This window comes from Flavobacterium sp. (assembly GCF_044349645.1).
Taxonomy (GTDB): Bacteria; Bacteroidota; Bacteroidia; order Flavobacteriales; family Flavobacteriaceae; genus Flavobacterium.
The window spans coordinates 1-89570 of the sequence record NZ_JBIKQP010000004.1 but is presented as its reverse complement, the minus strand read 5'-3'; the positions used below and the strand labels follow the sequence as shown (position 1 = coordinate 89570).

General features: G+C 31.1%; 80 protein-coding genes and 1 tRNA gene. 47 read left to right on the top strand and 34 right to left on the bottom strand.

Annotated elements, in window-relative coordinates:
• The first annotated feature begins 81 nt into the window (after positions 1–81).
• The 5 genes from AC9UFV_RS01850 (at position 82) to AC9UFV_RS01830 (ending at position 4118) form a co-directional block, all read left to right on the top strand.
• Positions 82–2307: a fibrinogen-like YCDxxxxGGGW domain-containing protein gene (locus tag AC9UFV_RS01850; RefSeq protein ID WP_509572188.1), complete on the top strand. Its 2226-nt coding sequence runs from the start codon at positions 82–84 to the stop codon at positions 2305–2307.
• 229 nt (positions 2308–2536) lie between these two features.
• The gene (locus AC9UFV_RS01845; RefSeq protein WP_509572186.1) at positions 2537–2821 is read left to right on the top strand and encodes a hypothetical protein; all 285 of its coding nucleotides are present in this window, start codon (positions 2537–2539) and stop codon (positions 2819–2821) included.
• A gap of 115 nt (positions 2822–2936) precedes the next feature.
• Entirely contained in the window at positions 2937–3095 is a 159-nt protein-coding gene (locus AC9UFV_RS01840; protein WP_509572184.1) for a lmo0937 family membrane protein, read from the top strand.
• A 47-nt stretch (positions 3096–3142) separates the two neighbouring features.
• On the top strand, positions 3143–3559 hold the full coding sequence (locus tag AC9UFV_RS01835; RefSeq protein ID WP_509572182.1) for a hypothetical protein: 417 nt from the start codon (positions 3143–3145) through the stop codon (positions 3557–3559).
• A 205-nt stretch (positions 3560–3764) separates the two neighbouring features.
• Positions 3765–4118, top strand: coding sequence for a hypothetical protein (locus tag AC9UFV_RS01830; protein ID WP_509572180.1), 354 nt, complete (start codon positions 3765–3767; stop codon positions 4116–4118).
• Between the two features lie 40 nt (positions 4119–4158).
• Here the strand turns inward: AC9UFV_RS01830 and AC9UFV_RS01825 are convergent.
• The 5 genes from AC9UFV_RS01825 to porX form a co-directional block, all read right to left on the bottom strand.
• Positions 4159–4233: transfer RNA gene (locus AC9UFV_RS01825), tRNA-Val, on the bottom strand.
• A gap of 59 nt (positions 4234–4292) precedes the next feature.
• On the bottom strand, positions 4293–4667 hold the full coding sequence (locus AC9UFV_RS01820) for a DUF4258 domain-containing protein (protein WP_509572178.1): 375 nt from the start codon (positions 4665–4667) through the stop codon (positions 4293–4295).
• 37 nt (positions 4668–4704) lie between these two features.
• Positions 4705–5898: an alanine dehydrogenase gene (locus AC9UFV_RS01815; protein ID WP_509572176.1), complete on the bottom strand. Its 1194-nt coding sequence runs from the start codon at positions 5896–5898 to the stop codon at positions 4705–4707.
• Positions 5899–5958: 60 nt separating this feature from the next.
• Positions 5959–6366, bottom strand: a complete 408-nt coding sequence (gene tsaE / locus AC9UFV_RS01810) for a tRNA (adenosine(37)-N6)-threonylcarbamoyltransferase complex ATPase subunit type 1 TsaE (RefSeq protein WP_509572174.1) — start codon at positions 6364–6366, stop codon at positions 5959–5961.
• Positions 6367–6386: 20 nt separating this feature from the next.
• Positions 6387–7940 (bottom strand): T9SS response regulator signal transducer PorX, encoded by a 1554-nt coding sequence (gene porX, locus AC9UFV_RS01805; protein ID WP_509572172.1) that lies wholly within the window; start codon positions 7938–7940, stop codon positions 6387–6389.
• Between the two features lie 289 nt (positions 7941–8229).
• On the opposite strand from porX, the gene AC9UFV_RS01800 reads away from it, so the two are divergent.
• The 10 genes from AC9UFV_RS01800 to AC9UFV_RS01755 all read left to right on the top strand — a co-directional run bounded on the left by AC9UFV_RS01800 (position 8230) and on the right by AC9UFV_RS01755 (position 18386).
• A complete protein-coding gene (locus tag AC9UFV_RS01800) occupies positions 8230–10257 on the top strand; it encodes a M13 family metallopeptidase (protein ID WP_509572170.1) in 2028 nt (675 codons plus the stop codon).
• A 111-nt stretch (positions 10258–10368) separates the two neighbouring features.
• The gene (locus tag AC9UFV_RS01795; protein ID WP_509572168.1) at positions 10369–11604 is read left to right on the top strand and encodes an HD domain-containing protein; all 1236 of its coding nucleotides are present in this window, start codon (positions 10369–10371) and stop codon (positions 11602–11604) included.
• A 121-nt stretch (positions 11605–11725) separates the two neighbouring features.
• Positions 11726–12745 (top strand): UDP-3-O-(3-hydroxymyristoyl)glucosamine N-acyltransferase, encoded by a 1020-nt coding sequence (lpxD, locus tag AC9UFV_RS01790; RefSeq protein WP_509572166.1) that lies wholly within the window; start codon positions 11726–11728, stop codon positions 12743–12745.
• A gap of 8 nt (positions 12746–12753) precedes the next feature.
• On the top strand, positions 12754–14145 hold the full coding sequence (locus AC9UFV_RS01785) for a bifunctional UDP-3-O-[3-hydroxymyristoyl] N-acetylglucosamine deacetylase/3-hydroxyacyl-ACP dehydratase (RefSeq protein ID WP_509572164.1): 1392 nt from the start codon (positions 12754–12756) through the stop codon (positions 14143–14145).
• A gap of 55 nt (positions 14146–14200) precedes the next feature.
• Positions 14201–14986: an acyl-ACP--UDP-N-acetylglucosamine O-acyltransferase gene (gene lpxA / locus AC9UFV_RS01780; RefSeq protein WP_509566787.1), complete on the top strand. Its 786-nt coding sequence runs from the start codon at positions 14201–14203 to the stop codon at positions 14984–14986.
• 46 nt (positions 14987–15032) lie between these two features.
• On the top strand, positions 15033–15599 hold the full coding sequence (gene efp / locus AC9UFV_RS01775; protein ID WP_509572162.1) for an elongation factor P: 567 nt from the start codon (positions 15033–15035) through the stop codon (positions 15597–15599).
• 18 nt (positions 15600–15617) lie between these two features.
• Positions 15618–16547 carry a UDP-3-O-(3-hydroxymyristoyl)glucosamine N-acyltransferase gene (locus AC9UFV_RS01770; protein WP_509572160.1) on the top strand — a complete coding sequence of 310 codons (930 nt, stop codon included), beginning with the start codon at positions 15618–15620 and terminating at the stop codon, positions 16545–16547.
• Between the two features lie 2 nt (positions 16548–16549).
• Entirely contained in the window at positions 16550–16912 is a 363-nt protein-coding gene (locus AC9UFV_RS01765) for a nuclear transport factor 2 family protein (protein WP_509572158.1), read from the top strand.
• A 94-nt stretch (positions 16913–17006) separates the two neighbouring features.
• Positions 17007–17879: a succinate--CoA ligase subunit alpha gene (sucD, locus tag AC9UFV_RS01760; RefSeq protein WP_509572156.1), complete on the top strand. Its 873-nt coding sequence runs from the start codon at positions 17007–17009 to the stop codon at positions 17877–17879.
• A 78-nt stretch (positions 17880–17957) separates the two neighbouring features.
• Positions 17958–18386 carry a hypothetical protein gene (locus AC9UFV_RS01755; protein ID WP_509572154.1) on the top strand — a complete coding sequence of 143 codons (429 nt, stop codon included), beginning with the start codon at positions 17958–17960 and terminating at the stop codon, positions 18384–18386.
• A 41-nt stretch (positions 18387–18427) separates the two neighbouring features.
• On the opposite strand, the gene AC9UFV_RS01750 is transcribed toward AC9UFV_RS01755, so the two are convergent.
• Genes AC9UFV_RS01750 through AC9UFV_RS01735 form a run of 4 tightly spaced genes read right to left on the bottom strand, consistent with a single transcriptional unit; the run spans position 18428 to position 21201 of the window.
• Positions 18428–19612, bottom strand: a complete 1185-nt coding sequence (locus tag AC9UFV_RS01750; protein ID WP_509572152.1) for a cytochrome-c peroxidase — start codon at positions 19610–19612, stop codon at positions 18428–18430.
• Positions 19613–19666: 54 nt separating this feature from the next.
• Entirely contained in the window at positions 19667–20362 is a 696-nt protein-coding gene (locus AC9UFV_RS01745) for a hypothetical protein (RefSeq protein WP_509572150.1), read from the bottom strand.
• Between the two features lie 3 nt (positions 20363–20365).
• A complete protein-coding gene (locus tag AC9UFV_RS01740; protein ID WP_509572148.1) occupies positions 20366–20632 on the bottom strand; it encodes a hypothetical protein in 267 nt (88 codons plus the stop codon).
• A gap of 17 nt (positions 20633–20649) precedes the next feature.
• Positions 20650–21201, bottom strand: a complete 552-nt coding sequence (locus AC9UFV_RS01735) for an RNA polymerase sigma factor (RefSeq protein ID WP_509572146.1) — start codon at positions 21199–21201, stop codon at positions 20650–20652.
• A gap of 193 nt (positions 21202–21394) precedes the next feature.
• Between AC9UFV_RS01735 and fabG the strand changes: the two genes are divergently transcribed.
• Entirely contained in the window at positions 21395–22141 is a 747-nt protein-coding gene (fabG, locus tag AC9UFV_RS01730) for a 3-oxoacyl-[acyl-carrier-protein] reductase (RefSeq protein ID WP_509572144.1), read from the top strand.
• Between the two features lie 86 nt (positions 22142–22227).
• A complete protein-coding gene (locus tag AC9UFV_RS01725; protein WP_509572142.1) occupies positions 22228–24255 on the top strand; it encodes a hypothetical protein in 2028 nt (675 codons plus the stop codon).
• A 1-nt stretch (position 24256) separates the two neighbouring features.
• On the opposite strand, the gene AC9UFV_RS01720 is transcribed toward AC9UFV_RS01725, so the two are convergent.
• The gene (locus AC9UFV_RS01720) at positions 24257–26350 is read right to left on the bottom strand and encodes a sulfatase-like hydrolase/transferase (protein WP_509572140.1); all 2094 of its coding nucleotides are present in this window, start codon (positions 26348–26350) and stop codon (positions 24257–24259) included.
• A 198-nt stretch (positions 26351–26548) separates the two neighbouring features.
• Between AC9UFV_RS01720 and AC9UFV_RS01715 the strand changes: the two genes are divergently transcribed.
• Complete coding sequence (locus AC9UFV_RS01715; RefSeq protein WP_509572138.1) at positions 26549–27667, top strand: VIT1/CCC1 transporter family protein; 1119 nt, start codon at positions 26549–26551, stop codon at positions 27665–27667.
• 82 nt (positions 27668–27749) lie between these two features.
• Positions 27750–28250 carry a DUF2231 domain-containing protein gene (locus tag AC9UFV_RS01710; RefSeq protein WP_509572137.1) on the top strand — a complete coding sequence of 167 codons (501 nt, stop codon included), beginning with the start codon at positions 27750–27752 and terminating at the stop codon, positions 28248–28250.
• Between the two features lies 1 nt (position 28251).
• Here AC9UFV_RS01710 and AC9UFV_RS01705 read toward each other — a convergent pair whose 3' ends face one another.
• Positions 28252–28656, bottom strand: a complete 405-nt coding sequence (locus AC9UFV_RS01705; protein ID WP_509572135.1) for a glyoxalase — start codon at positions 28654–28656, stop codon at positions 28252–28254.
• A 91-nt stretch (positions 28657–28747) separates the two neighbouring features.
• On the opposite strand from AC9UFV_RS01705, the gene AC9UFV_RS01700 reads away from it, so the two are divergent.
• The gene (locus AC9UFV_RS01700) at positions 28748–29134 is read left to right on the top strand and encodes an acyl-CoA thioesterase (RefSeq protein WP_509546938.1); all 387 of its coding nucleotides are present in this window, start codon (positions 28748–28750) and stop codon (positions 29132–29134) included.
• Positions 29135–29136: 2 nt separating this feature from the next.
• Here the strand turns inward: AC9UFV_RS01700 and AC9UFV_RS01695 are convergent, their stop codons facing one another.
• Together AC9UFV_RS01695 and AC9UFV_RS01690 are read right to left on the bottom strand one after the other, a co-directional pair.
• Positions 29137–30393, bottom strand: a complete 1257-nt coding sequence (locus AC9UFV_RS01695; RefSeq protein WP_509572133.1) for a mechanosensitive ion channel family protein — start codon at positions 30391–30393, stop codon at positions 29137–29139.
• Positions 30386–30670 carry a DUF3817 domain-containing protein gene (locus AC9UFV_RS01690; protein WP_509572131.1) on the bottom strand — a complete coding sequence of 95 codons (285 nt, stop codon included), beginning with the start codon at positions 30668–30670 and terminating at the stop codon, positions 30386–30388. Before AC9UFV_RS01690 ends, AC9UFV_RS01695 begins: the two co-directional genes overlap by 8 nt.
• A 97-nt stretch (positions 30671–30767) precedes the next feature.
• Between AC9UFV_RS01690 and AC9UFV_RS01685 the strand changes: the two genes are divergently transcribed.
• The 3 genes from AC9UFV_RS01685 to AC9UFV_RS01675 all read left to right on the top strand — a co-directional run bounded on the left by AC9UFV_RS01685 (position 30768) and on the right by AC9UFV_RS01675 (position 34285).
• Entirely contained in the window at positions 30768–31283 is a 516-nt protein-coding gene (locus AC9UFV_RS01685) for a DUF6155 family protein (protein ID WP_509572129.1), read from the top strand.
• Between the two features lie 78 nt (positions 31284–31361).
• Positions 31362–32891 (top strand): DEAD/DEAH box helicase, encoded by a 1530-nt coding sequence (locus AC9UFV_RS01680; protein WP_509572127.1) that lies wholly within the window; start codon positions 31362–31364, stop codon positions 32889–32891.
• A 71-nt stretch (positions 32892–32962) separates the two neighbouring features.
• Positions 32963–34285, top strand: coding sequence for a DEAD/DEAH box helicase (locus AC9UFV_RS01675; protein ID WP_509572125.1), 1323 nt, complete (start codon positions 32963–32965; stop codon positions 34283–34285).
• A gap of 170 nt (positions 34286–34455) precedes the next feature.
• On the opposite strand, the gene AC9UFV_RS01670 is transcribed toward AC9UFV_RS01675, so the two are convergent.
• Positions 34456–34590, bottom strand: a complete 135-nt coding sequence (locus AC9UFV_RS01670; protein ID WP_509572123.1) for a hypothetical protein — start codon at positions 34588–34590, stop codon at positions 34456–34458.
• 253 nt (positions 34591–34843) lie between these two features.
• Between AC9UFV_RS01670 and AC9UFV_RS01665 the strand changes: the two genes are divergently transcribed.
• Together AC9UFV_RS01665 and AC9UFV_RS01660 are read left to right on the top strand one after the other, a co-directional pair.
• On the top strand, positions 34844–36757 hold the full coding sequence (locus AC9UFV_RS01665; RefSeq protein ID WP_509572121.1) for a DUF294 nucleotidyltransferase-like domain-containing protein: 1914 nt from the start codon (positions 34844–34846) through the stop codon (positions 36755–36757).
• Between the two features lie 2 nt (positions 36758–36759).
• On the top strand, positions 36760–37356 hold the full coding sequence (locus AC9UFV_RS01660) for an exonuclease domain-containing protein (RefSeq protein ID WP_509572119.1): 597 nt from the start codon (positions 36760–36762) through the stop codon (positions 37354–37356).
• A gap of 43 nt (positions 37357–37399) precedes the next feature.
• On the opposite strand, the gene acs is transcribed toward AC9UFV_RS01660, so the two are convergent.
• Positions 37400–39307 (bottom strand): acetate--CoA ligase, encoded by a 1908-nt coding sequence (gene acs / locus AC9UFV_RS01655; protein ID WP_509572117.1) that lies wholly within the window; start codon positions 39305–39307, stop codon positions 37400–37402.
• Between the two features lie 168 nt (positions 39308–39475).
• Between acs and AC9UFV_RS01650 the strand changes: the two genes are divergently transcribed.
• The 8 genes from AC9UFV_RS01650 (at position 39476) to AC9UFV_RS01615 (ending at position 48465) form a co-directional block, all read left to right on the top strand.
• Entirely contained in the window at positions 39476–40078 is a 603-nt protein-coding gene (locus tag AC9UFV_RS01650) for a flavin reductase family protein (RefSeq protein WP_509572115.1), read from the top strand.
• A gap of 1 nt (position 40079) precedes the next feature.
• A complete protein-coding gene (locus AC9UFV_RS01645) occupies positions 40080–42386 on the top strand; it encodes an oxidoreductase (protein ID WP_509572113.1) in 2307 nt (768 codons plus the stop codon).
• Positions 42387–42412: 26 nt separating this feature from the next.
• Positions 42413–44014 (top strand): AMP-binding protein, encoded by a 1602-nt coding sequence (locus AC9UFV_RS01640; protein WP_509572111.1) that lies wholly within the window; start codon positions 42413–42415, stop codon positions 44012–44014.
• Between the two features lies 1 nt (position 44015).
• Positions 44016–44441 carry an acyl-CoA thioesterase gene (locus tag AC9UFV_RS01635; RefSeq protein WP_509572109.1) on the top strand — a complete coding sequence of 142 codons (426 nt, stop codon included), beginning with the start codon at positions 44016–44018 and terminating at the stop codon, positions 44439–44441.
• A 3-nt stretch (positions 44442–44444) separates the two neighbouring features.
• Complete coding sequence (locus AC9UFV_RS01630) at positions 44445–45422, top strand: carbon-nitrogen hydrolase family protein (RefSeq protein WP_509572107.1); 978 nt, start codon at positions 44445–44447, stop codon at positions 45420–45422.
• Between the two features lie 6 nt (positions 45423–45428).
• Positions 45429–46535, top strand: coding sequence for a cupin domain-containing protein (locus AC9UFV_RS01625; RefSeq protein WP_509572105.1), 1107 nt, complete (start codon positions 45429–45431; stop codon positions 46533–46535).
• 82 nt (positions 46536–46617) lie between these two features.
• Positions 46618–47526, top strand: coding sequence for a fumarylacetoacetate hydrolase family protein (locus AC9UFV_RS01620; protein ID WP_509572103.1), 909 nt, complete (start codon positions 46618–46620; stop codon positions 47524–47526).
• Positions 47527–47715: 189 nt separating this feature from the next.
• Entirely contained in the window at positions 47716–48465 is a 750-nt protein-coding gene (locus tag AC9UFV_RS01615; RefSeq protein WP_509572101.1) for a maleate cis-trans isomerase family protein, read from the top strand.
• Here AC9UFV_RS01615 and AC9UFV_RS01610 read toward each other — a convergent pair.
• Positions 48462–50438, bottom strand: a complete 1977-nt coding sequence (locus tag AC9UFV_RS01610; RefSeq protein WP_509572099.1) for an alpha-ketoacid dehydrogenase subunit alpha/beta — start codon at positions 50436–50438, stop codon at positions 48462–48464. The two genes, AC9UFV_RS01615 and AC9UFV_RS01610, sit on opposite strands and share 4 nt — an antisense overlap.
• A gap of 166 nt (positions 50439–50604) precedes the next feature.
• On the opposite strand from AC9UFV_RS01610, the gene AC9UFV_RS01605 reads away from it, so the two are divergent.
• The 3 genes from AC9UFV_RS01605 to AC9UFV_RS01595 all read left to right on the top strand — a co-directional run bounded on the left by AC9UFV_RS01605 (position 50605) and on the right by AC9UFV_RS01595 (position 52857).
• Entirely contained in the window at positions 50605–51555 is a 951-nt protein-coding gene (locus AC9UFV_RS01605) for an isopenicillin N synthase family dioxygenase (RefSeq protein ID WP_509572097.1), read from the top strand.
• 68 nt (positions 51556–51623) lie between these two features.
• Positions 51624–51953, top strand: coding sequence for a translation initiation factor (locus AC9UFV_RS01600; protein WP_509572095.1), 330 nt, complete (start codon positions 51624–51626; stop codon positions 51951–51953).
• Positions 51954–51990: 37 nt separating this feature from the next.
• Entirely contained in the window at positions 51991–52857 is an 867-nt protein-coding gene (locus AC9UFV_RS01595; RefSeq protein WP_509572093.1) for a nucleoside phosphorylase, read from the top strand.
• Positions 52858–52861: 4 nt separating this feature from the next.
• Here the strand turns inward: AC9UFV_RS01595 and AC9UFV_RS01590 are convergent, their stop codons facing one another.
• Complete coding sequence (locus tag AC9UFV_RS01590) at positions 52862–53530, bottom strand: uracil-DNA glycosylase (protein ID WP_509572091.1); 669 nt, start codon at positions 53528–53530, stop codon at positions 52862–52864.
• A 142-nt stretch (positions 53531–53672) separates the two neighbouring features.
• Here AC9UFV_RS01590 and AC9UFV_RS01585 point away from each other — a divergent pair, with 142 nt between their 5' ends.
• Positions 53673–55844, top strand: a complete 2172-nt coding sequence (locus AC9UFV_RS01585; protein WP_509572089.1) for an endonuclease MutS2 — start codon at positions 53673–53675, stop codon at positions 55842–55844.
• A 6-nt stretch (positions 55845–55850) separates the two neighbouring features.
• Entirely contained in the window at positions 55851–56264 is a 414-nt protein-coding gene (locus tag AC9UFV_RS01580; RefSeq protein ID WP_509572087.1) for a thiol-disulfide oxidoreductase DCC family protein, read from the top strand.
• 54 nt (positions 56265–56318) lie between these two features.
• On the opposite strand, the gene AC9UFV_RS01575 is transcribed toward AC9UFV_RS01580, so the two are convergent.
• The 3 genes from AC9UFV_RS01575 to aroC form a co-directional block, all read right to left on the bottom strand.
• Positions 56319–57386: a T9SS type A sorting domain-containing protein gene (locus tag AC9UFV_RS01575; protein ID WP_509572085.1), complete on the bottom strand. Its 1068-nt coding sequence runs from the start codon at positions 57384–57386 to the stop codon at positions 56319–56321.
• Between the two features lie 76 nt (positions 57387–57462).
• Positions 57463–58713: a dicarboxylate/amino acid:cation symporter gene (locus AC9UFV_RS01570; RefSeq protein WP_509572083.1), complete on the bottom strand. Its 1251-nt coding sequence runs from the start codon at positions 58711–58713 to the stop codon at positions 57463–57465.
• 19 nt (positions 58714–58732) lie between these two features.
• Entirely contained in the window at positions 58733–59794 is a 1062-nt protein-coding gene (gene aroC, locus AC9UFV_RS01565; RefSeq protein WP_509572081.1) for a chorismate synthase, read from the bottom strand.
• Positions 59795–59909: 115 nt separating this feature from the next.
• Between aroC and AC9UFV_RS01560 the strand changes: the two genes are divergently transcribed.
• Positions 59910–60710, top strand: a complete 801-nt coding sequence (locus tag AC9UFV_RS01560; RefSeq protein ID WP_509572079.1) for a hypothetical protein — start codon at positions 59910–59912, stop codon at positions 60708–60710.
• 68 nt (positions 60711–60778) lie between these two features.
• Entirely contained in the window at positions 60779–61255 is a 477-nt protein-coding gene (locus AC9UFV_RS01555) for a hypothetical protein (protein ID WP_509572077.1), read from the top strand.
• A 13-nt stretch (positions 61256–61268) separates the two neighbouring features.
• Here AC9UFV_RS01555 and bshA read toward each other — a convergent pair whose 3' ends face one another.
• From bshA to AC9UFV_RS01515, 8 genes are all read right to left on the bottom strand, one after another.
• Positions 61269–62393: an N-acetyl-alpha-D-glucosaminyl L-malate synthase BshA gene (gene bshA, locus AC9UFV_RS01550; RefSeq protein WP_509572075.1), complete on the bottom strand. Its 1125-nt coding sequence runs from the start codon at positions 62391–62393 to the stop codon at positions 61269–61271.
• Positions 62394–62464: 71 nt separating this feature from the next.
• Positions 62465–65473 (bottom strand): serine hydrolase domain-containing protein, encoded by a 3009-nt coding sequence (locus tag AC9UFV_RS01545; protein WP_509572073.1) that lies wholly within the window; start codon positions 65471–65473, stop codon positions 62465–62467.
• Between the two features lie 14 nt (positions 65474–65487).
• Positions 65488–65970 carry an ABC transporter ATPase gene (locus AC9UFV_RS01540; RefSeq protein ID WP_509572071.1) on the bottom strand — a complete coding sequence of 161 codons (483 nt, stop codon included), beginning with the start codon at positions 65968–65970 and terminating at the stop codon, positions 65488–65490.
• Between the two features lie 9 nt (positions 65971–65979).
• Entirely contained in the window at positions 65980–66771 is a 792-nt protein-coding gene (locus AC9UFV_RS01535) for a (Fe-S)-binding protein (RefSeq protein WP_509572069.1), read from the bottom strand.
• Positions 66772–66809: 38 nt separating this feature from the next.
• Positions 66810–67256: an LNS2 domain-containing protein gene (locus tag AC9UFV_RS01530; protein WP_509572067.1), complete on the bottom strand. Its 447-nt coding sequence runs from the start codon at positions 67254–67256 to the stop codon at positions 66810–66812.
• Between the two features lie 25 nt (positions 67257–67281).
• Complete coding sequence (locus tag AC9UFV_RS01525) at positions 67282–68610, bottom strand: 4Fe-4S dicluster domain-containing protein (RefSeq protein ID WP_509572065.1); 1329 nt, start codon at positions 68608–68610, stop codon at positions 67282–67284.
• A 6-nt stretch (positions 68611–68616) separates the two neighbouring features.
• Positions 68617–69576: an MlaD family protein gene (locus AC9UFV_RS01520; RefSeq protein ID WP_509572063.1), complete on the bottom strand. Its 960-nt coding sequence runs from the start codon at positions 69574–69576 to the stop codon at positions 68617–68619.
• Between the two features lie 47 nt (positions 69577–69623).
• On the bottom strand, positions 69624–70796 hold the full coding sequence (locus AC9UFV_RS01515; RefSeq protein WP_509572061.1) for an N-acetylmuramoyl-L-alanine amidase family protein: 1173 nt from the start codon (positions 70794–70796) through the stop codon (positions 69624–69626).
• A gap of 83 nt (positions 70797–70879) precedes the next feature.
• On the opposite strand from AC9UFV_RS01515, the gene AC9UFV_RS01510 reads away from it, so the two are divergent.
• On the top strand, positions 70880–73591 hold the full coding sequence (locus AC9UFV_RS01510) for a putative LPS assembly protein LptD (protein ID WP_509572059.1): 2712 nt from the start codon (positions 70880–70882) through the stop codon (positions 73589–73591).
• Position 73592: 1 nt separating this feature from the next.
• The gene (locus tag AC9UFV_RS01505) at positions 73593–73973 is read left to right on the top strand and encodes a RidA family protein (protein WP_509572057.1); all 381 of its coding nucleotides are present in this window, start codon (positions 73593–73595) and stop codon (positions 73971–73973) included.
• A 72-nt stretch (positions 73974–74045) separates the two neighbouring features.
• Here the strand turns inward: AC9UFV_RS01505 and AC9UFV_RS01500 are convergent, their stop codons facing one another.
• The 4 genes from AC9UFV_RS01500 to AC9UFV_RS01485 all read right to left on the bottom strand — a co-directional run bounded on the left by AC9UFV_RS01500 (position 74046) and on the right by AC9UFV_RS01485 (position 81633).
• Positions 74046–74894, bottom strand: a complete 849-nt coding sequence (locus tag AC9UFV_RS01500; protein ID WP_509572055.1) for a BadF/BadG/BcrA/BcrD ATPase family protein — start codon at positions 74892–74894, stop codon at positions 74046–74048.
• Between the two features lie 71 nt (positions 74895–74965).
• Complete coding sequence (gene gap, locus AC9UFV_RS01495; RefSeq protein ID WP_509572053.1) at positions 74966–75970, bottom strand: type I glyceraldehyde-3-phosphate dehydrogenase; 1005 nt, start codon at positions 75968–75970, stop codon at positions 74966–74968.
• 54 nt (positions 75971–76024) lie between these two features.
• On the bottom strand, positions 76025–77011 hold the full coding sequence (pfkA, locus tag AC9UFV_RS01490) for a 6-phosphofructokinase (RefSeq protein ID WP_509572051.1): 987 nt from the start codon (positions 77009–77011) through the stop codon (positions 76025–76027).
• A gap of 185 nt (positions 77012–77196) precedes the next feature.
• Positions 77197–81633 (bottom strand): translocation/assembly module TamB domain-containing protein, encoded by a 4437-nt coding sequence (locus tag AC9UFV_RS01485; RefSeq protein WP_509572049.1) that lies wholly within the window; start codon positions 81631–81633, stop codon positions 77197–77199.
• Positions 81634–81824: 191 nt separating this feature from the next.
• Here AC9UFV_RS01485 and tsaD point away from each other — a divergent pair, with 191 nt between their 5' ends.
• From tsaD to AC9UFV_RS01460, 5 genes are read left to right on the top strand one after another with little or no spacing between them, the layout of a single operon-like run.
• Entirely contained in the window at positions 81825–82847 is a 1023-nt protein-coding gene (tsaD, locus tag AC9UFV_RS01480; RefSeq protein WP_509572047.1) for a tRNA (adenosine(37)-N6)-threonylcarbamoyltransferase complex transferase subunit TsaD, read from the top strand.
• A gap of 4 nt (positions 82848–82851) precedes the next feature.
• A complete protein-coding gene (locus AC9UFV_RS01475; RefSeq protein WP_509572045.1) occupies positions 82852–83556 on the top strand; it encodes a 16S rRNA (uracil(1498)-N(3))-methyltransferase in 705 nt (234 codons plus the stop codon).
• Positions 83557–83565: 9 nt separating this feature from the next.
• Entirely contained in the window at positions 83566–84204 is a 639-nt protein-coding gene (locus AC9UFV_RS01470; RefSeq protein ID WP_509572043.1) for a DUF4159 domain-containing protein, read from the top strand.
• An 11-nt stretch (positions 84205–84215) separates the two neighbouring features.
• The gene (locus AC9UFV_RS01465) at positions 84216–85397 is read left to right on the top strand and encodes a THUMP-like domain-containing protein (protein ID WP_509572042.1); all 1182 of its coding nucleotides are present in this window, start codon (positions 84216–84218) and stop codon (positions 85395–85397) included.
• A gap of 1 nt (position 85398) precedes the next feature.
• Positions 85399–85968, top strand: coding sequence for a hypothetical protein (locus AC9UFV_RS01460; protein WP_509572040.1), 570 nt, complete (start codon positions 85399–85401; stop codon positions 85966–85968).
• On the opposite strand, the gene AC9UFV_RS01455 is transcribed toward AC9UFV_RS01460, so the two are convergent.
• Complete coding sequence (locus tag AC9UFV_RS01455) at positions 85965–86666, bottom strand: M15 family metallopeptidase (RefSeq protein ID WP_509572038.1); 702 nt, start codon at positions 86664–86666, stop codon at positions 85965–85967. The genes AC9UFV_RS01460 and AC9UFV_RS01455 overlap by 4 nt on opposite strands.
• A gap of 95 nt (positions 86667–86761) precedes the next feature.
• Positions 86762–89410, bottom strand: coding sequence for an SdiA-regulated domain-containing protein (locus AC9UFV_RS01450; protein ID WP_509572036.1), 2649 nt, complete (start codon positions 89408–89410; stop codon positions 86762–86764).
• Between the last annotated feature and the right edge of the window lie 160 nt (positions 89411–89570).

Below are 89570 nucleotides of genomic sequence, written 5' to 3'. Positions count from 1 at the left end.
TCCAATTAATTATATTTTAAGTTTAACCTATTTATTCTAACCATTTAGAATATTTATTATTTGTAATATAAAATTGAATTTATGAAAAATCTTTTATTTAAGTCATCACTTTTATTGTTAATGTTATTAAACTCGTTAACAATTTTTTCTAACAGTTTAAGTAATATTACTGTAACTAGTACAAGTGACGATGGTAGTTCGGGAACTTTAAGATGGGCTATAAATTCCGCAAATTCAGATCCAACAATAACACAAATTGATTTTACATCTGGATTAACAGGGACTTTGACTTTAACATCAAATTTACCTCAAATTGTTAATGATTTGACAATTATAGGATCTGGCGCAAACCTTTTTACTATTTCTGGCGCAAATTCATATACTATGTTTAGTGTGGCTGCGGGCAAAACCTTAACTATTTCAGATTTGAAATTTATTCAAAATAGTGGTGGAAATGGCACTATTTTTTATGCTAATAGTTCAAATTTTATTGCGTCTGATATTATAGTAACCAATAATAATAATGGTATTGCTTTTTTTTCAGCAAACAATTCCACAATAACTATTACAAATTCAACTATTAATTCCAATTCAAGTTATCAATTGTTCGGAAGTGATTGGGGTTCAACTCCATCAACTACATCTTCTACTTTAACTGATTACACCAATAGAATTACCGTAACCAATTCTTCATTTACAAGTAATACCGGAACTATTTTTAGAACAGAAAGGTATGTAAAATTAGATAATTGTAGTTTTTCAAATAACTCAGGACAAATCGGTAATTTTAGAGGTGTTAATAGATATCAAATATTAAATTCTACTTTTACTAATAACACATCAGGAACATTATTTATTTTTAGTAGTTGGATTGGAATTAATTCTTGGGGAAATAATGCTACTATTTCAGCTAACAACACCTTATTTGATGGTAATACATTTACAAACAATACAGGAACTGTTATAAATCCAGGTGGTAACGCAAACTATAATGCAAAGACTACTATTATAAATAACATTTTCTCAAATAATGGTACTAATTGGTCTGGAAGTCCTGCTGTTATTTCTTCAAATACTTTAGATAATTTTATAACTTCTGTTAGTCACTCTCTTGTAAATAGTATAGTTACTGTTACTATGAATCGAAGTGTTTTCAGTACAAATAATGGAACAGGATCGCTTGACGTTAATGATTTTCAATTTTCTTTATCTGGTGGTAATGCAACTTTAGTATCAACTACTCCTACAAGTATATCATCAGATGGGAATGTTTATACATTGGGTATAAATATTAGCGGAACAACCAATGGTTCGGAACTTCTTACTGTAATTCCAGTAGCTAATTCTATATTTGATTCTAATGGTAATGAGGGTGGTTTAACACAACGAAATAGTGCAAATTATCTATCTTGCATCCAAACAACTAGTTCAAGTTCAATAAAATTATTAAATGGTTCAACATTAGTCACTACTTTATCAGCTCAATCCAATTGGACAATAAGTGGTGGTACAAATCAAGGTTTGTTTTCAATTGCAAATAATAATGTGCTTAATTTTAATAGTGCTGCAAATTATAGTAATAATTCTTCTAATGTCTATCTTGTAAATGTTACTAATGGTTGTGCAACTAGAAACCTAACAGTTACAATTAGTGCTTTATGTGGAACGTGGTTAGAGCGAGGTGGGAACGGCTCATCACAATCTAATCCAGGATCTAGTGCCTATCAAATTAAAAGAGATTATCCAAATTCCGTTGATGGATTGTATTGGATTTCAAATGAAAATATAAATAGTGGTTCCCCTTTCCAAATTTATGCTGACATGACAACCGATGGAGGAGGATGGACATTGATTATGTGCAACAATAATAATTCAGGTTGGGATGGAACCAATGCAATTTTGAGAAACGCAAATAATCCGACTATTAATGGTCAGTATTCTATCATCTCTTATGCTGATTATATTAAAAAGAGTGCTAGTGGGTTTCAATATATGTTAGATGCAACCACTAGAGGAAATTGGGGTGGTATTTGGACAGCTAATCAAGCTTATAGTTTTGTTAATACCTCAAATAATCAAACAGATGTAACATTGAATACCACTTTTGGAAATTGGCAATATAATGATACTGGTATTGAACAAAGATTACCATGGTACTATGCCAATGGACCAGGATTCATTACTACCAGTTCTGAACCAGGAAATCAATGGTGGGGTACTTTAATTGGAACTTACTTTTCTCCAGCTCCTTGGTTAGGTTGTTGTGGAAATTCAGAACCAGGAATTATCTGGTATTGGGTGAGATAAAATAATTATTTCATTATACTTTATCCCTACTGTGAAAGCAGTAGGGATTTTTTATTCTTAAAATAGTAATAATGTAATTCTTTTTTCTTTTAATGTAAATAGGTTTTTAAGTAATAGTACAACCTTTGTTGTCATAAGTTAGGGTTATTCATTTATCACTATTTCATTATAAACAACAATTAAAATAACTTAAAAATGAAAAAATCAATCTATTTATTTATTTATAGCAATGGTATTGCTATTAAACATTTTTCAAACTCGCATTTATGCTTCTGAAAAAGTCCCAATAATTATCGAGAATCCAAAAGAAGTTCCAATTGAAGTTCAGGCAATGTTCAATCGATTGGATGAAATTAAAGCAATGGATAAATCCAATTTGAATTCAGTTCAAAAAAAAGAACTTCGTAAAGAAATTAAAACAATTAAAAGTCAATTAAGAACCACCAATAACGGCGTTTACTTATCTATAGGAGCAATAATAATTATTATTTTATTGCTAATTCTAATTCTTTAACAAGCACTAAGAATTATATAAATTAACTGTTCATTTATGTAACATTTATGAATCCTAAAAGCGCAACATTTGTCTTATAATAAAACTACCGTTTTAATCAGTAAACTATAATATTATGAACAACTTACTTTATGTTTTTGCAGTACTTCTAGTTATATTTTGGGCATTGGGATTCTTTGTTTATAACGCAGGAAACATCATAAATATCTTATTAGTAATTGCCGTAATTGCTATTTTATTAAGGATTATTAACGGAAAAAGTATTTCAAAATAAATTACCAAATTCACATTTAAAAAAAAATCAAATGAAAAATTAAATCAATGACAATCTATAAAAGTAATTTTAGTTTAAAGTCAATTGTTTTGATTCTATCTTCAATTCTATTGATTTTTAATTTGGTCGGGTGTGCTAAGAAAATTCCATTTCAAACCTCTGCACAAGTGCCAGCAGCGAGAGGAAATGTAACTTATTCAAAGGATAAGAACAATAATTATGTTATCAAATTAGAGATTGCCTATTTGGCTGAACCTAATAGATTACAACCATCAAAGGCAGCTTATGTGGTTTGGTTGGAATCGGATCAAAGTTCTAATCCTATTAATTTAGGACAGATTGTAGTATCATCAAAACTTAAAATTAAGTTTGAAACCGTTTCTTCATCAAAACCTAAAAGGATTTTTGTAACAGCAGAAGATGATCCAGCAATTCATTATCCAGGAAGTTATTTGGTTTTATAAACCAATAATTTTTGATAGATATGTTTTTAAAGGCTACATTTTTGTAGCCTTTTTTTTTAAAATAAATATCAAAATTTAATAGTTGCCGTCGTTAATTAGTATATTGTTTTAACCTTACCTCATTAATTTTACATTCAGAATAAACAATACTAATTTAGAAAACTTAGGTTATTGATTTTATTCCTAACAGTTTAGTCGAATTAATATGCTGATTAATACTATTTTGGTAGTAGATAGAGGGGAAGTTTCAAAAAATATATTTGAAGCAAGTAATTATTCAAATTATAATATTCAGAATTATAGCAGCTCTAGTTCAATTGAGGAATTTGAAATAGAAAACTCGGAATTGATATTTGTTTTTGTTTACGAATCATCAGATTTAGTTGATGTAATTCCACTTTATAATAGAAATTTTTCGTTAATTATTATTTATTCTGATCCAACTTTATCATTTGATAATCTAGAATACGCCTATTCAATAAATATTTCAGAAGGACTAAAAAAGACCAAAAAAGAAATTAAATCGATTATTGATTTTATTGAAATCCATAAAGATTAAATCAAAAAAAAAGACAAACTTTTTAGTTTGTCTTTTTTTGTGGGCGATGAGGGGTTCGAACCCCCGACCCCCTCGGTGTAAACGAGGTGCTCTGAACCAGCTGAGCTAATCGCCCTAAATAGGAGTGCAAATATACATTTAGAATTTGTATTTGCAACTATTATTCAATAAAAATTACTTTTTAATGATGTCTTTTAAAACAACTTTATCTGGGTAATTAATAAATTCTAGTGTTATTTGAACATTAGAAGTCGTTTTTCCCTCCACAATATAGATTTTCCCTGATTCATATTTAATATTGCTTTTATCAAAATCCACATCACCATATTTCAAAGTATTTTTGATATCTGCCATGGTTACCCATTTTTCATCTAGCTTTTTAGAAGCTTCAGGAGACAAATTAAATGGTTTAGTGCTAAGATCATTTAAAACTCTAGCATTTGGAAAATAATTACATCGAGTATCCTTACCGCTTAATACCATTGCCACAAAAAAGCAACCAATAATCAATCCGACTAGATAATATGCAAATCGTTGATAAAATTTCATTTTTTATTTTTTTTTGCAAATGTAAGTGAAAGTGAGCTTAAAATACAATTAAATTGATATCACTGTAATTTAAATTAAACCATTCGCCAATAGCCTTATTTGTTAATATTCCATGATAAGTATAAACGCCGTGTTTTAATCCGTTGTTGTATCTAATGGCGCGTTCAATGCCACCATCTTCAGCAATTTGGAGTAGGAAAGGGGTAATTATATTGCTTATTGAAAGAGATGCCGTTTTTGAATATCTAGAAGGAATATTTGGTACACAATAATGAATAACCTCATGATTTATGAAAGTTGGTTTTTCATGAGTTGTCACTTCAGAAGTTTCAAAACAACCTCCAGTATCAATACTTACATCGACAATAACAGAACCTTTTTTCATTAATTCAACCATAGTTTCTGATACAACAACCGGACAACGTTCTTTTCCTCTCATAGCACCAATCGCCACATCACAGCGTCTTAAGGCTTTTAATAACGCTTTTTGCTGAATTGTAGAAGTAAATATGCGTTGGTTTAAATTGTTTTGTAATCTTCGTAATTTGGTAATTGAATTGTCAAATACTTTTACGCTTGCTCCCAATCCTAACGCGCTTTTAGCAGCAAATTCACCAACAGTTCCAGCGCCCAAAATCACTACTTCTGTAGGCGGAACACCTGTAATATTTCCGAATAACAATCCTTTTCCGAATTGGTTGTTTATCATTAATTCTGAAGCGATTAATACCGAAGCAATTCCTGCAATTTCACTTAATGACTTAACAGCTGGGTAAGTGCCATCTTCGTCTTTTATATATTCAAATGCTAATGCGGTTATTTTCTTCTTGGCAAGTGCTTCAAAATAATCTTTGTTTCTAGTTTTTAACTGAATAGCAGAAATCACAATCGTTTCTGGATTAACCAACTCAATTTCTTCTATAGATAAAGGGGATATTTTCAATAACATAGGACAACTGAAAACTTTTTTTGTATCAGCAGTTATTTCTGCACCAGCATCACTAAACTCTTGATCGGTATAACTAGCGCTTAAACCAGCTCCCGATTCTATCATCACTCGGTGACCTTCAGATACCAAGGAATTTACTGCGTCTGGAGTCAAACAAATTCTTCGCTCTTGATAACTTGATTCTTTTGGAATACCTATAAAAAGATCACTTCGCTGCTTAGAAATTTCTAATTTTTCCTCTTGCGGAAGTAATTGCGACTTAGAAAAAGGGGTAATGGCCATTGATTATTTAATTAAAATATAAATTTATAAAAAATTATGTGAAATAATCAATTATCGAAATTATTTATAAATCAATTTTCTAAATCCATTTGGTAAAATCTCAATATTTATTGTAGAACACTTTTCGGGAATCAAGCTTTCTATCTTTTCTGGCCACTCAATAAAACACCAATTTCCAGAATATAAATAGTCGTCAATTCCCATGTCCAAAGCTTCTACTTCAGTTTTTAAACGATAACAATCAAAATGGTAAACTAGTTGATTATCATAGGTTTGATATTCATTAACTAAAGAAAAAGTTGGACTACTTGTATTTCCAATTACTCCTAATTTCTGACTCAAACTTTTTATTAAAGTAGTTTTCCCAACCCCCATATTCCCATTAAATAATAAGACTTTGTTAGGATTTTGAGCTAATATTATTTGTGCAACATTATCAATTTCTTCCAATGAAAAAACAACTTCCATTCTATTTATATTATCAATTATTATTTTGGATTCATTACTAAAAACGGAACAATCATCTCTTCCAATGAAATTCCGCCGTGCTGGTAAGTATTTCTATAATAACTTACATAATGATTGTAATTATTTACATAAGCTAAAAAATAATCATTTTTTGCAAAAATATAGGAGCTACTCATATTTATTGCTGGTAAACCTACTTTTCTAGGGTCTTTAACAGCATAAACATCTTTATCTTCGTAAGACAAACTTCTTCCAGTTTTATATCTCAAGTTCAAACTCGTGTTTTTATCCCCAATTACTTTCGAAGGATTTTTAACATTTATCGTTCCATGGTCTGTTGTAATTATCAATTTGAACCCTAGTTTTTGTGCTTGTTGGATGATTTCTAATAAAGGCGAATTCTTAAACCAACTCAGTGTCAAAGAGCGATACGCTTTGTCATCTGAAGCCAATTCTTTCACTACATCCATTTCGGTTTTCGCATGTGAAAGCATGTCAACAAAATTGTAAACCACCGTTACCAAGTCGTTATTCTTATAGGTTTTGAAATTATCAACTAATTTTTTGCCTGAAGCTAAATTGGTAATTTTAAAGTAATCTTGTTTAATGTTTAATCCTAAACGTTTTAAATGTGCTGTTAAAAAATCAGCTTCATATAAGTTTTTTCCTCCTTCATCAGGATCGTTTTTCCAATATTGTGGAAATTGTTTTTCCATTTCAAGCGGCGTTAATCCTGAGAAAATGGCATTTCTAGCATATTGAGTTGCAGTAGGTAAAATAGCATAATAAGGAACTTCTTTCTCTAATTTATAGTGGTTATTTACCACACTTTCAAAAACTTTCCATTGATCATAACGCAAATTATCAATTACCACAAATAAAATAGGCTTGTCTTTTTTAGTGATTTCAGGAACGACCAATTCACGAAATAAATTGTGTGACAAAACCGGTTTGTCCGCTTTAGGTTCGTACCAATCTTCGTAATTTCGCTCAATAAACTTTCCAAACTGCGAATTTGCTTCCACTTTTTGAGATTCCAATATCTGAATCATACTGTGATCATTGATATCTTCTAATTCTAATTCCCAGAAAATTAATTTTTTATACAATTCAATCCAATCTTCATATGAATTTACCATTGCCATATCCATTGAAATTTTTCTAAATTCCTTCTGGTAATCCATCGTTGTTTTTTGAGATATCAATCTAGAATGGTCTAAATTCTTTTTCAAACTCAATAATATCTGATTCGGATTGACCGGCTTAATCAAATAATCGGCGATTTTCGACCCAATCGCTTCCTCCATTATATATTCTTCCTCACTCTTAGTGATCATAATCATTGGGGTTGCCGACTTTTTTTCCTTCATTTCCGACAAGGTTTCCAATCCGCTCATTCCCGGCATATTTTCATCTAGAAATACAATATCAAAATTGCCTTCCTCAAATATTTCAATAGCATCACGACCATTATTACAACTCGTAACATGGTAATTCTTCATTTCTAAAAATAAAATATGTGGCTTTAACAATTCAATTTCGTCATCAACCCAAAGTATTTTGATCTTATCCATGTCGCTTTTATTAGTTCAATTATCTATTAAAAATAATGCAGCAAATTAACACTTTTTCAACGCTAACTTCTTAAATTTATTGTAATTTTTTGGAGCTATTTCCTGCTTTCCGTTCCACTCCTCGCTAAAAAGCGAGGGAGTTCACTGCAATCAGGGCTAAAATCGTTTCGATTTCTATTTGATGATTATTCATTTTATAGAATTTTGCATTTCATTAATCAAATTTATTTTAGCGCAAACCAATTTTAATCTCTAAATTTGAATTTCCAAAAACTAAATATTTAGCATTATGAAAAACTCAAGAATACTAGTAATCCTTGTTGTAGCAAGTTTAAATTTAATAAGCTGCAATAAAAAAGAAGTTGAATTATCTGATCCATTAGTTACCAATCGTGATACCCTGGTTAATCCTGCCGATGACTTTTTTAAATATGCCAATGGCGGTTGGTTTAAAAAGAATCCAATTCCTTCAACGGAACAAAGCAACGGGATTTTCCGAACAATTGCCGACACAATAAACAATCAAATCAAGCAGATTTGTGAAAAATCAGCTCAAGATGAGTCTGCTGAAAAAGGAAGTAACAAACAAAAAATCGGAGATTTCTATGCTTCTGGAATGGATACAATCGCTATCAATAAAGCCGGAATTTCACCTTTAAAATCGGAGTTTGCTAAAATCGACGCTATTAAAGATGTTCCATCATTAGTAACATCAATCGCACATCTTCACACCATTGGCGCAAGCCCAGCATTTTCATTTTACTTAGGTCAAGATGATAAAATCAGTACTAAATACGCTCTATTTTTAGGTCAAGGTGGTTTAGGACTTGGAAATCGCGATTACTATTTCAACACTGATGAACAAACAGTAAAAATCAGAACGGAATATGTAAAACACCTTCAAGCAATGCTGAAATTAATTGGTCAAAATGAAGCAAGTGCTACCTCAATTATGAAATTGGAAACCGATTTGGCAAAAGCCTCAAGAAAATTAGAAGACCTTCGAGATCCAATAAAAAATTACAACAAAATGACTGTTGCAAGTTTGGGGAAAATAACACCAAATATCAATTGGAATTCAATGTTTCCTGTGCTTGGAGTTGCAAAAGTTGATTCAGTTATTGTTGGCCAACCGGAGTTTTACAATGCTTTAAATACTTTAGTAAAAAGTTATTCTATCGAAGATTGGAAAACATACTTGAAATGGGATTTAGTAAATTCATATGCAGCTTACTTAAATAGCGATATCGAAAAACAAAATTTCAAATTTTATTCAACAGTTATGAATGGTGTTTCTAAGCAAAAACCAAGATGGAAAAGGGTAGTGGGGCAAACAGACAATTATCTTGGGGAGTTAATTGGGCAGGTTTACGTTGCTGAATATTTGCCGAAAGGCTCAAAAGAGAAATTGTTAGAAATTGGTAATAATATTCGAGATGTTTATGCTGATCATATCAAAAAACTCGATTGGATGAGCGAAGCAACAAAAGTAAAAGCGTTAAAAAAGTTGAGTAAAATTGTAATGAAAGTAGGTTATCCAGACAAATGGAAAGACATGAGCTCAATGAAAATTGATAGAAAATCGTATTGTGGTAATGTTATTCAAGCGAATATTTGGAGCTATAAAGACATGATCAATAAATATGGTAAACCTGTAGACAGAACCGAATGGAGCATGAATCCGCAAACCTACAATGCCTATTATAATCCAAGTAATAATGAAATTGTAGTTCCTGCTTGTAATATTATCGTTCCAGGTTTTGAAGGAAGAATGCCTGACGATGCAATTTTATATGGAATAATAGGTGGGTCGACTTTTGGACATGAAATCACACATGGTTTTGATGATCAAGGAAGTCAATATGATGAAAATGGAAATTTGAATAATTGGTGGACACCAGAAGATTTGAAAAAATTCCAAGCCAAAACAAAGTTGATTGTTTCTCAGTTTAATAAATATACTGTTTTAGGCAACAAACACATTAACGGTGAAGCTACACAAGGAGAAAATATTGCGGATTTAGGCGGTGTAGTAATGGGTTATGAGGCTTTCAAGAAAACAGCTCAATTTAAAAATAATCAAAAAATAAGCAATTTATCTCCCGATCAACGTTTTTTCCTTGCTTATGGTTATGCTTGGATGGTAAACACTAAAGATGAGGCCTTGGCATCACAAATTATGACCGATGTTCATGCGCCAGCGCAATTTAGAATTAACGGTCCTTTGAGTAACATTCCTGAATTTTACAAAGCATTCAATGTAAAACCAGGTAATAAAATGTACCAACCAGATTCACTTAGAGTTGTTATTTGGTAAATTTATTTGGAAATTTATGAGACCGTACTTAGTGCGGTCTTTTTTTTGTTAAAATTTCAATTTTAAAAAAGTGATAATTGTTTATATTTGCACAACAAAACCCAATAGAAAGTGAATCAAATCAATAAATTAAAAATATTAAACGATCCTATTTATGGGTTTATTTCTATTCCAAATCCATTTATTTACGATTTAATTCAACATCCTTATTTTCAACGGTTGCGAAGAATTTCCCAAATGGGTTTGTCTTATTTGGTTTATCCTGGGGCGCATCACACTCGTTTTCACCATGCTCTAGGTTGCATGCATATTATGCAAAAAGCCATTGAAGTACTACGTTTTAAAGGAGTTTCTATTTCCGAAGAGGAGGAAAATGCTTTACTTGTAGCCATATTATTGCACGATATTGGTCACGGTCCGTTTTCACACGCAATGGAACATAGCATCGTTGAAGATGTAAATCACGAAGCAATTTCTTTGTTGTTTATGAATAAATTAAACACAGAATTTGAAGGGAAATTAAGCTTAGCTATACAAATATTTAAAGGCGATTATCATAGAAAATTCATGCTTCAATTGATTTCCAGTCAGCTAGATATGGATCGAATGGATTATCTAAAAAGAGATAGTTTTTATTCGGGAGTTGCTGAAGGAAACATCAGTTCTGACCGTTTAATTCAAATGATGACCGTAGTTGACGATCAATTGGTTATAGAAGAAAAAGGAATTTATTCGGTAGAGAAATTCTTAATGGCAAGGAGATTAATGTACTGGCAAGTTTATTTTCATAAAACTAGTTTGGTTGCAGAGTTGATTTTGACTAAAGTTTTAAAAAGAGCTAAAGAATTGACTCAAAAAGGTATTGTTTTAAATTGTAGTGAATCGTTACGTTATTTTATGAATAATAAGATTTCGTTGGCCTCATTTGATAATGAAACTTTGGATAAATTTGCTAATTTGGACGATTTTGACATTATTAGCGCGCTAAAATCTTGGATCAATAACGAAGATTTTATTTTAAGTAATTTGAGTAAAATGATAATTAATAGAGATTTATTGAAGATAAAATTGAACGGTGAAAAATTCTCGAAAGCGGATTTAGAATCACTTCAACAAACTTTTTCAACAGAAAATCAAATATCTATTCAAGATTCAAGTTACTTTATTTTTAAAGGGAAAATAAAAAATCAAGCCTACAGTGTTCAAGCAGAGCCAATTAGAATTCTTAAAAAAGACAATACCGTTGAAGATGTAGTTGAAGCTTCTGATCAACTCAATTTAAAATCAATATCAAAAGAAGTGACAAAATATTATTTATGTTTTCCAAAACAACTGATAAAAAGTTAAATAATAATTACTATTTTTTTATATTTTTGTAATGTTAAAAAAGCCAATAAATATCTAATGATTAAAACAGCTACAAATATTCAGTTCTTTCTAAATAATCTAAACAATTAATTTGATTCAGATGAAATTTACAGCGGAACAAATAGCGGAAATTTTAGAAGGAGAGGTAGTTGGAAATCCAAATGCTGAAGTATCTAAATTATCAAAAATTGAAGAGGGAGCTGAAGGATCATTGACTTTTTTATCCAATAAAAAATACAATAACTACATTTATACTACTAAGGCCACAATTACTATTGTAAATAAAACCTTTGTTCCTGAAGGAGAAATTGCCACTACGCTCATTAAAGTTGAAGATGCCTACCTTTCATTTTCTAAATTATTAGAATTTTACAATCAAGCAAAATCTAATAAGGTTGGTATCGAACAACCCTCTGTAATTTCTGAAAACGTGAAGTATGGTGATAATTTTTATTTAGGTAGTTTTACGTATATCGGAACTAATGTTATATTGGGAGATAATGTAAAAATTTACCCAAATTGTTTTATCGGCGATAATGTTGTGATTGGTAATAATGTTATTATTTTTGCTGGAGTAAAAGTTTTTTCAGAAACAGAAATTGGCAATAATGTAGCTGTACATTCTGGAGCAGTTTTAGGAGGTGATGGTTTTGGGTTTGCACCAAATCAGGATGGAACATATAGTAAAATACCACAAATTGGCAATTTAATTATAGAAGACAACGTAAATATAGGTGCTGGAACCACTATTGATAGAGCTACAATGGGATCAACAATTATTCGAAAAGGAGTAAAGTTGGACAATCAAATTCAAGTAGGTCACAATGTGGAAATTGGTGAAAACACTGTAATTGCAGCCCAAACAGGAATTGCGGGTTCAACAAAAATAGGAAAAAACTGTATGATAGGCGGACAAGTTGGATTTGCAGGACATATAACTGTTGGTAATAACGTGCATATTCAAGGAAAAACAGGAGTTACAAAAAGTGTCAAAGACGGTGAAATCCTTCAAGGAAATCCCGCAATGTCTTATAAAGAATATTATAAATCATATGCTCATTTTAAAAATTTACCTACGATTGTAGATGATTTAGAAAAATTAAAATTAAACAGTAAATAAGTTATACAATGACGGTCAAACAAAATACAATTGGCAAAGAAGTTTCTCTAAGTGGAGTTGGTTTACATACTGGAAAAGAAGTTAAAATGACTTTTAAACCAGCGCCAATAAACAGTGGTTTTTCTTTTGTTAGAATTGATTTGGAAGGTTCTCCTGTTATTGAAGCAGATGCTAATTATGTGGTAAACACACAACGCGGAACTAATTTAGAGAAATTAGGTGTAAAAATTCAAACTCCAGAACATGTTTTAGCGGCTTTAGTAGGTTGTGATTTGGACAACGTGACAATTGAATTAGATTCTTCGGAGCTCCCAATTATGGACGGTTCTTCAAAATATTTTGTTGAAGCTATAGAAAATGCTGGTATTGTTGAGCAAGACGCATACAGAAATTATTATACTGTTAAAGAAATCATTTCATTTACAGATGAAACTACAGGAAGTGAAATTATTGTAATGCCAAGTGAAGAATATCAAATTACTACAATGGTAGATTTTGGCACAAAAGTATTAGGAACTCAAAATGCAACGTTAAAATCCATATCCGATTTCAAAAAAGAAATATCAGAATCTAGAACTTTTAGTTTCCTTCATGAATTAGAATCATTATTAGACAATGGATTAATTAAAGGGGGAGATTTAAATAATGCTATTGTTTATGTGGATAAAGACATTTCTGAAACCACAATGGAAAATTTAAAGAAGGCTTTTGGCAAAGAAAAAATCTCTGTTAAACCAAATGGTATTTTAGATAATTTAACTTTGCATTATCCAAATGAAGCGGCAAGACATAAATTGTTGGATGTTATAGGTGATTTGGCATTGATTGGTACTAGAATAAAAGGTAAGGTAATTGCCAATAAACCGGGTCATTTTGTTAATACTCAATTCGCAAAAAAAATGGCAAAAATGATTAAAATTGAGCAACGCAATCATGTTCCAACTTATGATTTAAATCTCGAGCCATTAATGGATATTCATAATATTATGAATATTCTACCGCACCGACCTCCTTTTTTGTTTATCGACAGAATTATTGAAATGTCTGATAATCATATTGTTGGAATGAAAAATGTTACCATGAACGAAAGTTTTTTTGTTGGACATTTTCCAGGAGCACCAGTAATGCCAGGAGTTATTATTGTGGAAGCAATGGCGCAAACCGGAGGTATTTTAGTATTAAGTACTGTTCCTGATCCTGAAAATTATTTAACTTATTTTATGAAAATAGATAATGTTAAATTCAAGCATAAAGTATTACCAGGTGACACTTTAATCTTTAAATGTGAATTAATAACTCCTATTAGAAGAGGTATTTGTCACATGCAAGCCAATGCTTATGCAAATGGTAAATTAGTTGCAGAAGCAGAATTAATGGCACAAATTGCTAAAAAACAATAATATACTTCAATAGGATTTTAATCTAATTGAATAGTTAAACGATAAATATAAGAAAATGAATCAACCATTAGCCTACGTACATCCAGGTGCCAAAATTGCAAAAAATGTTGTAATTGAACCATTTACAACCATTCATAATAATGTGGTTATTGGTGATGGAACTTGGATAGGATCCAATGTAACAATTATGGAAGGTGCTAGAATTGGTAAAAATTGTAATATTTTTCCAGGAGCAGTAATTTCAGCAGTACCACAAGATTTAAAATTTGGGGGTGAAGATTCGTTAGCAATAATTGGCGATAATTGCACAATTCGTGAATGTGTAACTATCAATAGAGGGACAATCGCTTCAGGTCAGACTACACTTGGAAACAATTGTTTAGTAATGGCTACAGCTCACATCGCTCACGATTGTCATATTGGTGACAACGCAATAATTGTAAACGGAGTAGCACTTGCAGGACATGTAACCGTAGGTAATTATGCTATTATTGGAGGTTTGGCTGCTATTCATCAATTTATAAATATTGGTGATCACGCTATGATTTCTGGTGGTTCGCTAGTTAGAAAAGACGTTCCTCCTTATACTAAAGCTGCTAAAGAACCACTATCTTATGTTGGAATTAACTCTGTTGGTTTAAGAAGAAGAGGATTTACAACTGAAAAAATTAGAGAAATTCAAGAAATTTACAGAACATTGTATCAAAAAAATTACAATACAACTCAAGCTGTAGGGATAATTGAAGCTGAAATGGAAGCAACTCCAGAAAGAGACGAAATTATCGATTTTATTAGAAATTCATCAAGAGGAATTATGAAAGGTTATTCTGGTAATTTTTAATAATTAGTTTAATTTAAAAATAACAAATCAATAAATAAAAATAAAAATGGCATCTACATCAGATATTAAAAACGGATTGTGTATTAAATATAATAATGATATTTATAAAATCATTGAATTTTTACATGTCAAACCGGGTAAAGGACCGGCTTTCGTGAGAACTAAATTAAGAAGTTTATCAAATGGAAAAGTACTTGATAATACATTTTCTGCAGGTCATAAAATTGATGAAGTTAGAGTTGAAACTCATTCATTCCAATTTTTATATGCTGAAGGAGATCAATTTCATTTTATGAATGTTGAATCCTATGAACAAATTACATTAGATAAAAAAACTCTTGATGCTCCAGATTTGTTAAAAGAAGGAACTATTGTGATGGTTCAAATAAATACAGAAACGGATTTACCATTATCAGTAGATATGCCTTCATCAATAGTTCTTGAAGTAACATATGCAGAACCAGGAGTTAAAGGAAATACTGCAACAAATGCTACCAAACCTGCAAAAGTAGAAACAGGTGCTTCAGTAAATGTACCTTTATTTATAAACGAAGGTGATAAAATTAAAATTGACACAGCTACTGGTTCTTACATGGAACGTGTAAAAGAATAATAATAGAGTTTTATTTAAATGAAATTTCCAAAAACGTATCCACTTCATGAAATTGCAGCTATAATTGGGTGTGAATTTGTTGGTGATTCTAATTTTCCTGTTACCGGAATGAATGAAATTCATGTGGTTGAGAATGGCGATATCGTTTTTGTAGATCATCCAAAGTATTATGACAAAGCTTTACAATCTAAAGCAACAATAGTTTTAATAAATAAAAATGTTGATTGCCCAACAGGAAAAGCATTATTGATTTCAGATGATCCTTTTAGAGATTTCAATAAATTAACCAATTATTTTAAGCCTTTTAAATCTTCAAATAGTTCAATTTCTACTTCAGCAAAAATAGGCGATGACACTGTTATTCAACCTAATACATTTATTGGTAATAATGTAACTATTGGAAAAAATTGTTTGATACATTCCAATGTTTCAATATATGATCATACTGTTATTGGTGATAATGTGATCATTCATGCAGGAACTATATTGGGTGCAGACGCTTTTTATTATAAAAAAAGAGAAAGTGGGTTCGATCAATTGATTTCTGGGGGTAGAGTAGTAATTCAAAATAATGTTGGAATTGGCGCTCTTTGTACCATAGATAAAGGCGTTACGGGAGATACCGTTATTGGGGAAGGTACTAAAATTGACAATCAAGTACATGTTGGTCACGATACTGTAATTGGAAAAAAATGCCTAATTGCCTCACAAACAGGAATTGCAGGTTGCGTAATTATTGAGGATGAAGTTACGCTTTGGGGGCAAGTTGGAACTACAAGTGGAATAACAATTGGAGCTAAAGCTGTTGTTTTAGGACAAACGGGAGTAACAAAATCTATTGAAGGAGGTAAGAGTTATTTTGGTACACCAGTTGAAGAATCACGTGAAAAATTGAAGCAATTAGCTAATATTAAGAAAATACCAGATTTAATTCAAAAATTAAAATAGTTATGAATTTAAAAAAGATAATTCTTGATTTTTATAAATCAGAAGCGTTAATAAATCCATCTGTTTTGGCTACCTATTTACATGACGACATCCTTTTAGAATGGAATAGTAGCACTGGTTTTATACGAATGAATAGAGAGGATTTGTTATCATTGGCATCTGAATTAAGCAGGTCTTATGTTCGATCAAAAGTTGAAATATCACACATCGTAAAAGAAGGCGATTTAGTTTCATTAAGATACGCTCATTCTGTAAAGACAATTGAAAATCCTAGAGAATACATTTTGTTAGCCAATTTCATGGTAATTTGGGAGTTAAAAGACGAAAAATTATATCGTGGTTATCAAATTAGTCAAGTAGTTTAAAAATATTTAAAAATTAGTAATAAATACTTTTCTTTAAAGTGTCAATAGCTTACTTTTGCATCGTTCAAAAAAAATAAAATAAAATAATAATATCATGAGTGTTTTAGTTAATAAAGATTCTAAAATAATTGTTCAAGGTTTTACTGGTAGTGAAGGTACTTTTCATGCTTCGCAAATGATTGAATACGGAACAAATGTTGTTGGTGGTGTAACTCCTGGAAAAGGGGGTACTTCTCACTTAGACCGTCCTGTTTTCAATACTGTAAAAGATGCAGTAGATCAAGTTGGTGCAGATACAACTATTATTTTTGTTCCGCCTGCTTTTGCTGCTGATGCAATTATGGAAGCTGCAGATGCTGGAATTAAAGTAATTATTACCATTACTGAAGGAATTCCGGTTGCTGATATGATTAAAGCAAATCAATATATAAAAGGTAAAAATTGTAGATTAATAGGTCCAAACTGCCCAGGGGTAATTACTCCAGGTGAAGCAAAAGTAGGTATTATGCCAGGATTTGTTTTCAAAAAAGGAACAGTAGGTATCGTTTCAAAATCTGGAACATTAACTTATGAAGCTGCAGACCAAGTAGTAAAGCAAGGTTTAGGAATTACTACTGCAATTGGAATAGGGGGTGACCCAATTATTGGAACAACTACAAAACAAGCTGTTGAGTTATTAATGAATGACCCTGAAACTAAGTGCATCGTAATGATTGGTGAAATTGGAGGTCAATTAGAAGCTGATGCTGCTAAATGGATTAAAGCCGATGGGAATCGCAAACCGGTTGTTGGTTTTATTGCGGGTGAAACTGCACCAAAAGGAAGAACAATGGGTCACGCTGGTGCAATTGTTGGTGGTGCTGATGATACAGCTGAAGCAAAAAAACGTATCATGAGAGAAAACGGAATTCATGTAGTTGACTCTCCAGCAGAAATTGGTAAAAAAGTAAAAGAAGTTTTAGGTTAGTCCAAAACACAAACAATATAAAATACCTCACGGTTTTTCGTGGGGTATTTTTTTATAATAATGATTATATAAATAAGTATGTTTAAAGAATTAAAAAGTATAAAAAATAAGAATCAATTTCAATTTGATTTGAATGATAACCTTGAAGAAGTTTGTAACGCTCCTGATGCCGCTTGTGGTATTTTCTTAGTTTATGACATTTCAAATGAAGAAAAAGAACTAATAATGGTAGGTTCTACCGGTACCGTTCAAAATGATGGGACTCTAAAAAGCAAAAATGGGGGTTTGTATGACAAAATTGTAAACGGACATCAATTTGCCAAAACAGGGCGTAAATATTCCTGGCCTGCTCAAATGAAAAAAGAGTCAATAGATAAATTAGAGGTTTATTGGTATGAAACTTTTAATGAAAAGAATAAAATCATACCTACGTTTATTGAAGGGCAAATACTTCAAAACTTTTTAACAGAGTTTAATAAATTACCAAGGTGGAATATAGCATTCTAAATAAAATAAAAATCCCGCTCTTATATTTGAGCGGGATTTTTTTAGTTAAATGGGTTGGACCATTTTGTATTAACATAAACATCTGTTCCTGTTAGCGTTCTCAAAAATGCAATAACAGCATTTACTTCTGTTGCATTTAAATTCAATTGTTGGCCATTTCCTCCAGGCATTAATCTAGGATCTAAATTGTTATTTCCAGGTGCTAAATTAATTGTTCCATAGTGCCCAATGGCTGCTTGAAGCGTTGTTATTCCTCCAGTATGCATCATTTGACCATTAGTAGTGCCATCAAGTTTTACTAAATCTCTTAATGAAGGAGCTCTTGTATTAGTTACATCAATACCTCCAACTCCAGAAATCCTCCCAAGTATTCCATTGTTTCTTGAGTTAGGATCAATATCAAACTCTGGCGCTCTATGACATCCTGCACAGCCTATTCCACCTGCTATTCTTACCCCATTAGCATTGAAATTGGGAGGTGTCAAAAATAAGTTCTTTCCTAGATTTTCTTGTGCAGTAAAATTACTGAAATTTGCTCCGTCGTTTGGAGCTGAGGCTCTTCCAATATCATATTTTGAATCGAAGGATTGAATACTTCTAATGAATTGAGCTAAAGCAAATTGAATTTTTGTTTCTGTTATTTCTTCAGTGCCATAAACAAATTTGAATAGCTCTTTATAATAATTTACTGCACTTAATTTTGTGATTAAATCATTAAAAGTTAAATCGCCATTTGTTCCACTGAAACCCATTTCACCATGATCTCTAATTGGCATCGTAGTTTGAATTTCTAATGTGGTGGCTCGTTCATCCCAAAAGAATTTTGATTCTGCAGAAAAACGAGTATTAATTAAGCGCATTGAATGACGACTGGTTGTTCCATTTACACCTGTACTTGCTACAGTATCATCTCCAAATGCAACCGTTTGCTTATGGCAACTTGAGCAAGAAATGGTATTATTGGCAGACATTTTCTTATCATAAAACAAAACTCTCCCTAAAGTCGCACCTTTATTTGAAATTGGGTTTAATCCACTATTATCTTTTGTAATATAAGCCGGTACAGTTTGGTTTGCATAATTAGCTAAATTATTTAAATCAACCGAATTGCCAAATTGGGCTTGAACAGCTGGATACGTTTCAGGAATTGCAGTGTAACTATCTTCATTGTTATTACATGATAATACCAAAAATGCAATTATTAATATAGAAATTGATTTTTTCATAATTTGATTTGTTTAATATTAAATTTATTCATCTAAATATTCTAAGTTAATAATCTATTCTCTAGGAGGTGGCGGAGGACGATTTTCATCACCAGGTTGTCCTGGTCTATCTTCACCCCAGTGTGGCGGCGGAGGTCTATTTCCTTCTCTTGGTCCTCGTGGATGATCACCATCTCTTGGAGGTGGTGGCGGTCGGTGCTCATCCATAGGCGGAGGAGATGAAAAATTTGATTCAGCCTTATTGTCTTTATTGTCAAAATTAGGTCTTGGAGGATGTCTAAATTCTGGACGAGGTCTTCTATTTTGATTTGAAAATAATTTTTCTAATTCTTCTGTTAATGAATTGAAATCTTCAAGTTGTGATTTAGTACATATTTTTTTTATGTCCTGAAAATGCATAAAATTCGCTTCTTCAATACTTTTTTGATTCAACAATATTAATTGAATTAAACTGTCTTTAACCTTAACATTAAAATTCGATAGTTTTAATTTTGAATATAATTCTGCTTTTATTTCTCTGTTATTTTTATTTAAAGAATCAACAAGTTTTTTATGAGCCTCAATAATTACTTCGTATTTTTTTATTTGATTGTCGTTAAAATGCAACTTTTCGATAATAATATCTTTAGGTCTTCTTCGATTTTCATCTTGATTGGAATTGAGGTTTGATATGTATAAGAAACAAATTATTCCTATATTTAAGAGAATAAGTCCAATTACTGAGTAGGTTAATAATTTTAGTTTATCCATTTTTTAGTACAGTTGATTCGTATTTGAAATTGTTGAAATAACACTTTCAGTTTGAGTGTTTGATTTGACTAAACTTGACTTGACAAGACTAATATTAATTGAAATTAATAAAGCGAATGTAGCTGCGGCAACAAAAATCCATTTATGAGAAACCCTATTTTCTAGACTGATTCTGTTTTGAATTTTATCAAATAGCAATTTACACGGAAGAACTTTATTCATTCCGTTGGTACTTTCCATTATTTCGAGTGTCCAATTTTCAGCTTTCATAATTATTTAGACGAATATTAATTTTTATTCTTGCGATATTCTTCAAATTTTTTTGATAATTTTTCTTTCAAGGTTGTCTTTGCTCTAAATACTAAGGATTCAACAGATGAAATACTTAAATTCATAATTTCAGAAATTTCAGGATTATTCAATCCATCGACTTTTGAAAGTAAAAAAGCTGTTTTTTGATTTTCTCCAAGTTCATTTATTATATCAAAAAGTACTTTTGCTTTTTCTTTATTTTCCAACAAAACTCCAGGGTGTTCAAAATTGGATACATTCAAAATCTCAAGTTCATTTTGGCTTTTTTTTCCGAAAATAAAAAACCTTTTTTGGCTGTTTTTATGTTTGATAAAATCCAGGCATTTGTTTATTGTTATTCTGTAAATCCATGTTTTTAGGGATGATTTTTCTTGAAATTTACTTAGTGAATTATTGATTTGTATGAAAACATCTTGAGTAATTTCTTCAGCTTCTTCAACGTTTTGCAGATAATTGAGCGCTAAATTATAAACCAATACACTGTATTGATTGTATAATTTTTCGAAGTCTTTATTATCTAATGCCATATTGCAATAGTATGAAAATTAATTGTTTAATACGGTATGCTTTGAATTTTGGTTTGAATTTTTTTTAAAATAGGAATTGTTATATATTTGAACGAAATATTTTTTAGCCCTGATGGAAGGGAAAATCCCTCGCTTTTTTGCGAGGATTGGAATGACAGCAGGAAATAGCTTCAAAAAGAAATAAATTTATTATATGAAATTATTACAAGGAAAAACTGCCATTATCACAGGTGCAAGCCGTGGAATTGGTAAAGGAATTGCGGAAGTTTTCGCTAAAAATGGTGCAAATATAGCTTTTACCTACAGTTCATCTGTAGAATCAGCATTGGCTTTGGAAAAAGAACTTAATGAAATGGGCGTAAAAGCAAAAGGATACCAGTCGGATGCTTCCGATTTTAATGAAGCTCAAGCTTTCGTTGATGCTGTTTTAGAAGATTTTGAAACAGTTGATGTATTAATAAACAATGCGGGAATTACTAAAGATAACCTATTGATGCGAATGACTGAGGAGGATTTTGATAAAGTAATTGACGTGAATTTGAAGTCAGTTTTTAATATGACTAAAGCGATTCAAAAAACATTTTTGAAACAACGTTCGGGCTCAATTATCAATATGAGTAGCGTAGTTGGGGTTAAAGGAAATGCAGGTCAAACTAATTATTCGGCTTCGAAAGCAGGTGTTATTGGATTTTCAAAATCGGTTGCACTAGAGTTAGGATCACGAAATATTCGTTGTAATGTTATCGCTCCAGGTTTTATTGAAACTGAAATGACAGCAAAATTAAATGAAGAGGTAGTTAAAGGTTGGAGAGACGGAATTCCATTAAAACGAGGCGGTTCTACTGAAGATGTTGCGAACGCTTGTTTGTTTTTCGCATCTGATATGAGTTCGTTTGTGACGGGGCAAGTATTGAATGTTTGTGGCGGAATGCTAACATAATAGGATTTAAAGATTCTAAAATTTAAAGAGTTCAAAGATTCTAAAATTTACAGATTTTTAATTCATAATTTTTTCAAGATATATAAATGACTACAAACACCGTTCTGTTAATTTTTTTATCCCTTTTAATAGCTGGTGCGTATTCCTATTATAACTATTATTACAAAGCTAAAATCAAATTGAAAGTACATTTGGTTTTAGCTTTTTTGCGTTTTTTAACAGTTTTCTGTGTTTTACTATTATTGATAAACCCTATTATTTCTAATAAAACTATTGAAATTGTAAAAACTCCCTTGGTAATTGCTGTTGATAATTCTAGTTCAATTTCTAATTTAAAAGCTACAAAAACAGCAACCGATTTATTCGAAAAATTCATTTCAAATACTGATTTAAAAGATAAATTTGATATTCAAACGTATCGCTTCGATTCTGATTTTGAAAGTTCTGACAATTTCGACTTTAAAGGATTACAAACAAACATTGATGCGGTTGCAAAGAATAGTAAAAGCATCAATAAAAATACTGTTTTTCCTACAGTATTAATAACAGATGGAAATCAAACCTCGGGAAATGATTTTGTATTTTCATTCGATCCTAATAATAAGGTATATCCAATAGTGGTGGGAGATACTACCACTAATTTAGATTTAAGGGTAAGTCAGTTGAATGCAAATAAGTATGCTTTTCACAAAAATAAATTTCCAGTTGAGATATTTTTAAATTATTCTGGAACAAAAGCAATAACATCTAATTTTTCAATTTCTCAAGGAAATACAGTTTTAAATTCTCAAGTGGTTTCTTTTTCTCCTTCAAAGAAATCGGTTGTGATTTCAGCACTTTTACCAGCAGATAAATCAGGATTGCAAATTTTTAAAGCCAGCATTACATCCAAAGAAAAAGAGAAAAACACTTACAATAACTCTTATAATTTTGCTGTTGAAGTAATTGATCAAAGGACTGAAATAGCATTAATCTCGTCATTTAATCATCCGGATCTTGGTGCTTTGAAAAGAGCAATTGAAAGTAATGCTCAACGTAAAGTAACACTTCTTAAGCCAAAAGAAATTAATGATTTAAATAAGTATACGATTGCTATTTTATATCAGCCAACTATTGAATTTAAATCCTTCTTTGAAAAAAATACCGATTTGGGATTGAATACATTTATTTTTACTGGAACAAAAACTGATTTTAACTATTTGAACCAAAATCAAAAAGACTTGGTTTTTAAGATGAGTTCCCAATCTGAAAATTATATTGCAGAGTATCGAGAGGATTTTAATTTATTCGATCTAGAAGACATTGGATTTAGTCAATTCCCACCATTGGAAAATCCATTTGGGATAATTACAACTTCTGCAAATGTAAATGTATTATTGGGTTCTTCTATTAGAAATATAAACACCAATTCGCCTTTATTGGCTTATTCAGAAAATCAAGGAAAAAGAACAGCCTATTTATTAGGTGAAAATAGTTGGAAGTGGCGTTTGCAAAGTCATGTTGTCACAAAGTCTTATGAGAAATACGATACTTTTATTGATAAAACAATTCAATATTTAGCCTCAAATGCGTCGAAGAAATCATTAGTTGTTAACCACGATGGTTTTTATAATTCAGGGGATGCAATTGAAATTTCAGCTCAGTACTTCAATAAAAACTATGAATTTGATGACAAAGCCAATTTGAATATTACTGTTATTAATATAAAAACAAAGGCTAAAAAATCTTATGATTTATTGAAATCCAACACTGATTTTAAAGTGAATTTAGACGGATTAGAAGTCGGTAAATACGACTTTGTAGTTAAGGAACTAAACTCAAATTCTGTTTACAAAGGTTATTTTGAAATATTAGATTTTGATATTGAAAAGCAATTTGTAAATCCAGATTTATCAAAATTATCTCAATTGGCAAATGAAACAAAAGGGCAATTGGTATTTCCTGATAAAGTTGATTTATTAATAAAAGCGCTATTAGAAAATGAAGAATATAAATCTGTTCAAAAATCTATTATAAAGAAAATTCCTTTAATAGATTGGGTTTGGCTTTTAATTATCTTAGTACTTTCTCTAGCTACTGAATGGTTCCTTCGAAAATACAACGGAATGTTATAAACTATTTTTGATATTTTTTATTCTTTAGCATTTCTGAAGCTGTTTGATAGTATGAAATAGTTTCATTTTCTAAATCTTTTCTTGGAACAGCAATTGGTTTTTGTTCATAAAATAATTGAAATTCACTAGCAACTTTTGGATTTGGAATCAGTGATAATTGCAACTGTTTCACTTGTTGTTTAGGAGAAATGATAGTTAAAATATTATCTTTAATTAAACCTAAATTTTGATATGTCGCTATTAAAGCTCTTGGTTTATAATCTGATTTCAATACATCTTGACCATAAAATTTACTTTTATAGTTAAAATTAAGCATCCCAAAAACGGTAGGCATTATATCTATTTGAGACATCAAGGTATTAAAATGCGAAGGCTCTACAAAACCAGGGCTATAAATCATTGCTGGAATTCTATATTTATCTATAGGAAGTTCCGTTTTTCCTGCACTTGAGGCACAGTGATCAGCAATTATTACAAAAACAGTATTGGCAAACCATGGTTGTTTTTCGGCTAATTTGAAGAATTTTCTAATTGCAAAATCGGTATATTTCACACCACCTTCACGAGATTTAGAATCACCTGGAATATCTATTTTACCATTTGGATAGGTAAATGGTCGGTGATTACTAACTGTCATTATATGATTAAAAAAGGGTTTGTTTTGTTTGAATTCAGAATCCATTACTTTTATTGCTTTATTGTACATGTCTTCATCACACACCCCCCAAATATTATCAAAGGTGATTTCATTTGGTTTAAATGTTTTCTTATCTACAATGTCGTAACCATTACCACCAAAAAAATCTTGCATATTATCAAAAAATGCATCACCTCCATATAGATATTTAACATTATAGCCTTTTTGTTTGAATACACTTCCAGTAGAAAATTTATTTTTATTGTCTTTCCGTTTTACCACACTTTCACCAGCTGTAGGGGGAATACACAATGTTACTGCTTCAAGCCCACGAACTGTTCTATTTCCAACGGCATATAAATTGGAAAACACCATACTTTTTGTAGCTAAACTATCTAAAAACGGAGTTATTTTTTGTTCGTTTCCATACATCGCCATAAACTCAGCGCTATAACTTTCTATGGTAATTAGAACCACGTTTTTACGAATTTCAGGCGAATTACTTTTGATAATCCTTTGTGTAGATTCGTTTTGTGAACCAGGAACTAGATTGTGAATTAAAGAATAAGCTTGATCATTTGGAATGGTTTTGTAAAATTTAAAATAATCCAATTCACTATTCATGAATGCAATATAAAATTTATAAATTCCATTTGCCTGCAATTCATTTGCAAAAATATTATCAGAATTTTCTTTATTTGAAAGTAGTGGAATTGCTATAATTGAAGCACCGAACAATGCAAAATAAACACCTGAAATTTTTATTTTTTCAGAAAGTGTTGGAATGTCTTCAATGTAATTTTTTGAATATTTTACTATGAAATAAGTAACAACCCCAGCAGTAAAATACAATCCAGTAAATAATGGGATCACCGGATAAGACTGCATAATGTTGCCGATAACTTCATTGGTGTAAACCAAATAATCAACTGCAATAAAATTAAACCGAACACCAAATTCATTCCAAAAAAAGTACTCACTAATTGCAATTTGTAGAAATATGGCAACAAAAAGAAAAATTACAAAGCTGAATAACCAATATCTAATTTTAGAACGATATTTAGGAAGGAATAACAATAAACCAAAAAATATCGTTTTTATTGCTATAAATGCAAAGCCAATATCTGGTAAAACTCCACCGTATTCATTGAGAATGGTGTTAAAGAACTTTACATAAATTAATAAAACTACAAATACACTAAAGAGGATATATCCGTAAGGTTTTAGGTATTTAGAATTGGAAATAAATATTAGATACAACCACAAAAATGCACTAATAATTATAAAAATAAAAAGATCAGATAGAAAACCAAAAGTAAATATTTTAATTGTTTCAAGAAATGAAAAGGAGGCTTGCGTTATTGGATGAAAAATTAAAATTGTTCGCAAAATGAAGCTTACAACTATATAAAACAAAGCAAGTGTGAAAAAAGGGGTAGTTTTTCTTAAAAAAGTCATGATTGTATTTTTCACAAAAATAAGCAATTAGAATTATAAATTATAATCTCTACCATTGTTATACTTAGTTTCACAAAACTGTCGGCAAATTTTAATGTATTGATAATTAATTGGGTTATATTTGTTTATAAATAAACATTTAAAAAGTATATTTTAAACTCAATAATTAATTATAATTTTGAATTATTAATTTTAATAATGGATATAACCAAACTAAAATCACAATTACAAATAGAAGTAGATACCGCCTTTCTATATTCTAGTATCGCTTCAATTCAATCAGATGAAAATTTAAATCGTGTATTGAATAGTTTGGCTGAAATTGAAAAAGGGCATGCTAACCATATGTTGAAAAAGGTTAATGAACTGGATTTAAGTTATGAAATGCCCTCACCATCTTCAAGAGCAAAATTCCAATTGAAAGTTGGTAAATTATTTGGCTATAGCTCAATTATTAGTAGTTTGTCAAGCGTTGAAAAACAATTTGCTGTTAATTCAATAAAAAATAAAATTGAAAGTGGTGAAAAATTAAGTGGTTTTGAGCACAATCATTTAAATATCATAGAAGCCGTAAACAACAATAAAGCGTTAAATGTTTCTGGAGGATTATTATCAAAATTTGAAAGTCGGCATAAATCTGTGGGTGGAAATGCACTTCGTGCAGCAGTTTTAGGTTCTAATGACGGATTGGTTTCTAATATGAGTTTGGTAATGGGAGTAGCAGGAGCTGCTGTTTCGAACAATACCATTTTATTAACTGGAATTGCTGGTTTAATGGCAGGATCAATATCAATGGCATTAGGGGAATGGTTGTCAGTTCAAAGTTCTAGGGAATTGAACCAACGCCAAATTGACTTGGAAATGGAAGAATTAGAAGCATCGCCAGAGGAAGAAAAAAAGGAATTGGTGTTGCTTTATCAAGCAAAAGGAATGAGTATTGAAGAAGCAAGAAAATTAGCGGATAAAGCATTTGAATCACCAGAAACTGCAATTGATGCAATAATTAAAGAGGAGTTAGGAATCGACAAAGAAGATTTAGGAGGTTCAGCATGGGAAGCGGCAATTGCTTCTTTTTTATTATTTTCAATCGGCGCAATTATTCCACTTTATCCATTCATGATTTTAGATGGGCAAAATGCAATTATTCTAAGTATTATTAGCAGTGTAGTAGGTTTATTTGGAATTGGAGCAGCAATTACTTTATTAACGGGTAAAAGTATTTTGTATTCTGGTTTGAGACAAGTAGCTTTTGGATTAACTGCTGCTGCCGTTACTTATGGAATTGGGACCTTAATTGGAGTTTCATTAGCAGGTTAATAAAAGAAATAATTATACAAATAATCAAAATTTAAATACAAATAATCAAAGCTATATTTATAAATAATAAAACAAGATCATTATGAACGACGCACACTTACATTTATTAGTAAATCATTTCCCAATAATAGGTACGATTTTAGGTTTGGGAATATTGATAACTGGAATGTTTTTAAAGAACAATTCAGTTAAAAACACTGCCTATATTTTATTTATTGTGGCTGCAATATTTACTGCATTTAGCATGGGTACTGGAGAAGGAGCGGAAGAATTAGTTGAAGACCTACCAAGTGTTGGTAAACAAATAATTCACGAACACGAAGAAATTGCTGAAAAATTTGCAATAATTATTTATTTAACTGGATTTTTAGGTTTACTTTCTTTTTACACTTCAATTAAGAACCATAATTTAGCTAAAACTTTTTCATTTATAACATTAGCTTTGTCTTTGCTAGCAGTTATTTTTGCGAAAAGTGTTGGAACAACTGGTGGTGAAATTCGTCATACTGAAATTAGAGCCAATTCTAGTGCGTATTCAAATGAAAACACACCTGGTTTGCAAAATGAAAAAGACAATGATTAAACTATAAATTTCCAAGTTCATCCAGTAATTGAACTTGGGATTTTAATCTTTCAATTAGCATTGAAATTGTTCTTTTATTCAATGCAGATGCATTTTTTGAGTACAATTTATATTCTTCAATTTGTAATAATCCAATGGTTGTACCAATAAGTAAATTTCTAAACTTATTATCGTTGAATATTGAATTTTCTATATAATCTAATTTTTTATCTACCGTAAATTGGCCAAATAGAGCTTTATTTTTGATTATATAATTTTTAAATATTTCAATAAACAATTCATTTTGTAATTTCAAAATTGGTCGTAAAATTTGATTTTGAAATAACTCTTCTTCAGAAGTCTGAGAATTGATTTCTCCTAAAGTTCCTCCTCTTAAAGTTGTAATCAAATGGTCTCTATTGCTCATGATTTTTATTAATTTATCAACAATCTAATTTATGAAATCTAAGTTTAATATCATGTAAATTTATGTTGTATTTTTGTAAAAAATAAATGCAATGAGATTTCACACACGTAAATGGGTAAAACCAGAAGATTTAAATCCTAACGGAACTTTATTTGGAGGTAAATTATTAGCTTGGATTGATGAAGAATTAGCTCTTTATTCGATTATCCAATTAGAAAATAGCCGTGTGGTTACCAAATACATGTCGGAAATCAATTTTAGAAGTTCTGCAAAACAAGGTGATATTATTGAAATAGGAATTGACGTAGTAAAGTTCGGGAATTCATCATTAACCTTAAAATGCGAAGCAAGAAACATGATGACTAGAGAAACTATTATTACAATAGATTCAACTACAATGGTGAGTTTAGGTGATGACGGAAAACCAAAACCACATGGAAAAACCCAAATTGAATATGTTGCCGATAGATTAAAGTAAACTTATTTACTTACATCAATTGTATTTGGCATCTCACAAATCTCTAAATCAAAATACTTGATAGAAGCGAATATATGGTCAAAAATATCTGCCATAATGTATTCGTAATTCTCAAACTTTTTATCATTTGAAAATGCATAAATTTCTAATGGAATTCCATTTTGCGTAGGCTGTAGTTGTCTGCACAACAGAATCATATCTTTATTTAACCCCGAATGATTATGTAAATATTCAGTTATATATTTTCTAAATAAGCCAAAATTAGTCATATTTCTACCATTTATGGCAATGGTTTTATCTACATTATGAATTGAGTTGAACTTTACTATTTCATCTTGACGGTGTTGAATATAGGACGTTAATAATTGAATTCTTTTTAAGTTTTCAATTTCTTGATCTTTCATAAATCGGATGCTACTGGCTTTAATAAGTACGTATCTCTTAATTCTTCTTCCGTCTGAATCCAACATTCCGCGCCAATTTCTGAAAGAATCTGAAATCATACTGTACGTTGGAATTGTGGTGGTTGTATTGTCGAAATTTCTAACTTTTACAGTTGCTAAATTGATTTCTGTAACATCTCCATCGGCACCAAATTTATCGAAAGTAATCCAGTCGCCAATTCGAACCATATCATTCAATGAAACCTGAACACTCGCAACAAAACCTAAAATTGTATCTCTAAATATCAAAATTATTACTGCTGAAACTGTACCTAAAATTGCCAGAAGATTTTTAGTATCTATATCAAAAATTTCAGAAACAATTATGATTACTCCAAATATCCAAAGCACGATCATAATTACCTGAATGTAACTATCTATAGGTTTGTCACTAAATTTATGATCTTGTTTAAGATAATCTCTAATAGCATTAAAAATAGTTCTAATAATCCAAAGAATTAGTAAAACGATGTAAACACCAACAAGTTTTCCGAATACAGTTTCCCAATAAACAAATTCTTTAAGAATTATTGGAACCGATTTGTATATGAATAATAATGGAATTAAATGCGCAATATATTTTGCAGTTTTGTTTGAAACCAATAAATCATCAAATTTAGTTTTAGTTTTTCGGGCAATAAATATCATCGCCGTAACTAATATCATTCTAAAAATAATATATATAGAATAGGCTAAAGCGCACAATAATGCAGTATTTATTGCAATGCTTACATAGGAAGCAATTGAAGGATTAAAACCTATTTTAAGCAGTAAGGTATTACACCATCCGAATATTGATTCGATTATTTTAATCATATTTTAAATATTTTCGTTCAACATAAAAAGTTGCAAATGGTAGGAGGGAAGCTAATAATACAATTCCTAATTTAATTATATCCCATTTTTGTGATTTTGTAATTATAAATGCTAAAACAACATATCCAATAAAAAGTAAACCGTGCGACATCCCAATCGGATATAATAATTGATGATATAAATCAGGATTATTTGGTTTTACCAATAACATATTTGTAAATAATGCTAAATACGATATTCCTTCTAAAATTGCGACAGTTTTAAAAATTTTGACCATTTTAATTTTTATAATGATTACAAATTTAATTAATATCATTCATAAATTTACATAGATTCAAAAAGTAATTTACATTTGTGACAACATATATTTCAAAATGAGTAAACGAGATTTAAAGAAATACCTAAACGAACTCAACAAAGAGCAATTGGAAGAACAAATTATCACTTTATATGATAAATTTCCAACTGTTAAAACATATTACGATTTTGTTTTTAAACCAAATGAAAGACAATTGTTGCAGGATTTCAAATTGAAAGTTTCCAATGAGTATTTTCCTGTGAAAAGCAAAAAAGCAAAAGCCAGAAGATCTGTAGCTCAAAAAATGATTAAACATTTTATTTCTCTGGGTGTAGATCCTTTTGTGATTGTTGATGCAATGTTGTATTCAATTGAAATTGCACAAACTTATTCTTCAGAGAAAATTATTAAGCAAGAATTATTCTTCAAAAGCATACTAAATTCCTTTGAACAAGCGATCAGTTTTATGATTGAAAATGGAATTTTATATGATTTTAAAAATAGGGTGGAAGCGATAAGAACGGAAGCCGAAAATCAAGAATGGTTCAATGTATTTGAATTTAATTCTATTATTGAAAAATTCGATTATTAAAAAAAGTTAAAATATAACTTCAATATTCTCAAATAACCCTTTTTTAAACGTATTTTTGCAAAAATTACAATTTTAAAAATGCCGCACAAAGAGTTAGATACTGAAATCGAAGATAAAAAAGAGCTTTATGGTTATCAGCAATCTGATATTGACGTCATTTTTGAACGTTTAGACAACGCGCCCAGTAATCATCATTTGTTGTATCAATTGCCAACAGGAGGAGGGAAGACGGTAATTTTTTCTGAAATTGTTAGACAGTATATTGCAAAACACGACAAGAAAGTTGTGGTGTTAACACACCGAATTGAGTTGTGTAAGCAAACCTCAAAAATGCTTAAAGGGTTTGAGGTAAAAAACAAAATAATCAATAGTAATATCAAGGAATTGCCTGATCAAAATGATTATTCATGTTTTGTAGCAATGGTAGAAACCTTGAAAAACCGAATTAATGATGAAAAATTGCATTTGGATAACATTGGATTGGTTATTATTGATGAGGCACATTATAACTCGTTTAGAAAATTATTGAGTTCTTTTAAAAACTCCTTTATTCTTGGTGTAACTGCAACTCCTTTAAGCTCTAATGTTAAATTACCAATGAATGAAAACTACGATGAATTGATAGTTGGTGATACGATTGCTTCATTGATAGACAAAGGATTTCTAGCAAAAGCGATTACTTATAGTTATGATGTAGGTTTGACCTCATTAAAGGTTGGAATTAATGGTGATTATACCGTAAAATCATCTGATGATTTGTATTCAAATATGGTAATGCAAGAGAAGTTATTGCACGCTTATACTGAGAAATCACTTGGTAAGAAGACACTTATTTTCAATAATGGAATTAACACTTCGCTATTTGTATACGAAACTTTTAGAGAAGCTGGATTTGAAATTCGCCATTTGGATAATACATGCAGCACTGAAGAACGAAAAGAAATATTGAGTTGGTTTAAGAAAAAGCCCGATGCGATTTTAACTTCAGTTGGAATTTTAACTACCGGATTTGATGAGCCAACTGTGGAAACTATTATATTAAATAGAGCTACCAAATCATTGACTTTGTATTATCAAATGATAGGTCGTGGTTCAAGAAAATTACCCAATAAAGAAACGTTCACCGTTATTGATTTAGGTAATAATGCCGCTAGATTTGGACTTTGGAGTGAGCCTATTGATTGGCAACATATTTTCAGGTCACCTGAATATTACCTTGAAAATCTTCGGGATGATATAGAAATCGAAAGGTATTTTAAGTACCAAATGCCACCTGAATTAAGGCTACGATTCAAGAATTCACCAGAGGTAACATTTGATATTGTAGAAGAACACAAGAAAATTATTGCTTCCAATTTGCGTTCAAAAATCGTACTGGAACGTTCATTGGAACAACATGCTTTGATGTGTGTTGATAATTCAGAGGATTTGCGAGAGGCAAAACTACTTGCTCGTGAGCTTCATGACGATATTGAATGCAGAATGAAAAGATATGCATCTTGTTTAAGCCATTGTTCAAAAAATTATCGGGAATGGTTGGTTGAAGATTACAAAGTTAAATTAAACCTTCTAATTGGTAAGAAAATTCGAGAATCATTATTTGATTAATTATATAATTTTATTATTTATATAAATAGTTATAATATTTTAATTTTTAATATTTTAAATAAATATAAATTATGTCAAAAAAGTTTGTAGATCTCGGGATTTCAAAAGAAATAATAAAAGCACTTACCGATATTAATATTGAAAATCCAACCGAAATTCAATTTAAAGCAATACCATTAATTCTAAATGAAGCTCTTGATTTTGTTGGTTTTGCTAAAACAGGAACAGGGAAGACGGCCGCTTTTGGTTTGCCATTACTACAATTAATTGATTATAAATCAAAAGCCATTCAAGTTGTGATTTTAGTTCCAACTCGTGAATTAGGCCAACAAATACTGAATAATTTTAAACAATTTTCTAAATATTTACCTGAAATTTCAATAACCTCTGTTTGTGGCGGAACTCCAATTAAACCTCAAATTGAGCAATTAAAAGAGGTTAATCACATCGTAATTGCAACTCCAGGTAGATTAATTGATTTAATTCAAAGAAAAGCCATAAATATTAAGGAAAGCAGCTATTTAGTTCTAGATGAAGCCGATGAAATGGTTACAGTACTTAAAGAAGGTTTAGACGAGATTGTTTCGGAATTGCCTAAAAAAAGAAGGACTTTGTTGTTTTCAGCAACAATGCCAGGACCAATCAAGCAGTTGATTCAGAATTACATGTCCAAACACGTAACTCAGGTTAGCGCCAATATGAAAACTGTTGGTAATCAAGGAATAGAACATCATTATATAGTTGTAGAGCCTATAGAGAAACTAGATATTCTAATGCATTTTCTTAATTCAAAAGAAGGTGAGCGTGGAATAATATTTTGTAAAACAAAGGCTGCAGTCAATAAATTAGCTAAAAACCTAGCTATTAATAGATTTTCATCCGGAGCAATTCACGGAAGTTTAACTCAGCCAATTCGTGATAGAATCATGGGACAATTTCGCGAAGGTCACATCAACATATTGGTAGCCACTGACTTGGCAGCTCGAGGAATTGACGTTCAGGAAATTAGTTATGTGGTTAATTATCATTTGCCAGATACATTTGAAACTTATGTTCATAGAAGCGGAAGAACAGCTAGAGCAGGCGCAAAAGGAATGTCGTTAACAATTATTCAGAATGATGAAGTTAACGAGATTCCGTTATTTGAAAAAGAATTGGGAATTAAATTCAATTTAATGAATAAGCCAAATGCAAATAGTATTGAAGAAAACAACACAATGTTATGGGCAAAACAGATTTTTAAAACCAAACCAAACCACGAGTTAGATCCTGAGTTTAAAAATAAAATCAAAACTATTTTTCATCATTTAACCAAAGAGGAACTCATAGATAAACTATTAGCAAATTATTTAATGAATTCTAAACAAATTACAAATAATAAGCAAAAAGTATAACTATAAATTTATCCTAAATAAAATAATAAGTGACAATTAAAATTATTTTTTATTATCTATGTTAGGATAATTTTCATCTTTTTGTTTTTTACTAGAATATAAAATTCCCCAGACTGTAAAAACCATATATAATGAAAATATAATTCCTCCAACTATAAAAAATCCAATACTCATGTTGTTCTTCTTTGACGGATTACTAATGCAAATAATAAAATTGTTCCCGGCCAGTGAGCAGAATAAAGAGCTTCGTCATGTCTACCAAGAAGTCCTAATGCAATAGAATAAAGCATACATATAAATGCCAATATAACAGGATACCATTTTAAAATAAATAATTTCATAAAGCTTATTTTTAATATAATTAATTTATGCTAATTTACGTCTTAAATATTATAAACAAAACCTTTTATGTTTAAGATAATGTAAAATTTATTTTTTTATTATTTTGAATTATAATTTATATTATGTAAAATAGAAAATTTAATAAATCCCTCTACTATTGTGTGATTTAATAAATAAGTTTAAATTTACACATCTATTTAATATTCCAATTCAATAATGAATACAATCGCCTCTCGCGTTGCTTACTTTTTAAAACAATATCCACCGTTTAATAATCTAACAATTGAAGAATTGTCGATAGTTGCAATGAGTATTAAAATTATTAATCTTGAAAAAAATAAAGATTTATTTCAAATTAATGATACTTTGCACGATAGCTTTTATATGGTTGATTCAGGAGTTGTGAATTTATTTGTGATTTCTGATTCTGAAGAAACATTATTGAATAAATGTATTCCTGGTGATGTTTTCGGTTTGCGCCCTTTCTTTGCCAAGAATAATTACATGATGACTGCAAGAGCTCGTGAAGAATCCATAATATATGCTATTCCTATTGCGACATTCAGACCCTTTGTAGCACAAAATTCAGAAGTTTTGAATTTCTTATTGGAAAGTTTTGCTAACAATACCAGTAATCCTTCTGATATTGAAAATAAAGGTAAATTATTATCTGATAATATCGCATTTTCTTCTAAACCTACTGAAATTCAGTACTTCCAAACATTGTCTTACAACAGATCTCCTTTAAAAATTACTCCAAATGCTCTAATTAAGGAAGTTGCACAATTGATGACGGATAATTTAGTTGATAACGCTATAATTTCTGAATTGAATATACCTGTTGGAATTGTTACAGATACCGATATGAGGATTAAAGTTGCATCAGGACGCGTCGATATTAATATGCCAATAAATAAAATCATGTCCTCACCTGTTATTACCGTTCCGGAAAACGTTTCATTGGCGGAAGCACAATTATTATTGTTAAAAAATAATGTAAGCCATTTATGCGTAACTATCGATGGATCTGACCAAACCGACATTAAAGGAGTAATTTCTGAACATGATTTAATAGTTTCACAAGCTAGTAACCCAGGCGTTTTTATTAAAGAAATTAAACGTTCTCATTCTGCAAATGAACTTAAAAATGTTCGTTCGAAAGTAACTGACTTAATTTATACTTCATTAACCAAAAACATACCTTTAGCTCATATTACAAATATTGCTAATGAAATAAATATTGCAATTATAAAAAGAGCTGTAGAATTAGCAATTTTAGATATTGGTTCACCTCCTGCCCGTTTTGCTTGGCTGAGTATCGGAAGTCAAGGCCGTAAAGAGCAATTATTGTTTACAGATCAAGACAGTATTTTAGTTTTTGAAGATGTTGCCGTAGAAAAATACCGAGATGTTAAAAATTATTTTTTAAGATTAGCGAAGAAAACAGTATCAAATCTAGAAATTGTAGGATACCCTTCTTGTCCAAACGGCCATATTGCAAGTAATATGATTTGGTGTAAATCGATGACGGAATGGATGAAGCAGTACAGTAATTGGATGAAAATACCTGGTGAAATCAATAATGACATTAGCAGTATTTTCTTTGATTATGAAATAGCTTTTGGTGAACAGAAAATTGAAGATGCTATTACCGATATCATATTTGTAAACACAAGAAAGAACAAATTATTCTTTGATTATCTAGGAAATGATGCATTGAGAAAACCACCAGCTTTAAGTTTTTTCAAGAAAATAAATGTTGAAGAAACTGGACCAAACAAAGGAAAATTTGACATAAAAAATAGAGCTTTACTTCCATTGATTGATGGCGCGAGGTTATTTATTATCAGTTATAATATTCGTGGAATTAATAACACTTATATGAGATTTAAACATCTTTCAATGGTTGATTTAAAAAATTCTGAAATCTATTTGAATTGTGCTGAAGCTTATCAATCATTGACTAAAATTAAAACTACTGAAGGTTTGAGATACGATAACTCAGGTCAATTCATTAATTTAGAAGATTTAAACAAAGTAGATAAAGAGAATTTAAAAAATGCTTTAAATACAATTAAAGATTTAGAAGAACTTATTAAAGATAGTTTTCAACTTACACAGTTTTCATAAATATGATAGATTGGATTAAAAATATTAACAAAGATTACCCTGAATTTTGGAGAAATTATCTTTCAAAATTTGAAACAAGACCTCAAAGATATGTTGCCTTAAGCATAGATTATTCTGGAGCCAACCCTCAAAAAGACGTTATTTTTGCTTTTGGTGCTATTGGAATTGAAAATGATAAAATAAATATTGGTGATTTCTTTGAAGTTGTTTTATTACAATACGTTTATTTACATGAGAATGGGCTTTCAAATGAAGCGATTATTGAAAGCAAACAACCAAAATTAGGTGAACGTGAAGCAATTCAAGCTTTTATTGAATTTTTAGGAAATGCTGTTTTAGTAGGTCATAAAATAAATTTATCGATCGATTTAATTAACGCAGCTCTTGAAAAAATGAATTGTGGCCGATTAAAAAATGATGCAATTGATATAGAAATAATGTTTAAAAAATACAAAGACACCTCTGAAAAATCCTACTCTATTGATGATTTATGTAATGAATTTAAGTTGCCAATAATTGAAGAAACCGCAATTCCAGATTTAGCCTACACCGTTTCTCTTTTATTTTTAAAACTAAAAAGCAGATTAGGTTTAAAATAAAAAAGGCTGCCGAAATTGGCAGCCTTTTTTAATGTTATTATTATTACAATTTTCCATCTTTAATTTCATCAACTATTTCAGGATTTAACAAAGTAGTCGTATCTCCAAAATTTGAGAAATCCCCTTCAGCAATTTTACGCAATATTCTTCGCATAATTTTACCAGATCTTGTTTTTGGTAATCCTGATACAAATTGGATTTTATCTAATTTAGCAATCGGTCCAATTTGGTCTGAAATTAATTGATTGATCTCAATTTTTAGATTTTCATGATTTCTGTTTTCACCAATTTCTTTCAAGATAACATATCCATATAAAGCGTTTCCTTTTATATCATGTGGGAATCCTACTATTGCACTTTCCGCAACTGCTGGATGTTCATTAATTGCATCTTCTATTGGTGCAGTTCCTAGATTATGACCAGAAACAATAATAACATCATCCACGCGACCGGTAATTCTGTAATAGCCCGTTTCATCTCTTAAAGCACCATCTCCAGTGAAATATTTGCCTGGAAATGCGGTAAAATAAGTATCTTTATAACGTTTGTGATCCCCCCAAATAGTTCTCGCTATTCCTGGCCAAGGAAATTTTATACATAAATTACCCGTAACCTGATTTCCCTCAATTTCATTTCGCTTTTCATTCATTAAAACAGGCTGAACTCCTGGTAAGGGTAAAGAAGCGTAAGTTGGTTTTGTTGGTGTAACAAATGCCAAAGGAGATATCATGATTCCTCCAGTTTCGGTTTGCCACCAAGTATCAACTACAGGACAACGCTTCCCTCCTACGTGCGCATTATACCAATGCCAAGCCTCTTCATTTATAGGTTCTCCAACAGATCCAATAACTTTTAATGATTTTAATGGGAAACGTTGAACATAATCCAAACTCTCTTTTGCTAAAGCACGAATTGCTGTTGGTGCAGTATAAAATTGTGTTATTTTATGCTTTTCAATTACCTCCCAAAAACGACTAAAATCAGGGTATGATGGAACACCTTCAAAAATAACCGTAGTAGCACCATTTAATAATGGACCATATAAAATATAAGAGTGTCCTGTTATCCAACCAATATCTGCGGTACACCAAAAAACATCATTTTCAACATAATTGAATACATTTTTAAAGGTATATGCTGAATAAACCATGTAACCTGCGGTTGAATGAACCATTCCTTTTGGTTTTCCTGTTGAACCCGAAGTATAAAGTATAAACAACGGATCTTCAGCATCCATAATTTCTGCAACATTATTATCTGAAGCATCGTCTAAAAGCGGTTGAAGCCAATGGTCACGTCCCACTTTCATGGATATTTCCGAATTGGTACGTTTAGCAACTAAAACTTTTTCTACACACGGACAATTTTCAAGTGCATCATCAATAATTCCTTTTAAATCAATAGTTTTATTTCCACGATAACCACCATCAGAAGTAATTACCATTTTACATTCACTATCGTTAATTCTCGCTGCTACTGCAGTCGCTGAAAATCCTGCAAAAACAACCGAATGAATTGCTCCAATTCTTGCACAAGCTAATGTGGCTATTGCCAATTCAGGAATCATTGGTAAATAAATGCAAACACGATCCCCTTTTCCAATTCCTTGCTCTCTTAGAACATTTGAAAATTTTGAAACGCGCTCATGTAATTCATTGTAAGAAATATGTTGCGCTTCATCGGTCGGATCATTTGGTTCAAAAATAATAGCAGTTTTTTCCCCTTTCCTTGCTAAATGTCGGTCAATACAGTTTTTTACAATATTCACTTTGGCACCAACAAACCATTCAATTTTTGCTTCAGCCATGTCAAATTCAATGACTTTTTCCCATTCCTGGTACCAAGTGAAATTCTCTGAGGCTACTTTACCCCAAAACTTCCTTGGTTCACGAATAGATTTGTTGTAGTGCTTGAAATATTGCTCTAAATTGTCAATTTTATAGTAACTCATATTATTTCAATTTAACCGATTTTATTACTATCAAATATAAAAAATAGTTACGCATAATAAATGCTATTTTTTTTCTTTTGTGAATTTGTAATTATTAATAGTAATAAAAATCATTTTCATTACCATTTGTTACCTTTTTTTATTTAATTTGTAATTAAATAATTCGCAATGCAATTCAATCCAAAAGATTTAGAACAATCCGCTATTTACAAATTATTGACTGGAATTGTAATTCCTAGACCAATAGGTTGGATTTCAACTATTAGCGAAGACGGAATTCATAATTTAGCCCCATTTTCCTACTTTAATGCCGTTGGTGATGATCCGCCACACGTAATGTTCTCAACAGTTCATTCCAATATTTCAAATAAAGACACCTTGAATAATGTTTTGAAAACTAAGCAATTTGTGGTAAATATGGTTACCGAAGATTTGGTAGAACAAATGAACATGACTTCTCAGCCTATTCCTGCAAACGAAAGTGAATTTGAGTTGGCAGGCCTCACTCCAATTGAATCAATATTGGTTTTACCACCACGAGTGAAAGAATGTAAAATCACTATGGAATGTGAAATGGTTCATCATTATAAATTAGAAAATTCAAAAACGGGCGGAGCAACAATTGTAATTGGTAAAATTGTTTTGTTCCATATTGACAAAAGCGTTTTATTAGATAATTATAAAATTAACTTGGAAACCTACAAGCCTATTGCGCGTTTGGCTGGTTCAAATTACTCAAAATTAGGAGATATTTTTTCAATAAAAAGATAATATGAAAATAACTGTAATTGGTGGCGGTCCTGGTGGTTTGTATTTTTCAATTTTGTTGAAGAAGGCATTACCACATTGCAAAATTGATATTTACGAACGAAATAAAGCAGATGACAGCTTTGGGTTTGGTGTTGTTTTTTCAGATGAAACGTTAAGTGAATTCTTAACTCGAGATCCAAAATCATATGAATTAATCCGAAGTAAATTTGCCTATTGGGATGATTTAGATGTTGCTCGCGACGGTGAAATTGTTCGAATTTCAGGTAATGGATTTTGTGGGTGTTCAAGAAAAACGCTATTGCAATTACTACATCAAAGATGCACCGAAGAAGGTGTAAATTTACATTTTGAACAAAATGTGGATGACCTAAACAAATATAGTGATTCAGATATTATTGTAGCTTGTGACGGAATTGGAAGTCAAATTAGAACCAAATTTTCTAAGGAATTTGGAACAAAAATTGATTTAAAGAAAAATCGTTTTGTTTGGCTAGGTTCTACAAAACCATTAGATGCATTTACCTATTTCTTCAGAAACACTCCTTACGGGATGATTGTGGCTCATTCCTATCAATATGAAAAAGGAATGAGTACATGGATTTTTGAATGTTCGGATGCAACATGGAAAAATGCGGGATTTGAAGTAGAAAACGAACAAGATACTATTAAAAAAATATCAAATTTATTTAAAGAGGAGTTGGACGGGCATTCTTTAATTTCAAATAAATCACATTGGCGTAGATTCCCAGCAATTACCAATGATAAATGGCATTATGAAAATATTGTTTTACTTGGGGATGCCAAGGCAACGGCTCATTATTCAATAGGTTCCGGAACAAAATTAGCAATGGAGTGCGCCATTGGTTTAGCAGATGCTTTAATTGAATTTCCAAATGATATTCTAAAAGCGTTTGATAAATATGAAAAATCTCGACGAAATAGAGTCGAAATGATTCAATATGCTGCTAATGTTTCTTTGGATTGGTTTGAAAATATGGATCGCAATGCAAAACATGATTTTCAGCAATTTGCTTTTGGATGCATGACACGTTCAAAAAAGGTAACTTTTGAGAATTTAGCCATCCGTGACGCTTCATTTCCTGAAAAGGTGTTAGATGAATTCAACTTAAAACTTGGAATCACTGATTTGAAAACACCTGCTGCCTTCTCTACATTTTCATTAAGAAAAATGAAATTAGAAAACAGAATTGTGATGTCTCCAATGGGACAATATTCTGCAAAAAATGGCTTAGTAAATAATTGGCATCTAGTTCATTATGGCGCCAGAGCAACCGGAGGTGTTGGATTAATTTTAACCGAAATGACCGCTGTTTCTGAAAAAGGACGTATTACTTTAGGTTGTGCTGGTATTTGGAATGATAATCAAGTAGTTGAATGGAAAAAAATAACCGATTTTGTTCATCAAAATAGTAAATCAAAAATCGGAATTCAATTAGGTCATTCGGGTAGAAAAGGTGCTGTAAATGTTCCTAAAATTGGAAACAATATCCCTTTAGACAATGACAACTGGGATTTAATTTCAGCTTCTCCAATTGCCTTTTCATCAAATAATGCTATTCCAAAAGAAATGACTATTCAAGATATGGATCAAGTGGTTTCTGAATTTGTTCAAGCAACCATTAATGCTGATATTGCTAACTTTGACATGATCGAATTACAAGCTCATCATGGCTTTTTACTGGCTTCTTTCCTTTCTCCACTTACCAATATTCGTAAAGATGAATTTGGCGGAAGCATAGAAAATAGATTGAAATTTCCTGTGAGAGTTTTTACAGAAATGAGAAAGGTTTTCAATCCGGACAAACCCATGTCCGTTAGAATTTCATCATCTGATTGGGCTGAAAACGGAATTTCCGAACATGATGTTTTACAAATTGCAATTGCTTTTAAAAATGCAGGTGCTGATATTATAAATGTATCTACTGGAAATACTGTCGAAAATCAAAAGCCAACAATTGGTAGAATGTGGCAAACTCCATTTTCAGATGCTATCAGAAATACTGTTGAAATTCCAACAATTACAACAGGTTACATTCAAGATATTGATCAAATAAATACCATTTTATTAAACGGCAGAGCTGATTTAGTTGCACTTGGTAGACCTTTATTATTAGATGCTAATTTCGTTAGAAATGCCGAAGCATATGAAAATTATAAATCGACTACCATTCCAGAACAATATTTGACAGGAATTTCGCATTTATATCCTTATAAAGCAGCAGAACGAAAAGCTATGGAAAGCATGAAAAAAGCTTTAAAACCTGATAGTCATAGTCCTAATAAATAAATTATTGAAGTAACTATTCCAAATTTATGAAACTGTACCAAGACCAATTTGCACAAAACCATTTGCCTGAAAAACAATATCAACCAGATTATTTTTACAATCATCCTGATTTTGAATTTGATGCTAGTTTAAATTGCGTTGAACGTCTATTAGACAATCATATTAAGGAAGGGCGAGGAAATTCTATAGCAATTCGAACTTTTAATGAGTCATGGTCTTATCAAGATTTATATGAAAAATCGAACCAAATTGCTCACGTATTAGTTGATGACTTAGGATTAGTATCAGGTAATCGCGTATTGATTCGATCAGCAAATAATCCAATGTTTGTGGCTTGTTGGTTTGCAATATTGAAAGCAGGTGGAATAGTCGTAGCGACTATGCCTTTACTTCGAGAAAAAGAATTAGAAACTATTATAGATTGTGGTGAAATATCCCATGCTTTTTGCGATATCCGATTAAATGAAGCCTTATCATTAGTAAAATCTCCCTATTTAAAATCGATTTGTACATTTGATGGATCTAATGAAACAAAATCGGAATTAGAAGTATTAATGGTTTCGAAATCCACAGAATTTTCAAACTTTCCCACATTTGCGGAAGCGGTTTCGATTATTGGATTTACTTCTGGAACAACAGGCTTACCCAAAATGACTGCCCATTATCACAAAGATATTTTATTGATTTGTGAGGCTTTTCCGAAATATGCTTTACAACCAAAAACAGATGATATTTTCACTGGAAGTCCGCCTCTAGGATTCACATTTGGCTTGGGTGGCTTGGTTTTATTTCCTTTTTATTATGGATCCTCCACCTTCCTAATAGAAAAGCCATCTCCAGAAATATTACTTCAAGCAATTCAAGATTTTAAAATCACTATTTGTTTTACAGCTCCAACCGCTTGGAGAATGATTACTCAAAAAGTTTCTGATTTCGATATTTCCAGCTTACGCAAATGTGTTTCAGCTGGTGAAAATCTTCCTTTAAAAGTTTGGGAAGATTGGCATAAAGCTACTGGGCTTAAAATTATTGACGGTATTGGATCAACCGAATTACTTCATATTTTTATATCTTCGAATGAAGAAAACATGAAACCTGGAGCTACCGGATTACCAATTCATGGTTATGAAGCTAAAATTGTAGACGATGATGGAAATGAAGTTGTTATTAACGAAATAGGTAAATTAGCTGTTCGAGGAATTACAGGTTGCAAGTACTTGAATAGACTTGAAAAACAAGCTGAATATGTACAAAACAAGTGGAATTTAACAGGTGATATTTTCAAAAAAGATGAAGATGGCTATTTTTGGTTTATTGCTCGCGGCGACGATATGATTATTTCTTCGGGGTATAATATTGCGGCAATTGAAGTAGAAAGCGTACTTTTGACTCACGATGAAATTCTAGAATGTGCTGTTGTGGGGATCCCTGATGAAAATCGTGGAATGTTAGTTTGCGCAAATATAGTATTGAAAAATCCTGCTTCCGCAAATGACGAGCTGGCAAAATCAATACAAGATTGGTTCAAACAAGTAGCTGCTCCTTATAAATATCCAAGGTTTATTAAATTTCATGACGTTTTACCAAAAACGGAAACAGGAAAAATTCAACGATTTAAATTGAAATAATATGAATCAACCATTTAAAAAAGAAGAACAAATTCGATTCCAACATGTAGACTACGCAGGTATCGTTTTTTATCCCCGTTATTTTGAAATGCTAAATTGCATTGTTGAAGATTTTTATGATGAAGCACTAGGTTTGCCATTCAATAAAATGCATGAAACAGGAGGAATTCCAACGGTTGATTTGAAAGTTCAATTTATGAAACCAGCTCGATTAGGCGAAGTATTAACGAAGTATTTTTGGATTAAAAATATAGGTGGTTCTTCTCTTCTTTGCGGATTCAAATTTGAAAATAGTCAAAAAGCGATTTGCCTTGAAGGCGAAGTAACTTTGGTGAATGTAGCTTTTACAGAAAATCGAAATTCTATCCAAGCGGCACCATTTTCGGATTTAATTAAAAGTAAATTGCAAAATTATTTAATCCATTAAATCATGACTTTCAATAAATTCAAAGCGGCTGCAGTTCAAACCTGTCCAGTTTTTCTAAATGCTGAAAAAACAATTGATAAAGCTATTACTTTTATAAAAGAAGCTGCTGTAAATGGTTCACAATTAATTGCTTTTCCGGAAGTATTTGTATCTGGTTATCCATATTGGAATTGGATTATGACACCTGTTCAAGGAAGTAAATGGTATGAAAAATTATATAAAAGTGCTATAACTGTTGATGGTTCGGAAGTAAAACGAATTTGTGATGCTGCCAAAGAGTTCAATATACATATTGTAATTGGTATCAACGAAAAAGGAGCAAGTTTTGGTGAGATTTACAACACCAATTTGATCATTGACAATAATGGAAATCTTATTGGTAAACATAGAAAATTAGTTCCTACTTGGGCTGAAAAGCTCACTTGGACCTCCGGTGATGGCTCATCATTAAAAGTTTATAAAACAGAAATCGGACCCATTGGAACTTTAGCTTGTGGTGAGAACACCAATACTCTAGCAAGATTTGCATTATTAGCTCAAGGCGAATTAATTCATATTGCTAATTATATTTCGTTGCCAGTTGCCCCACCCGATTATGATATGGCAGAAGCAATAAAAATACGTGCAGCTGCGCATTCATTTGAAGGAAAACTATTTACTATTGTTTCGTGTTCAACTATTTCTCAAGAAATAAAAGACGCTTTAAGAGAAGATGTGCCTGATGTAGATGAACTTTTAACTCGTAAAAATTCTGCTTTTTCAGGATTTATTGGACCAAATGGAGCTGTAATTGGAACGCCGTTAATCGATGATGAAGGAATTGTTTATGCCGATATTGATTTAGAAAAATGCATTCAGCCTAAGCAAATGCACGATATTTTGGGACATTACAACCGATTTGATATTTTTGATTTACGAGTAAATACAGCACCAACAAGAAATATTACTTTTATAGACAATCACGAAGAGTTTAACAAATAATAAACTATGGAAGCAAAACATTCAGACGACCAATTAGGAAGAGCTAGAGTCCAAAATACCCCGGAATTAGAAGCTTATTATAATGAATTAGAACAATTAGGTGCTGGTGCTTTATGGACAGTTGCTAATGATATTGAGCCTTGGGAACCTCGCTCCTCCTCTGTCCCGATGTTATGGAAATATGACAATTTAAGAGATTTGGTTTTGAAGTCATCTGAATTGGTTACTCCTGAGCAAGCTGGACGACGTGTGGTTTATTTGGTTAACGATAAACGCAAAGATGTCAGTGCTGCTGTGGGCTGGCTATATACTGGAATCCAAGTGACACGCCCTGGTGAAAGCACTTCGGCTCATAAACACAAAGCTTCTGCACTTCGTTTTATTATGGAAGGCGAAGGCGGTTACACCGTAGTTGATGGTAACAAAATCACTTTCGAAGTCAATGATTTCGTGATTACACCTAATTCGACTTGGCACGAACATGGCGTTGATGAGAATGGGAAAACGTGTATATGGCAGGATGGTTTGGATATTCCACTGGTAAACGCCTTGGAAGCAAATGACTATGCAGTTTTTGATGGAAAACAACCGTTGACTAAATCGGTGAATAATTCCCCAATTACTTATGGATGTGCTGGCTTAATTCCTGCAGATCAAACTTGGGACAAACCCTATTCACCCTTATTTAAATACTCTTGGAAAAGCGTATATCCGGCTTTGATTGAAGCTGCAAAAGTCAATGAGGTTAATCCTTTTGACGGGTTTTTGATGAATTATTCTAATCCGTTAACTGGTGGACATGTAATGCAAACAATGGGAGCATCGATGCAATTACTACCTGCAGGGTTTAAAGGAAAGGCTCACAAACACACTGGTTCATTTGTTTACCAATGTGCTAAAGGTCAAGGCTATACTGTTATTAACGGAAAAAGATTTGATTGGAAAGAAAGAGATATTTTCTGTGTTCCGAGTTGGGCTTGGCATGAACATGTGAACCTTTCTGAAACTGAAGATGCCTGTCTTTTTTCATTTAACGATTTACCGGTGATAGAAAGCTTAGGATTGTTTCAATTCCGAGAATTGGAAGAAAATAATGGGTTTCAAAAGCAATAGCAATAAAAATTTAGATAACAACAATAATAAACCTTAGCGAACCTTTCGTAAATCTTTGCGTACTTTGCGGTTAAATAAAATTATGAAATTACTCACTTACAAAACACAAACATCTGAATCTAGATTAGGATTTATTCATAACAATCAAGTGGTCGATATGGAAGATTTTGGGGATATTTCCAATTTCCCATTACCAGATTCTATGTTAGGATTAATCGATATGGGAATTGAAGTTATAGACGAAATAAATTCTTTAGTTGAAGATGCTAATCCGGCTGAACTGGCCGAAATTAGTTATTCATTTGATGAAATAACCATTCTTGCTCCGATCGAAAAACCAAGAAAAAACATCATTGGTATTGGTTTAAATTACACTGAACACATTGCTGAAAGTGCTCGAACATTAGATACTACTGGAAAATTACCTCAAAAACCAATTGTATTTTCAAAACCTCCAACGACAGTAACAGGAACCAATACCGAAATTATAAAAAACACCAAACTTACCGAACAATTGGATTGGGAAGTGGAATTGGCTGTAATTATTGGTAAAAAAGGAAAATATGTTCCTAAAGAAAATGCGATGGATTATGTTTTTGGCTATACCGTAATTAATGATATTTCAGCACGTGATTGCCGTCGTGAAGGACAATGGATTGTTTCCAAAGGTCAAGATACTTTTGCACCAATGGGACCTTATTTAGTAACAAAAGACGAAATCGAAAATCCTCACAATCTGAATTTATCTTTGACTGTTAATGGTATTGAAAAGCAAAATTCTAATACTCAATTTTTATTGTTCAATATTAATGATTTAATAAACGATTTGAGTACGGTTTTCACTTTAGAACCCGGAGATATTATTGCCACTGGAACCCCTTCAGGAGTTGGTGCTGGAAGAAGTCCGCAGGAGTGGCTTCATGATGGAGACGTTGTAGAATGTAAGGTTGAAGGAATTGGCACGATTAGAAATACCGTTAAAGAAATATAAATTTATTTCGCAAAGTTCAACTAAGAAAGACACACAGTAACACAAAATTTATGTGAATCTTTGTGAAATCTTTGTGAATCTCTGGAATCATTACAAAAAAATAAAAATATTAAATAGAGTGCTCAGACCAACACAAACCTTTGCGAACTTTGCGAAAACCTTTGTGTCTTTGCGGTTAAATAAAAAAACATGAAAAAATATAGAATAGGACAAATAGTTCCGTCGTCTAATGTGACCATGGAAACCGAAATACCCGCCATTTTTCGATCTCGAGAAACCATCTTACCAGATCGTTTTACTTTTCACAGCAGTAGAATGCGAATGAAAAAGGTAACCAAGGAAGAACTTGAAGCCATGGATGCCATGAGTTTGAAATGTGCCCAAGAACTTTCAGACGCTCACGTAGATGTAATGGGTTATGCTTGTTTGGTTGCTATTATGAGCATGGGACGAGGCTACCACTGTGTATCGGAAGTGAATTTACATCAGGAAACTATTGCTAACGACTTCCCTACTCCAATTGTAACTTCGGCAGGTGCTTTAATTAATGGTTTAAAAGTTTTAGGTGCTAAAAAAATAGCCGTAATTACACCATATATGCGCCCGTTAACCGATATGGTTGTAGATTATATTGAACACCAAGGTTTTGAAGTTGTCGATTCAATTGCATTAGAAATTCCTGATAATTTAGAAGTTGCTGCACAAGATCCAATGAATTTATTAGAAATATACAAACGCTTGAATTTAAAAGACGTTGATGTTTTAGTAGCTTCTGCTTGCGTACAAATGCCGTCTCTAGAAGCAATTGATTTAATCCAAAAAGAAATCGGAATTCCGGTAACTTCAGCAGCAGTTTGTACAACTTATGAAATGATGAAAAAACTTGGAATTGAAGCAAAATCAGCTATTGGTGGTGAACTATTGAGTGGAAAATATTAATAATTAATCAATTCTAATAAAGCGTTTTCAAATCTGCCTTTTGGCAAATATTGGTCTTCTAATGCTTTTGTGAAAGGAATTGGCGTTTCTAAACTTGCCATTCGTTTTACAGGAGCATCTAAATATTCAAAACAGTTTTCCATTATCATTGAAGAAATATCACTTGCAACACCACCAAATAAAGAGTCTTCTTGGTAAATAATAGCTCTTCCTGTTTTCTTTACAGATGCAAAAATTGCCTCTGTATCCAATGGTTGCAAAGTTCTTAAATCCAATACATCTGCAGATATTGAAGGATTTTTATCTAATGTTTCCAACGCCCAATGTACTGCTGCTCCAAAAGAAATTATTGTTACTTGGTTTCCTTCACGAATTAATGATGCTTTTCCTAAAGGCAATGTGTAATAATCCTTTGGCACGTCTTGACTAATACTTCTATAAAGCTGTTTGTGCTCAAAGTACATTACTGGATTTGGATCATTAATAGATTCATTTAATAAACCTTTAGCATCGTATGGAAATGCTGGGTAAACAACCTTTAAACCTGGTGTTTTGGTAAACCAAGCCTCATTGGTTTGCGAATGAAATGGTCCAGCTTGGGTTCCTCCACCACAAGGCATTCGAACTACTACATCTGCTTTTTCTGACCAACGGTAATGTGATTTAGCAAGTAAATTTACTATTGGATTGAAACCTGTAGAAACAAAATCGGCAAATTGCATTTCTACAATCGCTTTATAACCATTTATGGACAAACCCATTCCGGCTGAAACGACTGCGCTTTCGCAAATGGGTGTATTGATAATTCTATCTTTACCAAATAAATCAACAAAACCACCAGTTATTTTGAATGCACCTCCATATTCTGCAATATCTTGCCCCATAATAACTAAATTACTATGTCGCTCCATTGACTGTTTTAAGCTGGTTGAAACGGCATCAATCAAACGGATGTTTTCAGTTTCGTCTGAATGTTTAACTTCTTTGAAATCAAATGGTTTGTATACATCATTTAATTCATCTTTATAAGTAGCTTCGATCTCAGGTTCTGCATTTGCAAGCACCAAACTTTCATCGATAATTGCAGTAATTTCAGCATGAATTTCATTATCATAATCAGTGGTTAATATTCCATTTTCAGTTAAAAACCTCTTGTAATTATCAACCGGATCTTTGATCGCCCATAAATCCATCAATTCCTGAGGAACATATTTCGTCCCACTCGCCTCTTCGTGACCGCGCATTCTAAAAGTTTTGAATTCTAATAAAATTGGTCTAGGATTATTAATCATTGATGTTTTTAATTCTGAAACTAAGTTGTAAACTTCTAAAATATTATTTCCATCTACAATATGACTTTCCATTCCGTAACCAATTCCTTTATCGGCTAAATTATCGCATCGGTATTGCTCATTTGTTGGTGTTGAAAGCCCATAACCATTATTTTCTATGATAAATAAAACAGGTAATTCCCAAACAGATGCAATGTTTAATGCTTCATGAAAATCTCCTTCAGAAGTCGCTCCTTCTCCAGTAAAAACTGCAGTAATTTTTCCGTTTTTCTTTAATTTATTTGCCAAAGCAATACCATCTGCAACTCCCAACTGCGGACCTAAATGCGATATCATTCCAATAATATGGTGTTCTTGAGTTCCAAAGTGAAAACTTCTATCACGGCCTTTGGTAAAACCATTTGCTTTTCCTTGCCATTGAGAAAAAAGTCGATATAATGGAATGTCTCTTCCAGTAAAAACACCCAAGTTTCGGTGCATTGGAAGAATGTATTCATCTTTGTCTAAAACAGCTGTAATTCCAACAGAAATTGCCTCTTGCCCAATTCCTGAAAACCATTTAGAAACTTTTCCTTGTCGAATAAGTTTTAGCATTTTTTCCTCTATAAGTCTTGGTTTGAGGATTCTTTTGTATAAATCTAATAAGGTTTCATCGGACAAATTCTTTCTATCGAAATTCATTTTTTGAGGTTTTTAAACGTACTCAAAAGTATAAAAAAATAACAGAAATGCCTCAAATTGTTATATTTTTTTGCATTGGTGTGTAAATTAAAATCTACATCGAAAAAAAATCTTTACATTTGTAATAATAAGGGTTAAACCTCAATAAACAACAAAATTTGATACTATGCAAAACATTCCTAGTGTTGACTTGCGTGATTTCCTTTCGGGCGAACCGGAACGTAAACAAAAATTTGTAAATGAAATCGGAAAAGCATTCGAAGAAATTGGATTCGTTGCTTTAAAAGGTCATTTTTTAGATGACCAATTAGTTGATGAACTGTACGGAGAAATTAAAAATTTCTTCTCACTTCCTTTAGAAACTAAATACAGTTATGAAATTCCTGGCATTGGCGGACAAAGAGGATATGTTTCTTTCGGAAAAGAACATGCAAAAGGTCGCAAGGAGGGGGATTTAAAAGAATTTTGGCACTTTGGGCAATATGTTGAAAAAGGATCAAAATATGCCGACGAATATCCTGATAATGTTGTAGTTAAAGAATTGCCAAGATTTAACGAAGTGGGTAAAGAAGCCTACAAAATGCTTGAAAAAACGGGTATTTATGTACTAAGAGCTTTGGCATTACATTTAGGATTAGATGAATTCTATTTTGATCAATATGGCTATAATGGAAATTCGATTCTAAGACCTATTCATTACCCACCAATCACTTCAGAACCAGAAAATGCAATTCGTGCTGCAGCTCATGGTGATATTAATTTGATTACACTTTTAATGGGTGCTCAAGGCAAAGGATTGCAAGTTCAAAGACATGATGGTACTTGGATTGACGCAGTTGCTGAACCTGACGAGTTAGTTATAAATGTTGGAGATATGTTGTCACGACATACTAATAACAAATTAAAATCGACGATTCATCAAGTAGTGAATCCTCCACGTGAATTATGGGGAACTTCTAGATATTCAATTCCATTTTTTATGCATCCTGTGAGCGAAATGCATTTGGATTGCTTGGAAAGTTGCATTGATTCAGAGAATCCTAAACTTTACGATGATATTACAGCAGGTGATTTCTTACATGAAAGACTAATCGATTTAGGATTAATAAAAAAATAAGAATTTCAAAATACCAATTAAAGTACGGATTAATCAATTCGTACTTTATTTTTTAAATGTAGTTTATTATGGACTTACAAGACCAATTAAAAAATCTATTTCCAGATCATGTTCCGTTACCTGAAGAAGAAAATGAGATTGAGAATAGAGAGCTTTGGATCCAAGACGATCCAATGATTTGTAAATTTGAAAAAAGAAAAGGAAAACCCACAACAATTATTGAAGGTTATACAGGATCAGACGATGACTTTAAAATACTGGCTAAAGAATTAAAGACAAAATTAAGTGTTGGCGGAAGTTTTAAAGACGATTCAATTATTATACAAGGAGATTACCGTGATAAAATAATGACAATTTTGAAAGAAAAAGGTTTCAAAGTAAAACGTGTTGGCGGTTAATAATGTCCATTTTCAAAACAAATTCAAACAAAAATATATGTTAAAAGCATCAGAATTAATTCTAAACCCCGACGGAAGTGTATACCATTTAAATCTAAAACCTGAGCACATTGCCCATGATATTATTTTTGTAGGAGATCAAAATAGAGTTGAAAAAATTTCTAATCAATTTGATACAATTGAATTCTCATTCCAAAAAAGAGAATTTAAAACCCATACTGGAACATTAAATGGGAAAAGAATATCTGTAATTTCAACAGGAATTGGACCTGACAACATCGACATTGTCATGAACGAATTGGATGCTTTGGTTAATATTGATTTAATAACCAGACTACCTAAGACTACTTCAACATCGTTAAATATTGTAAGAATTGGAACTTCAGGTTCACTACAAGCTGATATTCCTGTTGATAGTTTTGTGATGTCAAAATACGGATTAGGATTGGACAACATGCTTCGCTCCTATTTAGTTGATGAAATTTCAAATTCTAAAATGGAAGAATCGTTTATTAATTATACCAATTGGGATAGTAGAAAAGGAAGGCCATATGTAATTTCTTGCTCTGAAAAACTAGAACAACTTATCGAAAGTGATAAAATACATAAAGGAATAACAGCAACAGCTGGAGGATTTTATGGTCCACAGGGACGTGTTTTAAGATTGGATATTCAAGATAAAAATTTGAATTCTAAAATGGATACCTTTCAATTTGAAGGAAATAGGATCACCAATTTAGAAATGGAAACAGCTGCAATTTATGGGCTTTCAAAACTATTGGGACACAATGCTTTGTCATTAAACGCTATAATTGCCAATCGTGCAACTGGAACTTTTAGCGAAGATCCTTACAAAGCAGTAGATGAATTGATAAAATATACTTTAGAAAAATTGGTGAAGTAATAATTTACCATTCAATATTTTTTTTACCTATACTTTGCAAGTAGTTATTGGCCTGACTAAAATGTTTATTTCCAAACCATTTTCCTTGATTAGCACTCATTGGTGATGGATGTCCAGATTCTAAAACGAGGTGTTTGCTTCTGTCAATTTTCAAGCCTTTCTTTTGAGCAAAATTTCCCCATAGTAAAAAAACTACATTTTCTTTTTTGTCAGAAATCAAATGAATAACAGCATCTGTGAATTGATTCCAATTCAAATGTTTGTGACTATTTGGCTTGTCTTTTTGTACCGTTAAAGCTGCATTGAGCAATAAAACTCCTTGTTTTGCCCATCGCTCTAAATTTCCTGAAGTCGGCATTAACAAAGCATCTAAATCCAAATTTATTTCTCTGAAAATATTTTTTAAGGACGGCGGTATTTTTACTGAATCATTTACAGAAAAACAAAGTCCGTTTGCTTCACCCTCGCCATGATAAGGATCTTGACCAATAATCACCACTTTCAAATTTTCAAAACTACAATAATCAAAAGCGGAGAATATCAATTCTTTGGGTGGATAGCAAATATTTTTTGAATATTCATCTTCAATAGAATTCATTAATTCAATGAAATAAGGATGCTTTATTTCCTCATCTAATAATGATTTCCATGAATTATTTAAATTGATTTCCATAAAATAATTAAAACTCAAATATACAAAATCAGATTGTGAAATTGCTAAATATAATTGGTTCAACAATCATTAAAACTTTATAAATCCGATAGTAATTGACTGGTAATTATGTATTTTTGCATTGCTAATTTTCAAAAAAATAATGATCAACATTAACGAAAAAACGATTAATGACTTACAATTTCCAACAATATTAGAAACTCTTTCTTCTATTTGTAATACAGATATTGGTAAGCAAAAAGCCTTGGAAATCAAACCTTTTAATGAAAAAGAGGAATTGATGGATACTTTATTGCAAACCTCGGAATATGTTTCTTCTTTTCAGAATAATAATGCGATTCCAAATCATGGATTTGAAATAATTAATCATGAAATTAAATTTTTGGCAATTGAAGATAGTTTTTTAGAAGTTGGAAGTTTTAGAAAAATTGCAAACATCTCAATTACCGTAAATACCTTATTGTTGTTTCTTAAAAAATTCGAAGAGTATTATCCCAATCTGAATAAGCGCGCCATTAAGGTAGAATATACCAAAGAGATTATTGCTTTAATTGAAGATGTTGTTGATAAATATGGAGAAATTAAAGACAATGCTTCAATTGATTTATTAAATATTCGTAGAAATATGAATACCGTAAGAGGAAAAGTAAATCAGAGTTTTGGAATTGCCTTAACTCAATACAATTCACTTGGCTATTTAGATGATATCAAAGAAAGTTTTGTTCAAAATCGTAGGGTATTAGCCGTTTTATCAATGTATCGAAGAAAGGTTAAAGGTTCAATTTTGGGAAGCTCAAAAACAGGAAGTATAGCTTATATAGAACCAGAAACTACTTTAAATTATTCTAGAGAATTAAGTAATTTAGAATACGAAGAAAAAGAAGAAATCACAAAAATTCTTAAGTATTTAACTGATAGAATTCGTCCTTATTTATCACTAATAATAGAATATCAAGAGTTTTTAAGTGACATTGATGTTACAGCTGCCAAAGCTAAATATGCAGTTAAAATAAATGCGATATTACCAACAATTACTGAAGAACGAAGGTTGTATTTTAAAGACGCCTTCCATCCTATTTTATATTTAAATAATAAAGAAAATAAACTGATTACTTACCCACAAACTATAGAATTAGAATCAAATAATAGGATTATTGTTATTTCTGGTCCAAATGCTGGTGGTAAAACCATTTCCTTAAAAACAGTTGGATTACTCCAATTAATGTTACAATCGGGAATGTTGATTCCTGTCCATGAACGAAGTGAAACCTTTTTGTTTGACAGAATTCTAACCGATATTGGTGACAACCAATCTATAGAAAATCATTTGAGTACTTACAGTTATCGATTGAAAAACATGAATTATTTTCTGAAAAAATGTAACAGTAAAACCTTGTTTTTAATTGATGAATTTGGAACCGGTTCTGATCCTGAATTAGGTGGTGCTCTAGCAGAAATTTTCTTGGAAGAGTTTTACAACCGGGAAGCTTTTGGAATAATTACAACCCATTATTCAAATTTAAAAATATTGGCAAACGAATTACCATTTGCGATGAATGCCAATATGTTATTTGATGAAAAGTCATTAGAACCAATGTATAAATTAGTTTTAGGGCAAGCGGGAAGTTCCTTTACATTTGAAGTTGCTCAAAAAAATGGAATTCCTTTTGGCTTAATAAATAGAGCGAAAAAGAAAATTGAAGGCGGAAAAGTTCGCTTTGATAAAACGATTGCTACACTTCAAAAAGAGCGTTCAAAAATGGAGAAAACCTCTCAAACATTAAAAGAGGAGGAATTGAAAGCTCGTGAGGAAGGCAAGAAAATGGAAAATATTAATATTAAAATCAAACAGAAACTGGAAAGTTATCAGGAATTGTATGATAGCAATCAAAAGTTAATTTACATCGGACAAAAGATTGATGATTTGGCTTCAAAATATTTTAATAAAAAAAATAAAAAAGAATTGGTTGCTGAATTCCTTAAAATAATTGAAATAGAAAATTCCAAACGAATTAAAATTTCATCCAAGGAAGTAAAAGCAATAAGTGATAAAAAGAAAGAAGTAATTCAAGAGGTTTCTGAAAAAGTAGAAATTATTCGTGCGGAAAAGAAAGAAAAGAAACTAAAAGCTAATTTGGTAGTTGAAAAACCGAAGCCCGTTTTGAAAGTTGGTGATAGAGTTAGGATGTTTGATGGAAAATCTATTGGAACAATTGATAAGATAGAAAAAAATAAAGCACTAGTAAATTACGGCGTTTTTACCTCTACTGTAAATTTGGAAGCTTTAGAATTTGTTGAATCCAAGAAAAAGTAATTTTTTATGATAGCATTTCCCAAAGGTAAAAAGATAATTTTATTTGATGGTATTTGCAATTTATGCGAATCATCGGTGTTATTTGTAATAAAATACGATAAGAAAGATATTTTCCGTTTCGTAGCCTTACAATCGGATTTAGGAAAAGAAATTGTTAAGCATATTGGATTAAATCCAAAACATATTGATAGTGTAATACTATATGAACCTGGAATATCTTATTTCTATAAATCTGCTGCAGCTATTGAAATAGCAAAAGATTTAGGAGGTTTTTTTCATATGGGAACACTATTCAAAATAATTCCAAATGGTTTACGAAACTTACTTTATGATTACATAGCAAAAAATCGATATTCATGGTATGGAAGAAAGGAAAGTTGTTGGACTCCAAGCAATGAATTAGAAACTAAATTCTTATAATAAAAAAACTCCTCAATTGCTTGAGGAGTTTTTTAAAATTCAAAACTAAACTAATTAGTTTTTAATGATCTTTTTAGTTATAGAACCTTTCTCAGATGTAATGTTCATCATGTAAACTCCTGAAGATAAATCAGAAATATTAACTTGTACATTGCTTACATTTGAGTAAGTATTTTGTTTAACTATTCTTCCATTTAAATCAGTAATTGAAATAGAATTTACAGAAATATTTTCAGTATTAGAAATAGTAATAAAATCTTTAGCAGGGTTTGGAGAAACTGAGAATATCGTAGTTCCACTATCAAAAGTAGCATTATCTAATAATGTATCGGTAGCTGAAGCTCTAACAGTAAGGTTATCCATAACCATTGTTGCAGATGAAGTATTAGGAGCTGCTGTTGTATTTCCTGAGAAAGAAATGAAATCTATTTCAGCTGGTGCTGTACCTGCAGAACTTCCTGTAAGTGTTAAACCTGCAGCTGCTAATCCAGGAGCTTTAATCCTTATTTGACCTGTTGTAACGTTATATGAAAACCCTATTCTACTAAAAGTATTTGCTGGTAATTGAATTCCCGGAGCAGCAGCTAAGCTATACGACCAATTATCAACAGGATCTGGAGCTGGAGTAGAATAACAAACTAAAAATAATTCTCTTGTAGCTGCTCTTACAGTAAAACCTGCAAGAACTCTGTCACCTGCAGCATTAAAGATATAAGCACCAAAAGTATTTCTACTGGTACTTGTACCAGCACCTGGATTAATATCAATCTCTAATTCAATAATGTTGTTATTTGCTGTTCTAGCAGACCAAAGTGCAGGTAGACCGTCCTTCCAAACAAATCTACTCCCTAAATTACCATTAGGACCTTCTAAAAGTAAACCTTTACTGGCATTTCCTGAAGTTACTATTTGAGCATTAGTAACACCAGCATTAGTAGTTGTAGTTGGTGGAGTACCATTACTAGAAAAAAGGTAATAACCTCCTTGACCTGTAACTGAACCAGTAATTTCGGTAGATACATTGCCAGTATTTAAAGAATTAAAATCATCACTCATTAAAACTTGCGCATCAATAAATTGAAACGACAATGATAATGTAATTAAAAGTAAAAGTTTTTTCATAAATAAATTTTTAAAAAGTTAAAGATTAAACAAATATAAAAAAAAATAAAATGGATTTAAACAATATTAGAAAAAATTAATCTTCTTTCTCCCATTTTCCGACAACCGAAGTTGCTAAAGCATTCCCTAAAACATTGGTTCCACTTCTAAACATATCGCAAAAATGATCTATTGGCAAAATTAATGCTATTCCCTCGATGGGAATTTTAAACATTCCACAAGTTGCAGCAACCACAACCAAACTTGCTCTAGGAACACCCGCGATACCTTTACTTGTGAGCATTAATACAAAAAGCATGGTGAATTGAGTTGGTAAATCCAAATGAATTCCATAGGCTTGAGCGATGAATATACTTGCAAATGTCATGTACATCATACTTCCATCAAGGTTAAATGAATATCCTAGTGGGAGCATAAAGGATACAATCCTGTCTTTAACACCAAAACGTTCTAATTCTTCGGTCAATTTAGGAAATACAGCTTCAGAACTTGTGGTGCTAAATGCAATTACTATGGGACTAATAATACGTTTTAACAACAAACTCATTTTTGATCTTAAAAAAAGAAAACCAACAGCAACTAATATCACCCATAATGTTGTGATTCCTACCATAAAAGAACCGAAAAATTTGGCGTAGGTCATTAATAAATCACCAAAATCTCTGATTGCAAAAACTCCAGCAATAGCTCCGAAGACTCCTATTGGCGCAAATTTCATCACATAATTTACCATTTTTAAAACAATGTGTGATAATTTATCTAATGCATTCACAACTGGTTTTGAATTGTCACCTATTGCTGCTGCAGCCAATCCAAAAAAGATTGAAAAAATAACAATTTGAAGTATTTCGTTACTCGCCATTGCTTCTACAATACTTTTTGGAATAATATGCTCAATAAAATTTTGAGCAGAAAACACCTGAGTTTTCTCTGTTACTTCACTTGCAGTTTTTAAATCAATATTTGATAAGTTTAATCCTTCGCCTGGAGTTAATACATTAACCCAAAACATTCCAATTAACAAGGATACAAACGAGGCAGTGAAAAACCAACCCATAGCTTTCCCTCCTATTCTTCCAACTGCTTTAATATCCCCAAGCTTAGCAATACCAACTACTAAAGTTGAAAAAACTAAAGGCGAAATTATCATTTGAACCAAACGAATAAATATCGTTGCTAATAATTTAATGTAACCGCTAAATTCTTTTGCACCTTCTTCTGTAAGATTATTGTGGATAATTATACCTAATATTCCACCCAATACCATGGCGATTAGAATTTGGAAAGTTAAATTACCAAAAAGGGATTGTTTTGATGTTTCTTGCATTTAATTATTTTTTTATGAATTATTGGTAAATTTTGTTTAATAAGTAGAAATCAGCCAAAACCATTGCTGCCATTGCTTCTACGATTGGAACTGCGCGAGGGAGTACACAAGGATCATGACGTCCTTTACCTTGCAATTCTACTAAATTTCTCTGATTATCTAAAACTTCTTGTTTTTGGATTAATGTGGCAACAGGCTTAAATGCAACTCTAAAGTAAATATCCATTCCATTAGATATTCCTCCTTGTATACCGCCTGATAAATTTGTTTTTGTGGTCCCATCTGCATTGTATAAATCATTGTGTTCGCTACCTTTCATTTGGGAACCACAAAAACCGCTACCATATTCAAATCCTTTAACGGCATTGATTGAAAGCATTGCTTTACCCAAATCGGCATGCAATTTATCAAAAACGGGTTCGCCTAAACCAATTGGAACATTTTGAACAACACAGGTTATTGTTCCGCCTATAGTATCGCCGTCTTTTTTAACTTGTCTAATCAATTCCTCCATTTTTGTTGCGATTTCTGAGTCAGGGCAACGAACAGAATTGGATTCAATATTTAAAAAATCTAAATCTTGATAAGGTTTATTTACATAAATATCTCCAACTGAGGATACAAAAGCGTTGATTTTAATTGTTGGAATAATTTGTTTTGCAATAGCACCAGCAACTACCCTACTTGCTGTTTCACGAGCGGAACTTCTACCGCCTCCACGATAATCACGAATTCCATATTTTTTTTCATAAACATAATCTGCGTGACTTGGACGATAGGTGCTTTTTATATCAGAGTAATCATCTGGTTTTTGATTATTATTTTTGATTAAAAATCCTATTGAAGTTCCAGTAGTTTTACCTTCAAAAATTCCAGATAAAAATTGAACATCATCTTCTTCTTTTCGTTGAGTTACAATTGAAGATTGACCCGGTTTTCTTCTTGACATTTCTGATTTAATCGCATTAAGATCTAATTCAATTCCTGAAGGACAACCCTCAATGATACCGCCTAATGCTTCACCATGTGATTCACCAAAAGTGGTTAATTTAAATAGTTTTCCTATTGTATTACCTGACATATTAATCCGATTTTGAACAAATATAAGTTTTATAATTTGAAACCTAAAATATTAATTTTTAATAAGTAAAGAATTTTTTATACTTTAGCTAATTATAAAATTAGAATAACCAATTATGAAAATTAAATTTCTTTTATCACTTATAGTTTTAACTATCCTTTTATCTTGTTCAACAGATACAATTTCTGATTCTAACTCTAATCAAACAAACTATTTTCCTTTAGCATTAAGAAATTATTGGAAATACAGAGTTTTAACGAATAATGTTACTCAAACTGATTCATTATTTGTTTCGAATGATACCACTATAAACACTAAAGTTTATAAAAAGTTCAAAACAAGAACTACACCTATAGGTTTCTTTTCAAATTCAATGAATAAAAATGCAGCAAGAATTGATGGCGGTAGAATTTTATTAACGGGTTCGATTGGTTTTAATTTTGGCTCTGCTTTACCATTAGATTTATCAATTAATGATTATGTTATTTTCCAAGAGAACGCTACAAACAATCAAGACTTAGGAAGTGTTTCTGGTGTTATCAATCAAACAGTTCAAAATTATCCTTTAACAATAAACTACACATTAAAATCTACCAATATAGAATCATTACCAACTTTTAGTTCAAATGGTCGTGTATATACTGATGTTAAGAAAATTAAAACGGTTTTAAATGCCAAAATTTCTACAACTTTAACTGCTCCAGGAATTCCTTTTCCTGTAGTTGTTAGTATTTTAGATCAACAAGATGTAGTTACTTCCTATCAATATTATTCAAAAACAATTGGTATGGTCTATACAAATACAACAATTAGCTACCGTTTGAACACTTTACCAGGTGGAATTTCTCTTCCTTTACCTTCAACCGGAAGTCAAACACAAGAAGAGTTTTTACAAACTTATGATGTAAGCAATTAATTTTAGCGCATTAACACAATAGCAAATTAAATTAATCGTTATTGAAATATAAATTAATGTTATCACTTATGAAAAAGCTACTTGTTTTCTCGTTGTTTTTATTCGGAATTTATTCATCCTCAGCTCAAGATATTTCTAATCATACTATAGGTTTACGTTTAGGTTCAAACCGAGGGTTTGGAACTGAAATTTCCTATCAAATGAAATTAAAATCTGAGAATAGAGCAGAATTTAATTTGGGCTGGAGAAGCAATAATAATGTTAGTGCAATGAAATTAAACGGATTGTATCAATGGGTTTGGCCATTAGAACAAGGATTTAATTGGTATGCAGGAGTTGGTGGTGGATTAGGGAGTTTTTCCAATAACAATACCAATGGCAATAGTGGTACTTTTGTTTTTGCTGCTGGTGATGTTGGTATTGAATACAACTTTGACTTTCCACTTCAAGCATCAATTGATTTAAGACCAGAAATTGGTGGAAATGGTTATTTTGATAACGGTTTTGGTACTGATTTAGCTTTAAGTATTAGATATAGATTCTAAATACATCTTTCAATTATTTTAGAATATTCTTATATAAATTTTCATATAAAGATACTATATTCTTAATGTCAAACTGCTTTGCAGTAGTTGTTGCATTATTTTTAAATTCCAACAGAGTACTCTCGTTTTCCAGAATTTTAATTGCATTTTGAGACATTTCTTGAGTATTTCCTACATCACTTAAATAGCCAGATATTCCATCAAAATTTACTTCTGGCAATCCACCTGTGTTACTTGAAATCACCGGAACTCCCCAAGCCATTGCCTCTAAGGCAGCAAGTCCAAAACTCTCCGTTTCGGAAGGTAATAAAAACAAATCTGTAAAACTTAATATTTTATCTATTTCATTACTATTTCCAAAAAAGATAACTTTATGTGAAATCCCTAATTTATTACATAAATTTTCAGCAGCTTCTTTTTCGGGTCCGTCACCAACCATCATTAACTTTGATGGGATTTTTTGTTGGATTTTGTAAAAAATATCAATCACATCTGGAATACGTTTAACCTTTCTGAAATTACTAATATGAGTAATTATTTTCTCATTTTCATTAGCCATCACAGATCGATTAGTTGCGATCTTGGATATATTTTTAATTTTATCTAGTTCTATGAAATTTGGAATTACATGAATGTCATTTTTTATATCAAATAAAGAATAAGTTTCTTCTTTTAAATTTTGAGATACTGATGTCACAACATCCGACTTATTGATACTAAAAGTAACAGCAGTTTTGTAAAATGGATGTTTTCCAACAAGTGTAATATCTGTTCCGTGAAGAGTAGTTACCATTGGAATTTTAATTCCTTCAGATTTCAACATTTGCTTAGCCATATATCCTGCATAGGCATGAGGAATAGCATAATGAACATGTAATAAATCAATTTTATGTAGTTTTACCATATCAACTAATTTGCTTGACAAAGCCAATTCATAAGGTTGATAATGGAACAATGGATATTCAGGAACGTTAACTTCATGATAATGAACATTGGCATTTAATAGTTCTAATCGCACAGGCTGACTGTAAGTAATAAAATGAATTTCATGACCACGTCGTGCCAACTCCAATCCCAACTCAGTTGCAACTACGCCACTTCCGCCAAATGTAGGATAACAAACTATAGCTATTTTCATTGTGATAATTTAGTGAAACGAAAGTAACAAAAATTGGATTGTGATTAATTAAACTTTAGTTAAATGTATAATTATTTAACGATGGCCTCATAAATTACCTTTTGAATATCTTCACGAATATTCTCTTTGGATAATTTATTTACGGTACTATCTGGAAATGTTCTATTGGATAAAAAGACATATATAATTTCATTTTCAGGATCAGCCCAAGCTATAGTACCTGTAAAACCAGTATGCCCGAAGCTCGCCATTGGTACACAACCACAAGTTAGTCCAGCTCCAGATAATTGTGGTTTATCAAAACCAAGCCCTCTCCTATTTCCTTCTTTACAAAAATGACACGTATTAAAATCGTCAAATGTTTTAGATGAAAAATAGCTGACATCGCCATAATTTCCATTTTGTAAATACATTTGCATCATCTTAGCAACATCCATCGAATTTGAAAAAATACCGGCATGACCGCCTACTCCACCTTCCATAGCTGCTGCCATATCATGAACATAGCCTTGTATTTGTTGGTGTCTAAAGTAGGAGTCAATTTCTGTTGGTGGAATTTGACTTTTATCAAATTTATTTAATGGATTGTACATTGTGTTATTCATTCCTATTGAATTGTAAAAATTAGAAGCACTTAATTCATCCAATTTTTTTCCAGTCATTCTCTCTAAATATTCCTTCAAAATGATAAAAGTAAAATCACTGTATTTGTATTCTTTTTTCAATGATAACTTACTGTCAACAATCTTTTTCATAATGGTATCGTGGTAATCATTTCTCAAGAAAAGACTATCGGCCACTTTTATAGAAAAAATATCATTGCTCGTTTTGCTATAATATTTTGCTAATGGAATCTTTGAACTGTCTAAAGTTGCTTTATAAAATGGGATCCAAGATTGAAAACCAGCATTGTGAGATAGTAAGTTTTTAAATGGAATTGCTGCTTTATCAGAATTTTTGAATATGGGAAGCATATCGCCCAATTTGGAATCTAAATTTACTTTATTATGATCATACAATTGCATTACATTTGGTAATGTAGAAATGATTTTTGTCAATGAAGCGATATCATAGATATCTGTATTTTCAACTTTTTCTTTATTTTCATAAGTATGATAACCAAATGCTTTTTGATAAATTACTTTTCCTTTTTTGGCTACTAGAATTTGTAATCCTGGAGTCATTTTACTATCAATTGCTTTATTTGCTAGAGCATCAATTTTTGATAAAACTTGAGGGTTCATTCCAACATTCTCAGGAGTTGAAAAACCTAAACGATTTAATTTTTTGGTTGATAATCCAGCATTTACGGCAAAATTTTCACCAATAGAAACCGGTAATTTACCTTTTGCTTCGATTGCTCCAAATAGCAGTTCTGCTGAAACCTCTTGAGAAATATCGCAATTTTGATAAGAAACAACAACCGATTCAATTTCATCAAAATTTACAATTGGTAATAAAGAATAGGGTTTTGTGAAAACATCTAAGATAACATTGTTTTTCTTAGCAATTTCTTGTAACCAAAGTAATTCAGTTTCAGTAAAATCATGTTTTTTCCATGCTTTATCTGATTTATGAAAACCTACAATTACAGTATTAAAATTACTTAGCTTTACATTTAAACTATCAATATTGTCACTTAAAACTTCAGTAATTTCAGTATATTTCTTAAGGGTTGAAACAAATTTACTATTGCTATCATCACCCAATTTTACATACGCAATTTTATTATTTTCTAATGATTTAATAGGTAAAATACTATTTTTATTTTTAAGTACTGTAATTGCATTTTCATACAACTGATACTGTAAAGCATCATTAGAACTAGGATAAATATCACTAATTAAATTATCTGTTGTTATTGATTTGTATTTATAAAGACCAGCAAAATATTTATAACGTAGAATTTTCTTAACAGATCGAGACAATCTATGCTCTGAAATTAATCCGTTCTGATAAGCAATGCTAATTTTCGAAATTGCAGCGGGAACATTTTCAGAAAAAAGTAAAATATCGTTACCTGCTAAAAAGGCTTCTAAGTCAATATCGCCGGGACTTAATGCAACGCCATCTTCTTTTTTATAATTACTAGCCCCTTTCATATTTAATGCATCTGTGAAAACCAAACCTTCAAAACCCAATTGATTTTGCAAAATATTTGTTACCACATTGTAGGAAATTGAAGTTGGGTAATTTATTCTAGGTTCTAAACTTGGAACACTTAAATGAGCCACCATAACAGATGCCAAACCTTCACGGAATAATTTTTTATAAGGATGAAATTCAACGTCATTAATTCTCTCTTTTGAAAAAGATACGTTTGGTAACGACAAGTGTGAATCGGCTTCAGTGTCTCCATGGCCTGGAAAATGTTTTCCAGTAGAAAACACACCTTGGCTTTGAAAACCTTTCATTAATGCCAAGGCACTTTGAGTAACATTTTCTTTGTTTTCTCCAAAGGAACGGAAACCAATAATAGGATTTTTAGGATTGGTGTTTATATCTAAAACTGGAGCGAAATTAAAATGGATTCCTAATCTTTTCGTTTCTTGCCCCATTTTTATACCAACCTTTTCAATCAGTTTGGTATCACGAATTGCACCCAAAGTCATGTTCCATGGATATCGATAAGTAGAATCCAAACGCATGTTTAGTCCCCATTCTGCATCGATACCAATAAACAATGGTAATTTCGATTTAGATTGGTATCTATTGGTTAAATTTGCTTGTCGAATTGGACCTCCTTGAAAGAAAATCAATCCACCGATTTTAGATTCCTTAATTAGTTTATCAATGGAATTTACATGAATTGAATCTTTATTAGAATAAGCTGCAACCATAAAAAGTTGACCAACTTTTTCATCAAATGACATTTGATTATAAACGCTATCAACCCATTTTTCTTCTTTGTCTGACTCTTCAAAGAAAGGATTTTTTGTATGTTTTCTATCAATATGTAGTTCTGATTCAAAATCATTAGCAACTGTATTTTTTGAATTTAATTGTTTGGATGAGGAACAAGAAAAAACAAATACTAGTAAGAATGAAGCTACAATATGACTAAATTGAGGTAATTTCATTTAATTTATTGCTATTAAAAAAAGCGACTGTGCCAACTATCCATCGCTGGAACTTCCCACGATTCATTATATTCTGCAATATTGTTTATAAGATTGTTAAATACAATAGTGTTTTCGGTAACTGCTTTGTCTTTTGCCATTTTTTTGAAATCAATGAGCGTTTTATGAGCAACATGTTCACCTAACTTAAAGGTAACATTCATTTTATCTAATAAATCGACATTGTATTTTTGTTCCAAATCTTGAATAAATCGAACGGAAGCATCTATAGAACAGCCCGTAGCAACTTGAACTTCTTGATTTACCGCAAGAATAATAAAACGATTGTATTTTAATTGATAGGAAGCTTCAAGCCCGGTGCCATGAGCAGCCCAATTTTCGATAAAATTTTTTAAAGCAACGTCAATTTCTTTAATCTCTTCATCAGATAATTTTCTATTGGATTGGTAGATCCAAATTTTAGATTCTTCAGGTAAATTTTCAAATGGAATATACATGATATAATATTATAAGTCTTGAGCGTTTGCAATTAATTCGGCAATATCCATCACTTTAACTTCGCTTTCTTTTTCTTTATTCTTAATTCCGTCAGTCAACATTGTGTTACAAAATGGACAACCTGTTGCAATAATATCTGGATTAGTTGATAAAGCATCCTCAGTTCTTTCAATATTAATTTCTTTATTTCCAGCTTCAGCATCTTTAAACATTTGGGCACCGCCTGCACCGCAACACAATCCATTTGCCTTTGAGCGCTTCATTTCAACTAATTCAGCATCCAATTTATCAATTAAATCTCTAGGAGCTTCATAAATTGAATTTGCTCTTCCTAAATAACAAGGGTCATGATAAGTAATTTTCTTACCATTAAATTGGCCTCCTTCAATGGTCAAGCGACCGTCATTTAATAATGATTTTAAAAACTCAGTATGGTGAATAACTTCGTATTTTCCACCTAATTCAGGATACTCATTTTTTAAAGTATTGAAACAATGTGGGCATGCAGTAACAATTTTTTTTGCCTCGTATGCATTTAGAACTTCAATATTCATCATGGCTTGCATTTGAAACAGAAATTCATTTCCAGCACGTTTAGCAGGATCACCAGAACAACTTTCTTCAGTTCCAAGAACTGCAAAAGAAACGTTGGATTTATTTAAAATCTTAACAAATGCTTTTGTAATTTTCTTAGCTCTATCGTCGAAACTACCTGAACAACCTACCCAAAATAATACTTCTGGTTGTTTTCCTTGTGCAAGCATCTCTGCCATTGTTGGGACTACTAAATTTTCTGACATACTCTAATTATTATTTGTAATAACTTATAAATTATTTATTAAAGATGATGTTCATCATCGAAAACCTGAATTGTAACTTCTTTGTCTACTAAGTCAGTGAATTTTCCTCTGTATCTTGTTGCTTTAACCAAATGATTATCAATCCAGTGATAATTTCCTCCGCGTGGTTTTCCCATTACCATTCCATGGTATTTAAACCCATGTTGCTTTAACCAAGTTTCAGTATATTCTCTATGTTCTTCAGTTCTTGATGTAAAAAAACAAATAACATGACCTTCATCATACCATTTATTTAATGTGATTAATGCGTCAGGGTAAACTTCTGCAGTTAACATTCTCTCTGGTTCTTCATTTGGAATATCATCGCAAATGGTACCATCGATATCAATTAAATAATTTTTTACTCCTTCTGCTAATATTGGGCTTATAGTTTGACCATTTTCCGAGGCTGATACTAAATTCTTGTCTAATTCTTCTAAACTCATTTTTTGTTGTGTTGTTGTTATGTATTTATTCTTCTTTCCAATTTAATCGATCTTGTTGATTGTATTGCCATGGAGCTCCATTGTTTTCAATATTACTCATCATATTATTCAGTGACATAGGTGCAGCGCTTTGTTCCATGACTAAATACCTGCGCATGTCAATAATTATTGATAATGGGTTAATATTCACTGGGCATTCTTCAACGCATGCATTACAAGAGGTACATGCCCAAATTTCTTCTGCAGATATATAATTGTTTAGCAAGGTCACATTATCAGGAATGAAAACTCCTTTATTTTTATCGATATTATTTCCTACTTCTACTAAACGATCTCTAGTATCCATCATGATTTTTCTTGGAGACAATTTTTTACCTGTTTGATTTGCAGGACAAACTGAGGTGCATCTGCCGCATTCAGTACAAGTATAAGCATTCATTAATTGAACCCAATTTAAATCTTGAACATCACTTGCACCAAATTTTGATGGAATTGTATTTTCGTCAACTGGAGCTGCAGCAAATGGGTCGGCGTTTGGATCCATCATCATTTTTACTTCTTTGGTCACGGATTGTAAATTATCAAATTGACCTTCTGGATTTAAATTTGCAAAATAAGTATTTGGAAAAGCCAGTAATATATGGAGGTGTTTAGAAAAATAGAGGTAATTTAAGAATAGCAATATTCCAATAATATGAAGCCACCAAAAAGTTCTTTCTAAAATGAAAACTAGGTTAGTTGATAGTCCATCGAAAAGTGGTAAAAGGAATTGAGAAATTGGGAACGTACCTGCTTTACTATAATGACCGAATCCACCAGGAACATTTTGTAAATGAAGATCGGCAGCATTCATTAATAAAAACAATGACATTAATACAATTTCAAAATACAAAATATAATTTGCATCGCTCTTTGGCCATCCTTTTAAATCATTATGAATAAAACGATTCAACTTAATCACATTTCTTCTGATGTAGAAAATTACTACTGAAACCAATACCAAAATTGCTAAGATTTCAAATGATCCTATAAGAAAATTATACAAACTGCCCAGGCCAGAAAAAACTCTGTGGGTTCCAAAAAGACCGTCAATTATTATTTCAAGTAATTCAATATTAATGATGATAAAACCAACATAAACAATAATATGAAGGAAGCCAGCGATTGGTCTTTTAACCATTTTAGATTGTCCAAGTGCAATCATTGCCATATTTTTCCATCGTAAAGAAGGATTGTCAGAACGATTTACTTCTTGTCCTAATTTTATGTTTCTGATAATTTTTCTAATATTAATGGTAAAAAAACCGAAACCAAAAATTAAAATAATTGCAAATAACAAATTTACTAACCCCATAAAGATTTAGTTTTTAGTGTTTTTAATCGAGTCGTTAGGAGTTTTATAAGGTTTGTTTTTCTTTCCAAATAATGAAACATTTATATATCTGGTAGGATTTAACCTTAAATCTTGTAACAACAATTCCAATTCTTTAGAAGTTTTTTCTAGATTATTGTAGAGTGCATCATCTTTAACAATTTTCCCTAAAGAACCTTTTCCTGATTGAACATCATTCATGATTTTATCAACATTGGAAAGCGTTTTTTCAAGATCGTTAACCACTTTTGTCAGATTGGCTTTTGATAAAGAATCGGATATTTTAGAAAAATCGGTTGAAACTTTATTCAAATTAGTAAACGTTTTATCAATATTACCTTTGTTATTAGATAAAATAGAATTTGCATTATTTACAACTTGATTTAAACCTTCAATTGTTTTACTTAAATTGGATAAGCTATTTTTTAAATTCTCTTTAGATTTTGCATCTAAAACTTCATTTAAATTAGTTAAAAGCAAATCGGCGTTTACAACCATCTTTTCGATTTTTTGTTGCAGAGGAGCTAATTTATCACTTACTAAATCTGTTAATCCTTTTTTAACTGAACTTGTCAATGTATCGCCACTAACGGCTACTGTTTTATCATTAAAATTTGGAATAATTTGAAGTTGTTTACCTGCAATCAATCCTGGTTCGTATAATGCTACAACACTAGATTTAGAAAACGGAAAATCATTTTTAATTTGAAGTTGGACTAAAATTTCTCCATTTGGCTGAAGTTTAATTCCAGCTACTTGACCTACAACAAGTCCATTAATAGTTATAGGAGCTGTTGCAGCTAAACCCTCAACATTATCGTATTTTACAAAAAATGTTTTGTAATTATTTAGTATGTCTTTACCTTTTAAATAACTATAACCCCATATAAATAAGGAAATAGAGGCAATTACTAATATTCCAGCTTTAATTTCTTTAGTGATTTTCAATTTCTGATATTTTGTACAAATTTAAAATAAAACTTTGGTTAATTGAATTATTTAACTGCATCTTTTAATGGAATTGACTTTCCGTTTTTTATTGCAATTATGAAGGCTGAATTATATCCTTTTGACTTAGCTTCTGTTAAAAAATTCTTTGCTTCTTCATAATCAGAAGTTTGACCATAAAAATATTTATTAATTGATCCCGTATCTTCTCTCTCAATATTTTTTAAACCTTTAAAATTACTAGGTTCTAAATCCATTTTTTTAGTACTTGCTGCAATTTGAACTTTAAATAGTATCCCATTTTCATTGATTGATTCTTTCGACTTATCTTTTTTAGTATCTTTTTTTGCTGAATCATCTTCTTTTTTTGTTGGATTTGAAGTGTTAGTTACTGGTTTTTCAACTATTTTTTTTGATGGGCGATTGTCTTCTGAATAACCATCATCATTTCCGAAATATTCTTTTTTATAACTAATTATAGCTTGTGCAATAGCATTTGCAATATCATTTTGACCTTCTTCTGAATCTAAAATGGCACCTTCAACTGGATTTGAAACAAAACCTGTTTCTATCAAAACTCTTGGCATATAGGCTTTATGAAGTACCATGTAAGGAGCTTGCTTCACGCCTCCTCCTCTAATTTTCTTTCCAATTCTAGCAAACTCATCTTCAACTTTAGCAGCAAGTGCAATACTATTGTTAAGATAATCCTCTTGCATTAATGTCAAGCCAATTAAAGTTTCTGGTGAACTTGGATCATATCCATTGTATTTTTGTTTATAATCTTTTTCTAATGTAACCACCTCATTTTCATTTTTTGCGACAGCTAAACTTGAAGCGTTTTTGGTCATACCCATCACGTAAGTTTCAGTTCCATCAGCAGCAGTATTTTTATTTGCATTACAATGAATAGAAACAAAAATATTTGAATCAGCTCTATTGGCAATATTTGCACGCTCAACTAGTCCAATAAATACGTCAGTTTCTCGAGTATAATTAACTTCAAAATTGGGTTGGCTTTCTAATATTTTTCCAACTTTTAAAACAATAGCTAACGAAATATTTTTTTCAATATGACCATTATATACAGCCCCATAATCATGATCACCATGACCTGCATCTAATGTAACTTTAAATTTTTTACTTTGAGAATTACCAGAAATAGAGAAGATAAGCAGTCCAATTATTGATAAGACTTTAATTTTATTTTTAATACTCATAAACATATTAAGTTAATTTTATTATTTCCTTAGGGTTATAAATCTATTATTTGATTATTTTTGACCAAAATTTATGTGTAGTTTTGAAAATTCAAATACTAAACGTTGATTTTACAAAAATAGCATTTAAACCTTTGTATACAAACTTATTTAATATCGTTTTATTAGCATTTTTCCTAACAATAGGATCTACTATATCTTACTCCCAAGATTTGCCAAAAAAACCTATTGAAATAAAGACAAAAGAGAAAATTGAAACTCCTATAAGTAACGTAAAAGATACTAAAATTAGTACGGACACTATCAAAAATGATACTTTAAAGCCAAAAAAAGCATTATTAGAATCTAAAATAAAAAGAACGGCACTGGGTTATGAAAAAATAAACCAGAAAAAAAAACAAATGACATTGTACGACAAAGCAGAGTTGTATTATCAGGATATTGAATTGAAATCGGGGATCATCGTATTGGATTATGAAAAAAATGAAATTTACGCTGGTAGAATAAAAGACTCAACTGGAAAATATACACAACTTCCGGTTTTCAAGCAAGGTGCAAATGTAATTGAACCTGATTCAATTCGATTTAATTTTAAAACCAAAAAAGCCTTAGTATGGAATTCAAGAACTGAGCAGAATGAATTTAAAATTAAAGCTGAAATAACAAAAAGAGAAAATGATTCGGTGTATTTTATGAAAAAAGCACGATTTACTACCTCAAAGGATATAGAAAATCCAGAATTTTATTTTCAAACTAGTAAAGTTAAATTTGTACCAGGAAAAAAATCTGTGATTGGATTAACCCATATGGTAATTGCAAATGTCCCTACTCCTCTTATAATGCCTTTTGCGTTTTTTCCTATGACAGAAACAAGCCAGTCAGGAATAATAATGCCTACCTTTAATGATACCAGACAAAGAGGTTTTGCTTTACAAAACGGAGGGTACTATTTTGCTTTAAGTGATAATTATGATTTGGCTATTTTAGGAGATTATTATACCAATGGAAGTTATGCTTTGAGGGCTGAAACTAGTTACGCCAAACGATATCGATATAATGGTAATTTAAATATTCGTTTTGAAAATTTGATTACAAGTGAACGAGGCTATCCAGATTATTCGAAAAGTAATATTTATAACATTCAATGGTCCCACAATAAAGATCAAAAATCAAATCCAAATTCACGTTTTTCAGCTTCTGTAAATATGGGTAGTAGCACCTATTTCCAGCAATCTATAAATCAGGTAAATAATAATTCACGCTTAAATAATACATTAAGTTCTTCAGTATCCTATTCTAAAACTTTTAATAGTGTACCGCAAGTAAATATGTCGTTAACGGCAACACACTCCCAAAATACCCAAACGCAAATGATAAATATGACATTACCTTCCCTTCAGGTTAATGTAGACCGTATTTTTCCATTTGCGCCAAAAGATGGTGAAAAAAGAGGTATATTTAAAAATATTAACTTTCAATATACGTTAAGAGGTGACAATAGAATCGAAACAAGAGATTCATTATTTTTTAAACCTCAAATGTTTAGAGATGCCAATTCGGGAATCCAACATTCTATACCTTTAAGTACAAATTTCAAATTATTTAAGTATTTCAGCGCTTCCGCCTCCTTAAATTATAATGAAACATGGTACTTTAAAACAATAAATAGACGTTTTGATAACCAGCAAAATAAAGTTGTAGAAACTTTTGTAAATGGTTTTGACGCATTTAGAACCTATAATTTTAGTTCAAGTTTAGGAACTACAATTTATGGTACATTTAATTTTGGAGCAAAAAAACGAATTCAATCAATAAGACATGTTATGAGACCAACAGCCTCATTTAGCTATGCTCCGAGTTTTGAAAAATATTATGATACCTATGCTTCAGATGGAAGTGGAACAATAATTAAAGAATATACTCGCTTTGAAAAAGGCATCTATGGCGCACCAGGAAGTGGAAAATCAAACATTGTAAGTTTCGACTTAAGTAATACTTTTGAAGCAAAAGTTAGAGATAAAGATTCTACCAAGACAGAACCTAAAAAAATAATGTTATTAAATAATTTAAATTTTCATACCGATTATAACGCAACTTCTGATTCGTTGCGTTGGTCTCCATTACGAATTAGTGGTGGGACAACATTATTCAAAGATAAAATGAACATTAACTTTGCAACCACCTTAGATCCCTATGCGATTGATAATTCTGGAAGAAGAATTAACACTTTCAATTACAATAATGGAGGTAGCTTATTTAGAATGACTAGTTCCAATGTGACAATCAATTATTCCCTAGCAAGCACAGATGGTGACGATACTAAAAACAAACAAGGAGAACGAAATGGCGGGCGTTCTGATGATTTATATGGAACCAATACTGATTTTAGCGATCGACGTGAAAGTCAGTTTAATGATCGAGAGGACAATGAAAATAAAGTCTCGGAATTTTTCAAATCAACTATTCCTTGGGATTTAACCATGGCTTATTCCTTAACCTATAGCAATAACAATCGAGAAAATAAAATAATTGGTAACACATTAAGCTTTTCAACAAATATAGAATTGACTCCTAAATGGAGAATTGGCGCCTCATCAGGTTATGATTTTGTTCAAAAGGGTGTCACCTATACCCAACTGCGTTTTGAAAGAGATTTATTGAGTTGGAGAATGGATTTTAACTGGTTACCCTTTGATGACAATGCCTTTTGGGGTTTCTTCATTGGAATAAAATCAAGTGTACTTAGCGATATTAAATGGGAAAAAAGAACAGTTCCGGATAGACAATTACGATAATATGAAAAAAATAATTTTTACAGATAAAGCGCCTGCTTCAATTGGGCCTTATAGTCAAGCAGTATTAGTTGGAAACACCTTATATACTTCTGGTCAAATCGCTTTAGATCCTATTTCTATGGAATTAGTGATGGATACAATTGAACTTGAAACTACACAAGTAATGAATAATATGAAAGCGGTTTTAGAAGCTGCATATATGGATTTTTCCAATGTTGTGAAAAGCACCATATTTATCTCAGATATGAATGATTTTACAAAAATAAATTCTGTTTATGCAAGCTATTTTGAAGAAGCATTTGCACCAGCAAGAGAAACAGTTCAGGTTGCCAAATTACCTAAAAATGTGAACGTTGAAATTTCAATGATAGCAGTTAAGTAGTTTTGACTTTAGAAAATAAAAAATCGAATTTGAAATGAATCAAATTCGATTTTTTTATATCATTAAGTTAGATTAATTTAAAATATGAAAATCAATTAAACCGTCAATCGGTCTTCTTAATACATTACCTATTTTCAAACCGTTGCTTTCTAAAACTTCTTTCAATTCTTCTTTCAAATAAAAAGCAATCGAACCAATAAAATGAATTGGAACTTCTTTACAATTTTCATATTGAGTAATATAATTATCAACGAAAACTTGCATGTCTTTACGAACTAATTTCTGACAATATTCTTCATCTTTGTGAAGAATAAGGAATTTTGCAAAAGTTGCCATGTAAGCATTTGGATTGGGTTGCTTGTACAATTGGTTCTTTATAACATCAGCATCTAAATCGTAGGTTTTTTCAAATTCAGAAGCTAAATTAGTAGGCATTTTACCAAAATAATAATCCCTAATTAATTGTCTTCCAAATTGATTTCCACTACAATCATCCATCGCTATATATCCTAACGATTGTACTTTTTGATGTAAGATTTTACCATCAAAATAACTACAATTTGAACCAGTTCCTAATATACAAACAATTGCTTTTTCATTTTTAGGAGTGGTCGCATAAACTGCTGCATAGGTATCTTCGTGAACTACAACAGTTGCATTTGGAAAGTATTCTTTGAACACTTCGGTCAAGAAATTTTTCATTCTATCTGTTCCGCAACCTGCACCATAAAAGTACAAATGGGTTACATTTTCTTTATTTAAAGAAATATCAAAACGATCATTTACGCGTGTAATAATTTCTTCCTTATTAAGAACCTCTGGATTTAATCCTAATGTTTGGGTGGTAAACAAAATTTTTCCGGTTTCGTCAATTGAAATCCAATCGGCTTTTGTAGAACCGCTATCAACTAATAATTTCATATAAATTGGTTTAGACCATTAATTTATTGGATACAAAAATCCCCAAATAAATGGGGATTCAGGTAATAATATTACTTTAAACTAGAGATATGAACTGATAAATCAATCAATTTACTTGAATAACCATATTCATTATCGTACCAAGAAATAATTTTGAAAAAAGTAGAATTCAATCCAATTCCAGCTTTAGCATCCACAATTGAAGTTCTAGGATCTGAAACAAAATCTTGAGAAACGACAGCGTCTTCAGTGTATCCTAAAATACCTTTCATTGACGTCTCAGAAGCATTTTTCAACACCGCCATTATTTCATCATAAGTAGTTTCTTTTGCTAATTTAACAGTTAAATCTACCACAGAAACGTCAGTTGTTGGAACACGCATTGACATTCCAGTTAATTTTCCGTTTAAATCAGGAATCACCATACCTACAGCTTTTGCAGCACCAGTAGATGATGGAATAATATTGCAAGACGCAGCACGACCACCTCTCCAATCTTTTCTCGAAGGACCATCGCAAGTCATTTGTGTAGAAGTTGTTGCATGAACGGTAGTCATCAATCCTTCTAAAATTCCAAAATTATCATGAATAACTTTAGCTAAAGGCGCCAAACAGTTAGTTGTACATGAAGCATTTGAAACAACAGTATCGGTTGCTTTTGCTTTATCGTGGTTTACTCCCATTACAAACATTGGTGCATCAGCCGAAGGTGCAGAGATAATTACTTTTTTTGCTCCTCCTTTAATATGTCCTTGAGCGGTTTCTAAAGTGGTGAAAAAACCAGTACATTCAGCAACTACATCTACTCCTACTTCATCCCACTTTAAATTGGCAGGTTCTCTTTCAGCAGTTATTCTAATGTGTTTGTCGTTTACGAATAATTTTCCATCAATAACTTCAACTTTACCTGCAAAACGACCGTGAACAGAATCGTATTTTAATAAATAAGCTAAGTGATCTACATCTAATAAATCATTGATAGCTACAACTTCAACATTATCTCTATTGTATGATTCTCTAAAAACAATTCTACCGATTCTTCCAAAACCGTTAATTCCTAATTTTACTTTTGACATTTTTTTAAACTTTTGACAATATATTAATCGCCGATTTATATTAATTTAATTTTTTTACGTTGACATGATATCAGAAACTCTCAGCAGTTCTTTATCAATTTCTGTGTGCCCTTTAATTGCTTGTTCTAATGGTGTTAATGTAATTTTATCACCCAAGATACCAACCATATAATTTGATTTTCCTTCTATCAATGATTCAACCGCTTTCACACCTAATCTACTTGCCAAAACTCTATCAAAGCAAGATGGTGAACCACCTCTTTGCATGTGACCTAAAACAGAAACTCGAACATCATATTCAGGCATATTGGCTTCTACATAATCTTTAAGTTCGAAAACGCTTTTACCTATTTTATCACCTTCAGCAATTACCACAATACTTGATGATTTTCCTGAAGACTTACTTTTATGCAAAGAATCTAATAAACGTTCTAATCCTAAATTTTCTTCTGGAATTAAAATTTCTTCAGCTCCAGCACCTATACCTGCATTCAAAGCAATATGTCCAGCGTCTCGGCCCATTACCTCTACAAAAAACAATCGATTGTGAGAACTTGCAGTATCTCTAATTTTATCAATTACTTCAATTACGGTATTTAAAGCAGTATCATAACCTAATGTATGACTTGTTCCATAAATATCATTATCAATAGTTCCAGGTATACCCATTACAGGAAAACCATATTCAGTATTAAAAACTTCGGCACCTGTAAAACTTCCATCTCCACCAATAACTACAAGAGAATCAATTCCAGCTTTTACAAGATTCATATAGGCTTTATTTCTACCCTCAGTAGTCATGAACTCTTTTGAACGAGCCGATTTTAATATTGTTCCTCCCTTATTAATTATATTGTTAACGCTGCGAGGACCAAGCTCTTTAAAATCACCTTCTATCATACCTTGATATCCGCGATAAATTCCAATACAATCTATGTTATGGTAGGCACAAGTTCTAACAACAGAACGAATAGCAGCATTCATTCCTGGAGAATCTCCCCCTGAAGTTAAAACACCTATTTTTTTTATTGTATTACTCATTTTTTATGTTTTAAAATGTAAACTTAATATAAATTGGTTTTAAAAAAAGTGGAATTCTTGTTAAATTCCTAATTTATTCAAATTCAAACGTTTTCGTTGATAAGTTTTTGATAATGAAACTATTTTAGTTTATTAAAGAAGAAAACAACGAAACTACTATTGATTAAAAATATTTATAAAGACTATTAATCTATTTCATTATTCAAAATTGCTTCTGAATTGGCTTTAAGATTCTTCTTTGGTTTCTTTTTCTTACTTTTAAAATTAATTCCATCACTCGGAACATCAGAATCCGATTGATTAATTGAATTAGTTGCTTTCGGCGCTAATATTTTTTTCTTAAATATTTTATTTACCAACTCTTTAAAGGTATTAAAATCAATTTCATAAGAAATACCAAGTCCTTGCGTATAACCTATATTTTGACCTATAAAAGTGATATCGTTTTCCTTATTAAAGACTCTTAAATTAAGTGTTCCATCCTCATTAACTCTATATTGAACTTCAACATCTCCAACTACTGCCGATTGATTAATCCCTCCTATCGGCACTCCTAATTTTCCATTGAAAGTAATTCTATCATTTATTTTTGAAGAAACGGTAACTCCAAATCTACCATCAGTTTCTGAACCTGGTCGTCTATCCGCTAAAACGTAATCGATACCGAGATTAAACTTCCCTTCTTCATCTTGAAAAATATCATTAAAAATACCGCTAAATTTCTCGAAAATATTTCCAGTCAAATCGGTTTGACTTACACCTAATTGACTTAAAAATCCACCAGATGAAAGTAAATATAACGCTTGTTTTTGACGCGTATCTCTGTCGTCTAATTTATACTGAATCTCTGATTTTAGTACTGAACTAACTGTTGGAAAATTAATTAAAAAATCGGGTTCTACATTACTTAAATTTCCTTTAATACCAATTATTACATCAACAGGAACTTTTTTATTTATGGAAGGATTATCTAATAAAACAGCTGGATTGGCAGTTGTTTCATATACGGCTTCCAAGTTAATATTTGCTTTAAGCGGATCACCTTCCCAAACAATTGATCCGAATTTTTTAACCTTAAACTTTTTATCAATAATACCGCCATATTTAAAATTATAAGTCCCTTCATAAACCTGAAAATCTCCTGTCATGATAAATTTACCTAGCGTATTAATTTCTAATAATAAATTTCCATTTCCGCGACCTTTCATGCCATGTCCTGAATTTCTATTTAAAATTACTTCTATCTCTGCCTTTTGGTTGATATCTAAATTAAATTTTAACTCTAAACCATTATAATTTCTTGAATTATTTGCAACCCCTTTGCCGATATTGTATTTTTCTTTGGAAGTAAGAAAATGAATATAATCGTTGGTTCCAGCTGCATTAACATCATTAATTGGAATTTTAATTGCAGTTCCTTTTTCAGATTTTGCATCTATATTTATTACTAAACCATCTGAAGGACCTGAAATTGAGGCAACTCCATCAATAAATGCAGTTCCGAAATAGGCAGCATCTTCACTATCTTTAGTATCTAATGCAAGGAATCTATCTGACTTTACTTTTAAATCCAAGACCCAATCCGAAAATTTATTGTGCTTTACTCTACCATCTAATTTACCTTGTGATTTAAACTTCGAATCGCTAATACTTGCATTTCTTATAATAAAAGAATTTTCAGTTATATCAACTATTGAATTTTTTTCAAACTCATAATTTACATTTAAATAAGGAATCGAAATCCCAGAATCTTCAAGATACATCCTTCCATTAACTTTAGGATCAGTAATTACACCTTCAATATTAGTGCTTCCAGAGGCAAAACCTTTAATATTCGTTACGATATCGCCACCAATTAATCCCAAAACACCTAAATTAAATTTATTGAATCGTAAATCTAAATTGGTTTTGGTTTCTTGGTTTTCAATATTAAAATCTCCTTTTACATTGAATGATTCTATATTTTCATTAACTATTGAAGAATTTACCTTGAATTTTTTTAATTCGTTATCACCAGCAATATCTAAATTTAACTTACCTAAAAGTATATTATTTATATTTAAATTATCAATAAACAATGATGCTGTTGGTTGATAAATAGAATTATTTTGCTTCAAGTTTACATTTCCATTTAATATTCCTTTGAATGTAAAATCGGAAATTTCAGGTGTTAATTTATTGATATCAATATTGGTAAAATTCAGATTAAGATCTTTAGAGTTATTTTCATTTATATAACCTTTAAACTCTACTTTTTCATTTTCTTGTGTCAATCCAATATCTTCAAATGAAAAGTTTGATAATCTTTTATCGAAAACTATTTTATTTTTGTCATTGCTATATTCATTCAAATACCATAATACATTTTTGAATTTTATCTCCGATTTTTGAATTCCTACTACATTATTATTCTGTTTATTAATGGTGTGAAAAACATTCAATTTGAAATTATCCTCTGCTTTATTTCCTCCTTTAAATTCAGATCTAACAAATAAAGTGTCATTTTCAATTACATTGATAGAACTAAAATCAGAAATTTTATAGTTCTTAGTTTGAATACTATCCATTGAAACATAAGCATTGTAAAGTGGATTTTTATTATCAATCCTAATACTGATTTTATGAAAATTATTTTCGAAAGCAGTAATTTTAGGGGAATTAAAATTAAACTTAAAATCATTTCTATCCGAGTTAATAGAACCTTGAAATAAAGTATTTGGAGCCAATGAAACGCCTGGTAAAAAGACATCTATAATCTTGTTGTAAACAGAAAAATTAAATTTCAAATACTGTCCTTGCTTAATTTTATTAGGTTTATAGTTGGCGTAAAGACTACCTAAAGAATTCTCGATCATTTTTTGCAATTGATCTATTTGAAAATTTCCGACAATTTTTCCCTGAACAATATCTGGTGAATTAATAGAAATCGTTCGTGTTTTATTTTCATCAAAACTTGATTCCAAATTAAAATCATCAAAGTAATAAGTATCTTTTTCATTTTGATATGAAGTGTTGGCCATGTTTACAGAACCTTTTATATTATCTAAATTGGTTCCCGAAACTCTCATGTCGATTATACCCTTGAATACAGAAATACTATCTTTTTGTACCAGATTCATTTTTTTCAAATTGGCATAATCAATCTTTGCATTAAAATTGTAATTGATATCTTTTTTTTCAAGATCTACCAATCCATCAAAATCCATGAATAAATTTGGATCATTGACATTTAATTTTCCTTTAAAAATTGGATTTTTAAAGTTACCATTTACAACAATACCAGTATAATTATATCCTCTATAATTTATTTTATAGATATCTCCAGAAAGTGATGTATTTAAGTTATCAAGTTTGAATCCCTGACCATCAATATCAACATTTAGAGTTACAAAATCTAAATCTTTTTTACCAAGAAATTGACCGATTTTAAAGTGTTCTAATATTAAATTCCCTTTGTAGGATGCATCGTCAATAGTATCAATATTAGTCATTACTAAATTGGACTGTAAATTTCCTAAAGAGGTTGTCATGTAAAAATCAGCGGCAATTGTGGAAGTTGTGATTTCGGTTTTACCTCTTAAATCAAATTGTCCTAATTTATTCAATGTACTAGGCAAACTCTTCCCTAAAATATTGGGTAAAATCCTCACCAAGTCTTTATAATTTGAGGTTAATTTATTGAAATTACCTTTCATATAAAATAACTGATTTTCTGAGCCAAATAGATTTTTAAAATTAATATTTCCATTAATTTTTGTATTGCTTCTATCTGCTAGATCTAATTTATAAAAATTCAAATCGTTAAGAGTTCCTTTTATATTTGATTTAATTTTGAAGAGTTGATTCGTCCCAAGTTCTTTATAAAAATAACGAATATCATTTGATGCAATCGAAGCAGAGTCTAATTTTACATCAAACTCGACTTTGTTATTAAAGTCAGAAAAATCATTTTCATTATAATTTAAAATTGCATTTCCATTAAAAAAGGAATTTTTTGTAATTATACTAAGCTGATCCAATTTTATATGTTTTAAAGTATATTCAAAATTGGTTTTTAAATTATCAACAGCAATTCCTCGATGGTCAAAAAATGACATTTTTAATATATTAGTAGCTACTTCAGGACCATAAATTTTTAAATTACTGGTTTCAATATTTAGTTTTTTGAAATCCAATTGTTTTGGAGAACTACTGTTTTCATCTGATAAAAGAAAAGTACTGTTGCTTATGTAAACATTCTTAGATTTCAATAAAAACTTCTTCGTAGAAGGCTTTCCACTATCAAAAAGGTCAGCAAATTTTCCAATATTTGTATCATTCTCACCTTTGTACGTTGTTAGATTAAAATACAAACTATCAATTCTAATTTCACCAAATAACAAATCTCCGTTATAAAGTTTTTCGAAACTTAAAACATTAGTTTTGATACTTTTAGCGGTAATCATCGTCAATTTATGATGGTCTCGAATTAAAATGCCCTTTAATTTAACACCGCCAAAAATCGAAACAGCTACTTGTTCAACATTAATATCGGCTTTATAGTCTTTTCGAAGCATGTCAGTCACATATTCTCCTATTCGAGTTTGAACAACAGGCAATGACAGGGTAATTCCAAGTACCAATAATAGCAGGATAATTCCTAGGAGGATGCGGAATACTATTTTTTTAATTTTTTTGATACTTGCTTCTTTTAATTTTAATATTACTATTTATAACCCAGAATCGATAGTCCTTAAATAAAAATTCTTTAATTTTGACCATTCCAAAAAATAATGTATTTGGATAACCAGTTTTAAAATAATTTACCTCTTTTATGCCCAATAAGCCAGTTTATATACTCGCAATTGAAAGTTCGTGTGACGATACTGCCGCAGCTATTTTACAAAACGATAAAGTTTTATCTAATATTGTGGCGAATCAACTCATTCACAATCAGTACGGTGGCGTTGTTCCTGAATTAGCTTCAAGAGCACACCAACAAAATATTGTACCTGTTATTGATGCCGCACTTCGCAAAGCGAATATACAAAAAGAACAGTTAACAGCAATAGCTTTTACTCAAGGACCTGGATTAATGGGTTCTTTATTGGTAGGAGGTTCTTTTGCAAAATCATTGTCATTAGCATTAAACATTCCATTAATAGCTGTGAACCATATGCAAGCGCACATTTTAGCCCATTTTATTTATGAAGAAGGCTATCAAAAACCAACTTTCCCATTTTTAGCTTTAACAATTTCTGGCGGTCACACCCAAATAGTAAAAGTGAACGATTATTTTGATATGGAAATAATTGGAGAAACCACTGATGACGCGGTTGGTGAAGCATTTGACAAAAGTGCGAAAATATTAGGTTTGCCTTATCCCGGAGGTCCATTAGTAGACAAAAATGCCCAATTAGGAAATCCTATGGCTTTTACTTTTTCTAAACCAAAGGTTCCAGGTTTGGATTTTAGTTTTTCTGGTTTGAAGACTGCAATTTTGTATTTCATTCAAAAAAATGTTGCTGTAAACCCAAATTTCATTCAAGAAAATTTAAATGACATTTGTGCCTCTATCCAATATAGTATAATTGAAATTTTAATGGATAAAATGAAATTGGCTGTAAACCAAACGGGTATAAATAGAATTGCAATTGGCGGTGGAGTTTCAGCAAATTCAGGCATTAGAAACGCAATGAATGAAGCTCAAACGAAATACGGTTGGCAAACTTTTATCCCAAAATTCGAATACACCACCGATAATGCTGCAATGATTGGAATTGTAGGTTATCAAAAATATTTACAGGAAAATTTCGAAACTTCAGATGTAGTATCTAAAGCCAGAATTCAATTTTAAAATCATGCAATTATTTTATAATCCAAATATTAACGAAGCTACAGAAAGCTTTACTTTCGATAAAGAAGAGAGCAAACACATTATTAAAGTTTTACGCAAGAAAGGTGGCGATATATTGTTTGTAACCAATGGATTAGGATATTTATTTAAAACGGAAATTGTAGTTGGTTCCGATAGTAAATGTACTGTGAAAATAATCAGTTTTGAACTTGCAGCAACTCCAAAATACCATTTGCATTTAGCGGTTGCTCCAACCAAAATGAACGACCGATACGAATGGTTTTTAGAAAAGGCTACCGAAATAGGGATTTCAGAAATTACACCAATCATTTGCGATCATTCCGAAAGAAAATTTGTAAAAACCGATCGTTTTGACAAAATATTACAATCGGCAATGAAACAATCTTTGCACTATTATTTGCCTAAACTAAACGAATCTATTTCTTTTAAAGATTTTATCAAACAAAAAAGAGAAGGCTTATTGCTAATTGCTCACTGCGAAGAAACAGATAAAAGATCACTCAAATCACTTGTGAAACCTAATGAAAATATTACAATATTAATTGGCCCCGAAGGCGATTTTTCAAATAAAGAAATTACTTTAGCAATAGAGAATAGTTATATTCCAGTGACTTTAGGCTCAACAAGATTACGAACTGAAACGGCAGCAATTGTAGCTTGTCATAGTGTTGTATTAATTAATGAATAAATACCGATTTTGAAAAAACTAGTATTATTATTTCTAATAATCTCATCACCATTATTTTCTCAAGAAATTGCCTTGTTGAAATACAATGGCGGTGGTGATTGGTATGCAAATCCAACTTCATTACCTAACTTGATAAAATATTGTAATCAAACAATTGGAACTAAAATTCTACCTAAAAATGCTGTTGTAACTCCTAGCAGTCCTGATATTTTTTCCTATCCTTACGTTCATGCTACTGGGCATGGAAATGTGGTATTTAATCCTTCAGAAGTTGAAAACCTGAGAAATTACTTAACTTCAGGTGGTTTTCTTCATATTGATGATAATTACGGAATGAATGAATACATACGGAAAGAAATTACTAAACTTTTTCCTGAAAATGCTTTGGTTGAAATTCCTGCCAATCATCCTATTTTTCAAAAACCAAATTCGTTTCCAGCAGGAATACCCAAAATTCACGAACACGATGGTAAAAGACCTCAAGCATTGGGAATATTTATTGAAAATAGATTGGTTCTTCTTTATACTTATGAAACCGATTTAGGCGATGGCTGGGAAGATGTCGATGTACATAATGATCCGACAGAAGTTCGTGTTAAAGCTTTAAAAATGGGAGCAAATATACTTAATTATATTTTTAATAATTAGAATTTAATTCGATGGATAATGCCCTTTTAAATCCTGAGATTCAAAAATATATCAATTCGCAAATTGGTGTTGATCTTACCAAACTCGCGTTAATGAAAAATCCATTTCCAGAAATTCAATGGGTTTTAATTTTAAATCAAATAGCTGCTAAATCGAAAGCAAAAGAAAAACTTCCGACTTATTTTTCTACTGAAAATATCATTTATCCAAGTAAAATTTCTGTGGAGCAAACTTCTTCAGAAAAAACTGCTTTATACAAATCTGAAATTGTAAATGGAGCAACACTAATTGACTTAACAGGTGGATTTGGAGTGGATTGTCTCTATTTTTCTGAGAGAATTGATAAAGTTATTCATTGTGAAATTGATGGCGAATTGTCCGATATTGTCAATCACAATTTTAAGCAAATCGGTATAAATAATGTAAAATGTTTTGCAGGAGATAGCTATGAAATTCTGAATAATTACGATCAAAAAATAGATTGGATTTATATCGATCCTTCTAGACGGAATGAGCAAAAAGGCAAAGTCTTTATGCTGAAAGATTGCTTACCAAACGTTCCCGATTTACTTTCCTACTATTTTTCCAAAACCAATAATATTCTGATAAAAACAGCGCCAATATTAGACATTTCTGCGGGATTATCTGAATTAACAAATGTAAAATGCATTCATATTGTAGCGGTTGACAATGAGGTAAAAGAATTGCTTTGGGAATTACAAATTGGTTTTATTGGTAATACAGAAATTAAAACCATAAATATTGTTAACGGAAAAGCTGCTATTTTTGATTTTGAATTGAATTCAAATGCGAAAACAACTAATTTAGAGTTTCCTTTGAAATTTCTATACGAACCCAATAATGCAATCATGAAATCGGGCGGGTTTGATGAAATTGGACTTAAATACAATCTTGGCAAACTTCACTCCCATTCTCATTTATATACTTCCGAAAATCAAATTAACTTTCCGGGTAGAATATTTGAAATTAAAAAGGTTTTTTCTTATTCAAAACAAGAAATGAAAACTAATTTAGAAAATACAAAAGCAAATATTACTACTAGAAATTTTCCTGACAGTGTGGAAGGAATTAGAAAAAAATGGAAAATAAAAGAGGGAGGTTCTAGCTATTGTTTTTTTACTACAGACCCAAATAATGACAAAATTGTTATAATTTGCAACAAAATTGAATAACATGAAAAACCTCTTATTGCTAGTTCTATTTCTTTACAGTTTGAATACAGTAGCACAAAAACCTTGTGAATTTAGTGTAAATGTAAAAGACAGTATAGGAACTTATAAAGAAACAAAAAGTGCAATTGTACATGAATTTGTTTTTGGAAATACTTCAAAACATATTTTTTTCGCATTGACATCAACTGATGATATGCCTTCGCTTTCAGTTTTAATTATACATAAAAGTAAAGACTTTTTGAAAGTAAATTGCTTTGATAAAAATTCCAGAATTTACTTACAATTAGAAAACAATAAAGTTATCACCCTAATTGCTTCAGAACAAGAGAATTGTGGTACACCAGTAAGCGATGATTTGGGTTTTAATAACAGAATATTATCTGGGAATTTTTTCTTTGTAAAAGGAACTATTGATGATTTGAAAACTTCCCCTGTTTCAAGTATGAGAATAAAATTCTCAACAGAATCTCAAGATTTTATCATAAAGAAACAAATCGTTTCCGAAATGGATCAACAAACTTATTTTCCTAGCAGCTATTTTATTGATTTCTTGTCTTGCGTAATCGATTAGTTGCAATTCCATTTAAAATTGGAAATAGGGTCTAATTTTGCATTTTTCAGGTTGTAATGCCACCATTCAGAATCGAAAGATTGAAATTTAGTACTTGTCATTATTTTTTTAAATAAAGCTCTGTTTTCTAAAATTTCATTAGGAAAATTCCTATAATTATGACTTGCTTCAGGTCCAAAGAAATCAAATGGAGTTCCCATATTTAATTCCTTTCCGTTGCTATCAACAAGTGTAATATCTACAGCTCCTCCTCTATTGTGAATAGAACCTTTACTTGGATTGGCTACATAACTTGGATTTGAAACTATTTTCCACATTCTTTTTTGAACGTCCAAAGGTCGGTAGCAATCGTAAAGTTTGATTTTATATCCTAGCTTCATAAATTTAGAATTGGCTTTTATAAGCGCTTTTGCTGTTTTTAATCTCATAAAACATTCAGCACAATCGTAAACCTTTGATTTTAAAAAATTATCATCGGTAGCGTATTTCATGTCATAAACAAAATCACTACTATAGTCTTTCAGATTTACAAATGAGGTATCACTGACAATTGTTTTATTATCCTTAACAGTTTCAATTTTATCATTAGATTTGATTGTTGAACTAGCAACAACAATTGATTTATCGTAATACCTTGTTTTACAAGAAAACAATAGGATTACCGCTGCAATTAAATATGATTTTAAAAATACTTTCATTTTTTTATAATAAACATTACAAAGAAACATATTTATTTTTTAAATAAAAAAAACCACGCAATAAGCGTGGTTTATAAACTACTATTTTTCTAATACTAATTCTTTATCACTCTAATTGCTTTAGAAAAATCTCCTTGACTTACAATCACATTGTATATTCCACTTGGAAGATTATCACCAAGTTTTTTAGTATTCAAATCAATAGAATTTATAATATTTGATTCTAATAATCGGCCCATCATATCAAAAATTCTAATAGTAACTTTATCTAAATTTCCATTAATTATATTTAATTGAAAATTAGAATTTGTTGGATTTGGAAAAGCGACAAATTTAAAATCATTAGAATTTATTGATGTATCAATAGTACTTAAATTCGGATTTGAAATTAAGAAAACACCTGGAGAACCAATTTCAGTAGCGCTATTTACAGCGACAAAAGCACCATTTACACCTACAACGCTTAATGAAGAAACTGCATTCGTAGTAGAGTTTAATCCAGCAGTGTTATCAAAGGTTGCAAAAGTAGTGGTTGGTGAAGCGCCAAATACAACTGATGCTTCTGGAATGTTGCTAGTAGCGTTATAAATATTTACTTGATCACCACTGGTACCTAAACCAATTCCACTTCCAGTATAGTTTCCAATTCTTAATCCTGCAGGTGGATTTGAACCAAACCAGTTACTTTTGAATAATGTCGTTTTACCAGGTAAATCAGTTGTTTCTATGAAAATTACTGATTCTCCAGGATTTATAGTTGTAATTCCACTTAATGCTACTGCGGCTACTGGAGATTGGGAATTGTCGTCTACTTTCCAACCAGTTATATTCAAAGCTACTGCTTTTGTATTAGTTAATTCAAACCAATCTGCAGCTAATGGACTACTACCGCTTGACCATGGAGCTACTTCGGATATGATTAATTTTCCAACGTTTCCAGGAGAACCTATTTGAGTTAAATCATTAATTGCTGCAAATGCTCCGTTAACACCTATTTGACTTAATAATGTAATCGTTGCATTATTTAAACCTACTGCGTTATTAAAAGAAAAATTTGTAGTAGCTGCACCAAAAACAACATTGGCCCTTAAATTTCCATTCGCATCAAATAAATTAACAGCATCGCCTCCAGTACTTAGACCAATTCCGCCTCCAGTGTACGAACCTACTTGTAAACTTGCTGGAGGATTAATACCAAACCATGTCGTCTTAAAATTGGCTATAATTGTTGCTGCATTAGTTGAGCTAGTTTCTAAGAAAATAACTGACTCTCCAGGAGCAATACTTGTAATTCCGTTTAAAGCTAGTGCAGAAGTAAATGAATTAGAACTATCATCTACTTTCCAACCAGTAATATCAAGAGCTGTGGTGCCGTAGTTGGTAACTTCAAACCAGTCAGCTGCTACATTAGTAGTTCCACTTGACCATGGAGCAACTTCTGTAATTGAAACGGTTGCAGCAGGAGTAGTTTCTACAGCAACATCAATAACGTTTAATACGTAATTTACTGTTGCGTCTGGAGTAGAACCTACCGAAGTATCGTCTACGCTAATAGTAATATTGTAAGTGGTTCTAGTTTCATAATCCAATACTGTTCCTGAACGTATGAATAAACTAGAACCTATAATTTGAAATATGGCAGCATCAGGACCTGAAATTGTTAAGTTATTTGTTCCTAACCCATCATCGGTAACTACAATATCAGCAACTCTAACTGCCGAGGTTGTATTACTGTTTTCTAATATTGAACTGGTTACATTATTTAAAGTAATAGCAGTTGGAGCAGTATTTGCAGCGGTAGAAAGTGCATAAACCCATAATTGTGGGTAGTCAATACCGCCACCGCCATTTTCACTTATCACATACAATTTATAATCACGATCCATTGTTAAACCTTCATGTTGTTGATTAGGTAGATCCAATGGATTTCCTAAATCTGAAGCAATATTCAAAGTGCTAGAAATTACGCCACTTCGATTTACATTTACTATTTTAGCGCTTTCTTGGCTTAAAACCAATAAATTAGAATACAATGCATTAGAGGATAAGGCTGGAATATTTGATAATGCAAATACATCAGCAACATCAGTTACTGGCAATAATGCTGGGTCAAATAAATTAATTGAATCAACTGTTGTTGGTGATCCATTTGTAGCAGTACCCGCCGTAAAATCAACTCCTGTTTGGAATATTCCAATTGGAGAAATCTCTTTTAATACAATATAACCATTTGTTATTGGGTCATAAGAAAGTCCTTCAGTGCCAGTATTATTTACGAAAGTTCCTAATTTAACGGTTTGTGTATTGCTTCTTGTTAAAGTTCCACCAGCAACATAAGTAAATTTTACCAACTGTCGGTCTCTTTCTTCTGCCATTACAAATTGTCCATTACCAATGTAGGTAATACCTTCTGTATCATAAAATTCTGTTCCTTGAGGGCTGGCGCCTTGGGCTAGAGTCATCGTGTTAATTAAAACACCTGTTTTTGATACTTGAACAATTGCGGTGCTTCCATCCCCAATAATAAACAATGTATCGGTATCCCAGTTATAAGTCACTCCAGAAGCTTCTTGGCATAACAAATTATTTACTGGGTGAGCCGTTCTTGTTGGTTCTGGTAAATCATAACGTCCAACTCTTACATAATTAGCAAGATTAATTGTCTGACTTACAGTAACTTGAACACAACTTAGTAAAATAAAAAAAATAATAGGTAATTGACTATAAGTATAATTTTTTTTCATAATTATTTATATTGATTAATCTAGTAAATCTATTTAAAAGTTAAACTTTGTAAATAAAAATATAGTTATTAAATATTTATAAAATAATAAATTAAAGGTTAGATAATTGTAAATAATCAATATGTAATTTTAATTTAAATGTTCAAATAAAATAGTAATA

Coding starts and splice junctions, on each gene's coding strand:
- AC9UFV_RS01850 (WP_509572188.1), top strand. CDS start 82: ATGAAAAATCTTTTATTTAAGTCATCACTTTTATTGTTAATGTTATTA.
- AC9UFV_RS01845 (WP_509572186.1), top strand. CDS start 2,537: ATGGTATTGCTATTAAACATTTTTCAAACTCGCATTTATGCTTCTGAA.
- AC9UFV_RS01840 (WP_509572184.1), top strand. CDS start 2,937: ATGAACAACTTACTTTATGTTTTTGCAGTACTTCTAGTTATATTTTGG.
- AC9UFV_RS01835 (WP_509572182.1), top strand. CDS start 3,143: ATGACAATCTATAAAAGTAATTTTAGTTTAAAGTCAATTGTTTTGATT.
- AC9UFV_RS01830 (WP_509572180.1), top strand. CDS start 3,765: ATGCTGATTAATACTATTTTGGTAGTAGATAGAGGGGAAGTTTCAAAA.
- AC9UFV_RS01820 (WP_509572178.1), bottom strand. CDS start 4,667: ATGAAATTTTATCAACGATTTGCATATTATCTAGTCGGATTGATTATT.
- AC9UFV_RS01815 (WP_509572176.1), bottom strand. CDS start 5,898: ATGGCCATTACCCCTTTTTCTAAGTCGCAATTACTTCCGCAAGAGGAA.
- tsaE (WP_509572174.1), bottom strand. CDS start 6,366: ATGGAAGTTGTTTTTTCATTGGAAGAAATTGATAATGTTGCACAAATA.
- porX (WP_509572172.1), bottom strand. CDS start 7,940: ATGGATAAGATCAAAATACTTTGGGTTGATGACGAAATTGAATTGTTA.
- AC9UFV_RS01800 (WP_509572170.1), top strand. CDS start 8,230: ATGAAAAACTCAAGAATACTAGTAATCCTTGTTGTAGCAAGTTTAAAT.
- lpxD (WP_509572166.1), top strand. CDS start 11,726: ATGAAATTTACAGCGGAACAAATAGCGGAAATTTTAGAAGGAGAGGTA.
- AC9UFV_RS01785 (WP_509572164.1), top strand. CDS start 12,754: ATGACGGTCAAACAAAATACAATTGGCAAAGAAGTTTCTCTAAGTGGA.
- lpxA (WP_509566787.1), top strand. CDS start 14,201: ATGAATCAACCATTAGCCTACGTACATCCAGGTGCCAAAATTGCAAAA.
- efp (WP_509572162.1), top strand. CDS start 15,033: ATGGCATCTACATCAGATATTAAAAACGGATTGTGTATTAAATATAAT.
- AC9UFV_RS01770 (WP_509572160.1), top strand. CDS start 15,618: ATGAAATTTCCAAAAACGTATCCACTTCATGAAATTGCAGCTATAATT.
- AC9UFV_RS01765 (WP_509572158.1), top strand. CDS start 16,550: ATGAATTTAAAAAAGATAATTCTTGATTTTTATAAATCAGAAGCGTTA.
- sucD (WP_509572156.1), top strand. CDS start 17,007: ATGAGTGTTTTAGTTAATAAAGATTCTAAAATAATTGTTCAAGGTTTT.
- AC9UFV_RS01755 (WP_509572154.1), top strand. CDS start 17,958: ATGTTTAAAGAATTAAAAAGTATAAAAAATAAGAATCAATTTCAATTT.
- AC9UFV_RS01750 (WP_509572152.1), bottom strand. CDS start 19,612: ATGAAAAAATCAATTTCTATATTAATAATTGCATTTTTGGTATTATCA.
- AC9UFV_RS01745 (WP_509572150.1), bottom strand. CDS start 20,362: ATGGATAAACTAAAATTATTAACCTACTCAGTAATTGGACTTATTCTC.
- AC9UFV_RS01740 (WP_509572148.1), bottom strand. CDS start 20,632: ATGAAAGCTGAAAATTGGACACTCGAAATAATGGAAAGTACCAACGGA.
- AC9UFV_RS01735 (WP_509572146.1), bottom strand. CDS start 21,201: ATGGCATTAGATAATAAAGACTTCGAAAAATTATACAATCAATACAGT.
- fabG (WP_509572144.1), top strand. CDS start 21,395: ATGAAATTATTACAAGGAAAAACTGCCATTATCACAGGTGCAAGCCGT.
- AC9UFV_RS01725 (WP_509572142.1), top strand. CDS start 22,228: ATGACTACAAACACCGTTCTGTTAATTTTTTTATCCCTTTTAATAGCT.
- AC9UFV_RS01720 (WP_509572140.1), bottom strand. CDS start 26,350: ATGACTTTTTTAAGAAAAACTACCCCTTTTTTCACACTTGCTTTGTTT.
- AC9UFV_RS01715 (WP_509572138.1), top strand. CDS start 26,549: ATGGATATAACCAAACTAAAATCACAATTACAAATAGAAGTAGATACC.
- AC9UFV_RS01710 (WP_509572137.1), top strand. CDS start 27,750: ATGAACGACGCACACTTACATTTATTAGTAAATCATTTCCCAATAATA.
- AC9UFV_RS01705 (WP_509572135.1), bottom strand. CDS start 28,656: ATGAGCAATAGAGACCATTTGATTACAACTTTAAGAGGAGGAACTTTA.
- AC9UFV_RS01700 (WP_509546938.1), top strand. CDS start 28,748: ATGAGATTTCACACACGTAAATGGGTAAAACCAGAAGATTTAAATCCT.
- AC9UFV_RS01695 (WP_509572133.1), bottom strand. CDS start 30,393: ATGATTAAAATAATCGAATCAATATTCGGATGGTGTAATACCTTACTG.
- AC9UFV_RS01690 (WP_509572131.1), bottom strand. CDS start 30,670: ATGGTCAAAATTTTTAAAACTGTCGCAATTTTAGAAGGAATATCGTAT.
- AC9UFV_RS01685 (WP_509572129.1), top strand. CDS start 30,768: ATGAGTAAACGAGATTTAAAGAAATACCTAAACGAACTCAACAAAGAG.
- AC9UFV_RS01680 (WP_509572127.1), top strand. CDS start 31,362: ATGCCGCACAAAGAGTTAGATACTGAAATCGAAGATAAAAAAGAGCTT.
- AC9UFV_RS01675 (WP_509572125.1), top strand. CDS start 32,963: ATGTCAAAAAAGTTTGTAGATCTCGGGATTTCAAAAGAAATAATAAAA.
- AC9UFV_RS01665 (WP_509572121.1), top strand. CDS start 34,844: ATGAATACAATCGCCTCTCGCGTTGCTTACTTTTTAAAACAATATCCA.
- AC9UFV_RS01660 (WP_509572119.1), top strand. CDS start 36,760: ATGATAGATTGGATTAAAAATATTAACAAAGATTACCCTGAATTTTGG.
- acs (WP_509572117.1), bottom strand. CDS start 39,307: ATGAGTTACTATAAAATTGACAATTTAGAGCAATATTTCAAGCACTAC.
- AC9UFV_RS01650 (WP_509572115.1), top strand. CDS start 39,476: ATGCAATTCAATCCAAAAGATTTAGAACAATCCGCTATTTACAAATTA.
- AC9UFV_RS01645 (WP_509572113.1), top strand. CDS start 40,080: ATGAAAATAACTGTAATTGGTGGCGGTCCTGGTGGTTTGTATTTTTCA.
- AC9UFV_RS01640 (WP_509572111.1), top strand. CDS start 42,413: ATGAAACTGTACCAAGACCAATTTGCACAAAACCATTTGCCTGAAAAA.
- AC9UFV_RS01635 (WP_509572109.1), top strand. CDS start 44,016: ATGAATCAACCATTTAAAAAAGAAGAACAAATTCGATTCCAACATGTA.
- AC9UFV_RS01630 (WP_509572107.1), top strand. CDS start 44,445: ATGACTTTCAATAAATTCAAAGCGGCTGCAGTTCAAACCTGTCCAGTT.
- AC9UFV_RS01625 (WP_509572105.1), top strand. CDS start 45,429: ATGGAAGCAAAACATTCAGACGACCAATTAGGAAGAGCTAGAGTCCAA.
- AC9UFV_RS01620 (WP_509572103.1), top strand. CDS start 46,618: ATGAAATTACTCACTTACAAAACACAAACATCTGAATCTAGATTAGGA.
- AC9UFV_RS01615 (WP_509572101.1), top strand. CDS start 47,716: ATGAAAAAATATAGAATAGGACAAATAGTTCCGTCGTCTAATGTGACC.
- AC9UFV_RS01610 (WP_509572099.1), bottom strand. CDS start 50,438: ATGAATTTCGATAGAAAGAATTTGTCCGATGAAACCTTATTAGATTTA.
- AC9UFV_RS01605 (WP_509572097.1), top strand. CDS start 50,605: ATGCAAAACATTCCTAGTGTTGACTTGCGTGATTTCCTTTCGGGCGAA.
- AC9UFV_RS01600 (WP_509572095.1), top strand. CDS start 51,624: ATGGACTTACAAGACCAATTAAAAAATCTATTTCCAGATCATGTTCCG.
- AC9UFV_RS01595 (WP_509572093.1), top strand. CDS start 51,991: ATGTTAAAAGCATCAGAATTAATTCTAAACCCCGACGGAAGTGTATAC.
- AC9UFV_RS01590 (WP_509572091.1), bottom strand. CDS start 53,530: ATGGAAATCAATTTAAATAATTCATGGAAATCATTATTAGATGAGGAA.
- AC9UFV_RS01585 (WP_509572089.1), top strand. CDS start 53,673: ATGATCAACATTAACGAAAAAACGATTAATGACTTACAATTTCCAACA.
- AC9UFV_RS01580 (WP_509572087.1), top strand. CDS start 55,851: ATGATAGCATTTCCCAAAGGTAAAAAGATAATTTTATTTGATGGTATT.
- AC9UFV_RS01575 (WP_509572085.1), bottom strand. CDS start 57,386: ATGAAAAAACTTTTACTTTTAATTACATTATCATTGTCGTTTCAATTT.
- AC9UFV_RS01570 (WP_509572083.1), bottom strand. CDS start 58,713: ATGCAAGAAACATCAAAACAATCCCTTTTTGGTAATTTAACTTTCCAA.
- aroC (WP_509572081.1), bottom strand. CDS start 59,794: ATGTCAGGTAATACAATAGGAAAACTATTTAAATTAACCACTTTTGGT.
- AC9UFV_RS01560 (WP_509572079.1), top strand. CDS start 59,910: ATGAAAATTAAATTTCTTTTATCACTTATAGTTTTAACTATCCTTTTA.
- AC9UFV_RS01555 (WP_509572077.1), top strand. CDS start 60,779: ATGAAAAAGCTACTTGTTTTCTCGTTGTTTTTATTCGGAATTTATTCA.
- bshA (WP_509572075.1), bottom strand. CDS start 62,393: ATGAAAATAGCTATAGTTTGTTATCCTACATTTGGCGGAAGTGGCGTA.
- AC9UFV_RS01545 (WP_509572073.1), bottom strand. CDS start 65,473: ATGAAATTACCTCAATTTAGTCATATTGTAGCTTCATTCTTACTAGTA.
- AC9UFV_RS01540 (WP_509572071.1), bottom strand. CDS start 65,970: ATGTATATTCCATTTGAAAATTTACCTGAAGAATCTAAAATTTGGATC.
- AC9UFV_RS01535 (WP_509572069.1), bottom strand. CDS start 66,771: ATGTCAGAAAATTTAGTAGTCCCAACAATGGCAGAGATGCTTGCACAA.
- AC9UFV_RS01530 (WP_509572067.1), bottom strand. CDS start 67,256: ATGAGTTTAGAAGAATTAGACAAGAATTTAGTATCAGCCTCGGAAAAT.
- AC9UFV_RS01525 (WP_509572065.1), bottom strand. CDS start 68,610: ATGGGGTTAGTAAATTTGTTATTTGCAATTATTTTAATTTTTGGTTTC.
- AC9UFV_RS01515 (WP_509572061.1), bottom strand. CDS start 70,796: ATGAGTATTAAAAATAAAATTAAAGTCTTATCAATAATTGGACTGCTT.
- AC9UFV_RS01505 (WP_509572057.1), top strand. CDS start 73,593: ATGAAAAAAATAATTTTTACAGATAAAGCGCCTGCTTCAATTGGGCCT.
- AC9UFV_RS01500 (WP_509572055.1), bottom strand. CDS start 74,894: ATGAAATTATTAGTTGATAGCGGTTCTACAAAAGCCGATTGGATTTCA.
- gap (WP_509572053.1), bottom strand. CDS start 75,970: ATGTCAAAAGTAAAATTAGGAATTAACGGTTTTGGAAGAATCGGTAGA.
- pfkA (WP_509572051.1), bottom strand. CDS start 77,011: ATGAGTAATACAATAAAAAAAATAGGTGTTTTAACTTCAGGGGGAGAT.
- tsaD (WP_509572047.1), top strand. CDS start 81,825: ATGCCCAATAAGCCAGTTTATATACTCGCAATTGAAAGTTCGTGTGAC.
- AC9UFV_RS01475 (WP_509572045.1), top strand. CDS start 82,852: ATGCAATTATTTTATAATCCAAATATTAACGAAGCTACAGAAAGCTTT.
- AC9UFV_RS01465 (WP_509572042.1), top strand. CDS start 84,216: ATGGATAATGCCCTTTTAAATCCTGAGATTCAAAAATATATCAATTCG.
- AC9UFV_RS01460 (WP_509572040.1), top strand. CDS start 85,399: ATGAAAAACCTCTTATTGCTAGTTCTATTTCTTTACAGTTTGAATACA.
- AC9UFV_RS01455 (WP_509572038.1), bottom strand. CDS start 86,666: ATGAAAGTATTTTTAAAATCATATTTAATTGCAGCGGTAATCCTATTG.
- AC9UFV_RS01450 (WP_509572036.1), bottom strand. CDS start 89,410: ATGAAAAAAAATTATACTTATAGTCAATTACCTATTATTTTTTTTATT.